This window comes from Roseibium sp. AWQ4_254, from assembly GCF_056161025.1.
Window position 1 is genome coordinate 57,672 of the sequence record NZ_JBSWYH010000008.1, and the last position, 115,343, is coordinate 173,014.

99 protein-coding genes and 1 riboswitch (2 of these 100 cut by a window edge) are annotated in these 115,343 nt (G+C 60.6%); of the genes, 55 read left to right on the forward strand and 44 right to left on the reverse strand.

The genetic code is table 11. The features are described from left to right. From doeB to pcaQ, 3 genes are all read right to left on the reverse strand, one after another. On the reverse strand, positions 1-789 hold the 5' portion of the coding sequence (gene doeB / locus ACXAIC_RS07860; RefSeq protein WP_475175432.1) for a N(2)-acetyl-L-2,4-diaminobutanoate deacetylase DoeB. The gene continues 210 nt to the left of window position 1, outside the view; the window shows 789 of its 999 coding nt (coding positions 1-789); its start codon is at positions 787-789; its stop codon lies off the left edge, out of view. 3 nt (positions 790-792) lie between these two features. Further along, positions 793-1,980 (reverse strand): ectoine hydrolase DoeA, encoded by a 1,188-nt coding sequence (gene doeA / locus ACXAIC_RS07865; RefSeq protein ID WP_475175435.1) that lies wholly within the window; start codon positions 1,978-1,980, stop codon positions 793-795. 230 nt (positions 1,981-2,210) lie between these two features. Beyond that, entirely contained in the window at positions 2,211-3,131 is a 921-nt protein-coding gene (gene pcaQ / locus ACXAIC_RS07870; RefSeq protein WP_475175437.1) for a pca operon transcription factor PcaQ, read from the reverse strand. Positions 3,132-3,223: 92 nt separating this feature from the next. Here pcaQ and pobA point away from each other — a divergent pair, with 92 nt between their 5' ends. The 7 genes from pobA to ACXAIC_RS07905 are packed head-to-tail and all read left to right on the forward strand — an operon-like array spanning position 3,224 to position 9,179. Then, positions 3,224-4,393 (forward strand): 4-hydroxybenzoate 3-monooxygenase, encoded by a 1,170-nt coding sequence (gene pobA, locus ACXAIC_RS07875; protein ID WP_475175439.1) that lies wholly within the window; start codon positions 3,224-3,226, stop codon positions 4,391-4,393. Beyond that, entirely contained in the window at positions 4,393-5,187 is a 795-nt protein-coding gene (pcaD, locus tag ACXAIC_RS07880) for a 3-oxoadipate enol-lactonase (RefSeq protein ID WP_475175441.1), read from the forward strand. The genes pobA and pcaD overlap by 1 nt, the downstream gene beginning before the upstream one ends. Then, a complete protein-coding gene (gene pcaC / locus ACXAIC_RS07885) occupies positions 5,180-5,605 on the forward strand; it encodes a 4-carboxymuconolactone decarboxylase (RefSeq protein ID WP_475175442.1) in 426 nt (141 codons plus the stop codon). The genes pcaD and pcaC overlap by 8 nt, the downstream gene beginning before the upstream one ends. Beyond that, positions 5,602-6,327, forward strand: coding sequence for a protocatechuate 3,4-dioxygenase subunit beta (gene pcaH / locus ACXAIC_RS07890; protein ID WP_475175445.1), 726 nt, complete (start codon positions 5,602-5,604; stop codon positions 6,325-6,327). Before pcaC ends, pcaH begins: the two co-directional genes overlap by 4 nt. 2 nt (positions 6,328-6,329) lie before the next feature. Further along, positions 6,330-6,950 carry a protocatechuate 3,4-dioxygenase subunit alpha gene (gene pcaG / locus ACXAIC_RS07895; RefSeq protein WP_475175446.1) on the forward strand — a complete coding sequence of 207 codons (621 nt, stop codon included), beginning with the start codon at positions 6,330-6,332 and terminating at the stop codon, positions 6,948-6,950. 18 nt (positions 6,951-6,968) lie between these two features. Further along, positions 6,969-7,805 carry a 3-oxoadipate:acetyl-CoA acetyltransferase gene (locus tag ACXAIC_RS07900; protein WP_475175448.1) on the forward strand — a complete coding sequence of 279 codons (837 nt, stop codon included), beginning with the start codon at positions 6,969-6,971 and terminating at the stop codon, positions 7,803-7,805. Between the two features lie 54 nt (positions 7,806-7,859). Then, complete coding sequence (locus ACXAIC_RS07905) at positions 7,860-9,179, forward strand: lyase family protein (RefSeq protein ID WP_475175450.1); 1,320 nt, start codon at positions 7,860-7,862, stop codon at positions 9,177-9,179. Positions 9,180-9,241: 62 nt separating this feature from the next. Here ACXAIC_RS07905 and ACXAIC_RS07910 read toward each other — a convergent pair whose 3' ends face one another. The 3 genes from ACXAIC_RS07910 to ACXAIC_RS07920 are packed head-to-tail and all read right to left on the reverse strand — an operon-like array spanning position 9,242 to position 12,151. Further along, complete coding sequence (locus tag ACXAIC_RS07910) at positions 9,242-10,600, reverse strand: TRAP transporter large permease (protein WP_475175451.1); 1,359 nt, start codon at positions 10,598-10,600, stop codon at positions 9,242-9,244. A 7-nt stretch (positions 10,601-10,607) separates the two neighbouring features. Then, on the reverse strand, positions 10,608-11,117 hold the full coding sequence (locus ACXAIC_RS07915; RefSeq protein WP_475175452.1) for a TRAP transporter small permease: 510 nt from the start codon (positions 11,115-11,117) through the stop codon (positions 10,608-10,610). After that, positions 11,117-12,151: a TRAP transporter substrate-binding protein gene (locus tag ACXAIC_RS07920; RefSeq protein ID WP_475175455.1), complete on the reverse strand. Its 1,035-nt coding sequence runs from the start codon at positions 12,149-12,151 to the stop codon at positions 11,117-11,119. Before ACXAIC_RS07920 ends, ACXAIC_RS07915 begins: the two co-directional genes overlap by 1 nt. Before the next feature lie 568 nt (positions 12,152-12,719). Between ACXAIC_RS07920 and galE the strand changes: the two genes are divergently transcribed. Next, positions 12,720-13,751, forward strand: coding sequence for a UDP-glucose 4-epimerase GalE (galE, locus tag ACXAIC_RS07925; protein ID WP_475175457.1), 1,032 nt, complete (start codon positions 12,720-12,722; stop codon positions 13,749-13,751). Between the two features lie 202 nt (positions 13,752-13,953). On the opposite strand, the gene ACXAIC_RS07930 is transcribed toward galE, so the two are convergent. The 14 genes from ACXAIC_RS07930 to ACXAIC_RS07995 all read right to left on the reverse strand — a co-directional run bounded on the left by ACXAIC_RS07930 (position 13,954) and on the right by ACXAIC_RS07995 (position 35,137). Then, on the reverse strand, positions 13,954-14,772 hold the full coding sequence (locus ACXAIC_RS07930; protein WP_475175458.1) for a glycoside hydrolase family 16 protein: 819 nt from the start codon (positions 14,770-14,772) through the stop codon (positions 13,954-13,956). Next, positions 14,772-16,115 (reverse strand): polysaccharide pyruvyl transferase family protein, encoded by a 1,344-nt coding sequence (locus tag ACXAIC_RS07935; protein ID WP_475175460.1) that lies wholly within the window; start codon positions 16,113-16,115, stop codon positions 14,772-14,774. The genes ACXAIC_RS07930 and ACXAIC_RS07935 overlap by 1 nt, the downstream gene beginning before the upstream one ends. 43 nt (positions 16,116-16,158) lie before the next feature. Then, a complete protein-coding gene (locus tag ACXAIC_RS07940; protein ID WP_475175463.1) occupies positions 16,159-18,948 on the reverse strand; it encodes a glycosyltransferase in 2,790 nt (929 codons plus the stop codon). A gap of 5 nt (positions 18,949-18,953) precedes the next feature. After that, positions 18,954-20,483, reverse strand: a complete 1,530-nt coding sequence (locus ACXAIC_RS07945; protein ID WP_475175467.1) for a DUF6212 domain-containing protein — start codon at positions 20,481-20,483, stop codon at positions 18,954-18,956. A gap of 234 nt (positions 20,484-20,717) precedes the next feature. Next, on the reverse strand, positions 20,718-21,908 hold the full coding sequence (locus ACXAIC_RS07950; RefSeq protein WP_475175469.1) for a polysaccharide pyruvyl transferase family protein: 1,191 nt from the start codon (positions 21,906-21,908) through the stop codon (positions 20,718-20,720). An 18-nt stretch (positions 21,909-21,926) separates the two neighbouring features. After that, positions 21,927-23,276 (reverse strand): glycosyltransferase family 4 protein, encoded by a 1,350-nt coding sequence (locus ACXAIC_RS07955; RefSeq protein WP_475175471.1) that lies wholly within the window; start codon positions 23,274-23,276, stop codon positions 21,927-21,929. After that, entirely contained in the window at positions 23,276-25,567 is a 2,292-nt protein-coding gene (locus tag ACXAIC_RS07960) for a glycosyltransferase family 2 protein (RefSeq protein ID WP_475175474.1), read from the reverse strand. Before ACXAIC_RS07960 ends, ACXAIC_RS07955 begins: the two co-directional genes overlap by 1 nt. A 5-nt stretch (positions 25,568-25,572) precedes the next feature. Then, positions 25,573-26,382 (reverse strand): hypothetical protein, encoded by an 810-nt coding sequence (locus ACXAIC_RS07965; RefSeq protein ID WP_475175475.1) that lies wholly within the window; start codon positions 26,380-26,382, stop codon positions 25,573-25,575. A gap of 10 nt (positions 26,383-26,392) precedes the next feature. Further along, positions 26,393-27,649, reverse strand: coding sequence for a glycosyltransferase family 4 protein (locus ACXAIC_RS07970; RefSeq protein WP_475175477.1), 1,257 nt, complete (start codon positions 27,647-27,649; stop codon positions 26,393-26,395). Then, positions 27,646-28,497, reverse strand: a complete 852-nt coding sequence (locus ACXAIC_RS07975; protein WP_475175478.1) for a class I SAM-dependent methyltransferase — start codon at positions 28,495-28,497, stop codon at positions 27,646-27,648. The genes ACXAIC_RS07970 and ACXAIC_RS07975 overlap by 4 nt, the downstream gene beginning before the upstream one ends. Beyond that, complete coding sequence (locus ACXAIC_RS07980; protein WP_475175480.1) at positions 28,494-30,704, reverse strand: glycosyltransferase family 2 protein; 2,211 nt, start codon at positions 30,702-30,704, stop codon at positions 28,494-28,496. Before ACXAIC_RS07980 ends, ACXAIC_RS07975 begins: the two co-directional genes overlap by 4 nt. Before the next feature lie 89 nt (positions 30,705-30,793). Then, a complete protein-coding gene (locus ACXAIC_RS07985; protein WP_475175482.1) occupies positions 30,794-31,396 on the reverse strand; it encodes a calcium-binding protein in 603 nt (200 codons plus the stop codon). A 577-nt stretch (positions 31,397-31,973) separates the two neighbouring features. Continuing rightward, positions 31,974-33,392, reverse strand: coding sequence for an HlyD family type I secretion periplasmic adaptor subunit (locus tag ACXAIC_RS07990; RefSeq protein ID WP_475175484.1), 1,419 nt, complete (start codon positions 33,390-33,392; stop codon positions 31,974-31,976). Next, entirely contained in the window at positions 33,389-35,137 is a 1,749-nt protein-coding gene (locus ACXAIC_RS07995) for a type I secretion system permease/ATPase (RefSeq protein ID WP_475175485.1), read from the reverse strand. Before ACXAIC_RS07995 ends, ACXAIC_RS07990 begins: the two co-directional genes overlap by 4 nt. 360 nt (positions 35,138-35,497) lie before the next feature. Between ACXAIC_RS07995 and ACXAIC_RS08000 the strand changes: the two genes are divergently transcribed. Both ACXAIC_RS08000 and ACXAIC_RS08005 read left to right on the forward strand, forming a co-directional pair. Continuing rightward, complete coding sequence (locus tag ACXAIC_RS08000) at positions 35,498-36,013, forward strand: MarR family transcriptional regulator (RefSeq protein WP_475175488.1); 516 nt, start codon at positions 35,498-35,500, stop codon at positions 36,011-36,013. A gap of 17 nt (positions 36,014-36,030) precedes the next feature. After that, the gene (locus ACXAIC_RS08005; RefSeq protein WP_475175489.1) at positions 36,031-37,299 is read left to right on the forward strand and encodes a glycosyltransferase; all 1,269 of its coding nucleotides are present in this window, start codon (positions 36,031-36,033) and stop codon (positions 37,297-37,299) included. A gap of 45 nt (positions 37,300-37,344) precedes the next feature. Here ACXAIC_RS08005 and ACXAIC_RS08010 read toward each other — a convergent pair whose 3' ends face one another. Further along, a complete protein-coding gene (locus ACXAIC_RS08010) occupies positions 37,345-38,820 on the reverse strand; it encodes a methyl-accepting chemotaxis protein (protein WP_475175490.1) in 1,476 nt (491 codons plus the stop codon). 546 nt (positions 38,821-39,366) lie between these two features. Here ACXAIC_RS08010 and paaG point away from each other — a divergent pair. The 11 genes from paaG to nrdF all read left to right on the forward strand — a co-directional run bounded on the left by paaG (position 39,367) and on the right by nrdF (position 49,899). Continuing rightward, positions 39,367-40,161, forward strand: coding sequence for a 2-(1,2-epoxy-1,2-dihydrophenyl)acetyl-CoA isomerase PaaG (paaG, locus tag ACXAIC_RS08015; protein WP_475175493.1), 795 nt, complete (start codon positions 39,367-39,369; stop codon positions 40,159-40,161). A 1-nt stretch (position 40,162) separates the two neighbouring features. Continuing rightward, complete coding sequence (paaI, locus tag ACXAIC_RS08020) at positions 40,163-40,621, forward strand: hydroxyphenylacetyl-CoA thioesterase PaaI (protein ID WP_475175495.1); 459 nt, start codon at positions 40,163-40,165, stop codon at positions 40,619-40,621. Positions 40,622-40,643: 22 nt separating this feature from the next. Beyond that, positions 40,644-41,957, forward strand: coding sequence for a phenylacetate--CoA ligase PaaK (gene paaK, locus ACXAIC_RS08025; RefSeq protein WP_475175496.1), 1,314 nt, complete (start codon positions 40,644-40,646; stop codon positions 41,955-41,957). Between the two features lie 84 nt (positions 41,958-42,041). Continuing rightward, entirely contained in the window at positions 42,042-42,653 is a 612-nt protein-coding gene (locus ACXAIC_RS08030) for a TetR/AcrR family transcriptional regulator (protein ID WP_475175498.1), read from the forward strand. A 651-nt stretch (positions 42,654-43,304) separates the two neighbouring features. Then, positions 43,305-43,817: a P-loop nucleotide/nucleoside kinase family protein gene (locus ACXAIC_RS08035; RefSeq protein WP_475175500.1), complete on the forward strand. Its 513-nt coding sequence runs from the start codon at positions 43,305-43,307 to the stop codon at positions 43,815-43,817. A 237-nt stretch (positions 43,818-44,054) separates the two neighbouring features. Then, positions 44,055-44,606: a GbsR/MarR family transcriptional regulator gene (locus tag ACXAIC_RS08040; protein WP_475175502.1), complete on the forward strand. Its 552-nt coding sequence runs from the start codon at positions 44,055-44,057 to the stop codon at positions 44,604-44,606. A 231-nt stretch (positions 44,607-44,837) separates the two neighbouring features. After that, positions 44,838-45,530, forward strand: a complete 693-nt coding sequence (locus ACXAIC_RS08045; protein ID WP_475175504.1) for a DUF4166 domain-containing protein — start codon at positions 44,838-44,840, stop codon at positions 45,528-45,530. Positions 45,531-45,809: 279 nt separating this feature from the next. After that, positions 45,810-46,015: riboswitch (cobalamin riboswitch) on the forward strand. A gap of 104 nt (positions 46,016-46,119) precedes the next feature. Beyond that, on the forward strand, positions 46,120-46,341 hold the full coding sequence (gene nrdH, locus ACXAIC_RS08050; protein WP_475175507.1) for a glutaredoxin-like protein NrdH: 222 nt from the start codon (positions 46,120-46,122) through the stop codon (positions 46,339-46,341). 21 nt (positions 46,342-46,362) lie between these two features. Next, complete coding sequence (gene nrdI, locus ACXAIC_RS08055; protein ID WP_475175509.1) at positions 46,363-46,767, forward strand: class Ib ribonucleoside-diphosphate reductase assembly flavoprotein NrdI; 405 nt, start codon at positions 46,363-46,365, stop codon at positions 46,765-46,767. Further along, complete coding sequence (gene nrdE / locus ACXAIC_RS08060; protein ID WP_475175510.1) at positions 46,749-48,899, forward strand: class 1b ribonucleoside-diphosphate reductase subunit alpha; 2,151 nt, start codon at positions 46,749-46,751, stop codon at positions 48,897-48,899. Before nrdI ends, nrdE begins: the two co-directional genes overlap by 19 nt. A 10-nt stretch (positions 48,900-48,909) precedes the next feature. Beyond that, positions 48,910-49,899: a class 1b ribonucleoside-diphosphate reductase subunit beta gene (gene nrdF / locus ACXAIC_RS08065; RefSeq protein WP_475175513.1), complete on the forward strand. Its 990-nt coding sequence runs from the start codon at positions 48,910-48,912 to the stop codon at positions 49,897-49,899. Between the two features lie 217 nt (positions 49,900-50,116). On the opposite strand, the gene ACXAIC_RS08070 is transcribed toward nrdF, so the two are convergent. The 12 genes from ACXAIC_RS08070 to ACXAIC_RS08125 form a co-directional block, all read right to left on the reverse strand. Next, positions 50,117-50,785, reverse strand: a complete 669-nt coding sequence (locus ACXAIC_RS08070; protein WP_475175516.1) for a hypothetical protein — start codon at positions 50,783-50,785, stop codon at positions 50,117-50,119. Positions 50,786-51,311: 526 nt separating this feature from the next. Further along, entirely contained in the window at positions 51,312-53,384 is a 2,073-nt protein-coding gene (paaZ, locus tag ACXAIC_RS08075) for a phenylacetic acid degradation bifunctional protein PaaZ (protein WP_475175518.1), read from the reverse strand. Positions 53,385-53,432: 48 nt separating this feature from the next. Then, a complete protein-coding gene (gene paaE / locus ACXAIC_RS08080; RefSeq protein ID WP_475175520.1) occupies positions 53,433-54,509 on the reverse strand; it encodes a 1,2-phenylacetyl-CoA epoxidase subunit PaaE in 1,077 nt (358 codons plus the stop codon). 46 nt (positions 54,510-54,555) lie between these two features. Next, positions 54,556-55,107, reverse strand: a complete 552-nt coding sequence (gene paaD / locus ACXAIC_RS08085) for a 1,2-phenylacetyl-CoA epoxidase subunit PaaD (protein ID WP_475175523.1) — start codon at positions 55,105-55,107, stop codon at positions 54,556-54,558. 11 nt (positions 55,108-55,118) lie between these two features. Further along, positions 55,119-55,844 carry a 1,2-phenylacetyl-CoA epoxidase subunit PaaC gene (gene paaC, locus ACXAIC_RS08090; protein WP_475175742.1) on the reverse strand — a complete coding sequence of 242 codons (726 nt, stop codon included), beginning with the start codon at positions 55,842-55,844 and terminating at the stop codon, positions 55,119-55,121. Between the two features lie 110 nt (positions 55,845-55,954). Continuing rightward, a complete protein-coding gene (gene paaB / locus ACXAIC_RS08095; RefSeq protein ID WP_475175524.1) occupies positions 55,955-56,242 on the reverse strand; it encodes a 1,2-phenylacetyl-CoA epoxidase subunit PaaB in 288 nt (95 codons plus the stop codon). Between the two features lie 30 nt (positions 56,243-56,272). Further along, on the reverse strand, positions 56,273-57,271 hold the full coding sequence (paaA, locus tag ACXAIC_RS08100; RefSeq protein ID WP_475175525.1) for a 1,2-phenylacetyl-CoA epoxidase subunit PaaA: 999 nt from the start codon (positions 57,269-57,271) through the stop codon (positions 56,273-56,275). A gap of 134 nt (positions 57,272-57,405) precedes the next feature. After that, positions 57,406-58,278 carry a PaaX family transcriptional regulator C-terminal domain-containing protein gene (locus tag ACXAIC_RS08105; RefSeq protein ID WP_475175527.1) on the reverse strand — a complete coding sequence of 291 codons (873 nt, stop codon included), beginning with the start codon at positions 58,276-58,278 and terminating at the stop codon, positions 57,406-57,408. Between the two features lie 62 nt (positions 58,279-58,340). Next, positions 58,341-59,108: a transglutaminase-like cysteine peptidase gene (locus ACXAIC_RS08110; protein WP_475175528.1), complete on the reverse strand. Its 768-nt coding sequence runs from the start codon at positions 59,106-59,108 to the stop codon at positions 58,341-58,343. A gap of 34 nt (positions 59,109-59,142) precedes the next feature. Beyond that, the gene (locus ACXAIC_RS08115) at positions 59,143-60,450 is read right to left on the reverse strand and encodes an HlyD family type I secretion periplasmic adaptor subunit (protein ID WP_475175530.1); all 1,308 of its coding nucleotides are present in this window, start codon (positions 60,448-60,450) and stop codon (positions 59,143-59,145) included. Next, positions 60,434-62,704, reverse strand: coding sequence for a type I secretion system permease/ATPase (locus ACXAIC_RS08120; protein WP_475175532.1), 2,271 nt, complete (start codon positions 62,702-62,704; stop codon positions 60,434-60,436). The genes ACXAIC_RS08115 and ACXAIC_RS08120 overlap by 17 nt, the downstream gene beginning before the upstream one ends. 9 nt (positions 62,705-62,713) lie before the next feature. Beyond that, on the reverse strand, positions 62,714-64,018 hold the full coding sequence (locus tag ACXAIC_RS08125) for a TolC family outer membrane protein (RefSeq protein ID WP_475175534.1): 1,305 nt from the start codon (positions 64,016-64,018) through the stop codon (positions 62,714-62,716). A gap of 437 nt (positions 64,019-64,455) precedes the next feature. Here ACXAIC_RS08125 and ACXAIC_RS08130 point away from each other — a divergent pair, with 437 nt between their 5' ends. Continuing rightward, the gene (locus ACXAIC_RS08130; protein ID WP_475175536.1) at positions 64,456-67,326 is read left to right on the forward strand and encodes a type I secretion C-terminal target domain-containing protein; all 2,871 of its coding nucleotides are present in this window, start codon (positions 64,456-64,458) and stop codon (positions 67,324-67,326) included. Positions 67,327-67,377: 51 nt separating this feature from the next. Further along, entirely contained in the window at positions 67,378-69,594 is a 2,217-nt protein-coding gene (locus ACXAIC_RS08135) for a CHASE2 domain-containing protein (RefSeq protein ID WP_475175538.1), read from the forward strand. 25 nt (positions 69,595-69,619) lie between these two features. On the opposite strand, the gene ACXAIC_RS08140 is transcribed toward ACXAIC_RS08135, so the two are convergent. From ACXAIC_RS08140 to ACXAIC_RS08165, 6 genes are all read right to left on the reverse strand, one after another. Next, positions 69,620-70,474 (reverse strand): fumarylacetoacetate hydrolase family protein, encoded by an 855-nt coding sequence (locus ACXAIC_RS08140; protein WP_475175540.1) that lies wholly within the window; start codon positions 70,472-70,474, stop codon positions 69,620-69,622. 167 nt (positions 70,475-70,641) lie between these two features. Beyond that, a complete protein-coding gene (locus ACXAIC_RS08145) occupies positions 70,642-71,586 on the reverse strand; it encodes a substrate-binding domain-containing protein (protein WP_475175542.1) in 945 nt (314 codons plus the stop codon). 87 nt (positions 71,587-71,673) lie between these two features. Continuing rightward, the gene (locus tag ACXAIC_RS08150; protein ID WP_475175544.1) at positions 71,674-72,687 is read right to left on the reverse strand and encodes an ABC transporter permease; all 1,014 of its coding nucleotides are present in this window, start codon (positions 72,685-72,687) and stop codon (positions 71,674-71,676) included. A gap of 5 nt (positions 72,688-72,692) precedes the next feature. Beyond that, complete coding sequence (locus ACXAIC_RS08155) at positions 72,693-74,201, reverse strand: sugar ABC transporter ATP-binding protein (RefSeq protein ID WP_475175746.1); 1,509 nt, start codon at positions 74,199-74,201, stop codon at positions 72,693-72,695. Positions 74,202-74,401: 200 nt separating this feature from the next. Further along, on the reverse strand, positions 74,402-75,139 hold the full coding sequence (locus ACXAIC_RS08160; protein ID WP_475175750.1) for an SDR family oxidoreductase: 738 nt from the start codon (positions 75,137-75,139) through the stop codon (positions 74,402-74,404). After that, positions 75,139-76,662: a UxaA family hydrolase gene (locus ACXAIC_RS08165; RefSeq protein WP_475175546.1), complete on the reverse strand. Its 1,524-nt coding sequence runs from the start codon at positions 76,660-76,662 to the stop codon at positions 75,139-75,141. The genes ACXAIC_RS08160 and ACXAIC_RS08165 overlap by 1 nt, the downstream gene beginning before the upstream one ends. 111 nt (positions 76,663-76,773) lie before the next feature. On the opposite strand from ACXAIC_RS08165, the gene ACXAIC_RS08170 reads away from it, so the two are divergent. Genes ACXAIC_RS08170 through ACXAIC_RS08185 form a run of 4 tightly spaced genes read left to right on the forward strand, consistent with a single transcriptional unit; the run spans position 76,774 to position 79,799 of the window. Next, positions 76,774-77,502 (forward strand): GntR family transcriptional regulator, encoded by a 729-nt coding sequence (locus tag ACXAIC_RS08170; RefSeq protein WP_475175547.1) that lies wholly within the window; start codon positions 76,774-76,776, stop codon positions 77,500-77,502. Next, positions 77,499-78,551 carry an aldo/keto reductase gene (locus ACXAIC_RS08175; protein ID WP_475175549.1) on the forward strand — a complete coding sequence of 351 codons (1,053 nt, stop codon included), beginning with the start codon at positions 77,499-77,501 and terminating at the stop codon, positions 78,549-78,551. The genes ACXAIC_RS08170 and ACXAIC_RS08175 overlap by 4 nt, the downstream gene beginning before the upstream one ends. Then, on the forward strand, positions 78,541-78,969 hold the full coding sequence (locus ACXAIC_RS08180; protein WP_475175551.1) for an RbsD/FucU family protein: 429 nt from the start codon (positions 78,541-78,543) through the stop codon (positions 78,967-78,969). Before ACXAIC_RS08175 ends, ACXAIC_RS08180 begins: the two co-directional genes overlap by 11 nt. After that, positions 78,966-79,799, forward strand: a complete 834-nt coding sequence (locus ACXAIC_RS08185) for an amidohydrolase family protein (protein ID WP_475175553.1) — start codon at positions 78,966-78,968, stop codon at positions 79,797-79,799. Before ACXAIC_RS08180 ends, ACXAIC_RS08185 begins: the two co-directional genes overlap by 4 nt. A gap of 39 nt (positions 79,800-79,838) precedes the next feature. Here ACXAIC_RS08185 and amaB read toward each other — a convergent pair whose 3' ends face one another. Both amaB and ACXAIC_RS08195 read right to left on the reverse strand, forming a co-directional pair. Then, on the reverse strand, positions 79,839-81,338 hold the full coding sequence (gene amaB, locus ACXAIC_RS08190) for an L-piperidine-6-carboxylate dehydrogenase (protein ID WP_475175555.1): 1,500 nt from the start codon (positions 81,336-81,338) through the stop codon (positions 79,839-79,841). 19 nt (positions 81,339-81,357) lie between these two features. Then, positions 81,358-82,413: a saccharopine dehydrogenase family protein gene (locus ACXAIC_RS08195; protein WP_475175558.1), complete on the reverse strand. Its 1,056-nt coding sequence runs from the start codon at positions 82,411-82,413 to the stop codon at positions 81,358-81,360. Between the two features lie 114 nt (positions 82,414-82,527). Here ACXAIC_RS08195 and ACXAIC_RS08200 point away from each other — a divergent pair, with 114 nt between their 5' ends. From ACXAIC_RS08200 to ACXAIC_RS08280, 17 genes are all read left to right on the forward strand, one after another. Further along, positions 82,528-83,424: a LysR substrate-binding domain-containing protein gene (locus ACXAIC_RS08200; protein WP_475175560.1), complete on the forward strand. Its 897-nt coding sequence runs from the start codon at positions 82,528-82,530 to the stop codon at positions 83,422-83,424. A gap of 208 nt (positions 83,425-83,632) precedes the next feature. Then, positions 83,633-84,712 (forward strand): helix-turn-helix domain-containing protein, encoded by a 1,080-nt coding sequence (locus ACXAIC_RS08205; RefSeq protein WP_475175751.1) that lies wholly within the window; start codon positions 83,633-83,635, stop codon positions 84,710-84,712. 93 nt (positions 84,713-84,805) lie between these two features. Continuing rightward, on the forward strand, positions 84,806-85,918 hold the full coding sequence (locus ACXAIC_RS08210; RefSeq protein ID WP_475175564.1) for an efflux RND transporter periplasmic adaptor subunit: 1,113 nt from the start codon (positions 84,806-84,808) through the stop codon (positions 85,916-85,918). After that, positions 85,915-86,622, forward strand: coding sequence for an ABC transporter ATP-binding protein (locus ACXAIC_RS08215; RefSeq protein WP_475175567.1), 708 nt, complete (start codon positions 85,915-85,917; stop codon positions 86,620-86,622). The genes ACXAIC_RS08210 and ACXAIC_RS08215 overlap by 4 nt, the downstream gene beginning before the upstream one ends. Then, complete coding sequence (locus ACXAIC_RS08220; RefSeq protein WP_475175568.1) at positions 86,622-87,764, forward strand: ABC transporter permease; 1,143 nt, start codon at positions 86,622-86,624, stop codon at positions 87,762-87,764. Before ACXAIC_RS08215 ends, ACXAIC_RS08220 begins: the two co-directional genes overlap by 1 nt. Before the next feature lie 2 nt (positions 87,765-87,766). Next, complete coding sequence (locus tag ACXAIC_RS08225) at positions 87,767-88,969, forward strand: ABC transporter permease (RefSeq protein WP_475175572.1); 1,203 nt, start codon at positions 87,767-87,769, stop codon at positions 88,967-88,969. A gap of 323 nt (positions 88,970-89,292) precedes the next feature. Continuing rightward, positions 89,293-91,590: a bifunctional salicylyl-CoA 5-hydroxylase/oxidoreductase gene (locus tag ACXAIC_RS08230; protein WP_475175577.1), complete on the forward strand. Its 2,298-nt coding sequence runs from the start codon at positions 89,293-89,295 to the stop codon at positions 91,588-91,590. Continuing rightward, a complete protein-coding gene (locus ACXAIC_RS08235) occupies positions 91,587-92,330 on the forward strand; it encodes an SDR family NAD(P)-dependent oxidoreductase (RefSeq protein WP_475175579.1) in 744 nt (247 codons plus the stop codon). The genes ACXAIC_RS08230 and ACXAIC_RS08235 overlap by 4 nt, the downstream gene beginning before the upstream one ends. Continuing rightward, positions 92,327-92,797, forward strand: coding sequence for a MarR family winged helix-turn-helix transcriptional regulator (locus ACXAIC_RS08240; protein ID WP_475175581.1), 471 nt, complete (start codon positions 92,327-92,329; stop codon positions 92,795-92,797). The genes ACXAIC_RS08235 and ACXAIC_RS08240 overlap by 4 nt, the downstream gene beginning before the upstream one ends. Further along, positions 92,790-93,590, forward strand: coding sequence for an enoyl-CoA hydratase family protein (locus ACXAIC_RS08245; protein WP_475175583.1), 801 nt, complete (start codon positions 92,790-92,792; stop codon positions 93,588-93,590). The genes ACXAIC_RS08240 and ACXAIC_RS08245 overlap by 8 nt, the downstream gene beginning before the upstream one ends. Further along, a complete protein-coding gene (locus ACXAIC_RS08250; RefSeq protein ID WP_475175586.1) occupies positions 93,590-94,744 on the forward strand; it encodes an acyl-CoA dehydrogenase family protein in 1,155 nt (384 codons plus the stop codon). Before ACXAIC_RS08245 ends, ACXAIC_RS08250 begins: the two co-directional genes overlap by 1 nt. A 3-nt stretch (positions 94,745-94,747) precedes the next feature. Then, positions 94,748-96,370 (forward strand): AMP-binding protein, encoded by a 1,623-nt coding sequence (locus ACXAIC_RS08255; RefSeq protein WP_475175591.1) that lies wholly within the window; start codon positions 94,748-94,750, stop codon positions 96,368-96,370. A 287-nt stretch (positions 96,371-96,657) separates the two neighbouring features. Then, positions 96,658-97,578: a branched-chain amino acid ABC transporter permease gene (locus tag ACXAIC_RS08260; protein WP_475175594.1), complete on the forward strand. Its 921-nt coding sequence runs from the start codon at positions 96,658-96,660 to the stop codon at positions 97,576-97,578. Beyond that, the gene (locus ACXAIC_RS08265; RefSeq protein WP_475175596.1) at positions 97,575-98,558 is read left to right on the forward strand and encodes a branched-chain amino acid ABC transporter permease; all 984 of its coding nucleotides are present in this window, start codon (positions 97,575-97,577) and stop codon (positions 98,556-98,558) included. The genes ACXAIC_RS08260 and ACXAIC_RS08265 overlap by 4 nt, the downstream gene beginning before the upstream one ends. After that, positions 98,551-99,300, forward strand: a complete 750-nt coding sequence (locus ACXAIC_RS08270; protein ID WP_475175599.1) for an ABC transporter ATP-binding protein — start codon at positions 98,551-98,553, stop codon at positions 99,298-99,300. Before ACXAIC_RS08265 ends, ACXAIC_RS08270 begins: the two co-directional genes overlap by 8 nt. After that, the gene (locus tag ACXAIC_RS08275; protein ID WP_475175602.1) at positions 99,297-99,983 is read left to right on the forward strand and encodes an ABC transporter ATP-binding protein; all 687 of its coding nucleotides are present in this window, start codon (positions 99,297-99,299) and stop codon (positions 99,981-99,983) included. The genes ACXAIC_RS08270 and ACXAIC_RS08275 overlap by 4 nt, the downstream gene beginning before the upstream one ends. Before the next feature lie 20 nt (positions 99,984-100,003). Beyond that, positions 100,004-100,399 (forward strand): RidA family protein, encoded by a 396-nt coding sequence (locus ACXAIC_RS08280; protein WP_475175604.1) that lies wholly within the window; start codon positions 100,004-100,006, stop codon positions 100,397-100,399. A 23-nt stretch (positions 100,400-100,422) separates the two neighbouring features. Here ACXAIC_RS08280 and ACXAIC_RS08285 read toward each other — a convergent pair whose 3' ends face one another. The 3 genes from ACXAIC_RS08285 to ACXAIC_RS08295 all read right to left on the reverse strand — a co-directional run bounded on the left by ACXAIC_RS08285 (position 100,423) and on the right by ACXAIC_RS08295 (position 103,510). Beyond that, on the reverse strand, positions 100,423-101,970 hold the full coding sequence (locus tag ACXAIC_RS08285) for a polyamine aminopropyltransferase (RefSeq protein WP_475175610.1): 1,548 nt from the start codon (positions 101,968-101,970) through the stop codon (positions 100,423-100,425). A 78-nt stretch (positions 101,971-102,048) separates the two neighbouring features. Then, on the reverse strand, positions 102,049-102,636 hold the full coding sequence (locus tag ACXAIC_RS08290) for a hypothetical protein (RefSeq protein WP_475175612.1): 588 nt from the start codon (positions 102,634-102,636) through the stop codon (positions 102,049-102,051). A gap of 43 nt (positions 102,637-102,679) precedes the next feature. Then, complete coding sequence (locus ACXAIC_RS08295; RefSeq protein WP_475175615.1) at positions 102,680-103,510, reverse strand: GNAT family N-acetyltransferase; 831 nt, start codon at positions 103,508-103,510, stop codon at positions 102,680-102,682. Between the two features lie 63 nt (positions 103,511-103,573). Here ACXAIC_RS08295 and ACXAIC_RS08300 point away from each other — a divergent pair, with 63 nt between their 5' ends. The 11 genes from ACXAIC_RS08300 to ACXAIC_RS08350 form a co-directional block, all read left to right on the forward strand. Next, positions 103,574-103,966 carry a hypothetical protein gene (locus ACXAIC_RS08300; RefSeq protein ID WP_475175619.1) on the forward strand — a complete coding sequence of 131 codons (393 nt, stop codon included), beginning with the start codon at positions 103,574-103,576 and terminating at the stop codon, positions 103,964-103,966. Positions 103,967-104,141: 175 nt separating this feature from the next. Next, on the forward strand, positions 104,142-105,218 hold the full coding sequence (locus ACXAIC_RS08305) for a hypothetical protein (RefSeq protein ID WP_475175623.1): 1,077 nt from the start codon (positions 104,142-104,144) through the stop codon (positions 105,216-105,218). A gap of 10 nt (positions 105,219-105,228) precedes the next feature. After that, positions 105,229-106,359 carry a hypothetical protein gene (locus tag ACXAIC_RS08310; RefSeq protein ID WP_475175627.1) on the forward strand — a complete coding sequence of 377 codons (1,131 nt, stop codon included), beginning with the start codon at positions 105,229-105,231 and terminating at the stop codon, positions 106,357-106,359. 8 nt (positions 106,360-106,367) lie between these two features. After that, on the forward strand, positions 106,368-108,317 hold the full coding sequence (locus ACXAIC_RS08315; RefSeq protein WP_475175630.1) for an AAA family ATPase: 1,950 nt from the start codon (positions 106,368-106,370) through the stop codon (positions 108,315-108,317). Continuing rightward, the gene (locus ACXAIC_RS08320) at positions 108,314-109,678 is read left to right on the forward strand and encodes a DUF6638 family protein (protein WP_475175634.1); all 1,365 of its coding nucleotides are present in this window, start codon (positions 108,314-108,316) and stop codon (positions 109,676-109,678) included. The genes ACXAIC_RS08315 and ACXAIC_RS08320 overlap by 4 nt, the downstream gene beginning before the upstream one ends. Beyond that, on the forward strand, positions 109,678-110,346 hold the full coding sequence (locus ACXAIC_RS08325) for a DUF1523 family protein (RefSeq protein WP_475175636.1): 669 nt from the start codon (positions 109,678-109,680) through the stop codon (positions 110,344-110,346). The genes ACXAIC_RS08320 and ACXAIC_RS08325 overlap by 1 nt, the downstream gene beginning before the upstream one ends. A gap of 149 nt (positions 110,347-110,495) precedes the next feature. Then, positions 110,496-111,173, forward strand: coding sequence for an HAD family hydrolase (locus ACXAIC_RS08330; RefSeq protein ID WP_475175639.1), 678 nt, complete (start codon positions 110,496-110,498; stop codon positions 111,171-111,173). Position 111,174: 1 nt separating this feature from the next. After that, positions 111,175-112,131, forward strand: coding sequence for a sugar-binding transcriptional regulator (locus tag ACXAIC_RS08335; protein ID WP_475175643.1), 957 nt, complete (start codon positions 111,175-111,177; stop codon positions 112,129-112,131). A gap of 162 nt (positions 112,132-112,293) precedes the next feature. Continuing rightward, positions 112,294-113,595: an ABC transporter substrate-binding protein gene (locus ACXAIC_RS08340; protein WP_475175647.1), complete on the forward strand. Its 1,302-nt coding sequence runs from the start codon at positions 112,294-112,296 to the stop codon at positions 113,593-113,595. A 97-nt stretch (positions 113,596-113,692) separates the two neighbouring features. Then, on the forward strand, positions 113,693-114,559 hold the full coding sequence (locus ACXAIC_RS08345) for a carbohydrate ABC transporter permease (protein ID WP_475175651.1): 867 nt from the start codon (positions 113,693-113,695) through the stop codon (positions 114,557-114,559). A 13-nt stretch (positions 114,560-114,572) separates the two neighbouring features. Then, positions 114,573-115,343, forward strand: partial view of a carbohydrate ABC transporter permease gene (locus tag ACXAIC_RS08350; RefSeq protein WP_475175655.1) — the 5' portion only. The gene runs 60 nt beyond the window's last position; the window shows 771 of its 831 coding nt (coding positions 1-771); its start codon is at positions 114,573-114,575; the stop codon falls past the right edge of the window.

Below are 115,343 nucleotides of genomic sequence, written 5' to 3' on the forward strand. Positions count from 1 at the left end.
GCCTTCGCAAAAGACGAAGCAGCGCTCGTCCGGCATGTCCAGGGCCGTACTGCCCTCAAGCTCCGGCTGCCCCGTCAGAAGATCGGCATGTTTGAGCAGATTGCGCGCGCCCCTTAAAGCGATTGCAACAGACCGCGCCGTTGCCGTTCCGCCCCCGCCAAGCTCTGTTGTGACAAAGACCTTGCCTTGCTCCTCGGCCGCAGTGTCATACATTCCGGCCGCATCGATCTCTCTGAGGATCGCCGTATAGGGCGCATTGAAGGCCTGCGCGGCAGCAAGGCAAGCGGCTTGCTGCGTCTTGTCTTCAAGCACATGCGCACAGGCAAAGGGAAGGAAGTCCAGCGTCTTGCCGCCAGAGTGAAAGTCGAGCACCACATCCGCCATCGGCAGAAGGACTGTGTTGAAATAATCCGCGATCTTTTCCGTCACCGTTCCGTCAGGACGGCCCGGAAAGGTCCGGTTGAGATTGCCCCTGTCGATGGGTGACGTCCGTGTTCCGGCGCGAAAGGCGGGATAATTGAACGCAGGCACGATGATCACCCGCCCACGCACCTCCCGGGCGCTCAAGGACAAGGCCAGGTTCTGCAGCGCAATCGGCCCCTCATACTCATCGCCGTGGTTTCCCCCCGTCAAAAGCGCTGTCGGCCCCTCCCCGCCATACACCACCGTCAGCGGGATCATCACAGAGCCCCAGGCAGATTCGTCCCGGCTGTAGGGAAGACGCAGGAAACCGTGGTGAACTCCATTTTCATCGAACGGCACAGTGGCAACAATCGGGTTCCCGGCCATGGCTTACCCCTTCACAAAGAGCTGACGCGGCACGGCAGCCAGGCATTCCGGCGCCCCGTCGCGAATGACGATGCTCTCGGTGATTTCAAACCCCCAATCCTCCATCCACAGGCCAGTCATGAAATGAAAGGTCATGTTCTCGCGCAAAACGGTCTTGTCGCCGCTGCGCAGCGACATGGTGCGCTCGCCCCAGTCAGGTGGATAGGACAGGCCAATCGGATAGCCCGAGCGGTTGTCCTTGGTGATGCCGTAGCGTTTCAAGACGGCGAAGAAAGCATGGGCAATATCTTCGCACAGATTGCCCGCCCGGGCCACCGCCAGCCCGGCCTCCATCCCCTCAAGCACGGCCTCTTCCGCCTCCAGAAACGTCCGGGTCGGCTTGCCCAGAAAAAGAGTTCTGGACAGGGGACAATGATACCGGTGACAGACACCGGCCACTTCAAAAAACGTGCCCTCGCCCCTCATCATCGGCCGATCATCCCAGGTCAGGTGCGGCGCTGCCGCATCGCTTCCCGACGGCAGGAGCGGCACAATGGCCGGATAGTCCCCGCCTGCCCCCAATGCAGGATCATAGCGCAGGCCCGCATCATATATCTCCGCCACCAGATCGCATTTGCGCAGACCCGGTTCCGCCTTTTCCAGAATACGCGAATGGATCTTTTCAACCCGCTTTCCAGCCATGCGCATATAGGCCAGCTCCTGCTCCGACTTGACTGCCCGCAGCCAATTGACGAGGCCGGTCACATCCTGAACACCGGCATTCGGCAAACTTTTTAGCAAAGCCGCATGAGCCGCAGCAGAAAACCAGTAATTGTCCAATTCCACGCCGATCCGGGCGCCTGCCCAGCCAAGGTCGTCCAGCCGTGCGGCCAAATAGGCCATCGGGTGGTGCTCGCGCGACTGAACATAATGGTCCGGATAGCCAATGATATTGTCTGGATGCATGAAGCAGGTCCGCAGCGCCCCTTGCGCATCCTGTCCGCGCCCGAACCAGACCGGCTCGCCCTCAAGCCCGAGCAGCACGGCCTGGTGCACATAAAAGGACCAGCCGTCATAGCCGGTCAGCCAAGCCATATTGGACGGGTCAGATACAAGAATGACCTCCACCCCGGCCTTTTGCATGGCTGACCGGGTTGCCGCAATCCGTGTCTGATATTCGTTCAGGGTAAAATGAAGCCTAGGCGCACTCATGGCGGCTGTTTCCCAAGTGTCAGAAAGCCGTGCGGCATCCCCCTTGAGAGCACATCGCGTTCCATTCGATTGGCCTTTCGCTGCCTGACATCAAAGAAGTCCCCGCAAAAGACAAAACGTTTTGAAACCAGACGAGCGCGGCACGCTCTCATGAAAGGCAGCACCTGCAACGGCCTCTCACGATAGGTGAGAAGGTCCTGAATGAAAATCGCTTTCTGCGACCTGTTTCCTCAGGACGTCAGGCCCAGCTCGTCAATCACGGTCTGCAGCGCCAGACGGAACACCTGTTCCTCTGCCCCCGGCTGCACATCCGGACGGGTCATCAGCCCCACCGGACCCTTGGTGATATCCCCGTCAAATGGCAGCCGGACCAGATGGCCGTCGGCGGTCTCGTTCTGCACCACCCCGGCAGAGATGATCCAGACCGCATCGCTGGTGCGGGTATAGACCCGGCCGAAGGCGCCGGAGACCGTCTCGATCCGGTTCGTGATCTCACCAACCCCGTTGGCAATCAAAAACCGCTCCACCAGCGGGCGGATCGCCGCCCCTTCCGGCGGAAAGATCACCGGCCAGTTCACGATCTCCTTCACATCAGGCTGCTCCAGAAGCGGATGACCTGCGCGCACAATCAGGTCCACCCGTTCTGAATAGAGCTGGGTGAAAGACACCCCTTCCATGGAGACCGGCCGGCCAAGCCGGCCGATCACAAGATCCAGTTCCCCCATTTTCAGCCGCTCGATGAGATAGCCGTGAGGCCCGTCCATGATCTGCACGGTCACATGGGGGGCCAGCTGCGCAAATTCCCGGATCACAGGCGGCATGAAACTGGCGGCCACACTGGGCAGGGCGCCGACCTTCAACAAAGCCCGGGCGCGGGCGCCTTCCTTTTCAACCCCGTCGAGCCCCTGTTGCAGGCTGGCCAGGGAGATCTGGGCAAAATGCAGGAACACCTTGCCCTGTTTGGTCAAGGCGATGCCCGCCCGGTTGCGGGTCATCAAGGTGGCGCCGACAATTTCTTCCAGCTCTTTCAACGTCTTTGAAATGGCTGGCTGGGTCAGGGTCAGCTTGTCCGCCGCCAGCTTGAGGCTCTCCTCGCGGGCAATTTCCACAAAACTCTGAATATGCCGGAATTTGATGCGCCGATCGATCATTAACTTACCAAAAAAGGAAACAAACAGACTGAATATCTCATTTTACTTCTCTTTTTTGAACATTCAATATGAGCGGAGTCAAGGAGGATCCCATGCGCACTCAGGTAGTTATTGTTGGCGGCGGCCCGTCTGGCCTGCTGCTCGGACAGCTGCTTCATCGCAAAGGCATTGAAACCGTCATTCTGGAACGCAAGACCCGGGACTATGTGCTCAAGCGCATCCGCGCGGGCATTCTGGAAACCGGTCTTGTGAACATGATGCGCGACGCCGGTTTGGCAGAGCGTATGGACAAGGAGTGTTTTGTCCACCACGGCACCTGCATCTCTTATGAAAACGAGCTGTTCGGTGTCAATTTTCACGATCTGATCGGCCAGAACGTCATTGTCTATGGCCAGACGGAAGTGACCCGGGATCTCTATGAGGCCCGGGACATCATCGGGGCCACCACCCTGTTTGATGTAGAAGGGGTGACCATCAACGGGGTGGAAACGGACAGCCCTTATGTAACGTTTGTTCAGGACGGCCAAAGCCGGCGGATCGATTGTGACTTTGTGGCCGGATGCGACGGCTTTCACGGGGTCAGCCGGACCACCATCCCGGAAAGCGTGCGCACAGAATATGAGAAGGTGTTCCCTTTCGGCTGGCTGGGGGTCCTGTCGGAAACCCCTCCGGTCCATGACGAACTCATATATGCCAATTCCACCCGGGGCTTTGCGCTATGTTCCATGCGCAACGAGAACCTGTCGCGCTACTATGTCCAGTGCGATCTGGACGACCGGGTGGATGCCTGGAGCGACGAGGCGTTCTGGGACGAGTTGAAGCGCCGCCTGCCCCAGTCTGTTGCAGACCGGCTTGTCACCGGGCCGACGCTGGAAAAATCCATCGCACCGCTGCGCTCTTTCGTCTGCGAACCCATGCGCTGGGGACGGCTGTTCCTGTGCGGCGACGCCGCCCATATCGTGCCCCCCACCGGCGCCAAGGGCCTCAATACAGCGGCCTCGGACGTGCACTACCTTCAGGAGGCCCTGGGCAGCTACTATCTGGACAAGGACAGCGAAGGCATTGACACCTATTCGCAAAAGGCGCTTGCCCGGGTGTGGAAGGCCGAGCGGTTCAGCTGGGCGACCACCAATATGCTGCACCGGTTCCCGGATCAGACCGGCTTCGACCTGAAGATGCAGCGGGCGGAAATCGAGTCGCTCCACTACAATGAAGCGGCCCAAAAGTGGTTCGCCCAGAATTATGTGGGGCTGCCCTACTGATGCGGATCGCGCGGCTGACATCGGCTGATATTCATTGGCGCGAGGATGGCGACCCTGAGGGGGTTCCCGTGGTGTTTGCCAATTCGCTGGGAACGGACTTGCGGCTGTGGGATCAGGTGGTCGCGCGCTTTCCGCCCGACGGCTACCGGTTGATCCGCTTTGACAAGCGCGGCCATGGTCTCTCCTCCACCCCTCCCAATCCTTACACACTGGACGCTCTGGTGCAGGACACGGCCGACCTTCTGGACCGGCTCAAGATCTCCTCCTGCCTCTTTGTGGGGCTGTCCATTGGCGGCATGATCGGCCAGCGGCTGGCCCTGCTTCAGCCGCAGCGGATCCGCCGGATGGTTCTGTCCAGCACCGCCGCACAAATGGGAACCAGCGGCATGTGGCAAAACCGGATCAGCCTCATCCGCAGCGGCGGCGGCCTGGCCGCAATCACCGCGCCGGTGATGGAACGCTGGTTCACTTCCAGCTTCCGCGAGACGGACGCCTGCCTGGGCTGGCAGGCAATGTTCGAGCGGACGCCGGTGGAGGGTTATATTGGCAGCTGCGAAGCCATTGCCGGGGCCGACCTGAGAGATGCGGCCGGCGGGATCACCTGCCCTGTCCTTGGCCTGTGCGGCCGGGAGGACCTGGCAAGCCCGCCCGATCTGGTACGCGATACGATGGCGCGCATTCCAGGCGCCCGTTTTGAGGAGATCGGCGCGGCCGGACATTTGCCCTGTGTGGAGCAGCCGGACGCCTTTACGACCCATCTCCTGTCATTTTTTAAGGAGCAGCTTCATGACTGACCGCTTTCAAAACGGCATGACCGTTCGGCGGAGCGTGCTGGGTGATGCCCACGTGGAGCGCGCGGAAAGCGCCAAAACCGCCTTTGACGAACCGTTTCAGACATTGATCACGGAGGGAGCCTGGGGCACGGTCTGGGCGTCGGACGGAATTACGCCCAGGGACCGGTCCATGCTCACCCTTGCTCTGCTGGCCGCGCTTGGCAATTTTGAGGAAATTGCCATGCATATCCGCGCGACTGCCAGAACCGGGGCCAGCAAGACAGATGTGCTGGAAGCCTTTCAGCATGTTGCGATATATGCAGGCGTTCCGCGGGCCAATCAGGCCCTCAAGATCGCCAAGGAAACCTACGCGGAAATGGAGCGGAACGCTCCGCATGCGGCTGTGCCCATTGGCGCAGCGAGGGAGGAGAGACAATGAAACCGGGCCCTTATTACCAGCGGGACCGCCGCTGGCAGCCCCCGGCACTGACGCCGGAATACAAAACCAGCGTGTCCCGATCGCCGCAATATTCCATGATCAGCCTGGAGACCACGGTCAGCGAAAGCACCGGTCCGGTCTTCGGCCACAAGGACATTGATCCGGGCGACAATGATCTTCTGACCAACTATGCCAAACCCGGCGAAGGTCCCATTGGTGAGCGCATCATCCTGCACGGCCGGGTGCTGGACGAAGACGCCCGGCCGGTGCCCAACACTTTGGTGGAGATCTGGCAGGCCAATGCGGGCGGACGTTACCGGCACAAGAAAGACACCTATCTGGCGCCGATTGATCCGAATTTCGGCGGCTGCGGCCGCACCTTGACGGATGAAAAAGGGTATTACTGTTTCCGGACAGTCAAACCCGGGGCCTATCCGTGGCGCAACTGGGTCAACAGCTGGCGCCCGGCCCATATCCATATGTCGATCTTCGGCAGCGCCTTTGCCCAGCGGCTGATCACACAATGCTATTTCGAGGGCGATCCGCTGATTGCAAAATGCCCGATTGTGGCAACAATCCCGGATCCGGATGCCATTGAACAGCTGGTGGCCCAGCTGGATCTGAATGCCACCATTCCTCTCGACACGATTGCCTACAAGTTCGACATCGTTCTGCGCGGCCGCCGCTCGACCCTTTTTGAGAACCGGCCGGAAGGGAACTGACCATGCGCCAGACACTGGATTATCTGAAAGAGACCCCGTCCCAGACCGCCGGACCTTACGTCCATATCGGCCTGGCTCCGGGCGCTGCCGGTTTCGACATCTATCAACACGAGCTTGGCTGGGACATTGCCGGGCCCAACGCGCAAGGCGAACGCATCCGCATTGAGGGCCAGGTGATTGACGGCATGGGCTCACCCATCAAGGACGTGCTCCTGGAAGCCTGGCAAGCCAATGCCAACGGCATCTATGCCCATCCGGAACATCCGGGCGAGGTTGAGGACGGCTTCCGGGGCTGGGGGCGTGTCATCACCGATTTTGAAACCGGCGAATGGGGCTTCGACACCATCAAGCCCGGCAAGGTGACAGACGCGGGCGGCAAGGTTATGGCCCCGCATATCACCCTCTGGATTGTCGCCCGGGGCATCAATATCGGCCTCCAGACCCGGCTCTATTTTGAGGACGAGACAGACGCCAATGCAGGCGACCCGGTCCTGAACCTGATCGAATGGGAACGGCGCCGGGCAACCCTGCTGGCGCGCAGAACCGAACGCGGTGGCAAACCCGTCTACCGCTTTGATGTGAAGCTGCAGGGCGAAGATGAAACCGTCTTCTTCGACATCTGACCCGCTACGAGAAAAACCATGACCAAACCCTGTATCATCTGCGTTGCCATCACCGGCTCCCTGCCGAAAAAAGAAAACAACCCGGCGGTCCCGATCACCGTTGCCGAGCAGGTGGAAAGCACCCAGGCCGCATTCGAGGCCGGGGCGTCCATTGTCCATGCCCATGTGCGCAATGACGATGAGACCCCGTCCTCTGATCCGGAGAAATTCGCGCGGCTGAAGGAAGGGCTGGAAAAACACTGCCCCGGCATGATCGTGCAGTTTTCCACTGGCGGCCGCTCCGGCGCAGGCCAGATGCGCGGCGGCATGCTGCCGCTGTCCCCGGATATGGCATCGCTTTCCGTCGGCTCCAACAACTTTCCCACCAGGGTCTATGAGAACCCGCCGGATCTGGTGGACTGGCTCGCCGGGGAGATGAAGACCCACAAGATCAAGCCGGAGATCGAGGCCTTCGATCTCAGCCACATTCATCAGGCCGCCGCCATGAACAAGGACGGGCGAATTCCGGGCAAGCTCTATGTGCAGTTCGTCATGGGCGTGAAAAACGCCATGCCGGTCGACCGGGATGTGTTCGACTACTACATCAGGACGGTCGGGCGACTCGTGCCAGGCGCGGAATGGTGCGCGGCCGGCATCGGACAGCATCAGCTGACCATCAATGAATGGTGCATCGCTGCAGGCGGCCACACCCGCACCGGTCTGGAAGACAATGTGCGCCTGGACCGGCAGACCCTTGCCCCCTCCAATGCCGCCCTCGTCAAACGGGCTGCGGATCTGTGCGCAAAATACGAGCGCCCGGTGGCCACCTGGCAGCAGGCCCGTGAGATCCTGGATGTTCCGCTCAAGGCCGCTTGACCTTGCCCCGCCCTTGGCTCTCAAATGGGAGCAAGACCCTGACCGTTGAGAGCCATGCCCCTATCCCTGTTTTCAAGCCCTGTTTATGCAGGCCTCTTTTGTGACGAGGATCTTGCCGCCCATCTGAATGATGCGGCCGATCTTGCGCATATGATTGCCTTTGAGCGGGCCCTTGCAAAGGTGCAGGGTCAGCTTGGCCTGATCCCGCAAACTGCAGCGGACGGGATTGAGACGGGCCTGCGGGAGGTTCAGGTCGCCCCGGAAGCCCTGGCAGCCGGGACGGCCTCAGCCGGTGTGCCGGTGCCTGCCCTGGTTGCGGAATTGCGCCGCCATGTGGACAGCGAGGCCGGGCGCTGGCTTCACTGGGGCGCCACCAGCCAGGATGTGATCGACACGGCCCAGACCCTTCAAATCCGAGCTTGCCTCGATCTGATCGGCCCGCGTCTCACCGCGCTGATCGACACGCTGGAAAGGGAAAGCCACACCCAGACGGAGCAACTGCTGGCCGGGCGCACCCGCAGCCAGGTTTCCACCCCCATCACCCTTGGCTATCGCATCGCCCAATGGGCCCATCCGCTGATCGACGCGGAAGCTGCCCTGCCGGAGCTGCGCCGCACAGTCTTGCGGCTGCAATTCGGTGGCGCTTCAGGCATCAACAGTGCGATTGCCCCGGATGGCGCAGGGGTGGCCGCGGCCCTTGCCAAAGAGCTTGCCCTGGAAAACAGCCCGTCCTGGCATGTTAACCGCACACCCCGGCTTGTCCTTGCGGGCTGGCTGGTCAGCGTTTGCGCCGGACTTGCCAAAATGGCGGGGGATCTCATTTTGATGGGCCGCTCGGACATCAATGAACTGTCCAGCGGCACCGGTGGCGGGTCCTCCACCATGCCGCAGAAAGCCAATCCGGTTCAGGCCGAAACGCTCAAGGTGCTGTTTCAGATCGCGCTGTCGGCCCAGACTTCTCTTGCGGCCGCCGCTGCCCCGGCAGAAGAACGGGATGGAGCCAGCTGGCCGCTGGAATGGATGGCTGTGCCGCAAATTCTGCTGGCCACGGGTACGGCCCTGCGCCACGGGCAGGATCTGGCAGGATCCTTGCGGCCGGATGCCAGCAGTCTCTCCAGGACAATCACCGGCAATCCGGAGATGATGGCTGAGGCGGCCAGCTTCGCTCTGGCCCGGGCCGGGATCTCCAAGAGCAAGGCCAAGGATCTGGTGGCCAAGGCCGCCGCAGGCCCGGCCCCGTTTGCCGAAACCCTCAGCGCACTTGCCCCCCCCGGCCTGGACTGGACCAGCGTGCTGGACCCGCACAGCGCGGTTGCAGAGGCCAAGGCCATGGCCACCCGCATTTTCGCGCAGCGCAGCAGATCACCGTCCTGATACATAACGTAATTCCGGCGGCCACTCTCCTGAGCCTAATATGAGGTGTCCGGCCCGCTTTGTCATGATTGCAGGATGCTTGGCAGCCAGAGTGTCAGCGCAGGGAAGCTGACCAGCAGAATAACGCGAATGATCTCCGCCCCAAAGAAGGGTGCCACCCCCTTGAAGGTCTCGATCATCGGCGTTTCCCGGTCGAGGGAGGAAATCACAAAAACATTCATGCCCACCGGCGGCGTTATCAGGCCAAGCTCCACCACGATCAGCGCCAGCACCCCGAACCAGATTTTCAGGTCCTCCGTGCTCATACCGAAGCCAGCGCCATCAGCTCCCTGATAGATGCCGCCGTTGACCTCGACCAGAACCGGCCAGAAAAACGGGATCACCAGCAGAATCATGGACAGGCTGTCCATTAGGCAGCCGAGCAGGATCAACGCCACGAGCAGCAGAATCAAGACCGTCATGGGGTCGAGCCCGGAGGCGACGATCCAGGCCGCCGTCTCTTGCGGCAGACCCACCCGGGACATGAAAATCTTCAGAAGCTCCGCCCCCAGGATGATCAGATAGATCATGCCGGATGTTCCGGCGGTCTCCTTGAGCGCGGCAATGAAATCGTGCCAGGAAAGCTTGCGCTGCGCCAGGCCGAAAGCCAGCACCAGAAACACGCCAACGGCCGCTGCCGGGGTCGGGTTGTAGAGGCCGAGATAGATGCCGCCGATCACCAGCCCGAAAATAAACAGCACCGGGATCATGCCGACGGTGGCTTCGGCGAATTCTTTCTTGTCGGCAACCCCGCCCTTCGGGCCCGCATCGGGCCTGACAGCCACATAGATCGCAATAGTCAGCAGAAACAGGATAACCGCCAGAATACCGGGCAGGAACGCGGCCATGAACATGGTCACGATGTTGGCTTCCACGATGATTGCGTAGATGATCAGGACCACGGAAGGTGGAATCAGAATGCCGAGCACGCCGCCGGCAGCCAGCGTTCCGGTCGCCAAGGCGCCGGAATAGCGGTAGCGCTTGAGTTCGGGCAAGGCGACCTTGCCCATCGTGGAGGCCGTGGCAAGCGACGAACCGCAAACCGCCCCGAACCCGGCACAGCCTGCAATGGCCGCCATTGCGGTGCCGCCGCGCAGCCAGCCGAGCCAGGCATTGGCGCCCCGGAAGAGCGCCTGGCTGAGCCCGGTCTTGGAGGCAATCGCCCCCATCAGCACGAACATGGGCACGACGGACAGGTCGTAGATGGAAAATTGCCCATAGGCCAGCGTCTTCAACTGGCTCAGAACCAGTGCCGGACCGTTGAGCAGCATCGTGCCCCCCGCACCCACCAGGATCATGGCATAGGCAATCGGCATTCTTATTGCGATAAGGGCGATGAGAACGGCCAAGCCGCCGAGCCCGAGCACAAGAGCATCCGCCATTTTCGGGTTATCCTTTCGACAGGGCGCTCACATCGCGGATCAGCGTGACAAAGGCGGCCAGGGCCAGAAAAGCAAGGGAAATCAGGATCGGTACAAACGCCATCCAATGCGGGATCTGCAGGATGGTCGTGGTGTAGTCATAGGTCTTCTGGTCAAGCAGCCCCAGATACATGCGCCAGATCAAAAGAAAGGCGAACCCAAGCGCAACCACCGAGCCCAAAAGAGTAAAGAACGCCACCACGCGCGGCGGGGCAGATGCGGTGAAGATATCGGCCGAGACATTCGCGCCGGAGAGCTGGCAGTAGGGCAGAAAGCTGAAAACGGCAATCGCGACGCCCATTTCCGTGAGTTCAAAATCCCCAGGAAAGGGCTTGCCGAACTGACCGCTGATTATGGTCAGCATGTTGACCCCGACAACGACCAGCAAAACGCCGCCGCCCAGCAGGGCCCACAGCGTGATCAGCCGGCTGGCAGCCCCGATAAACCCGGAGCTGCCTCTGTGCTGGGATGCGGTCATCAGTGGGCCGCATTCTTGGCGACCGCAGCTTTCGCCTTTTCGACGAGCGCGGCACCGTCAATGCCTTTTTCGGAAACTTCGTCCACCCAGCGGCCGACCACGGGGGCGAGGGCCTCGTTGAAGACCGCTGTTTCTTCCGGCGTCAAGATGATGTGCTTGTTGCCCGCCTTTACGGCGAGGGCAATGCCGAAGTCATCCGACGCAGCCCAGATGTTGCCGACTTCCGTCAGCCAATCGCGGCCGGATGCATCCCGGAACGCCTTTTGAACATCTTCCGGCAGGCTGTCCCAACGGGCCTTGTTCATGGAAACCTGGAACACGGTGGTGCCGAACCGCTCCTTGTCGGCGCCCTCGATCTGGTATTTGGTCTGTTCCTGAATCTTCAGCGGCGGAATGATCTCCCAAGGGATCATGGCTCCGTCGATCACGCCCTTCTGCAGCGCAGGCGGCAATTCGGGCACCGGCATGGCCACAGGCGCAGCCCCGAGCGCTTCAATCGCCCAGGCGCCCGTGCGGGTCGGAATGCGGATTTTCTTGTCCGCCAGATCCGCTGGGGAATGCACTTCCGTGTCCCGCATGTGAATGCCCTGGCCTGCATGGACATGCAGGAACATGACTTCCACGCCCTTGTAGTCTTCCTTCAGATCGTCCTCGAACAAATCCGCAAGCGCCAGATTGGTGGCAGCTGTGTCGTTCTTGTGAATGCCCGGCAGCTCAAACACTTCAGAGCGTGGGAACAGGCCCGGCGTATAGCCGTTGACGGTCCAGACGAGATCCACCACCCCGTCGCGCACCTGGTTGATCAGCTCCGGGGGGCGCCCGCCAAGGGTCATGGCCGGGTAGATTTCAATGGCCACCTTGCCACCCGAATTTGCTTCCACCTGCTTGGCCCAGGGCACGAGCATCTTGGCGTGGGCCGGGGCTTTCTCGCCCAGGAAATGATGCAGCTTGAATTCATACTCAGCCGCCGTCGCCGATACTGTTCCGGCAACGATGACAGCAGCAGCCAAAGCTGCGGTTTTCAGATTGAACATGTTTCCTCCTCCAGCGAACGTGCTGCTAGCGGTCGGCCTGTTTCTCTCACGGACCAGCGGCCACCCGTGCTGCATTCCCATGCAACGCTCCGCCAATCAGAAACAGCCTGAAGCTCCCCGGTCAAGCCTGGAAACACCGCGATCCGGTGCAACTGGCTGAACGTGCACAGCACACATTTCCCAGCTATCCTCACCGAATGATTTTGGAATGTAAAATGAGATATTGAGATATATACTTGCCCATAACGACAACAAACTACCTGGAATTGTCAGGCCGGTTTTGCAGCAAAGCTTGGTTCCTCCTTGCAAGCAGGGATCCCGTGCCGTCATGATTTTCCAGGTGCCTGGAACGGCTATCAGAACCACAATAAGCTTGGCCTAATAGGCTGCCCCGAAACAAACAATATGATAAATACGCGCAAACTTTTAAGTATATCCGAATTAATTTAAGTACATTTTTCTCGTATATAAATATTTTTTCGTCAAACCTTAGACAAAAAACTGAAATCAAGATAATTTCATCATGTTTGAAGATTCGCAAACGGATCAGTGGCAGGACTGGGGTTTCATGACTATTCTTATCACCGGCGGTGCCGGCTATATCGGATCACATTGCTGCGTCACGTTCCAGAAAGCTGGATATGACCTTGTTGTGGTTGACAATTTGTCGAATGCGAACAAACTCAGCATTGAGCGCATCGCCGCAATCACGGGCCAGACAGTCAGCTTCGAAACGGCTGATATCCGTGACCGGGCAGCTATGGAACAGATTCTGAAGACCTATAAGTGCACCGCTGTGGTGCATTTTGCCGGATTGAAAGCCGTTGGCGAATCCAGCCAGATTCCGCTTGCCTACTATGAAAACAATTTTGTCGGCACCCACAGCCTGCTTATGGCCATGGCCAATTGCGGTGTCTATCAGATGATCTTCTCCTCCTCCGCAACCGTTTATGGGGAACCGGAATTCCTGCCCCTGACCGAAGACCACCCGACTCGCGCCGTCAATCCTTACGGGCGCACCAAGCTGATGATTGAGGATATGCTCCGGGATGTGGCCGCCAGCAATGCCGACTGGCGCTTTGGCATCTTGCGGTATTTCAATCCGGTCGGCGCCCATGAAAGCGGCCAGATCGGCGAGAATCCGCTCGGCATTCCCAACAATCTGATGCCCTTCATCACCCAAGTGGCCGATGGCCGCCGGGAACAGCTGTCCATCTTCGGCAAGGACTATGACACTCCAGACGGCACTGGCATCCGGGACTATATCCATGTCACGGACCTGGTGGAGGGCCATTTGCGGGCCCATGAGGTTCTGGCCTCCGGCTCCGCGCCTGCCAATTGCTTTGCGGTCAATCTGGGCACCGGCAACGGCTACAGCGTGCTGGACATGGTCCGGGCCTTCGAACGCGCCTCAAACAAGGAAATCCGCTTTTCCTTCGCCCCCCGCAGGGAAGGCGACGTGGCCGAGTGCTATGCCAATACGGAGCTTGCAAAGACGCTTTTGAACTGGACAGCAGAACGGGATCTGGACGCCATGTGCCGTGACACCTGGAACTGGGTCTGCAAGAACCCGCGCGGGTATGAAAGCCCGGATGTTTGAACGAAGCCCACCCAAAATGGCTGCCGGACTTCCCTAAGGACATGCGTCTGGCAAGAAAGACTGAACGTTCTGCGTCAACGGTTCTGGCACAATCGTCGGCGCATCCGACGACCACCTGCCACCATAGGCCAATGCGAAGTGGATCTGCGGAGCCGACGAACCGGTGACGTTACGATCAGGGTCAAGATCCAAAACCGCGCGCTCACGCCGCCACGTTCTGAAACACCCGCACATGGCGCACGGAGGTCGCGGCGCCTGCCACATCGCCATCATTCTTTCCGGCAAAGGGAGCAACCGCATTGCTGAACAAAAGCAAGGCCGGCGTATGGGCAAAACTGTTGGCCACGTGGAAGATCTCCCGGTCATCCACATAGAAGCGGAAGATCTCCCCGGTCCACAACATGGCGAAGCGGTGAAAGGTTTCCTCCAGCCGCGCCTCTGACCGGTAGCTTGCGGCCAACACGATCTTGTCCGGCTTCCAGCGCCGGGCGGCCACCTGAACCACATTCGGGTGTTTGGCTTCGGCTACATCAAGCTCGAACTGGGTGTTCCCCTGAGTTTCAGGATCGGAAACCATCCAGAACGCATTGTTGACGCCGGCCTCAGCCGCAATCCGCATCTCGCATTCAAAATAGCCATAGGTCTGCCGGAATGTGCGGGTGCGCACATAACCGCCAGTGAACGGCCGATCCGGATCATTCTGATGGCCCAGCCGCAAATCGAGCTCGCCATCTTCCACCAGAACGTTTTTGGGATAGCGCATGGTCTGGTGCTGATGGCCACCGCGCTTCAGCAATTCCCAGGTCTTGAGAAACCGGACCGGATCGTTGAAATCATCTTCAAAGGAGAGCTGCCAGTCGCCCGGCAACGTTGTCAGAGGAACCGGGAGCGGCGCTCTGGCCAAAGCGGACCGGGGCCGAAAGGCCCCAACACTGCCCGCAGCAAGAAGCCCCCCCGCAACCGATTTCAAGAACCGGCGGCGGGCAGGCGAAACGTCCGGCAAGGATCGGATGATCCCCATCAGCTTGCCAGTTTGGCTTCCGGTTTCGGGCCGGTCACTTCGCGCAGTTTCAGCTCCAGGTTCCACGCCCGTTTGCGCAGCACCTCGATCTCGCTGGTCATGTACTCGACCTCGTCCTGGAACCAGCCAGTTACTTCCCCAAGATCCTGTTCGCGCTGAACCAGATTGGGCTTGGTCAGAGGATTGCTGGGCGGCGCGGCGACCGGCTTGGCCAGAACATGGTTCAGGCCGTTCTCGCTCAGGAAGCGGTGATATTCGGCATAGTTCAGCCGGTAGACATGCTGCACCTTGGAGAAATCTGCGCTTTCGAAGATCTTCTCCAGATTGATCGGCATGTAGTCCTCCACCTCGATGGAGGGGATGGCAAACAGGGTGGAGAGTTCGCGGATGCGCGAATCGTAGGTGAAGAAGACCGCCGGAATACCCTGATGCAGACCGATGACATTGCCATGGAGACGGAAGCCGACCAGCACGTCGACATTCTCTCTTGCGTCGGCCGCCCATTCATCCACGTCGAAAAAGGCCTGCATGCGCTCGCTTAGCAGCGTTTCGACATCCTTGTCGCCGCTCAGACCATATTTTTGCAGGATCGAGGAGATGTGTTTCTGCTTCGCCTCGCCGCTTTCAAAAATGGCCAGGGTCTCTTCCCGCTCACCTTGCGAATAGAGCCGGTTGGCAGACCGTTTGGCAACCGCCTGGATCAGAGCCCGCTGCATGCGGTTGGTCTTGGTGGCATTGGAGGCGTAATCCGCCGACAGATACCGGTTCAGCGTCAGGCCAACCCGGGCCTTGGCCGGGTCAAACGGCTTGATCTCGATGGACGGGCGCAGGTTCCGGTAGAAACTCGGGCAGCCGATAATGCGGATGTTCTTGATACCGATGTCGTTGAACACCTCCGCACTGTAGACACCGCGCACGCCGATGGTCTCACACTTGTCGGCGATGATCTTCCAGGCCTCGATACTGCCCTTGGGCATTTCCAGCTTCTTGTATTTGGCGGCCTGGGCGCCAACTCCGACCGGCACAATCGGGCCTTTCAGCTTTTTCAGAAGCGGGATCACATTGCCGATGTCGACCGTCTCGGTCAGGTAGTTGGACCCCCGGATAACGGTGGCGTCATACTCCCCCTCCGGCCAAAGTTTCTCATCACCTGCATGGGCGAATTGCAGGTTCTTGATCTGGTCATAAGCCAGTGCCTTCAGCATGGCATCATAGACGAGCACGTCGCCTGTGTTGATCCCCCCGCGAGCAAAGGCTGAGAGCGGATCGTCAATCTTCAGAAATGCTGATTTGTTCCCCGGTTTGACGGCCGCGCCGCCATTCAGCACGAAGAGCTTTTTCATGTGATCTGCACCTTCCAGTTATCGGGCTGCAAGCGCCCTTCGGTTATCGGACTGAGGTTTGAAGACCCCGGCGCCGCGGTGTTTTGGTCCGGCGCGGTCCGGCTCCCCCGGTCCCCTCGTCCATCTGCGTTTGCGCCCCCTTGGTGCGCCGGATCGTCTGGAAACGCTCCGGAAACCAGGTGTGCAATTGTCTTAAAAATGGCTGCAGGCTCTTGTCCCAGCTCCGGTCTGCGGCTCTGGCAGAGGCACGGGCAGACAGGGCCTTGACCTGGTCTCCCGCGCCGGCGAGCCCTTCCAGCGCAGCAATCAGGTCGTGGGTCACAACCCCGTCGTCGCTGGCCCGCAGCAAAAGGCCGTCGCGCTTGTGGTCGATCAGCTCGCGAACCGCTCCGACATCCGTTGCGACCGGAACACAGCCAAGCCGCTGTGCCTCGATGATTGTTAGCGGCGCCCCTTCCCAACGGGACGGCAGGACAAAAACATCCGCCCAGGACAGCAGCTTGCTCAGGTGGCGGCTGTCATAGACTGGCGCCTCCACCCGGATGCCGAGATCCGCGAACCTGTCCTTCCAAGAGCTGCCCGCGCCGTCATCCATGACGTCGGAGCCGACAATCCGCCAGTCAATGGCAATGCCGCGCCGTTTCAGCGTCCGGGCAGCCGCAAGGATGCGCTCAATGCCCTTCTGCCGGTCAAGACGCCCCAGGAACAGGGCCCGGAGTTTGCCGCCCCGTCCCCCGGCCCGGCCTGCGGTCAGGCTGCGGACCTCCTCAGGGTCCAGAGGATAGCCGGGCGCATTTGGAATATGCAGCAGCTTGGCGCTCGGAACCCCCATTCCATGCAGCCATTCGGCCATGTCGCGGGAACAGGTCAGCACGCTGTCATAGATGTGCTCATAAGCCAGCGCCAGATAGGGATGGCCAGCTGCCCGCCCCATGTCCGAGGCATCCAGCACATGCACATAATTCACGATCTTGACGCCCCGGCGCCGCAACTCGCCAAAGACGGCGTTGGCGGGCGCCAACTGGTTGTTGACGATCACATCAAGCCCGGACAGAAAGCCGAGAATTTCCTCAGACTTGGCGTTTTCGTCATGGCCCATCAGCAGCTCATGGCCGGAAAATGTGTTCGGGCCGCCCCAAAGCGGATAGTCATCCGCCAGGAAATTGAGGCTGTCAAAGAGCCCGTCATTGTCGGGAATGCGGTTATAAACGGGTTTGCCGAAGACATAGAGATGCACTTCACAACCGGCATTCTTCAACACACGGGCGGCCGCATAGGCCACCTTTTCCACCCCGCCGAACGTGGCAATCGGCAGCAGTAGACCGACCCGCAAGGGGCCGTTTTCCGTGGCCAGCCGCGGCATCACCGGCGAGGCCCCAAGCGTATGGCGCAACAATTCGTGATAGGTGCTGCGGTCCGGAAAATAGGCCGAGCGCCAGATCCAGCGTGCATCTGGCCCGTTGCGGTAGCCTGAATCGCGCAAGGCGCCAAGGGTGGCCAGAAGACTGTTGGTGGAGGACAGGGCCGTGCCCTGGATGTCGTCGGCGGAAAACGGCCCGCGCACCACGACCTCCGCAATTTTGGGAGAGGGTTGCGCCTTGCGCAAGGTCCGCACCCAGTCGTCCGACTTGTCCTCAACGCATTGTTTCAAGATACCGAGGGAACACATCCAGCCGAGCGGGCGCTTGCCCAGTTCCTTGCCCTCGCCGAGCGTTGCGACCTCGACGCCGAGGCGGTCCTTGTCATGCTCGAACCGGATGGCCACAAAATTGTGGGACTTGCTGAGCCGCTCGCCGAGCCAGAGCACATTATGCAGCAGGCCGAAGCCCTTGAGAGCATCCCGGTGCGCGGGGGACATCCAGAGCCAGAAGGGGGGCACCCCAAAGGTTTCCGGCTCGCTCTTGGCCGCCCAGAACATTTTGACAAATTCCTCAAACCCGCGCCGCTCATGGGCAACAGCCGGGTCTGTGAAGAGGTCGACCAGATAGGAATCGGTGCCAAATGCCACATAGCGCGGGGTCTCTTCATGTTCCCAGCGCAACAGCGTATCGGCGGAAAACAGGTCTTTGTGCTTGGTGCGGATATAACCAAGAATGCTTTCCCGCGTCCGGTTGGAATCGCGCAGCATGCTTTCCGCCCGTTGGCGGTATTCAAAGCCGAAAAACGGATAATTGGCGCCCTTGAATCCCTTGGAGATCGCCTGAAGCCAGAACTCCCAGTCTTCGAAGCCGGCCTTCATCGTCTCGTCGAACCGGATGCCCGCATCGAGCATGACCCGGGACACCAGGCTGCCCGCCTCGCAGATATTGTCGAAGGTGACATGCAAAAGCCGGGAATACTGCGCCGTATAATTGCCGTTCCACTCGATCCCGAACTTGTCGATATTGGGATAGATCCAGTCCACCCCCTTGTTCGCGCGCATATAGTCCAGAAGGACCCGCATGGCGGTCGGGGTGATCCGGTTGTCCGCGTCCAGAAAATAGACCGCCTCCAGGTCCCGGAAGGTTCTCAGCGCAAAGTCGATCCCGTAATTGCGCGCCGAACTCAGGCCCCCATTGGGTTTTCTGAGGTAATAGACATTGTCATGGGCCAGCGCATAGGCCTGGCCGGTCTGGGCTGTTTCGGGAAAGGGACAGCCGTCATCGACAATCACAACGGCAATGTTGAACGGCGCATCCTGGGCCAGCGCCGCATCCACGGCCTCCGTCAAGAGGACCGAGTGCTTGTAGACCGGGATCAAAATGGCGATCGTTGCCGCCGGTTTTTCGTGACTGCCGAATTGGGCATAGCGCACATTCGGCAGGTCCTTCGGGGGCAGGGGCTTGTTAAGCACGTGCGTCACCCGCTTACAACGGCGCGGAAATTGGCGAATTTGGCCCAGGCGAAGTCGTTGTTGCCCGCCTCACTCATGCGCGTTGCGAAATAGACATTCTGCCAGGCCCCAACCTGTTCGGCCGCAAAGGCGCTCAACTGGGTGCTTTCCCCAAACGACACCGTCTTCCAACCGGAAAACGCTTCGCCGACACTGACCTGGCGCTCTTCCCGCAGCAGGGTTTTGGCAGCCTCCAGCGTCCCGGCCACTGCTATGGCGAATTCGATATCGGCCGCCCGGCTATTGTCGATAAACGCCTTGGCGGACAGGCGGATGATCTGTGGCGGACAGGCGGCCGGGAGCTCACCGATGGTCATGCCGTCCGCAGGCGGATGACAGCCAATAGCCCGTTCAGACGGCAGCGGCATGATCGCTTCAAAGTCAAAGGACACTTCATCGGTATTGGCCAGGCTGGCATGTTCCAGAATGCCCGGCGCAATCGGCATGTCCCGGAACCCTTCCTTGCTGCCCACATCCTGGGACTGAGCCGGGATATAGTTGGCAGCCGGCGGCATGGAGACCCCGGGAATGCCACCCCAGACCTGCAGCGCCAGACTGTTTTTCAGCACCGGCAGGCCGTTTGAGGCATCCCGAACCTGGAACATTTCGATGGGTTGCAGACTGCCCACCGACAGCACCGGCACCTCGTCATCCCCCGCTTCGGCCAGCAGCCGGAATTCAAGCGTCCTGTTGAGACCCGCCGTGGATTTGGACAGACCAAACACATTCCAGCCCGTCGTCAGGTCGCCGCTGGAAATCTGCCACGTATCGACGATCCGCAAATCCTCGAGCGTGACCAGCTGGGCCCGCAATTTCAGATCCGGACGGCTGCCCGTCTGGTCCACATGGAGCGCAACCCCGCTGACGCCGGAACTCGGCACGGGCAGGATCTGGCTGATGCCTTCATCAGAGGCGCTGGCCAGAACATTGGCGTTGAGTGGGTTTTCCGCCGGTTCGTTGCTGAAGATCAGGTCGAGCGGCTGCAGGCCGTGCCGGTTCAAAAACGCTTCAAGCGCGGCGAACCTGTTTTGCAGATCGTCATTGAGGCTGCGCAGGGTCCGCAGTTCCCGATTGGACAGAACCAGACGCCGCGCCCCAGCCTTCACATGGTCGGCCACCAACCCGAGAACCGCAGACAGGGCTTCATTCTCCCGGCCCCGGCTCCAGCCGACGGTAGCAGGCATTTGCACAACACCGTGCCGCTGCAGCCATTTGGTCAGGATCTCCGTCTCGCCAGACGCCCCCGGATCAGCCAGAACCGCAACGGGCAAAAGCGGTGCTTCGATCACCTGAAAGACCGCCCCGGTCTCGTCGGAGAAAACGGCCTGCCCCTCTGAAACCCCTTCGAACCAGACAGTTTGCACTGCACCCAAAAGGGCAGCCGGAAGGTCGTGACGCGCTACCCCGACAGCAATCAGAGTCAGATCCTTCAGGAGCCTCTCCTCATTTACCTGCGTGTCGACGGGAAATGCCTCTTGCGTGGCCACAACTGTCATAGGAGCCCCCAGTTTTGCTCAGCCTGGGCAGCCTATCCACAGCTCCCCACAGCTAGATCACCAAATACAACGACTTAAATTTCATGTTTATTTGTGACAATAATGCGGCGCAATATAGTAAAAAGTCAAATGTTTTATGCATTTAAAATAAGATACATAAATTAATCGCGAAATATAATATATTTACGCTCTATTTTACTATTATTTACTTCTAAATTCGCACTAAATTGACTTTCAGCAAGCTGCGAAGGCGCGTCCTTTATCAAGGACACCGTGAGAAGGAACCATTTTATGGTCGATTTTATTCTCGCTCAAAAAATGCTGCATTGCAGCATAAGCAGCCTGATAGGCCCTGTTAAACCCGTCAAACCGGGACTGGTCCCAATAGTCGCTCAACCGGAAGACCTGTTCGGAAAACACGTCGAAGCTGGGAATTTTGAACGTTTCGGCGAATTCTCGCGTGCGGCTGTCATAGGTGAAATAAATGGACGGCACCCCGTTGGCGAGCGCCATAAGATTGCCGTGCAGCCGGTAGCCCAGAACCAGATCACAGGCCTTTACCGCGTCGTCATAGTCGGCCACCACATCGGAATAAAACAGACGGCTGCGGTAAAGGGCCTCAACCTCCTCATCCAGATACCACTGCGACACCCAGGCACTTTCCTTCAGCGCGGCCAATGCCTCTTCCTTCTGCTCCGGCGTACCGAGAACCAGCTTCTTTTCTTCCACCTCCCCCTGGGCGAGAAGCGTTGTGTCGAAGCGCTTGGCGAAGGACTTGATCAGGTCCCGGTGAAAGGTCAGATACTGTTTGATGTCCTGCGCATAGGCGGGCGACACTTCCCGCCGGACTGTCAGCCCCAGTTTGCGCACATTTTCCACCTTGGGCAGCATGATCTTCAGGTCCGGGTCATTCCTGCGGAAGGCAGTCGGGCAGCCGATGATCCGCGTGTTGCGGATCCCGATTTCCCAAAGAACTTCGGCCGTGTAGGCGCCCCGCACCCCGATGCTCCGGGTTGACTCAGCCATCAATCGCAGCACGGACTTGGTGCTCTCACTCAACTCGATCCGCCCGTTCACCGGCGCCTGCGCCCCGATGCCGAAGGCCAGCACCGGCAGTCCGAGACGCCGCAGAACCGGCTCGGCCAGCTCCCAGTTCATTCCAGAATGAATGTAGTTGGAGCCGCGCAGGACCACATAGTCGAAAGACTCGCGCAGCCGGTCCACATCCTCTTCCACAAAAGCCTTGATGGTGAGGGTTTCAAGCTTTGTGAAATTCAAAAGCTTCAGGGTGGAATCGAAGACAAAGGCATCACCGATATTGTGATAGTGATTGATACTCCTCTGCACATCCTGGCAGCCATACCAGCGCACATTGTCGTGGTTATAAACTTCCCCTGACGGGATCATGACCAAAACGCGTGACATATGTTTTTCCTTTAATATTTACGCGCTCTTTTGCAGGTCCTCCGGCAGATCTTCTGCCGGAGCGGAACGGCCAGCCAGAACCGCCCTGTAGACCTCAAGATGTTCTAGCGCACAGCTTTGATAATCCTTCGGAGCGGCAATGCCCGCCCTCAGCTCCTCCCACAGCGTGTCCTGTTGCAGGGCCTCTGACATCCGGTCGGCCAGATCTTCCGGACTGCCCGCCAGAAAATGAAGGCCGTCAACGCCATGACGGACCTTTTCCGCCATGCCGCCGATCCCGCTGCAAATAACTGGACGCCCGTGAAAGAACGCCTCCTGAATGATGACCGGGGAGTTCTCCCACCAGACCGAGGGCATCATGACCCAGTCCACCTGACGCATCAGGGCGGGCATGTCCCTGTTCTGATAGGCTCCGGCAAACCGCACACGGACACCAGCGGCTTTGAGGCTGTTGGCGATTGTCTCCCGGAACGCCTCCGGCTGGCGTTCCAGATTGCCGCCAAAGATGGTCAGGCAGGCATCCTCGCCCCATACGGTTTCCGGTATCCGCCGGACCGCCTCCAGAAGCACATCTACCCCCTTGTAGGGCGTCATCTGGCCGAAATAGGCGAAGCGGGAGCGCCGGTCGCCCTCCCCTTTCAACGCCCTTGGCTCCGCTATTTGCTCCACATTCAGCCCGTTTTCCAGAACATGGATCTTGTCGCCCGGAAGCCCCCATTGCCGGTAGCGTTCCGCCAGAAAGCCGCTCGGGGAGATGAACCCGTCCGCCAGGTCCAGCAAGGACTGGATGAACCTCTTGCGGCGCAGGAAGGCGCCTGGCTCAATGTCCGGAAAACAGCCATGGCAGGCAATCGGAGAAGCCGCCCGGCACAGGGCATTGCTGCCCGTTTTGACCATCTGCCCGTGATGATGACAGATCGGCAGAAACTCGTGCAGCGTTACGAAAAGCGCAGATTTCGGCAGCGCTTCGCGCACCAGATGCAGCATTTCCAGCCCCAGCCCGATGAAATGATGAAAATGCACCACATCCGGCCCGAGAGACCGCACAAACCGGTGAAAATCGGCCTTCAGATCCTTGGTGTTCCTGTTGGAAATCAGGAACGGGTCATAGTCGTCAGCGTGAAAGAGCAGCTCATCATCAGCCTCCGGCACCCCCATCAGCGCGGACCGGCCGTGCCGGGGATAGTCATCCCCCACCCGGGCCAGAAAAAACGACTGAGCATCCATGGCTTCCTTGAGCCCCAGATGCAAATTGTAAGAGGCCACTTCCGCCCCCCCGAGCGACAGGGCCGGATGACCATGCGAAATGATCAGCACCCGCATCGTATCAGCCATCGGCGCCAGTTTGCGTTTCCGGGCCTCCGCCATCACGCCTCCCCTTTCAAACTGTCCAGAGAGCCTGCCCAGGCCAGGTCGAATTGCCTGCGGTCCATCTCGCCCGCAAGCCGGGTCCACAGGTGCCCGCCTCCGGTTGCCGCTTCCGGATGCACCATTTCCACCTCCGGCACCCAGAACGACTTCAGCCCCTTGGCCCTGAGCCTCAAGGTGGCATCCATGCCCTTCTCATCCGTACCCAGATAGCAGCGGGCAAACCCGCCAACCGCGGCGACCGCCTCTCTGGGAAGCACACAGCAGTCAAAGGGCGCAGCGATCACTTCCCGGGTCTTGATGCCGTGCACCGTGCGGCGCGGATAGCCGAGATAATGCTGTTTCAAGGCCGCAGCCCCGTCCTCGCGCTCAATCCAGCTGCCTGCCCAGCGGATGGTCTCGTCCTCGTAAAGAAGGGTCGGGGTCACAAGGCAGTCCTCTGCCCGGGACTGATAGGCCAGCATCAGCGGCTCCAGCCAGCCGGGCCCCGGCGGCACAACGCCTGCGCCAAGACACACCACCGTTGCGGCCGGGGCAGCGTCCATCCCCATCTGGAGGGCATCAAGCGTGTCATCCACATGATTGGCCAGAACTGCGCGCACGGCCATAGCGTAGAACCCTGCCAGACGGCGGATTTCCTGTAACTGGGCGCTGACCACGGGGGCAGCTCCGCTCAAAACAAGAGGTGTCCCTTTCAAAAAAGGGTCAAGCGCCAGAACCGGCAGGAGCGTCCTGAGCTTTTCAACCGCCTCATCAAGGCCGATCACAAGCGCGCGCGGGGCTGTCTCCGGCACAGCACCAATATCCAGAACTGTGTCGACCTTCGGCTCCGGCCACACCGCACCCTGGAACATAGGCAGGAACTGGCGTTCCACGACGTCTGTTTCAGAACAGACCGCCGGGTTGAGCCCTGCCAGCAGCCGCTGGAATGCGCTGCGCAAGGATGTCTTGCCCAGCGCCAGCGGCGCATAGGCCGAGCGCCCGTCCTTGAGCCTGATCTCCAGATAGGCGCTGTCTGACGGGGCCCTCTCCCCCGCTGGATGGATTTCGTCGAAGGGAACAAACACCAAAAACCCATGCCGGTGGCTGGACCGGTCACTGGCGGACGCTCCGGCCAAAAAAGGAGAGAGATCCTCAAAGGCCCGTGTCACATCCGGGCGGGTCTGGGGGGTCCAGGCCGTATCCAGCCGCACCTGGCCAGACGGGCTGCGCAAATGGACTGCCTCCACATGGCCTTCGGGATCCAACAGCCAGCCGGAGAGCAGAAGACCGGCCCCTTCAGCGGCCGTTGAAAGATCCAGCCCGACCCGGACGGGCACATCCAGAGCGCTGACGGTTTCGCTGCCGTCAAAACGCTGCGCGGCCTGCTCCAGCCTGCTGCAGCTATCCCCGGAAGGCCCGAGCCCGGGCAGCAGTGCCCGGATCTGACCGGGCAAACTTCGCACGGGCGGGCGCGCGCAGCGCTCATGCACGTCAATCCGGTTCCATCCACTGCGGCCACGAAAGAAAAGCCCTTTCAAGGAGCCTGTGTCCAGGATGCTGCCCGTCTCCAGAAGTCCGGCAAATCCGGCCGCCTTGCCCTTCGTATCCTTGCGTTCAAAGAGACAGCAGGTCAGCTCGGCAAGATGCAAGGTCTCTGTAACGGCAAACACCCGGCTCGCCCCGGCGGTCAGATCCCGCGACCAGCCCTGAAGATACAGCTCCCCTTCATCAAACCCACCCAACACTTCGACAAATCCGTCGGCCCGAGCCGCCCGCTGCAGGATGTTCGGGGCCGCTTGCCGATTGGCCTGGGCGGAGCGCTCGGAGAACAGCGCATCCACCAAGAGATCGACGATGCTCATCTCGGTCTGGGGCACTGTGGCGCAGACCATCGCAAGAAGCACCGCGAATTCGACTGGCCCCTGCGCGATATTATAAACATGGGACCGGCCGTTGCTGCGGATGGTGACCCGCCCAATCCGGCCCGGCGCACGCCCGGCGAGGGACAGGACGGCGGCAAAGGGCACCCGCCCATCTGCAGGTTTGGCCTTGTCAGGGAAGCTGACAAACGTGCCGGGAACCGTCTGCTGCGGGTCTTCATTCAAGATGACCGGCAGATTGACCGCAAACGTGTCACCGGCCCCGGCAATCACAACCGTGTCGCGGTCAAGAGCCGCAAAGACCAGAGTGCGCCCATCCAGGGGCAGAACCGCCTCAGCCGGAGCAGACGCCGCCGCAGGCTCCGCCTGAGTGTCCGGCGCTGTGCCGGACATTTTACGCGCTCCCTCCAGACGGACAATCTGGTCCATTGCCGTTACCTCCATAAACCGCCCGCAGCGGCCACCACCATGCCGCCGACAAAGCCGACCAAAACCGCCAGGATCAGCATATGCACCCGCAGCGAATTCCGGTTCCGGTCCTTCAGCACCGTCAGCCGGTCGTCAAAGCCCTTCAAAGTGGCATCGAAACGCAGCAGAAAGACCTCGATTTCCTTGACCCGTTGCGACAGGTCGCTCTGCCCGCCCTTGAGCAGGCCAAGCGCTTCGCCCAGCTCGCCTTCCTTGGAGGCAAGCGTATCGATCCGCGCCGTGGTTTCTTTCAAGAGCTCAGTGGCATCGCGCTGACCGAGCGCAGCCTGTCCCTGAACGGTAATGACCCGGTCGAGCTTCTTCATCACCAGCGCCAGCGGGAGGGCAACAGCGGCTTCTGCTGCGCGCTCTTCCGCACTTGGGCGCGGCAAGGTCAGCTGCACGCCGTCCTTCGGGGATTCGGCAATCACCGACAAGCCATCGGGCGCCGCAGCGGCCGCCTGCGGCAGCTCAAAGTCAAACGCATAACCACCATCGCCAATGCCGTTGCGCTGCAGGTCGATGCGCTTCGTCTCGGCCAATTTGCTGAGAATCCGCTCGCCATCATGCAAGACATGGATTGTCATCCGGTCGCCCGGATTGGCGGCATCCCAGGCCCAGCCCAGAAGACGGCCCTGTTCGAATGCATCGACACGGCCCTGGATCTTCGGGGTCTTTTCGCCAGAGACGACGCTCTCACTCTTATGGCCGGTGGTCTGTGGAGCCTTGGTGTCCACGTTGGTCTCGGGTCGTTTTTCCAGGTTGGCGGCGGTCATGGCGCTCTTTTCAGGCTGCAGGGTCCCGCACGGCCTCCGGGCCGTCACGGAAGAGTTGGAGATAATCTTCAGCAACCGCCGCAACGGTTGGCGGCTTGCGGGTGTTCTTCACCAGTTTCCGGTAAAGCTTCGCATCCTCGATGGCACTGGCCATGACTTCGGCCAATCCGGCCGGATCATTTTTGCGCACATGGAGCCCGTCCAGCTCGTCGCGCACCGCCTCGGCCATGCCGCCAATGCCGGTCGTGATCACCGGGCGCTTGTGCTGCTGGGCCTCGGCAATCACCAGAGGGGCATTTTCCCACCAGAGCGAAGGCACCACGACCCAGTCGACCGGTTTGATCAGCTCCGCCACGTCCTCCGGCTTGTAGGGGCCAAGACGCACCACCTGAGGCGCTGTCTCTTCAAACAACGCCTCCAGCCGTGCTACGAAGTCCGGGCTCTGAAACGGCGACCCACCATGCACCCGCAGTTCAAAGGCAACCTCACGCGCCTTGAGCAGGCGCGCAGCCTGCAACAGGACCTCCACCCCTTTCCAGGGCGTCAGATTGCCGAAAAATCCGAACACCCGCTTGGGCTCTTCACTTGCGGCCCGGCCCGGCGCTGCCGTCTCCGCAGGCCGGCCATTGCGAATGAGCGAGATCTTGTCCGCAGGCAGTCCCCAGCGCACATATACATCCCGCAGGAACGCGCTTGGCGCCACGAACTGGTCGACCGCCGCCAGATGGGTTTTGAGGAAGCGCTCCCGCAGGCGCATGTCATTGGGGGCCGCCGCCTCCAGGCAATTGCACAGGCCTCCCGGCCCCAATGCCGCGCAAGGTTCCTCCGGGCTCTTCATCAGGACGCCGTCATTGGCACAAATCGCGTAATAGTCATGGAGCGTCATCACGATCCGCACGCCAGGAAGGACCTTGCGGATCAGGACCGGCAGTTCCGCGCCAAACAGCAGAAGATGATGGATGTGAACCACATCCGGGCGGAAGCTTTCCAACAGCGCGGTCATGTCAGGCACAAAGGCACGCAAGTCCACCTGGCTCATGTTGAAGCGGTCAAAATGCCCCGCCCACATCAGCACTTCATCGCCGCTGTCACTGATCGCCTGGAAACTGGTGCCCGGATGGGGCTCCCGGTGAAGCTGGTTGGTAGCGCCCACAAACAGCGCCTCGTGCCCGGCCTCCCGGTAAGCTTTGGACAGATCATGCGCGACCGTCTCCGTTCCGCCAGGATGCAGCGCCGGATGGTTATGGGCGCAGACGAGAATCCTCATGCCCCCTGCCCCTTTGCGGTTTTGACCGCCACAAACAAATCCTGGTAATGCTGGCGGCCTGTCGCGCCGCGCCAATGGCCAAGCTGCTTGACGGCGATTTGAAATCCGGCGGCCTTCAGAACCGCATCCAGAAACCCGTCATCGAAGGCAACTGCTGCCAACGGCGCGTTGGCATCCATGTACCAGCCGGGGCCTTTGCCCGCACGGTGGAAGGTGATGCGCGGGGTCAGGCTACTCTCTGCCCCGCCCTGCTCTGGCAGCATCACAAAGGCCGACAGAAACAGGCGCCCGCCCAGGTCCAGCAACCTGGAAATTTCCCGGAAATAGGGTTCGATCTCGTTGGGTGGCAAGTGGGTGACCACAGAGGTCATGATTGCAAAGTCGAACGAGCCGTTGGCGAAGGGCAGTGCAATCTCGGAGCCTTTGATATAGCCGTCGGGATTGTAGAGCGCATTGGCAATGTCCAGATGCATGAAACGGAAGGACGGATAAGCCGGGCTGATGTTGCGCGTGCACCACTGAATCCCGGAGGAAGCCGGGTCCAGCCCGGTATAGGTGCCGGTGTCCGGATCAAGATACTGGGTCAGCGGCACAGCCATGCGCCCGATGCCGCAGCCGACATCAAGCACCCGCTCATGCTCCTGCAATCCGCCTAGCCTTGCAAAATACCCGAGAAACTCCGCTCCAATGCCCAGATAGTCACCATCGCCGACAAAATTGTCTTCCTGCGGCGGCACAGGCAAAAACCGGTTCCGCCGGATCGCGTTTTGCAGATCCGCCATCCGGTCCGCACCCATGGCAGCAGATTTGAGTCTCACCGCATCCCTGATTTTCACGAGTGAATTCATCTGGCAGTCACCTCATCCCGCGCCCCGATGGCAGCCATGACATCTTGAATGTCCTTCTCCCATCTGAACTGCTGAAGCCAACGATTGTATTGAGAGGCAACACCGCGCGTATAATCTCCGCTTTTGCTGATGGACACCCGTTCAAAATGATAGAGTTCCACATCGCCCAGGTAGTAGATCTTCTTGTTCTTGCGCCTCAGCTTGAGGCATAGATCGCTGTCCTCGTAATCGCCGATGATGTAATCCGTGCTGAACCCGCCGACATCGTCGAAATCCGCACGGGAGAGAACCAGACAGGCCCCGGTGACACCCGGCACCTCCCGCGACGTGCTGGCCCCGGCAAAGCCGCGGGGAAAGCCCTTGAAATAGTGGTGATTGAACCAGCGCCCTTTTTCGTCCTGAATGAATTTCAGGCCCGCATGCTGGATGGCGTTGTCCGCATAAAGCAGCTTGGCTCCAGCCGCCCCGGCCTGGCCATCCGTCATCAGACAGGCACACAGTTCCTCCAGCCAGCCGGACTCCAGCGGCACCACATCGGAATTGATCATCGCCAGATAGCGCCCCTTGGCCCGGGACGCACCGGCATTGCAGGCCAGCGCATAGCCGCCGTTGCGGTCCATCACGATCAGCCGCACCGGCAGGCCATAAAGCAGATGAAATCCGATGAGCAGATCTTCCACATGGACAGCCTGCTCCGGCGAATCCAGCACGAAGAGAAGTTCGGCATTTTCCGCCAGCCACCGGTCGGCCGCAAAGGCCGCAAGCTGCGCCTTGATGAACTCGTAGACCTTGTAGAGCGGTATCACGATGGAGACGAGCGGCGTATCCGGCGGGGTGCCGATGGTGATTTCGTCCGGCGGGCCCACCTGGTTGCGGAAGGCCGCCTGAAGGTCGGAAAACGGACGGGCCAGACAACCCGTCATCACGGCATCCGTTGCCTGCCGGGGCGGGATCACAGAGAGCGCGCTCGCCCGCCGTTCGCCCGGATCGCAGGGCTGGGGCGGCGGCACCAGAAGCGACCGGTCCCCGGAGGCCAGCGTCACTTCAAGACGCGGCTGGATGTGATGTTGCAGCCCGTCGCGGACCGGCGCAAAAGCCACGAACCGCTTGATCTGGTAACCGCCCTGGCTCTCCGGCAGCACGCCGTCGAAACTGTGCAGCTGCAAAGGCACCGGCTCGCCTTGCGGCACAAGCACGTTCAAGCCCTGATAGGACCTGCCCGGGTCGCGCAGCCAGCCGCCCACAAGGACCCCGCTTTCGACCGCCAGAGCCGTTTCGACCGCACAAAAGGCAGCTGTTTCCCCGAGAGTCCCGTGGCGCCGGGCAGGCATGGGCTCGGACAGTTGAAGATCGCGCAGCGCAGCGCGCGTGGCGGTTGTGCGCTTGGCCAGCCCCGCAATCAGATAGTCGCGCAAGTCCGGCAATTTGCGCGCTGTTGCGCCCCACCAGCTGACGAGCGAGCGACCGGCGGCCGCCGTCTCCAGGCGGCGGATTGCCAGACCCCAAGGTCCGGACAGGACAAGATGACCGCGCGACGGCAGCTGAGCCGCTTCGGCCATGCCCAGAAACAGGCGGTTGCGCCCGCTGTTATAGGCCGCGTTGAACGCATCCCCATCAAGCCGGACCAGCCCGGTGTCCCCGATCAGAACGGCGGAGAAAATCTCCGTGCACTCCCTATTCAGAAGCGTTTCCACCAGACGGACATCGCCGACCGAAGCCACACATTCAGCCACAGGCGGCGTGTCATTTACCGAGCGCAGGAGCTTGCCGGCAAAGCCGATGAAGCTGCGTGAGCGGGTTAGCCGGAACATGCCCGACCAGGTGTTCAATATGGTGGTGACCAGAGAGGCACAGGCGGTCTGGGTGAGGCCATTGGTAAGCGCGAACGGGTCCGCTGACGCCTGCGCCTTGCCGGCATCGGCCTGAAGTTCGGCCCCGGAGCCGAACACGCCGGATGTCAGTTTCAGGGTGAGAGCGGTTCTGCCCTTCAAAGAAAGGGCCCAGATGATTCGGGAGCGGCCGTCCAGAAGAGCAAGGCGGACACTCGCCATGGCCTCGAAGGGCTTGCCCGACGCCTCTTCCAGCCTCGGGGCCGCATTGACGGCATGCGGAGGGTCCCAGACGACCAAATGGACATCCGGCGTCAGCTGCATGAATTGCGGCGCCTCATAGGCGGTTTCCGCATAGGTGCCGAGAGTTTCGAGCATATTCCAACTTCAGTGCGCGCAAAGAAGACTGCCGGCAAAGCCGCAGTGAGCCGGGCGCCTGCACATGCAGGCGCCCGGGCAAGGCCGTGTTAGGACACGACGATAAAGCTGTCCGGACTGTCTTTCAGATCATCCGCATCGACATTGTTGAGCGTGACGGTGTCGCCATTGCCCAGATCGATAACCGTGTTGCTACCGACCTGCGTGGCACGGTCTGCAACATCTTCGGCCGACCCAATGCCGGTGTTGTTGATGTTCGCCGAGATCTGAACGATGTCGCCGTCCTGAAAGTCCATGACAATGTCATTGCCACCGCCGCCGGAAAAGACGAACACATCATTGCTGGCCCCGCCGAACATCAGATCATTGCCGGCACCGCCGTCGATGATGTCGTTGCCGGCACCACCAAGAATGATGTCACCGCCGTCACCGCCTTCGATATAGTCGTTGCCGGCACCTGCATTGATGGTATCCGCGCCATCTCCGCCGAGAATGACGTCATCGCCACCTTGACCGAAGATTTTGTCTGCCCCGTCTCCGCCAGCGATCAGATCGCTGCCCGTACCGCCGAAGAGGAAGTCATCCCCCTCGTTGCCGATGATCACATCGGCATCACCCAGACCAAAAATGAAATCCTGGGCACTTGACCCTTGCAGGAAGTCCTGGAAAGCACTGCCTTCAATCGTGGCCATAGCTTACTCCTGAAGTTTACCTCACTTAAACAACGCCCCGGAAACCGCGGCACCCTGCACCGCACAAACCCCGTCTCTTGCGATGCAAAATTACAATACACGACTCTTACGTCATTAAAAGAGAAGAATATTGAAGGAATTACGACAAAGCTTTGATTAATCTATATTTTAGCAGATATTACAAAGATGATATTTTAAATATACAAGACTAATGAATTTTATTTGCTTCGAAATTCGATGCAATTTTTTCGTTTGGAGCTGGCGAAATTTTGACCTCTAACCCATTTTATCCTTTTAATTCAGATAATTATGCAAAATTTGCGCAAAGTCCGATTCAACCTGCCCACACGCTAAAATAAGCAATCGAAAGGAACGAATTTTATCAAAAATTCGTATTCGGCAGCGCATTTTATTGCGATGCACAAATTTCTGGCAGGGCAGATTTTTTTTGCGCACAGAGCCCCCCTTGACGCGCCTGGCGACAGAAAAACGCACTGAGCGCACCAGTCGAAGGGTAAGACCTCCCCGGCAGGCGCGGTCGCCGCGCCCTGCGGAGAAAGAGCCTGAAAGAGGGCGGTCAGTCCTCCCGGAAGGCCCGGTTGAAGCTGTCTGTGATCGGCTCGAACAGATATTCCATGGCCTTGCGGGCCCGCCGGACGATCAGCACCTCTGCCGGCATGCCCGGATAAAGGGCCACCACCGGATTGCCTGCCAGTTCCTCGGGGCTGACCTCCGCGCGCACCACGTAAAAGGCCGCCTGGGTTTGCTGGTCCACGGTCTGATCCGCCCCCACATAGGTCACCGCCCCCTCCAGCGGCTGCACATTGCGCCGGTCATAGGCTGTGAGCCTAATTCGCGCTTCTGACCCGACACGGACCTGATCAATGTCTTTCAGATTCATCCGGACCTCCACCAGCAGCTTCTCGTCCTGGGGAACAATATCCATGATGGTCCGCCCAGGCTCAATGACACCGCCCGGCGTGCGCGTCTCAATATTATAGACAATGCCGCCCTGGGGTGCGTGCACCACCAGCCGATCCAGCACATCCTTGGCCGAAATGATCTTCTCGTTGGTGATGTTGAGTTCCAGCTGGCTGTCCAGGATCTTGCTGGCAATGTCACTCTGCAATTCCTGCTCGGCCTGAAGCAGCGCCACCTCCGCCCCCTGCCTGGCCTTTTCCGCCCGCGCCTTTTGCGCCACCAGCTCGCCGCCATCCCCGATCAGCTCGCTCAGTTCAAGCTGCACATCATTGAGCATCGCCTTGGAGGTGAAGCCCTTCTTGGCAAGACCACTCAAGGCCTCCACCCGTTCGTTCAGCAAGGCCTGCCGGTCCGTGTTGGCCTTGATCTGCGCTTCGGCGGCCTCGATCTGGGCCGCGAATTGCTCGATTTCCTTTTGCTGGAAGGCGACCTTGCCCTCATAGACCTTGTGCCGCTTCTCAAAAAACCGCTCTTCTGCCGCCATGACATCGGCCACGGTGTCTGCGTCGCTTCCGGCCAGTTCTGCTGGCATCTCGATCCTGTCTTTCAGGTCTCGCTCGGCCCGCAACCGCGCCAGCCTGGCCAGCAGACTGATTCTCTTGCCGCGCAATTGCGCCAGCTCTGCGCGCGCGCGTGTGTCATCCAGTTCCAGAAGCGGCTGGCCCGCGGTCACAAAGTCGCCTTCCTGGACCAGCAACCGGCGCAGAATGCCGCCTTCCAGATGACTGATGGTCTTGCGTTTGCTGTCCACAACCACCTTGCCGGTGGCCACCGCCGCACTGTCGAGATCAGCGGTAAAGCCCCAGAGCATAAAACCGCCAAACCCGACCACAATCGCCAGCGCTGCAGCCACCAGCGGGCCACGCAACCCCTGCCCCCGCTCGTCTCCCAAGGCATCGTCCTGCTGCCAGAACGGTTTTTGAACAAGATCGGGCAAAGTGCCTTCACCGCTCCCATTACCCTCCCCATTCTGGCCGCCGCCCCTGTGCCTGTCCTGATCCGAATGGCGCATCATGCTACTTCTCCGCTAGAGCTCCGGGCAGTTTCAGCGCCCGGCTTGGGCAGCCGCCGGGAAATGCTGCTGACCACATCTGTCCGGTCGCCGAACTGACTGATCCGGCCATCTTCGAGCACCAGGATCTTGTCGGCCGCTTCCATGATGGCCGGGCGGTGGGCAATCACCACCACAATCGCTCCATCTTCCTTGGCACTGGAAATGGCCCGCAAAAGCGCCACCTCGCCTTCCGTATCCAGATTGGCATTGGGCTCGTCCAGCACCAGAAGGCGCGGTTTGCCGAACAGCGCCCGCGCCAGCGCAACGCGCTGCTTCTGCCCGCCGGACAAGGTGAACCGGTTGTCCCCCACAGGCGTGTCATAGCCAAGCGGCATGCGGCCGATCATTTCATGGACGCCCGCCGCCCGGGCCGCATCAATGACCATTTGCGGATCGGCTTCATACATGCGCGAAATGTTTTCCCGCACGGTTCCGTCCAGCAGCGAAACGGATTGCGGCAGATAGCCAGTCATGGCGCCGAAGGACGCCCGCTCCCACAGATAGACATTGTGACCGTCCAGGAAAACGCCGCCCGTCGTCGGCTGCAAGGCCCCCACCAGCAGCCGGGCCAGCGTGGATTTTCCTGCAGCCGAGGGGCCGACAACCCCCAGAACGTCCCCCGGCTCAAGGGTGAACGAGATCCCCTTGATCACCGGCACCGGCGTGTTGGGCACGGCAAACACCAGCTTGTCGACCGTCAGCGGCCCCTGGCTTGGCGGTGTTGGAATGCTTTGGCGCTGGGAGGCATGGTTTTCCAGAATGTCGCGTACCCGCCCCCAGGCGGTGAAGGCAAAAACCCACTGGCGCCAGTTCTCAGTCATGTTGTCAAAAGGCATCAGCAGGCGCCCGGTGATGATGCTTGCGGCAATCATGGTGCCCGCCGTTGCCTCCCCCTGGATCACCAGATCTGCACCAAGGGCCAGAACCGCGATCTGCATGCCGAAGCGCAAGCTGCGTGTGAAGGCATGGATCGCCTTGCCCCGCCGGCTGCCATAGGCCATCAGCTCACTGGCATGGACCTGCTTCTTGCGCCAGCGCCGGGCCAGGGCCGGCATCAGCCCCATGGCCTCGATTGTTTCCGCATGGCGCAGGGTGGAGGCCATGGTCGCAACATTTTCCAGATTGGCGGAATTGGCCTCCTTCAAAAGAGGGCGTGTCGCCATGTCAGACACCAGATTGAGACCAATCAGGATAAAGGCTGAAATGACGGCCATCAGGCCATAGAGCGGATGCAGCAGAAACAGCACCACCAGAAACAGCGGCACCCAGATGGCTTCAAGAGGGGCGCTGATGGCGTTGCTGGTGATGAAGCTGCGCAGATCATTGAGGTCCCGCAGCACTTCGGAGGCCAGGCTGCCCCCCTTTTCCAGCGAGGACTTCACACCGGCCTCAATTGCTGAGTGATTGAGCCGGCGGACCAGCTCTGTCCCCATCACCTGAAAAATCTGGCTGCGGATGAACTCCAGAATTCCGAACAGCACCAGCGCACCGGCCGCGATAATGAGCAACATTCCGAGCGTGTCGAGACTCTGGCTGTTCAAAACCCGGTCATGAACCTGAAGCATGAACAAAGGTGTCGTGAGCTGCAGGAGCGTGATGAAGCCGCTGAGCCCCGCTGCAACGATCAGACCAGTTGCAAATGTCTTCCGGGCCTCCCGCACAAGCTTCACTGGGTCTTCCGCCGCTGAGTTACCCCGATCTTCCATGTAAAAAACTCCAAGGTTTCAACCCAAAGATGCGCTCGCAGGTGCGAAAAAATTTAGTATTTGCCTAGAAAACGACACATCTTTTCCCTATGAATGACGAGGCTTTGTAGTCTAAACTGCGAGGAATTTGGGATTTAATTGTGGCAGGCAGCTAATTCCCAACTGAAAGATAAAATTATAAATAAAAAATGACGCTTGTGCGAAAGACAGGGAGCAACATTACGATGATGTTATTTCGAATTTAATTCGAAAATTGGCGGGAGTTTGGGGCGTATGCACAAAATATTCACTGATGCACCACACCAATTAAATGGAAGAATCGACATTCCACACTCAAAAGCAGAAAAAGTTGCATACGGTATGTCAGATTCAAACCGGGACACGGAAGTCAGCCCCTTCGCGAATGCGAGTCACTTCGAACTTGTCCGGGTTATCGAGAGAATGTACCGGCGGTATCTTGACCGTCTACGGGTCGATCTCAACAGGATCGGCGCCGATGACATCTCTCCCTCTCATGCAATGCTTTTGTTCACCATTGGCGATGACGATCTGTCGGTAAGAGATCTTATGGACCGGGGCCATTATCTTGGTTCCAATGCCTCATACAGCCTGAAACAGCTTGTTCAATCTGGCTATGTGGACCGGACCGCCTCCGCGCGGGACAAGCGATCGGCGCGGATCAGCCTGACGGACAAGGGCAAAGCGCTGTGCAAGGCAATCAAGGTGGCCGATGAGGTCAACGAAGCCCAGATCGTGCGCAATGAGCGCGACCGGGCCGCCCTTGAGGAAACCTTTGCCCTGTTGCGCAAGCTGGAAGTCATCTGGGCAACGGATCTCCAGCAGCGCAATGGCCACCTGGCCAATAACGGCTTCTAAACCAGGGTCACAGCCAAATGCATATCGTGTTTGTGCACCGGCATGGTCCCGGGCAATTTGTTCATATTGCCCGGCGACTGATTCTGGATGGCTGGACCGTAACCCTTGTCTGCGAAACTGTTGACCGGCCCGTTCCCGGGCTCCGGGTGCTGCGGTATGGCAATGCCCCAGCGCCCGGGACCGGACAAGCCGCCAAGGCGGCCGCCCCGGTTCCCTTTGTGGAGGCCGGCCGGCGGGTTGCCGGCATTCTGGACCGTCTGACCCGTACGGGCCGGTCACCGGACCTTGTGGTGGGCCATATTGCCTGGGGCGGCATGATGTTCGTGAAAGACGCCCTGCCGGACACCCCCATGCTGGGATTTTGCGAATATTATTTCCAGCCCGAGGGCGGGGATGTCGGGTTTGCGCCCAGCGACACACGCGACATGGCCCAGCGACAGACAATGCGTCTGCGCAACACCATCCAGCTGGCCACGCTCGACCAGATGGACTACGGCATCAGCCCGACACACTGGCAAAAGAGCCGATATCCTGATGCCTATCAGCCGAAAATTGTCGCTCTGCATGAAGGCATCGACACTGCGCGCGCGCGCCCCGATGCCCTCGCCACCTTCCGGCTGCCGGATGGCTCCTTATTGCGGGCAGGCGACCCGGTGGTCACGTTCGCGGCCCGCGATCTGGAACCTTACCGGGGCTTTCCGCAATTCATGCGCGCCGCCGCCCGCGCCGCAGACCAAGATCCCCGGACCCGGTTCGTGGTTGCTGGCGGCGACGGGGTCAGCTATGGCAACGGCCCTGAAGATGGTTCGAACTGGCGCACCCGGCTTCTGGCCGAAACGGGACTGGCGCCGGAGCGGATCCACTTTCTCGGGCAAATCCCTCACAAGGACCTGATCCGCCTGTTCCAGGTCTCTGCCGCCCATGTCTATTTGACCTATCCCTTCGTGCTATCCTGGTCTTTTCTGGAAGCCATGTCCTGCGGCGCTCCCATCATTGCCTCGGCGACCGCACCGGTGCAGGAAGTCGTCGGCGATGGACAGAACGGCCGGCTCGTGCCCTTCTGGGATACCGATCAGACCGCCGCACGGATCCATGAGGCCCTGACAGCCCCCCAAAGCTTTGAAGACATGCGCAAGGAAGCCAGAAAGACGATCCTGGCGCGCTATGAGCTGGGAGAGTGCACCGTCCGTTTACAGCGGCTGTTGACCCGGTTGATCAGCACCCATGGACGCTCGCGCACCGCCGCACCACATCCGGGACCGGAGCTTTTCGACGCGGCACAATAGGAGGTCCCGGCTTGGACCGTTTTCCGGTCCGGCCATTTCTTTTCGCTACATAAGTGACTTTGAAGCTTCCCGCACAGATCCGGTCGCCTCTTCCACCTGAACCGCTGCAGATGTAATTGACTGCAGGTTGGAGGTAATCAGCTCCACCCCCTGGGCGGCCGACTGCATGTTGGACGAAATGTCGTTGGTGACCGCCGTCTGCTGTTCGACCGCTGTTGAAATGCTGGTGGCGATTTCCGCGACACTCTTGATCACATCCAGAATGGAGCTGATGGCCACCACGGCCCGCTCCGTCGTTTCCTGAACCGAACTGACCTGCGCGGAGATTTCTTCCGTCGCCTTGCTCGTTTGGGAAGCCAGGCTCTTCACCTCGGAGGCCACCACCGCAAAACCCTTGCCCGCCTCGCCTGCCCGGGCCGCTTCAATGGTCGCGTTCAGGGCCAGCAGGTTGGTCTGATCCGCAATTCCGTCGATCAGCTCGATGACTGACCCGATGGTCTTGGCATCTTCAGACAGGCCGGACATGATCTCGCTGGAACGTTCCGCCTCCCCTTGCGCATTGTTGGAGACTTCAAGCGCAACCTGCACCTGACGGCTGATTTCCTGGATCGAGGCAACCAGCTCTTCGGAGGCGGCTGCAACGGTCTGAACATTGGACGAGGTCTGCTCGGAAGCCGAGGCGGATTCGCCCGCCTGCTGCGCGGCTGCGGAAATCGACTGCGCCATGTCAGACAGTTGCGAATCTATGCTGCCTTGCACCTCCCTCCGGCGCTGGCGCTCCAGAACCTGCTCGGTAATGTCGGTGGCAAATTTCACCACCTTGAACGGCCGCCCGGCCGTGTCCATGATCGGATTGTAGGTGGCCTGGAGCCAGATTTCTCGGCCACCCTTGGCGATACGCTTGAATTCACCGCCCTTGAACGCGCCAGCTGCAAGCTCTTCCCAGAAACGGGCATACTCGCTGCTGAGCCCGTACGCATCCTCCACGAACATTCTGTGATGGCGGCCCTTGATTTCGTCCAGCGAATATCCGACCGCCCCGGTGAAATTCTCGTTTGCGTCCAGAATGGTGCCGTCCAGCTCAAAGTGAATCACAGCCTGCGATCGGTTCAGCGCCTCAATCTGGCCTTCGAAATCCGCATTGCGCCGTTTCTGCGCGGTGATATCGGAGGCGATTTTGACCACCTTGATCACCTTGCCCGACCCATTCAGCACCGGATTGTAGGACGCCTGGATCCAGACCTCGTTGCCTTCTTTGTCAAACCGCAGAAATTCGGCCGTTTTAGATGTACCCGCTGCCAGCTCCCGCCAGAACGCCTGATACTCTTGGCTATCGCCATAGGCCGGATCCACAAAGAGCCGGTGGTGCTGACCCTTGATCTCAGACAGGCTGTAGCCCATGGCAGTCAGAAAATTCTCGTTAGCGTCCAGAATCCGGCCATCGGGTGTAAACTCGATGATCGCCTGGGACCGGCTGAACGCTTCAAGAACAGCCTGGGCGCTGTTGCGGAAAAAGGACATGGAGTTCTCTCCTGTGAGAACGGATTTCAGTTGAAATTTCATACGCATGGTCAAGTAAATAAAAAATTGACCCAAACTTACGCCGGAAGCGTAATACGAAGTTTTTTAAGCTCACAAACATCAGAGCGAACGAACACGATATTTATATCCAATTTAATTTTACCGGTTTGCTTCCTCAGCAATACCTACAAAAATCGATTATCCTGACCTGCCAGAAGTGTTTTCAGGCCAAAAACACCTACAACTTTTGATCGAACCAGAGCGCGAAACACGCTTGCGACCACCGCTGCCACCTCCTCCGAACCATCTGCATTATTAGACTAAAGTATAATAAAATAAATTACCTTTCCTGTGATCCATTTCGGCACCGGAACGGATTTGAAAGGCGAAAAAGGTCTGCTCCCGTATGTAGAACCGCGTAAATCCGGTAAAAAGCTCAAACGCAGCCAATTGCCGAACCGACTCACGCTCAATAATTGATCGACCGGACGGTTTATGTAAAATGCTGGTCAGGGAGAACGCTCGACAAGATCCCCGGGAGGACACATGAGCGAGACTGAGACCGTCCTTGCACACCTGGAACAAGGTGTTTTGCGCCTGACCCTCAACCGGCCGGACAAGCTGAACGCCTTTAACGAAGACATGCATCTGGCCCTGCGCAGCCAGCTGGAACGGGCCCGGGACGACAAGAATATCCGCGCGGTGTTTTTGACAGGAGCCGGACGGGGTTTTTGCGCTGGTCAGGATCTTGGCGACCGGGACCCGCGCAAAGGCGCCAGCGTGCCCGATCTCGGCCACACGCTGGAGACCTTCTATAACCCGCTCCTGCGGCTGATCCGCAGCCTCGACACACCGGTTGTCTGTGCCGTCAACGGAGTTGCTGCCGGAGCGGGCGCCAATATCGCCCTGGCCTGCGACATTGTCCTGGCTGCCCGCTCGGCCCGCTTCATTCAGGCCTTTTCCAAAATCGGCCTTGTGCCGGATGCCGGAGGCAGCTGGGCCCTGCCCCGCCTGCTGGGCGAAGCCCGGGCCAAGGCGCTCACCCTGTTGGCCGAGCCGGTCAGCGCCGAACAGGCTGCCGACTGGGGCCTGATCTGGAAAGCGGTGGACGATGACAGCCTGAGCGGCACGGCAACGGCCCTCGCCGAACAGCTGGCCGCAGGCCCCACAACCGGATTGGGACTCACCAAGAAACTGATCCAGGCCGCCGCGTCCCAGGATCTGGACACCCATCTTGACATGGAACGGGACTGTCAGCGCCTTGCCGGGGAAACCCGGGACTATGCCGAAGGCGTCACCGCCTTTCTGGAAAAACGCCCGCCCGCCTTCAAGGGACGCTGAGATGACCGCTCCCGAGCACATGACCCCTCAGGCCCTGGCAGAGGCCTGCGCCGCCCGCCTTTGGGAGAATGACCTGGCCTCGCGCGCGCTCGGCATGGAGCTTGTGCGCGTTGGCCCGGGCGAAGCGGCCCTGCGCATGACCGTGACGCAGACCATGACCAACGGCCACGGCATTGCCCATGGCGGCTATCTCTTCACCCTGGCCGACAGCGCCTTTGCCTTTGCCTGCAACAGCTACAACAAGTTGACGGTGGCCCAGCACTGCGCGGTCACCTTCATCACCCCCGGCGCTCTGGGCGATGTTCTGACCGCTGAGGCGCGGGAGATTTCCAGAACGGGCCGGTCGGGCCTTTACGACATCCGCGTCAGCCGCGCGGACGGCACCGTGATTGCCGAATTCCGGGGCCAGTCCCGGGCCCTCAACAAGCCTCTCTTGCTGGAGGATGGCCAGACAGGCTGACGCAAGCTTTGGGAGGAGCTTCATGATTGACCTGACACCGGATCGCGCCGATCTCGATCCAATTGAACGTGCAAGCCGCGGCGAGATTGCGGCCTTGCAGGAACAGCGTATCGCCAGAACCCTGGCTCACGCCTATGACAATGCCCCTTTCTTCCGGCAGCGGTTTGACGCCCATGGCGTCCATCCGGGCGATTTCAACTGTCTTGCGGATCTGGCCAGGTTCCCCTTCACCGTCAAACAGGACCTGCGCGCCACCTATCCGTTTGGCATGTTTGCCGTGGCCCGGGACAAGCTTGTGCGCCTCCATGCCTCCTCGGGCACGACCGGCAAGCCGACAGTGGTCGGATACACCGCCGGTGACATTGCCAACTGGGCCGCGCTGGTGGCCCGCTCGATCCGGGCGGCCGGCGGACGAAAGGGTAACCTCCTGCACAATGCCTATGGCTATGGCCTTTTTACCGGCGGCCTTGGCGCCCACTATGGCGCCGAGCTGCTCGGCTGCACGGTTGTGCCGGTCTCCGGCGGTATGACCGAGCGCCAGGTGACCCTGATCGAGGATTTCAAACCGGACGTGATCATGGTGACCCCGTCCTACATGCTGTCGATCCTTGACGAATACAACCGGCTCGGGCTGGACCCGCGCCGCTCATCCCTGAAAGTCGGCATTTTCGGCGCCGAACCCTGGACCAACGCCATGCGCCGGGAAATCGAGCAGGCTTTCGACATGCATGCGGTCGACATTTACGGCCTGTCGGAAATTCTCGGGCCCGGGGTGGCCCAGGAATGCGTGGAAACCAAGGACGGGCTGCATCTCTGGGAAGACCATTTTTATCCGGAAATCATCGACCCGGCGACCGGCGAAGTCCTGCCGGACGGCGAAAAGGGCGAGCTGGTCTTCACCACCTTGACCAAGGAAGCCCTGCCCATGGTGCGCTACCGGACCGGAGATCTGACCCGGCTTCTGCCGGGAACCGCCCGGCCCATGCGGCGGATTGAAAAAATCACCGGCCGCAGCGACGACATGATCATTCTGCGCGGGGTCAATGTGTTTCCCACCCAGATCGAAGAGCAGATCCTTAAATGCGGCGGCTTGAGCGCCCATTTCCGGATCGAGTTGGTGCGCGAGGCGCGTATGGATGCCATGACCGTTCATGCTGAAGCCGCGCCGGACGCTGCAGACAGTGCGGCCAGACATGCAGCCTCCACCGAGCTTGCGCACCACATCAAATCCACCATCGGCATCAGCGCCAAGGTGAAGGTGCATGAGCCCGGCAGCCTGCCCCGTTCCCAGGGCAAGGCCCAGAGGGTGCAGGACAACCGGCCGAAGGAGGACTGACGTTGACGCAGCGCCTGCCTTTCCGAGACAGCAGGGTGGCCGCACGGACAAACAAGACACGTCAAACCCCGGAGACTTGATGGCATGGCGAGACCCCGCGCCGCAGATTTTGAAGAAAAACAACACGGGCTGCTGCTGACGGCCGCCACTGTCTTCGCTTCCCAGGGCATGGAAAAAGCGTCCATGTCCCAGATTGCCCAGGAGGCTGGCGTTTCAAAATCGCTGCTTTATCACTATTACCCCTCCAAGGACGCTCTGATCTTTGCAATCATCCGCACCCATCTGGAGAACGTGGAAACCGCTCTTGCAGACACTCTGTCCGCCCCCCGGCTTGCCACCTGCCCACCTGAAGAGCGCCTCAAGCTGCTGGTGGCCACCGTGCTGGACAGCTATCGCGGGGCAGACGATCAGCACAAGGTCCAGCTCAATGCCGGTCCGGCCTTGAACGCGGCCCAGAAATCCGAGATCCTCGAGATTGAGCGCCGGATCGTGCGGTATTTTTCCACTGTCTTGAAAGAAATCCACCCCGCGCTCGACACCCCTTCCCGCCCGCTGTTAATGCCGGTCACCATGTCCCTCTTCGGCATGATGAACTGGGTCTATATGTGGTTCCGGGACGACGGCCCGATCACACGGGACGACTACGCCGCCCTGGCCACCACCTTGATCCTGGACGGGCTGAAGAAGGCGACCTGATGACCGTCTTTTAACGGCTCCATCCCTTCAACTGTCCCTGCCGGAGCGGAGCGCAGTGCCGGGATCCGGCTTGCCGCAAGCCTTGCTGTGTATAGGCGCGCAGATGTGTGCTGAATTCCTGCTTTTGCGGGAATGACAAACCGATGTCGGAGAGCAGGTGGCACGGATTGCGGCCAAGGCCGCCGCCTGCCCAAAAGGTCATTCCCGGCCTGATCGGGGATCTACGCGCCTGTCCACCAGACACTGTCATGTGTCGTGCGGGAAGCATCCCGGGATCGGGCTTTCCTGTTCCTCAAGGCCCGCCAAGACGAAAACCGTTTGCAGCCTGCCATCCGCGCACGCCGAATGAAACCGCCCCAGCGCTGGACAAAGAGTGGGGCTCCGGTCGAGCCGGGGACGACCTGCGGAGGACACATCAATATTAGCAGAAAGCCAAATCTCCGCCGCCGGGCACCGTACAAAAGAGGCTGCGCGGCGTCAGGAACCCGGACCTCTGTTTGACCGCATCTGGCATGCTACAGACCAGATGCTCGCCTTTGCGCGCGCAGACAGACTTCCGTTTTCCCTGAGTGTGTCTGAAACAAAGCGATAGCGGACGCATGGGCCTCGGAATATCTTCCGTTTGAGCTAACCGTTTGCTATGTCCTCATCATGGCCAGTTTGATCACCCTGTCGGGTCTGCCCGGCGTCGGCAAGACCACCGTGGCCCGGGCTCTGGCCCGACGTATCAAGGCCGTACACCTGCGTGTTGATTCCCTTGAAACAGCGATTGAAACCAGCTGTCTGGACATTCAAGAGGCCGGGGACGCGGGCTATCTCGCCCTTGCTGCCGTGGCCAAGGACAATCTGTCCTGCGGTCTCGACGTGATTGCGGATACAGTGAATTCCCTCGCCGTCACCCGGAACCTGTTTGCCGATTGCAGTGCTTCTTGCGGGGCCGATCTTGTCCTGGTGGAACTGGTCTGCTCCGACCGGGCCGAACACCGCAGGCGGGTGGAAAGCCGCAAAAGCGATCTTCCCGGACACACAGTGCCCACATGGCAGGACGTGGCTGGGCGCTTCTTCGCCCATTGGGAGGAGGAACACCGTGTGCGGCTTGATACATCCGTGCAATCACCGGAGGATTGCGTGGATATCATCCAGAAAGCCTTGCGCAACGTTTAAACCGGGTCTTTGTCTTTCCCGCCTCTGTCCTTTTTGAAACACCGCGCTTTCATCTCTCAAACGATAGCGACTTGGTCTGAGAGGGGGCTCCTCTTTCGGAACGGGCCGCTGTCCCACCCCAAGAGGAAGACCTTTTGGGCCACCGGCCTATGACACCAGCCCCGCCACGGCCCCCGTTGCCGTCGCTGCCTCATCTCCCACCTTGACTCCTGCCCATGAAAGTCAGATATTTCTGTTATGACAGAAATATCTGATAAAACCGCAAAAGCGCAATTCATCCTCTATTGGGGGGATATGGGCAGCCAGTGGGGGGTCAACCGCTCCGTGGCCCAGATCCATGCCCTGCTTTATCTCAGCACCGATCCGCTGAATGCGGAACAGATTTCCGAGGAGTTGGGCATTGCACGCTCGAATGTCTCCAACTCGTTGAAGGAGCTGGCCGGCTGGCGGCTGATCAAGAGGGTTCCGGTCGCAGGTGACCGGCGCGAGCATTTTGTTGCCGAAACCGATGTCTGGGAAATGGCCCTGCTGATTGCCAAAGGCCGCAAGGAACGGGAGATCGATCCGGCGATCCGGGCCATCGACATGTGCGCCAGCCAGGCCAGGACCGAGCCCGGCCTGAATCCGGAAGTTCTGGGGCGTATACAGGCGATGCAAGAGTTTCTGGCAACGGCTGACAGCTGGTCGGCGCAGATGCTGGGCGTGCCGAAATCAAACCTCGCCGCCCTCATGAAACTGGGCACCAAGGTCCTGTCCCTGGCGAAGATCAGTGGCCGCAAGGCCGGATAAGAGACAGGAGCCAGCAGATGCCAGTTCCCCCTGTCCCCGTCGCTCTCCGGGTCCTCATGGCGCCAGCCCTTCGGGCCAAAGGCCCTCCGGGAAACAAGGCCAAGTCCTGAACCTGTCGCCAGAACCAGAACCAGAACCAGAACCAGAACCGGCTGAGGACAAGTCGAAAAATTTTTGTCTATTAATTTCTCTTTATACAGAAACAACAAACCTAACAGGAAAGGGTGTATCATGCAGATCCCAACGAGCCCTCCACCACCCGCAGCCCGTCTTTGCGCCCCCCGGCGCCCGCCTCCTGGCGGGACCGGACAGCAGGCCGATCTGCGCTTTCGCAAATTGCTGGGCGAAACCGCCTGGGCCAGCCTGTCCCCCGCCATCCGCCGCCGCTTCGGCAAACGGCTGCGCGGCGGGGCCAGCACAGTCTATCAAGGCCAGGTGGTTGCCATGCGCAGGAGCCGGGCCGGAGCCTGCCTCTCCCAGCTGGCACGGCTGGTGGGCGCCCCGCTGCCCCATGACCTGAGCTGCCTTAACCAGCCCGCCGTCGTCTCCGTCACGGAGGACTGTGCCGGAGACGGCCAGTTCTGGCTGCGCCAATATGGCCGGGCGCGCGGGTTTCCGCAGGTCATTCACAGCTCCAAGCGCTTCGCCGGTCCAACCGGCCTGGAAGAATATATCGGCTGCGGCATCGGCATGGCCTTGCGCGTCAGCGCCCGCCCCAACGCTTTGGTCTTCACGAGCGACCACTATTTCCTGCAAGCTGGAAGCGTCCGGCTGCGGCTGCCCGCCTGGCTGAGCCCGGGCGCGCTTGCCATCACCCACCGGGACCTTGGCGGCGGCCGTTTCCTGTTTTCCCTCGCCTTGACCCACAGCCTTTTGGGCGACCTGGTTCACCAGGACGCGATCTTCGCAGACATGGAGGACTAATCATGGACACACCCCTTCTGTGGAGCCTGATTGCGCTGCAAATTGCCCTGGGGCTCTCTGGCACAACATCTTGACGGTCCCGGCCCCGTATCCGGCAGACGCCCCAACGACTGACCATCAGTCAGAGCAGCACCAACAATTGTCCACCGGTTTTGCAACGGGGTCCGTCCTCCGGTTTCCGCTGCTGATCCGGCCCAAAACAGCGTCCCGGTCCATTCTGCCTCTGATTTGAGCAAAATCCCGAACCACCTACAGATTGACACCAGAACTCACTTACCTACTGTATCTAGTGTTCAGGGCCCGGCGATTCTTTTGCATTGCCGGCTAAGAGGGAAACCGGTGCGCAGGCAGATGCAAACCCGGTGCTGCCCCCGCAACTGTGAACAGGAAGCTGGGATCCAGACGCCACTGGAGATCTCCGGGAAGGCGGATCAAACCGGCATTGACCTGTGAGCCAGGAGACCTGCCTTGAATGTAAAAACGCTAACGGACGGCGGGTCCGCGGGGCGGGATGACCATGTGCCTCGGCACAGGCCCTTCTTGCGCGCTGCCGTTCCCATGAAAAAACCGACTCGGGGTGCAAGAAACAATGACCATCACCGTTTACAGCAAGCCGTCCTGTGTGCAATGCAACGCCACCTACCGTGCGCTCGACAAAAAGGGCGTCGACTACACCATTATCGACCTGAGCGAAGACAGCGAAGCGTTCGAGCACGTTCAGTCCCTCGGTTATCAGCAGGTGCCGGTTGTTGAAGCCATGGGCGACCACTGGGCCGGGTTCCGCCCGGACAAGATTGCAGCGCTCAGCTAAACCTCCGGCGGCTTTGATCCAATGGGAACGCTTGTCTATTTCTCAAGCGCCTCCGGCAACACCCACCGCTTTATCGAACGGCTCGGTGCGCCCGCCCTGCGCATTCCCCGCAATGCGTCCGCAGCGCTTCCAGACGTCGCCGGGCCCTTCGTCCTCGTCCTTCCGACTTATGCGGATGGGGAAGGACGCGGGGCCGTTCCAAAGCAGGTGATCCGGTTCCTGAATGATGCGCCCACGCGCGCGCTCCTCAAGGGGGTGATTGCTTCCGGCAATCGCAACTTTGGGTCTTTTTTCGCCTATGCAGGGCAAGTCGTGTCGAAAAAATGCGGCGTACCGGTGCTCTACCGCTTCGAGCTGGCCGGAACCGACACGGACCTTGCTCGCGTTGACCACGGGATGACGAAATTTTGGCAACAGATGTCCTAGACCGGCCTGCCCAGCAGGCTGCTGCCGTTGACTACCACGCCTTCAATGCCATGCTGAACCTTTATGACAGCGGCGGGCAGATCCAGTTTGATGCGGACCGGCAAGCGGCCCGGCAGTATTTCCTGCAGCATGTGAACCAGAACACCGTGTTCTTCCATTCGCTGGAAGAAAAGCTCGGTTATCTGGTACGAGAAGGCTATTATGAGCAGGAAGTTCTGGACCGGTACGACGCGGCCTTCGTCAAGTCCGTGTTCGAGGCGGCCTATGCCCGCAAATTCCGGTTTCCAACCTTTTTGGGCGCCTTCAAGTATTACACCAGCTACACGCTGAAGACCTTTGACGGCAAGCGCTACCTGGAGCGGTTCGAGGACCGGGTGGTGATGGTGGCCCTGACCCTGGCCGACGGCGATGAAAACCTGGCCATGCGGCTGATGGACGAGATCCTGTCTGGCCGCTTCCAGCCGGCGACCCCGACCTTCCTGAATGCGGGCAAGCAGCAGCGCGGCGAGCTCATCTCCTGCTTCCTGCTGCGCCTTGAAGACAACATGGAATCCATCGGCCGCGGCATCAATTCCGCGCTGCAGCTGTCCAAGCGCGGCGGCGGGGTCGCCCTGCTTCTGACCAATATCCGCGAAGCCGGCGCCCCGATCAAAGGCATTGAAAACCAGTCCTCCGGCGTCATTCCGGTGATGAAGCTTCTGGAAGACAGCTTTTCCTATGCCAACCAGCTTGGCGCGCGCCAGGGCGCGGGGGCGGTCTATCTGAACGCCCACCATCCGGACATCCTGCGCTTTCTCGACACCAAGCGGGAAAACGCGGACGAGAAGATCCGCATCAAGACCCTCTCCCTCGGGGTCGTGATCCCGGACATCACCTTCGAACTCGCCAAGCAGGACGAGGACATGTACCTGTTCTCGCCCCACGATGTGGAGCGGGTCTATGGCATGCCGTTCTCGCAGATTTCGGTGAGCGAGAAATACCGCGAGATGGTGGACGATCCGCGCATCCGCAAGACCAAGATCCGCGCCCGCAGCTTCTTTCAGACGATTGCGGAAATCCAGTTTGAGAGCGGCTATCCCTATATCCTGTTCGAGGACACCGCCAATCGGGCCAACCCGGTGGACGGGCGCATCAACATGTCGAACCTGTGTTCGGAAATCCTGCAGGTCAACGAGGCGTCCGAGTTCCGGGACGATCTCAGCTATTCCCACCTGGGCACGGATATCTCCTGCAATCTCGGCTCCCTGAACATTGCCAAGGCGATGGATGGCGGCGATCTGGGCGCCACCGTGGAAACGGCCGTGCGCGCGCTGACCGCCGTCTCGGTCATGAGCGCCATTGACAGTGTGCCATCCGTGCGCCGGGGCAATGACGAAAGCCACGCCATCGGCCTCGGCCAGATGAACCTGCACGGCTTTCTGGCCCGCGAAAAGATCCACTACGGCTCTGAAGAAGGGGTCGACTTCACCAATTTCTATTTCTACGCGGTCGCCTATCACTGTATCCGCGCCTCGAACGCGCTGGCACACGAGCGCGGCACAAGCTTCACGGGCTTTGAAAAGAGCCGCTATGCGGACGGCACCTTCTTCGACAAATACATCGACACGGCCTGGGTGCCGGAGACGGACCGGGTCAAGGAGCTGTTCGCGGCCTTCAACATCACCCTGCCGACGCAGGACGACTGGCGCGCCCTGAAAGAAGCCGTCATGACCCACGGCCTTTACAACCGCAACCTTCAGGCCGTTCCACCCACCGGGTCGATCAGCTATATCAACAACGCGACCTCGTCGATCCATCCGATCGTGTCGAAAATCGAGATCCGCAAGGAAGGCAAGATCGGCCGGGTCTACTATCCCGCGCCCTTCATGACCAATGACAATCTCGACTACTATCAGGATGCCTACGAGATCGGCCCGGAAAAGATCATCGACACCTATGCGGCGGCGACCCAGCATGTGGATCAGGGCCTGTCCCTGACCCTTTTCTTCCGCGACACCGCCACCACCCGCGATATCAACCGGGCTCAGATCTATGCCTGGAAGAAGGGCATCAAGACCATCTACTACATCCGCCTGCGCCAGATGGCCCTGGAAGGGACCGAAGTGCAGGGCTGCGTGTCCTGCTCGCTTTAGGAGAGCCCAAATGACCCTGCACACACCCCTTCCCAATCTGGCCCGGCCCGTGCCCCGGGCCGTCAACTGGAACCGGCTGGAAGACGACAAGGACCTGGAAATCTGGAACCGGCTCACGGTCAATTTCTGGCTGCCGGAAAAAGTGCCCCTGTCCAACGACATTCAGAGCTGGGCAACGCTGCACGAGGACGAGCAGCAGCTCACCATCCGCGTGTTCACCGGCCTGACCCTGCTCGACACGATCCAGAATACGGTCGGGGCGCCCACCCTGATGGCCGATGCGCTCACGCCCCATGAAGAAGCGGTGCTGACAAATATTGCCTTCATGGAAGCGGTCCATGTGCGCAGCTATTCCTCTGTCTTTTCCACCCTCTGCCGGACGGCGGATGTGGATGAGGCTTTCCGCTGGTCGGAGGAAAACGAATTCCTTCAGGCCAAGTCCAAACTGATCCTCCAGGAATATGACGCTGCGTCTTCGCCGTTCAAAAAGAAGATCGCCAGCGTCTTTCTGGAAAGTTTCCTGTTCTATTCCGGCTTCTATCTGCCCATGCACTGGTCCAGCCGGGCCAAGCTGACCAACACGGCCGATCTGATCCGCCTGATCATCCGCGATGAAGCCGTTCACGGCTATTACATCGGCTACAAGTTCCAGCGCATGCTGGAAAAGACCGGGGACGCGGAGCGGCAGGAGATCAAGGACTTTGCCTTCTCGCTTCTGCTCGACCTTTACGAGATCGAGTCGAAATACACCGAAAGCCTCTATGACGGGGTGAGCCTGACCGAGGATGTAAAACACTTCCTCCATTACAACGCCAACAAGGCGCTGATGAATCTGGGCTATGAGCCGCTCTTTCCGGACAGTGTCTGCCAGGTCAATCCGGCCATCATGGCCTCGCTTTCCCCGAATGCGGACGAGAACCACGACTTCTTCTCCGGGTCCGGCTCGTCCTATGTCATCGGCAAGGCGGTGGCGACCGAAGACGAAGACTGGGATTTTTAAAGCCAGCCGCTCCTCAAGGGCTTGGCCGTTCGCAGCCTGAAATCACAGATTTCAACGCAACAGACACAAAGAGGCTGCAGTCATGAGGCTGCAGCCTTTTTGGTTTCACCCGCCCCCTGCACCGGACCAGCTGACACTGGAGGACCTGACACTGGGCCACCTCGGCCGGGCGGGCCCGCATTGCCTGTTCGCAGCCGACACTTGCGCCACGTTCAAATCACAACGGCCCAATGCCGTGCCCGCCAGGGCTGGTGCCACGCAGCGCCTGGCCTGCATGTGCAGGCCGTGCCATTTCCTCCGCCGTCGGACGGACCAGCCGGTAGCATGTGCCTGCTACGAAGGCATCATATTGCGATCCGCCAAGCAGCTGCCAGCGATGGACGCTGTCCATGGGCGTCAGCTGGCGAACTGTATCTGGCTGATTGTTGTCATAGACATGGAGCCGCGCGACACTGTCCCGGCTTCCGTTGACAAGATCATAGCCGATGGCAACCACCCAGTGGCTGCGGGAGGGCGTCCCGCCCCCGTCCAGCAGAATGGGATAGGGCTGTTCCCGGTCCAGGTAAGGTTTCAACAACCTGAACTGCTGCCTCTTGCTGTCCTCGTACCGTTGCTGCGGTCTCGTATCCGCGGCGGAGCCGGTAAAATAGGGAAAGGCAAATCCGTGGGCATCAAACTGCCGGCGGTTGATATATCCATGCAAGGTCGAGTGCTCGGCGGGCGGTGTCGTATCGCTGGGTATCGGGGTGTTGGAATAGTAAAAATCAAGCGCTGCAAAGGACATACCGCCGCATAATTGCCGCCCGCTGGCACCAAAATAGCTCCAGCGAATGTCCTTGTTGCTGAAATGAAACCCGTGTGTCGCAGGATTAAAACGCGTCTGCATATCTGAAATCCTTCGGTTCAGTCGATCACAGCAGACCGCAGTTTCAATGACACACGGCCTGCGCCCAACGTCCCGGCTGGCAAAAGACCGGCCAGCCGACTGCCCACTTGTCCAATTGCACACCGGAGCGCGTGAAAAAGGCTCCAAAAAAGCCGCTACCGCGTCGTTGGCCACAAGCCGAAACTCATCGGATTGCCTTTGGCCGCCTGAAAACAAAAAACTCAACACACATGACAAACCGGTTTGTTTCCCCAAGAACGCGGCGCGCTCTGGTCCGTTGTCAATTTCCTGCCGGCCCCATCTTCAAGCCCGGGGGATGCCTGCTTGCCAAAAAAACGTCTGCGGCCAGCATCTTCATCAAACCGGCCCTATAATAGCTTAAATTGATGATTTTACCAAGTTGCCGCGCATTTCCGGCAGTTGCGCCCTTCTCAAGAAGGGCAGGAGACAGGGGGACTGCGCCTTATCCCCCCGCGCCTCACACAAGCCTCAATAAATAAGACCCTATTGGATGGTGAGGTTGGCATCAGGTGCTGTCCTTTGGCGCCGCCCAGTCCTTTGCTACCAGGGTCAGAACATCATATTGCGCGGCAATCTCACCGGTCTGCTTGGTGACCTGACAGTCCCAGCGCACTTCGCCATAATCGGCGGTTGCGCGCGGGTTGATCTCCTTGCAGGTCAGACGCACTTTGAGGCTGTCGCCAAAATAGACCGGGGTCAGGAAGCGCAAATTATCGACGCCGTAATTGGCCAGAACCGGCCCCGGTGCCGGATCGACAAAAAGACCGGCAGCAAAAGACGCGATCAGGTAGCCATGGGCGACCCTTTCATCAAAAAACGGATTGGCCCTGGCCGCATCGCTGTCCATATGAGCGTAGAACGTGTCGCCGGTAAACTCCGCGAAATGCTCCACATCCTCCTGACTCACCTCGCGCGCCTCTGTCACGATCTGATCCCCGATTGCCAATCCGGCCAGGGACTTGCGGAACGGATGCCCCCCGCTTTGGGCAGACGCCCCTTCCATCCATTGGCCGGTGACCGCAGACAAAAGCTCCGGCGTGCCCTGAAGGGCGGTGCGCTGCATGAAATGTTTGACCCCGCGCATGCCGCCCATTTCCTCGCCGCCCCCGGCGCGGCCCGGTCCGCCATGAACCAGAGGTGCCAGTGGCGAGCCATGCCCAGTAGAGCTTTTCGCCGAGCGGTGGTTGCCGATCAGCACCCGGCCGTGGAAAGCCGCAAGACCAGCGACAATCTCCCGGGCAACTACCGCATCATCAGTGAAGAGAGAAGAGACCAAAGAGCCCCGCCCTTTCTGCGCCAGTACCACAGCTTCCTCGGGCTCCCGGTAGGCCATCACGGTGGCCACCGGTCCAAAGGCCTCCACCGCGTGAACCGCCCCGGCTGACAGTGGATCTGCGCAGTGCAGCAGCACAGGAGCCATGAAGGCGCCGTGCTTCACATCGCCAGAAACAAGATCAACCAAGTCCAGCCCGCCGCAGACAATCTCCGCTTCGCAGGATAACGCCTGCACCTTGGCTTTCACATCCTCCCGGTCCTTGAGCGAAACCAGCGCGCCCATGCGCACGCGCTCATCGTCCGGCAGGCCAACCGGCGTGGCGGCGAGACGCTGAGAGATAGCCTCCATGAGAGCCCTCTCATGGCGCAGCGGAGCGATCACCCGGCGGATGGCCGTGCATTTCTGCCCGGCTTTTACCGTCATCTCCCGGCAGACCTCTTTCACGAAGAGATCAAATTCCGCCGTGCCGGGTCCTGCGTCCGGGCCAAGGATCGCAGCATTCAGACTGTCCGCTTCCATGGTAAACCGCACCGAATGGGCCAGCACTGCCGGGCTGGATTTCAGCTTGTGCCCGGTTGCGGCAGACCCGGTGAAGGTGACCACGTCCTGCTCGCTCACATGATCCAGAAGCCCCCCGGCCGACCCGGTCACGATCTGCAGTGCGCCCTCTGGCAACAAGCCGGTGGCCAGAATGCGGCGCACCACCAGCTCGGCCAGATAGGCGGTCTGGGAGGCAGGCTTGATCAGGCAGGGCATACCGGCAATCAGTGCCGGGGCTATTTTTTCCAGCATGCCCCAGACGGGAAAGTTGAAAGCATTGATGTGAATGGCAACGCCCTGAAACGGGGTCAGAATATGCTGGGCAGAAAAGCTGTTATCCCGGGACAGAAGCTCTACCGGGCCTTCGGTGAGCAATTTGGTGTTTGGCAAATCCCGACGGGCCTTGGAGGCAAAGGTCAACAGGGTGCTGATGCCGCCTTCAATGTCGATCCAGCCGTCCGAACGCGTGGCACCGGTGGCAAAGCTCTCCGCATAAAACAGCTCTTTTTCGTCCATCAGCTTCAAGCCGACTGCCTTCAGCATCAAGGCCCGTTCGTGCAGGGTCATGGCGCGCAGGGCCGGACCGCCCACAGCCCGGCCCCAATCAAGCGCGGCCGCAAAGTCCAGCCCCTCTGTTCCGATCAGGGCATGGGGAACGCCCGTCGCGGCATTCAGCACCGGCCGCCCTTCGCCCTGCCCCGGACGCCAGGCCCCTTCCAGATAGCTTTCCAGACGGCGCGCCTTCGCTCCCGCTCCGCTCATGGAGTGTCCTTTCTTTTATTTGGCATGCGTTGATGTTGGCCCGCAGGCTCAATCGTCATAGCTCAGGACCAGCCGGGCGGAGGTGGGGCGGCTCTGGCAGCACAGCACATAGCCGGCGCGGACCTCGTAATCCTCCAGCGCGTGGTTGGCTTCCATCTCCACCGAGCCCTCCAGCACCTTGGCCCGGCAGGTGGAACAGATCCCGGCCTTGCAGGCATAGGGCGCGTCCAGATGGGCCTCCAGCGCCGCTTCCAGAACGGACGTCCCGTCCCGCGCCATGGAAAAGCGCCGTGTGGTTCCATCCAGCGTGACCGAGACATCGCAGGCACCCGCGTGACGGTCCTCAGCCGCCATCTTTGGCCGCTGCTTGAGCCGCCCAGGCTGGGACGACTTGAACAGTTCATAGCGGATCTGGTCGTCCCCAAGCCCATGGGCCTTCAGGCGCCCGGAGATGACCTTCATCATCGGCTCCGGCCCGCAGATAAAGGCTGTGTCGACCGTCTCCGGATTGATCAGATGGGTTAAGAGCCCGTCCATTTTCTCAGCATCGATCCGGCCGGAGAAAAGATCGATCTCCTGAGCATCGGTTTCCAGAATATGGATGAGCGAGAAGCGGCCAAGATAGCGGTTCTTCAGATCCTCCAGCTCTTCACGGAACATGATGGAGCTTGTCTGCCGGTTGGCATAGACCAGCGTGAATGAACTCTCCGGTTCCCGCGCCAGCACGGTCTTCAGGATCGACAGAACCGGCGTGATGCCAGACCCGCCCGCAAAGCCGAGATAGTGTTTGGGCTGCTCCGGGTCGAGAGGTGTGAAAAACCGGCCCATCGGGGCCATGGCCTCCAGCCGGTCCCCGACCTTAAGATGCTCATTTGCCCAGGAGGAAAAGGCCCCGCCCTCGACCCGTTTGATGCCCACCTTGAGCAGGCCGTCATCAAGCCCGGCGCAGATCGAATAGGACCGGCGCAGCTCCGTGCCGTGAAAGTCCCGCCGGAAGGTCAGATACTGGCCCTGAATGAAGGCAAAATCCTTGGCCGCGTTTGCGTCCGGCTTCAAGGTGAGCACAACCGCATCCCGGGTGTCCCGGCGAATGTCGGTCACTTCCAGGGCATGAAACCGTGCCATTTTCTTCTCTCCTGCCCGCCCCCGGGCTTTGGTATGTGCCGGAGCTCTAAAAACATTTGAAATAATCGAAGGGCTCCAGGCAGGCCCGGCAGCGCCAGGCGGCCTTGCAGGGGGTCGAGCCGAACTGGCTCACCCGCTCCGTCTCAGCCGAAGCGCAGCGCGGGCAGGCCACAACAAGACCCGCTGTGCCGGAAAGCCGGGCTGCCTTCGCGCTCATGCGGTCCGGCGCCGTGCCATCGACAGGCGGGGCAATTCCGAATGCCCGCAGCTTTTCCCGCGCCGCAGTGTTTACCCAGTCTGTGGTCCAGGGCGGCGACAAGCGCCGCTCCAGCGCAAGCGCTGTCATGCCCTTTTCCCGCAGTTTCTCCTCAATCATGAGATCAATCACCGCTGTTGCCGGGCAGCCCGAATAGGTCGGCGTGACTGCCACCACCAGGGTGGCGCCGTCATAACGGACCTCCCGCACGATCCCAAGGTCGGTGATGGAGACAACCGGAATTTCCGGGTCCGGCACCTCGGCCAGCCAAGCCCAGATTTCCTCAATCTTAGGCAGGCCTTCAGCCAACATATCCTTGGTTGGTGTCAACATCGCTGGCATGGCCGCACCCCCTACCATTGCGCGCCCGGATAGGCCCGCTGGAGAAACTGCATTTCGGCAAGAACAAACCCCAGATGTTCCGTATGCCGGCCCTGCTTGCCCCCCAGGTGGGCATAGCCGCCCGGAGCAGGTGCTGTCAGCGTGGCTTCCTCCAGCGTATCGCGGACAAGGCGGTCCCACTCCGGCTGCAAGGCGCGCAAGTCCGGGGCAAGACCGGCGTCCATCATCTGCGTATCAACCGCGTCTGCGGTGAACAATTCGCCCGTATAGGGCCAGAGGCGATCAAGTGCGTCCTGCATGCGCCGGTGGCTTTCCGCACTGCCATCACCCAGGCGCACCACCAGATCGGACGCCCGGTCCAGATGATAACTGACTTCCCGGAGGGCCTTTGCCGCGATCTCGCGGATGCGTGTGCTGCGGCACTGCGCTGCCAGCCAGCTCAGCAGCAGATGATGAAAGGCATCGAACAGAAATTCACGCATCATCGTCACGGCCATGTCGCCCTTCGGTAGTTCCACCAGCAGGCAATTGCGGAAAGCGATAGCATCGCGCAGATAGGCAAGGTCGTCAGCGCTGCGTCCGGCCGCCTCCACCTCCCCTGCAAGCTCCAGCCACAGGCGGGTATGGCCGATCAGGTCAAGCGCCGTGTTAGCCAGCGCAATATCTTCTTCCAACACCGGCCCCCGGCCGCACCATTCAGAGGTGCGGTGGCCCAGGATCAGCGCATTGTCGCCCATCCGGCACAGCCAGTCGAACAGCGCTGGCCGCAAGGCAGCATCACGCACAAAGGGGTCTGCCGCCCCGGTCTCTAGCAATAAAGGTGCTTTCGTGTTAACGGCCGTTTCCATCACATCTTTCCGACGTCTTCCGGAATGTCGAAGAAGGTTGGATGGCGGTAGGTCTTGCTGTCCGCCGCATCAAACAACGGTCCCTTGTCTGAGGGGCTGGAGGCCGTAATCTCCTTTGACGGCACCACCCAGATCGACACACCTTCCCGGCGGCGCGTATAGACATCACGCGCATGGTTGACCGCCATTTCCGCATCCGGCGCATGCAGGCTGCCCACGTGGCGGTGGTTCAGCCCGTGCTGTCCGCGAATGAAGACCTCCCAAAGCGGCCATTCCTTTTTGCTCACGGCCTGTCCTCCCCTCGTCTTTGATCCAGCCTATTCCGCCGCGTCCACAGCCATTTGACGGCGCTGCGCCGCCTTGTCCGCATAGGCACTCAAGCCCTCCCGAAACCAGGCGCCGTCCTCCCAGGCGGACACCCGTGCCTCCAGCCGCTCCCGGTTGCATGGCCCATTGCCCTTGATCACGTCGAAAAACTCCGTCCAGTCCGGCTCTGAAAAGTCATAACCGCCCTTGTCTCCGTTCCAGGCAAGCTTCTCATCCGGAACTTTCAGCCCCAGATAGTCGGCCTGAGGCACGGTTTCGTTGACGAATTTCTGGCGCAGCTCGTCATTGGTGTTCATCTTGATCTTCCAGGCCATGGACTGGGCTAAATGGACCGAGTCCTTGTCGGACGGACCGAACATCATCAGAGCCGGAAACCAGAACCGGTTCAGGGCATCCTGCGCCATTTCCTTCTGGGCCTCGGTCCCGGAGGCCATTTTCATCATGATCGAATAGCCCTGGCGCTGGTGGAAGCTTTCCTCCTTGCAGATGCGGATCATGGCGCGGCTATAGGGCCCATAGGAGGTGCGCTGCAGCGGCACCTGATTCATGATCGCCGCCCCGTCCACAAGCCAGCCAACCGCGCCAATATCCGCCCAGGTAAGGGTCGGGTAGTTGAAAATGGAACTGTATTTCATCTGCCCGCAATGAAGCTTCTCCAGCAACTCATCCCGCGACACACCCAGGGTCTCGGCGGCCGAATAAAGATAAAGCCCGTGGCCCGCCTCGTCCTGCACCTTGGCCAGCAGGATCGCCTTGCGCTCCAGGGTCGGCGCCCGCGTGATCCAGTTGCCTTCCGGCAATTGGCCGACAATTTCCGAATGAGCATGCTGGCCGATCTGCCGGATCAAGGTCTTGCGGTAGCCCTCCGGCATCCAGTCTTTCGGCTCGATCTTATCGCCCCGGTCGACCCGGTCCTGAAAGGACTGCTCTTCCGGCGTCATGTCTGAGCGGGGTTTCAGCCCCTCAGATTTCACAAGCTGCGCATACATGGCCTCTCCTCCCATGCGGGTCTGCCGGACACTCCTCCTGCCCGACAGCTGACCAACGATAGCATATTACATCACACTAAAAACAAAAATTCTAAAAATGTGATGTATTAGAGAGCCCGCCCCAACTTCCGCAGTCAAGCAAACCCGGCCGCCTCCCGCAAAAGCCGGTCGCAACGGAGGCAGGTTGCCCCCGTCCGGTCCGGCAGCAGTCCTCCGATATCCCGGAACCCGTGCCCGATGAAGGCATCGGCCTCGTTCACAAGCGCCAGATAAAGACGCACAAAGAGCTGGCGGGCCGTTTCCGCCGGCCACCCGTCCGGCCAGGCTTCTCTTGGCAGACGCGGATCTTTGAGCGCCGCATGACGGTAATGATGCACAAGCTGAAGACGCAGCGCGAGCGCCCGCTCTCCCGGCATGGCCTTGCCTGGATCAGCGCTGGCGGCAAGGTCCACCAGCCCTTCAAACCGCTGCAAAAAGGACCGGTATCGATCCGCAACAAGGTCCAGATCCCACAGCGCCCGGCTCAGCGCGGGCCACTCTTGCGGCGTGCTGACGGTCTCTGCGGAAAGAACAAGGCCGGGCAAAGCGGGCAGATCGGAGCGGTTCGGGCCAATGGCCAGACCGGAGCCCAAAAACGCCCATCCGTCAGGCAAAGGCCCCTGTGCGCCGGGTGCTATCAGCCAGCCCCGCGCCAGCGGCGGCGGGGCATAGAGAACCCGGGCAGCGGTCTGAAATTCGGCCTCTGCCGCCTCCGTCAACCGGTAGAAACTCTTGCGCCCCACCCGTTCGCCGCGCAGCTTGCCTGCGGCCACCAGCCGCGACATGGCCGTGCGCACCAGGCTTTCATTGATGCCGTGCTGCGCACAACAGGCAACCACATCCCCCATCCAAAGGGCGCCGCCGCGCGGGGCGACAACATCCCCATAAAGCGTCACGATAAAGGCAGGAGCCCGCGGCACCGTATCAACGGCGGCTTTGGACTGCAGGTCAAACGGGTCAGTCGGCATGAAAGGCACCTCTGAAAAATTATATCACACCATATTCAGTTTTTGAAAAAGAATGTGCTCTATTAAAGTGCAGGTCTATGACCGGCAGTCTGGACAAGGAAAAACCCCGCCCCCGTTGCAACGGCGACAACCCGGTCGTCTTTCAGCGCCTCGGCAGGCACCGGATAGCGGGAGCGGTTGTCGAGCACAAAGGACTGATCACCCGTGATCTGCAGAACCATATGCCCCTGGCCCTGCGCTGTCTCCAGCACGATCAGGCGCAAGGTGTCTTCCCGGTAGCCTGCAGCCACCAGCAGCGCCCGTTTCAACAGAACATGATCTTCGCAGTCCCCGGCGCCTGACAAAAGGGTCGCCAGCGGATTGGCCCAATGGTCATCCAATGCGCTGTCCCGCACATAGCGGAGCCGCTGCGACAGAACCGCTTGCACCAGAGCCGGTTGCCCATGACGGGGGCTGGACTTGACACGCGCCACCGCGCGCTGCCAGACCGCTGCCCGCCGGTCCCGGCACGCACCGTGACCACAAGACGAAAGCCACCCCGCCTCAGCCGCCAGCCTGGCCCGGGCACGCGACCAGCGCCGCGCCAGAACCGTGTCGGACCGTTTTTCAAACCCTGAGACATCACTTGAAAAGGCAGTCTGCTTCAGCTGTGGATCAGGACGGCCGGGCGCAACAGTGGATTGAAAATGCCGGCCAGCATTGGCGGCCCGGCTAAACTCGGCAGCAGCCGCCGCGCCCGCAGACGTCAGACCAGCGGTCGCCAGCCCTGCAGCACCGCAGAGCCCCAGAAGGAGCGTCAGCCCGACGCGGTATCCCTTTGCAAATGCCATCGACCCTGCCCGGTTCAGGCGGGCCGGACTGTGCTCATCTCTCGCGAAAAGCTTCCGAACGCGCCTTGATAATGGGCTTCAACAGATAGTCGAGGACCGTTTTATTCCCGGTTAAAATGGAGGCACTGACAACCATTCCCGGAAGGATTGGTAAAGGACTGCTTTCCGTTCCGAGCCAGTTGCGCTCGGTTTTCAAAATGACCCGGTAATAGGTCTGCCCGTCCTCATCCGTGACCGTATCCGCCCCAATGCGTTCCACCGTACCGGGCAAGTCACCATAGAGCGTGTAATCATAAGCTGTTACCCGCACACGGGCACTTTGCCCGGGATACAGGAAAGCCACATCCTGAGGCCGGATACGGGCTTCGATCAGGAGCGTGTCTTCCAGCGGAACGATCTCTGAAAGGTTCTCACCCGGTGAGACAACAGCTCCGATGGTGGCAACGGAAAATTTGTTGATAATGCCGCGCACCGGTGCCCGCAGCACTGTACGGCGCACCTTGTCCCGCGCTGAGGTGATGGTTTCCTCCAGAATGGTCAACTCGGTCTGGGTCTGGGTCAAGGCCTCATGCGCCCTGGCGCGGAAACCAAGCACAGCGCTGTCGCGCCGCGCGGAAGCTTCCGTAATGGCGGCTTCAGCGCGCGGGATTGACGCCTTCAACACCGCCACGTCCAACTGCCCGCCCCGGGCTTCCCGTTCCAGGCGCAGCAGATCCATTTTCGGATAGGCGCCTGCCTCTGCCAGCTCCCGCGCCCGGGCCAGTTCCTCGTCGAGCAGCGATGCTGAAACACCGGCGCTTTCCAGCCGGGTTTGCAATTCGGCCTTTTCCAGCTGGCGCTGGGACAGCTGCTGTTCGATCACCGACAGTTCCTGACGCAGGGCAATCCGGCGCGCCTCAAAAAGCGCCAGCTCCCGGGCCGCTTCCGGTGGTGCCTGCCCATCCTCTCTCAGGTCCAGCTGGTGTCCCTCTGCTTCTGCTTGCAGACGCTGAACCCGGATCTTGAGGGCCGCGCGCTGTTTTTCAAGTTCCCCGAGCCGCGCTGCAAAGCCGGTATCATCAATCCGGAGCAAGGGGTCCCCGGGTGCCACCACATCCCCTTCCCGAACGAAGATCTCGGCAACAAGCCCGCCCTCCAGAGTTTCCACCACCTGGATCTGGCTCGAAGGGATCACCCGCCCGGCTCCCGTCGTAACCTCTTCCAGTTCCGCCAGCGACGCCCAGATCCCCAAAGCGCCAAGCAGCCCCAGAGCCGCCAGAAGCACGCCCCAGAGCCCGGCCTGACGCCGCTGGTCCAGTGCGGCCCTGAGATCATTGGCAAAGACCTCATCCAGCCGGGACATCATCACCTCCCCGGAGACTTGTCTGCGCACCGGCCTTGAGCCGCGCCAGAACGTCTTCCTTTGGCCCATCCATCACCAGCTTGCCCCGGTCGAGCAGAAGCAGGCGGTCAACAAGGTCCAAAGGCCCGTCCCGATGGGTGGCGATGACAAGCGTCACCCCCTCCTCCGCAATCCGGCGCAAACGCTGGCACAGCTGGCGCTCCGACATGATATCGAGATAGGCGCTCGGCTCATCCAGGCACAAAATGTCCGGGCGACGGATAAGACACCTGGCCAGCGCAACCGCCTGCCGCTGGCCACCTGACAGGCTGCGCCCGCGCTCTTCGACCGCCATCTCCAGCCCCTCCCGATGGTGGGCGGAAAAAGTATCAACACCGGCCAGATGCACAGCTCTTTCAAGATCTGCGGACGAGGCATCGGCAGCGCCCATCAGGATATTGTCTTTGAGACTGCCGGTGAACAGTTCCGCATCCTGCAGGCACAGGCCGACAGAGGCCCTCAGATCTGCAGCGGAAAACTGGCGCGTGTCGACACCGCCCAGCAGATAGGTGCCTGCCTGCGGTTCATAAAGACCGGCCAGAACCCGGACCAGCGAGCTTTTGCCCGAGCCGACCCGGCCGATCACACCGACCGCTTCGCCTTTCTTGAGAGCAAAGCTGACCTTGTCCAGCGCGGGCACGGACCTGCCCGGATAGGTCAGGCAGACATCCTGAAAGGCAAGGCCGGGGTCAGCCGGAAAGGTCAGGGCGCGGGCGCTCACGCCGGTTTCCATGCCCGCCTCCATGAGCCGGTCGAGACTGCGCAGGGCGCTGCGTGCATGCAGCAAGCGCGCCAGGGTCTGGGCAATATTGTTCAACGGGCTCAACACCCGGCCAGCCAGTATATTTGCCGCAATCAGGGCGCCGATTGTGATCCGGCCCTCCAACACCAGAAAGACGCCCCAGACCACGATGACAATCGACACGAGTTGAAAGACAACACCGGTGAAAGCGGCAGCGACATTGGCCCAAAACCGGGCCCGGGTGGTGGAGCGGCTGGTGGCAGCCACGGACCGGTCCCAGGCCCGCCGGAACCAGCTTTCGCTGCCGCTCACCTTGACCGTTTCCAGCGCCCCGACCGTTTCCACCAGAACCGACTGGCGGCGGGCCGCATCGGCCTGGCTCTGGGCCAGCGCCTTTGAGAGCGGCCGCTGCACCAGAGCCGTCACCGCAACAACCAGCGGCACGGCAAGGGCTGGCACCCAGGCGAGCGGACCAACCAGGAACCACATCACCCAAACGAAAATACCGATGAACAGAAGATCGGTTGCCGCAATCACCGTGGAGGAGGTCAAAGCATCGCGCACGCTGTCAAGATCCCGGACCTGATTGGCCAGCCCACCTGTGGAGGCAGGCCGCCCGGACAGTTTCAGCCGCAAGACGTGATCAAACATCCTCCCTGCCACCGCCATATCGACCCGCCGCCCGGTTTCATCCACCAGCCCCATGCGCAGCATCTTGAAAATGAAGTCGAACAGAAAGGCGATCAGAACACCGGCGGTCAATGCCCAAAGGGTGGGGATCGCCAGATTGGGAATGACCCGGTCATAGACATTCATGATGAAAAGCGGGCTGGCCAGCGCAAGCAGATTGCCGATCAGAGCCGCGACCACCACTTGCAGGTAATTCGGCCAGAACCGGCGCACCGCCGACCAGAACCAGTCCTTCGGGGTGTCCTCCTGTTGCTGCCTCCTTCGCCCGCCCGGCACCAGTCCCACAAACACCACCACCGGCAGACCGCGCCCTTCGAACGCCTCAAGCGGCACGTCCCGAAAGCCGCCAAACCCTGGCCCCATCACAAGATCTTCCGGGATCCGCACGGTCCCTTTCGCCCGGTCAACCGCCTCCACGGCCACAGCCGGTTCCCCCCTTTGCACAACGATGACGGGCAAAGCGACCTGCGGAAGACCTGCAACCGCACGCTGCTCGATCCGCACGACAAGCCCAACCCGCCGGGCGGCCTCCTCCAGATCCTGAAGTCTCAGGCCAGGCCCGGCCGAGGGCAGCCCGCGTGTCAGCTCGCCCGGATTGACGGCAATTCCGTGAAACCGGGCCACATGCACCAGCGCCTCCAGCAGGCCTGTCTGCGGCGTCTCAACCGCATCGGCCAAGGGAGCCAGCGCAGCGCCCCCGGAGAGTGCCATGCCGGAAGGGGCCTCCCCATCCAGATCAGCGCGGCGGCTGTCCCGCCGGATGATCGGTTCCCCCTCTTCCATGGCGGCCCCTCACCACTTGCGCAAGGGTTCGATCAGCCCTTGCGACCCGACAAACCATGGCAACTCCTCCGGTCCGGGCTGGCTTTCCGATGGGGCAGAAACACCGACGGAAGCAAGTAGGCTGCCTGTTGAGGCCAGCAGCCGATAGCGCGCAAAGACGTCAATCGTCTGAGAACTGATCAGTTGGACACGGGAGGTGAAGACCGAATTCTGCGCAATCAGCAGGTCCAGAAGATCCCTGAGACCCGCTTCATATTCCTTTTCATAGCTGACAATCACAGCCTTGGCGGCAACGCTCTGCTGCTGCAGGGCTTTCAGACGGAGATCGTTGGCCGCAATATCGCTCCACGACCTGCGCACGCTTTCATCCACCTGACGCCTCACATAATCGAGCTGCAACTTGGTTTCCGTCACCTGCTCGCCCAATTGCCGCCTGCGGCTGGTGTCGATCGTGCCATTGAAAAGGTTCCAGGACATGGTCATGCGCACGGCAAATTCGTTGTTGCGCCCGGGTGTGCCGTCCAGATCCTCGCCCACGGATGCCAGCCCCTCGACGCCCAGGCTCGGCAGGAACAACGCCTGGGACTTGTCATAATCAGCCCTGGCCGCATCCACATCCGCAGATCCGGCCCGGAGCGAAGGGTGGTTGGCGCGCGCCGCCGCAATGGCCTTCGCCTGGCTTTTTGGCAGAGCATCCGGGCGCTCCGGCGCAGACAGTGCCGGGGGAGGCACTCCGATGACGGCCTCGAACCGGGCCTTGGCGGCCCCGAGTTCCCGCAGCACATCCGCGCGCACCGCATGCACAGCCGCAACACGCTCCTCGGCCTGGCGCAACTCGCTCTCCGTTGCCGAACCGCCTTCGACCTTGGTGCGCACAATGTCCAGCAGCCGCACATGCTCGCGGATATTGACGTCTGCTGCCTGCAAGATCCGGTGATGACGGACCACATCCAGAAACGCTTCCACGGCATCCAGGCCAATCAGCTCCGCCCGTTCCATCACCCGCGCAGCAGATCCGTCCACCCGCGCGGACTGGCGGTAGATCTCATTGGCCCGTGCAAAACCATCGAAAAACACCTGCCGGGCCACCAGTGTTGCATCCCGGGCATTGCGCCAGGCGCGATTATCCGCCTCAGAAAGCGAATTCGGCCGGTCGACATATTGCGCCCCAAAAGACGCTTCCAGATCCACCTTTGGCAGATAGGCCCCTTGTGCCTGGGCATAGTCATAGCCGGTAGACCGCCGGCTGGCCGCAGCCGCCAGAACCTGAGGGTGCGTGGACACCGCCCGGTCGACCGCCTCGCGGAGGGACATGGCCTCTCCGGACAGCGTGAAACCCGACAACAGAACCAGAGACAGCAAGGTCTTTGACCAAAAAGGCTTCCACAGCGCCAGAGGCGGCCTCACCGGATAGAGGCCTGACACCGCCGACCTCGCATTCCTGCTGCACATCATCCTGCCCGAAACCCACCCCTTGAAACCGCTGGGACAGCCCTTTTCAAACGCCAAAGTTACCCAGCGTTTTTTAAAACACCCGACAGACCGGAAAAATTAAATTTCCGAGACACACAATAAGCTTAACGCAGTTTATTTGGACGCAGCAAAGTTTTTTTGTTAAAAATGCGTTAAAGCACCAAATAGTCTTTTAGTTATCACGACTATCGTGATAAATTACGATGAAATGAACGTGGGCCGTGTTTAGTCATCCGAATGCCGAAAGCGCCGCTGCGGAGACGGAGAAAGCTGCAGTTTTGGATACTGCCAGCGCGCCGCCCCTCATTGCCAACGCATCGCTGCTGTTTCAGGGCGAATACACGCGTGAGGGACCGGATTTACTTATAACCCACCCGGACCACGGCAGCCTGACGATCATCGGTTACTTCATACATTCGCCACCCGCCTCCCTGACCACCCCCGAAGGGGCTTTTCTCGACGGTCAAACGGTTGCCCAGCTCGCCGGTCCGCAAGCCTCGACCCAATTTGCCCAGGCCGGGGGCGCCGCAGCCAGTGCCCCCATCGGCTCGGTTCAAACGGTCAGCGGCACGGTGACCGCCCAGCGAACGGACGGAACCAATGTGGTGCTGGCGGCCGGAGACCCGGTGTTTCAAGGCGATGTTGTCCAGACTTCGGCCGCCGGGTCGCTCGTGATCATCTTTGCCGATGAAACCCTGTTCACCCTGTCGGCCGATGCCCGAATGGTTCTCGACGAACTGATCTATTCCCCCGGCGGCTCCGGCAATTCCATGGTGATAAACCTCGTGCAGGGGAGTTTTGTCTTTGTCACCGGACAGGTGGCCCCGACCGGTGACATGCGGGTTGAGACGCCGACAGCCACCATGGGCATTCGCGGTACAACGCCAGTCGTACAGATCAGCGCTCTGGACGGAGCCACCAGGTTTGCCCTTGCTGTCGACCCCGACGGGCAGCTGGGCTCCTACCAATTGTTCGACAGGGTCTCCGGCCTGCTCCTGGGCACGGTGGACACGACCGACTCCACCTTCCTGGTACAGTCGGCAGGCGCTCTGCCGGTCATCACGGCCAGAACTCCGGCCGAATTCGCGGCAACCGAAGGGCAGATCCAGCTGGCCTACAGTGCCTACGGTTCGGCAGGTCTCGGCCAGCAAAGCCCCGGCGGGCCACAAAACGGTGGCCAGAACGATGGCCAAAACGGCGGCCAGCAGAATGGCAACAGCCCGGACCAGACCGACGCAGGCCCCGGCCAGATCCAGGGCGGCCCGGTGCCGGACCTTTCGGGGCCAGATCTCTCTCCCCTGGGCGGAGGGGCCAGCGACGGGCCAGCGGGCACTGACACGTCCGGCGACCGGTCCGGCAGGTCCCCGTTTGCGCCCGACACAGCGCCCTTACCAAGCGCCCCTCCGCCAGGAGGCACCTCCGCTCCCGAACCGGCCGGTGATAGCTCCCTGCCCCCCTCTGGGGAGGAAACGCTGGCTGTGGTTGTACCTGATGCCCTGGCAACCCGGGAGGACGTCTCCTTCAGCCTGAACGGCCTGACCGTGGAGATCCCCGGCAACGGGGATGGGACCGTTTCGATCACCGCCCGCTCGACCGTCACGCTTGCCCAGATAACCGGGCTGACATTCTTGGCGGGCGATGGCGTTGCGGACGAGACGGTCACCTTCTCCGGAACGGAAAGCGCGATCAATGCGGCCCTGGACGGCATGGTGTACACGCCCGCACCAGACAGCGAGATGGGTGGCCTCTCCGTTACGGTATTTGATGGCACCACCAGCCTGTCAGCCGAGGTCCCCATTGCCATCGAGCCGGTGTTCGACGCCCCCATCGTCTATGACATTGCCCTCACCGTCTCTGCCGACGGCTCCGTGACAGCGCCGTTTCTCGGGGCTGATCCGGATATTGGCGACAGCCTGACGCTTGAGACCCTCAGCGCTCCGGCGGCGGGCAGGCTTGATGTCTTTGACGACGGCACCTTTACCTTCAGCACCGATGGTGCCTTTGGGTCCCTGTCTGCGGGCTCGGTCCGCGACATCACGTTCCAATATACCGCCACCGACAGCACCGGCCTTGTCTCCGAGGTTCCGGCAACGGTCACCATCACGGTAACTGGCCTCAATGACCCGCCCCGGCTGACGGTAACGCCGCCGCCCGCCTTCACGGAAGCAGCCGATGCGTCCGCGCAGGTGCTGACCGGGTCCGGCTTCGTCATCTTCAACGACATCGATCAGGACGACACGCTGACCCTTTCCTTTGAGATGAGCGGGGCTCCCGTCTGGAGCGGCGGCGACCTGGATGCACAGTCTCCGGACCTCGCTTCGATCCTGAGCCTGGGATTTGCGATCAGCGGCGTGGATCCTGACACAGGCCTTTACACCACAAGCGTCAGGCAGGGTGTTCTGCAATGGTCCTATTCCGCAGAAGCGGATCTGGATTTTCTGGAGGCGGGAGACACGATCAGCTTTTCCTACGATGTCACGGTGCAGGATGCTGCCGGAGACAGCATCGTCAAGTCCGTGAGCTTCGTCATCACCGGCACGGAAGATGCCCCGGACCTGTCCGGCGGCGCTGACGGAAGCTTGGCACCCATGCCCCAGCCAGCGCTTTATGAGGCGGGCGGGGAGACCATTCTCGATTTCTCCGGCTGGGCCGAACCAGTTCTTGTCAACCTGGACCTTGGCACATTCCAGCAGCCGGACGGACCAGCCGAACCAATCGGGACAGTGCCCGGAACGCGGATCAGCCGGGTTCTGGGAGGCTCCGGGGATGATGTTCTGACGGGCAGCCGTCTGGACGATACACTCCATGGCGGCCCGGGCCTGGACACTCTCACGGGCGGGGCGGGAGCCGACACATTCGGCCTGGCCGGGACCGATATTGCCGATGTCATTGTTGACTTTGAAGCGGGCGAAGACCGTCTCGATCTGTCCGCCTTGCTGGACGCTCATTTCAGCACCGCTGACCTGTCCGCCTATGTCAGGGTCACACAGGACGGCAGCAATGCAATTGTCAGCGTCGACCGGGATGGCGCGGCCACCGCTTCGGATTTCAAAGACGTGGCTGTTCTTCAATCCATTGATGCCGGGGGGATCATTGATTTTGTCTTTTCAGATAACGGCGTTCAAACGCCCGACACTGTTGTCTCCTGACGTTCTTCCCCCTGACTGGCGCACCTGCCGGAGCGCCGCTGTCCTGGCCCCATGAAGGCCGTGTTCCGAAACCTGTCTTCGGTGTTCGGGGTCGCCCGTCTAGCCGCGCTGGCGCTGCTGCTGGTGTTGCTCGCCATCCGGGTCGCCGATCCGCTTTTGGTCGAACTGATCCGGCTTAAAACCTTTGACTTTTACCAAGTGCTTAAACCCCGCGCCTATGAGGAAGTCCCCGTTACCATTGTCGACATTGACGAAAAGAGCCTCGCGGAACTTGGCCAATGGCCCTGGGCGCGCTCCACCCTCGCCCGCATTCTCAACAACATTGCCCAGGCGGGCGGCGTGGCGGTGGCGTTCGACATTGTCTTTGCCGAACCGGACCGCCTGTCGCCGACGCAATACAGCCGGTCGGTGAACGGGCTCAGCGCGGCGGCCCGCAAGGAACTGGCAGCCTTGCCCGGAACGGACCAGATTCTGGCGGACACCATGCGCCGGATGCGGATTGTCGCCGGTCAGGCGGGCAGGGCTGACAGCACCGGCGCACCCCGCCCGGACCAGGCGCAAACACCGGTTGCCCTGCTTGGCCCGGATCCAACCGGCTTCCTGTTCAACTACCCGTCCTTGCTGCGCAACATCCAGCCGCTGGAGGACGCCGCCCTGGGCAAGGGCCTCTTTTCCATCTATCCCGACCCGGACGGGGTGGTCCGCCGTGCAGCTCTTGCAGCAAGGGCCGACGGCAAGATCCAGCCGTCCCTGAGTCTCGAATTGCTGCGGGTGGCCACTGGCCAGAATGCCTTTGCCATCAAAAGCGATGCCGCCGGCATCAAGAGCCTTGTCGTTGGCGGCGTTGAGGTTCCTACCGACCGGAACGGACGGATCTGGATCCATTTCACCCCCTCCCGGCCTGATCGGTATGTCTCTGCCGCCGACCTTGCGAGCGGCACGTTTGATGGGGCCAAAATCCGCAATCACCTCATCTTGTTCGGGCCGTCCGCGACGGGTCTTCTGGATCTGAAGACCACACCCCTTGATCCGGTCATGCCCGGGGTGGAAGTGCATGCGCAGATCCTTGAGAACATTCTCAGCCAGTCTTTTCTAACCCATCCGAATTTCGCCCTTGGTGCCGAACTGGCCGCAGCAACGGCCTTGTCGCTCCTGGCCATCCTGCTGGTCCCGATCCTGGGTGCCCTGCCGGTACTGGCCTTCGGCTTCCTTCTGGCGGCCAGCTGGGCCGGGGGCAGCTGGTATCTGTTTGCCAGCGAAAACCTGTTGATCGACGCCGGCTATCCGCTGTTCACCAGTCTCAGTGTCTTTCTTCTGCTGGTCTTCATCAACTACCGCCGGGAGGAAATCCAGAGGCAGGAAATCCGGTCCGCCTTCAGCCAGTATCTGGCTCCCGACTATGTGGAGCAAATCGCCAAACACCCGGAAAGCCTCACCCTTGGCGGGGAGCACCGGTCCATGACGATGCTGTTTTCAGACGTGCGCGATTTCACCAGGATTTCCGAGAGCTTTGCCGACAACCCGCAAGGGCTCACCAGCCTGATGAACCGGTTTCTAACCCCGCTTTCCAACGGCATCATGGAAAAACGCGGTACAATCGACAAGTATATGGGCGATGCGGTCATGGCCTTCTGGAACGCTCCGCTGGACGATGACAATCAGGAAGTCCATGCCTGCGAAGCGGCCCTGCTGATGGTGGCCCGCATGCGGGCGCTTAACGCGGAACGCGAACGGGAAGCGGCCGGGGAGGGCCAGGTTTTCTTTCCGCTGAATGTGGGCATCGGCATCAACACAGGAGACTGTGTTGTCGGCAATATGGGCTCCGAATTCCGCTTCGACTATTCCGTGCTCGGCGACGCGGTCAATCTCGCCTCCCGGCTGGAGGGCCAGACCAAGACCTATGGTGTGACCATTTTAATCGGCGAGACAACCGCTCAAAAGGCCCTACCCCGGTTTGCCCTGGTGGAAGCGGACCTGATCCGCGTCAAAGGCAAGCAGGAGCCGGAACGGATCTTCTGCCTGCTGGGCGATGAAGATCTTGCTCAAGAGGACGCGTTCCGTGCCCTCAAGTCCCGGTTCGGCGCCATGCTGGCAAGCTACAGGGCCCGAGACTGGGACGAGGCCTTGTCCCATGCCAAGGCGGTGGCGGACGCGGGCGGCGGGGACCTTGCTCAGCTGGCCCGGACCTTTTGCAGGCGCATAGAGGCTTACAAAACAACGCCGCCCCCGGAGCCCTGGGACGGCGTCTTCATTGCAACGGCCAAGTAAGGCCGATCGGCAGGTGTTAGAAAGCTCAGGCCCGTTTGACCGATTGCTGCTGCACGCCAAGCTTGTCGATACCGAGCCGCATGGTTTCCCCGCCGCGCAGATAGACCGGCGGTTTCTGGCCCATGCCGACCCCCGGAGGCGTGCCGGTGGAGATCACGTCGCCCGGCTGCAGGCTCATGAACTGGCTGCAATAGCTGATCAGGTGCGGCACCTTGTAGACCATGGTGGACGTGGACCCGTTCTGATAACGCTTTCCGTCCACTTCCAGCCACATGCCCAGTTGATCAAAATCACCAACCTCGTCCGGGGTCACCAGCCAGGGTCCGAGCGGCCCGAATGTGTCGCTGCCCTTGCCCTTGTCCCAGGTGCCGGACCGGTTGATCTGGAAATCCCGTTCCGAAACGTCATTGATAACGCAGAAACCGGCCACATGGTTGAGCGCATCCGCCTCGTCAATATATTTGCCGCCTTTACCGATCACGACCCCAAGCTCGACTTCCCAGTCGGTCTTTTCAGAGCCGCGCGGGATTTCCACGTCGTCATTCGGACCGACAATCGCCGAGGTCCACTTGCCGAAGATCACCGGCTCGGGCGGCACATCCAGGCCGGACTCTTCCGCGTGATCGGCATAGTTGAGGCCAATGCAGATGAATTTTCCGACGGCCCCGACGCAAGGCCCAAGACGCAGGCTCTCCTGCGGCTGGCCGTCCACCAGGGGAAGCGCAGCGCTGTCGAGCCCCTTTAGCTTGGCAATCGTGTCGGGCTGTAACGCCTCGCCGGAAATGTCGGCGACATGGGCGGACAGGTCCCGCACACGTCCTTCGGCATCCAGCACACCCGGTTTTTCCTGTCCGGTGGGACCATATCTCAGCAGTTTCATGTAGCAGATCTTTCAGTTGTGCAAACGGCCCGCCGGAGGGTCCGGCGGACTGGCTTTTCTGGATCAACCGCTGCCCGGCCAAACCAGGTCAGGCAGCGGCACGGTGATCACTGTCACAGGCGCCGAGCGTCCGGCGGCCGGAAGACCGCAGGACGCTCGCGGGTCAATCAGTCGTAGAGAACCGCAGCAATTTCAGGGTCATCCATATTGGATGCGTCATAGTAGAAAAAGCCCGTATCGATCAGATTCGGTACGTCCTCTCCCTTTGCCGCGGCCACGGCCGCCTTGACAGTTTCATAGCCGATGCCAACCGGGTTCTGGGTGATCGCCCCGGCCATGACACCGCTCTTGATGGCGTCCTTCTGGGCTTTGCCGGAATCATATCCGATGATCACAAGCCCATCCTTGCCAAGTTCCTGAACCCCATTGACGACGCCAATGGCGGAGCCTTCATTGGTACCGAAAATGCCTTTCAGATCCGGATTGGCGGTCAGGATCGCCTTGGTCACCTCCGTCGATTTCAGGTGATCGCCCTGGCCATACTGGACCGTGACGATTTCAATTTCCGGATAGGCCTCGTTGAGGCGGTTGACGAAACCATCGCGCCGGTCAATGCCGGTGCGGCTGGTCTGGTCATGGGCGACAACCGCCACCTTGCCCTTGCCACCGATCTTTTCAGCCATTTTGTCGGCTGCCAGCGCGGCAGCGGCCACGTTGTCGGTCGTAGCGGTGGCCACCGGGATTTCACTGTCAACTCCGCTGTCAAAGGCAACGACCGGAATGCCGGCCTCATCAGCTTGACGCAGCAGCGGAATGGCGGCCTGACTGTCCAGGGCCGCAAAGCCGATGGCTGCCGGCTTGTTGGCAAGAGCCGCGGCCAGCATGTCGATCTGACGGTCCACCATGGTCTCGTTGTCCGGACCTTCGAAAGTGATCCGGACGCCTTCCTCCTTGGCTGCCTTTTCAGCGCCGAGCTTCACAGCCTGCCAGAACTGGTGTTGGAACCCCTTCGAGACAAGCGGGATGTACATTTCCTCCGCCAGCACCGCCGTTGACGGCAGGCTGAGGGTCAGGGCACTGATCGCCCCCAGGACAAAACGACGTGAAAACATTGAAACTCCTCCTCTTTCTTCACTTTGCCAAACGTCTTTCAAACCGGGGCGTCGGCCGCCCTCTTCTTGTGTGTTCAGACCAGATCCTCACGCGGCCCGGCGACGGCGCACCATATCGGCATAGACCGCTAGAATGATGATCGCGCCGGTCACGACCGTCTGCCATTCCTGGGCAACGGACAGGACCCTGAGGCCGTTGGTCAGAACCGCCATGATCAGCGCGCCGATCAAGGTTCCGATAATGGTGCCGCGTCCGCCGGACAGGGACGTGCCGCCGATGACCACGGCAGCAATTGCCTCCAGCTCGTAACCGAGCCCGAGGGCCGGCTGGGCAGAGTTGAGCCGTGAGGCGATCAGGATGCCCGCAATGCCGCAAATGCCGCCTGCAAGCGCATAGATCCCCATTTTCCAGGCATCGGTATTCACTCCGGACAGGCGCACCGCCTCCTCGTTGGAGCCAAGCGCAAAGGTGTAGCGCCCCAGAACCGTGCGGCCGAGAATATAGGATGCCGCCAGAGCCACCAGAAACAGGATCAGCACCCCGTTCGGGATTGGCAGCGCCGGGATCACCTCGCCAATCAGCGAGCCCCGGGAAATCTGATCGAATCCCGGCGTGTCGTTGAAATAGATCGGCCGGGTGCCGGAAATCACCAGGGACAGGCCCTTCAGGATCAGCATCATGCCGAGCGTGGCAATGAAGGGCGGGATCTTCATCTTGGCCACGAAAGTGCCCGAGCAGAGCCCGCACAGCGCCCCTGCCCCGATGGCCGCCACAACACCAAGCGGAAGCGGCATGCCCGCATAGGTCAAAACCACCCCGGCAATAACCGCGCAAAAGGTCATGAGCGTGCCCACGGACAGGTCAATGCCACCGGTGATGATAACCAGCGTTGCCGCGACCGCCAGCACCCCGTTGACCGAAGTCGCCTGCAGGATCGCGATCATGTTGGAGGTCTGCATGAAATTGGGCGAGGCAATCGAAAACCCGATCAGCAGCACAATCAGTGACGCAAAGGCGAGCAGCTTTTGATGCGCGCCCGTCTCGGCCAATTTTGCCAGCAGGCCGGCCGGTTTGGCCGCCCCCGGTCTTGTTTCCTCCATTGTGTTCACGCTGTCCCCCCGATCGGTTGCATGGCCGCCGCGCGCCGGGTGGCCAGTTCCATGATCTGTTCCTGTGTCGTTTCCTTGCCGCCCGGCAGAATCCCGGTCAGCCGCCCCTCGCACATCACCGCGATCCGGTGGCTGAGCCGCATCACTTCCGGCAGTTCGGACGAGATCACGATGATTGCCTTGCCCTGGGCCGCAAGGCTTTCAAGAAGCTTGTAGATTTCCGACTTGGCGCCAACATCGATGCCCCGGGTCGGCTCATCGAAAATCAGGATATCGCAATCCCGCAAAAGCCATTTGGCAATCACCACCTTTTGCTGGTTGCCGCCCGACAGCAGCCGGACCTCCTGGCCGTCTGATGGCGTGCGGATGCCGAGCTTGCGGATATAGTCCCTTGCAGTGCCACGCATATCCGCTTCGTTCAGCACGCCGCCTCGCCCGGTGAACGTCTTCAGCGAGGCCAGGGCGATATTGTCCCGGACCGTCATGCCTGTCGCAAGACCGAAATGTTTCCGGTCCTCTGACAGATACCCAATGCCTGCCGCGACCGCATCATGGGGCGAGGCAATTCTGACCTTACGGCCGTGCACCTTGATCGTACCGCTATCGCGCGGGTCGGCGCCGAAGATGGCCCGGGCGACTTCCGTGCGCCCGGCACCCATCAATCCGGCAAACCCCAGGATTTCCCCCTTGCGCAGCGAAAAGCTCACAGTGCGGATATCGCGCCCCCGGCTCAGATCCTGAACCTCCAGCGCAATTTCGGCCTCCGACAGGTCCGGCACCTCGACCGGCTCTTCCGTCACTTCGCGGCCGACCATCATGGAAATGATCTTCGAAATCGGTGTTTCGGCGGCCGGCACCGTCGCCACATATTCCCCGTCCCGCATGACCGTGACCCTGTCGGCAATCCGCTTCAATTCGTCCATCTTGTGGCTGATATAGATGATGCCGACCCCTTCGGCCTTCAGCCGATTGATGATGACAAAGAGTTCGGCAATCTCCGCATCATTCAACGCTGCGGTCGGCTCATCCATGATCAGAACACGGGATTTGTAGGACAGAGCCTTGGCGATCTCGACCATCTGCTGTTTGGCAATGGTCAGGGTGCCTGCAACCGCTTTCGGGTCCAGCGCCAGGTTCATGGACGCGAAAATATCCGCGGCCTGCCGGTTCAGCGCCGCCTCATCCAGACGGCCGAAGCGCTTGCGCGGCTCACGGCCAATGAAGATATTCTGGGCGACGGTCAGATCATTCATCAGGCTGAGTTCCTGGTGAATGATGCCAATGCCCTGGTCCTGCGCGGCCCGCGGCGAAGTCAGATCAACGGTCTTGCCGTCGATCTGAAGGTCGCCGCCGTCGCGCAGATAGATCCCGGCAAGGATCTTCATCAATGTCGATTTGCCCGCCCCGTTCTCGCCCATCAGGGCGTGGACTTCACCGGCCTTCAGCTCGAATTGCACATTCTTGAGGGCATGAACCCCCGGAAAGCGCTTTTCAATGCCGGTCATCTTGATGACTGGCGTCACATTCTCCTCCCCAGGATGATATCTTGAGAAGCGTGCGGTCCTGCACCCTTACGCCCCCCAATCTTGTTGACGGCAACCTCCATTGCCATGCCCAACCGGGTTTTCCCCCGCTTCCGCTGCCCGGACACCTCGGGTGTGCACTCCTCCTGACGCGGTAAGACGCCCGGGCGTGCCCCAAAGGCCTAGATCGTCACACCGCCATCCACCAGCAGCGCCTGTCCGGTGACAAACTGACTCTCATCGGACAGAAGGTAAATGGCCAGCGGCGTCACATCATCGACCACCGCCAGACGGCCCATGGGCTGGCGGGCGATGAAGTCCTTTTCCGCCTGCACCGGATCCGGCGCCGCCTCGATCCGGCCGCGCAGGGACGGCGTGTCAACCGTGCCCGGGCAGATCGCATTGCAGCGGATGCCATTTCTGACAAAATCAGCCGCAATGCCCTTGGTCAGGCCAATCACCGCAGCCTTGGTGGCCCCATAGGCAGTGCGGAACGGGAACCCTTTGATCGATCCGGCCATGGAGGACATGTTGATGATCGAGGCCGATCCACGTGTCTCCGCCCGGCGCAGCATGCCCGGCAGACAGGCCCGGCTCAGACGCATCATGGAGGTGACATTCAGGTCAAAACTGAACGCCCAATCCTCATCGGAAATGTCCAGAACCGTGCCGTGATGAACGAACCCGGCCACATTAAACAGCCCGTCCAGATCCGGAAGGTCCTCGGCAAAGTCCCGGATCGCTGCCGGGTCCGTGACATCAAGGCCATGGGTTTCCATGCCGTCAAGACCCGCCAGCAGGGCCGCGTCCTTGTCGGTCGCAATCACCCGGGCACCTTCGGCCGCGCAGGCCAGCGCGGTGGCCCGGCCCATGCCCTGGCCGGCCGCCGTAATCAAAATGGTTTTTCCGTCGAGACGCATCACATCACCGCTCCAATTTGCCAGGGCACGAATTCCACACCACCGTAGCCGAGCTTTTCACTCTTGGTCTGACTGCCGGACGCGACCTGGATCATCCGCTCGAAGATCTCCTCGCCCTTTTGCTCAAGGCTCACACCTTCGCTGACGATGTCGCCGCAATTGACATCCATGTCTTCCGACATGCGGCCATACATTTCAGAATTTGTCGCGAGCTTGATGCAAGGGGTGGGCTGGTATCCGGAGACAGATCCCCTCCCGGTTGTGAATACGACAATATTCGCCCCGGAAGCAACCTGCCCGGTGACAGAACATGGATCAAAGCCCGGGCTGTCCATGAAGACGAACCCGGCCTTGTCGATGCGCTCGGCAAATTCATAGACACCGGCAAGCGGGGCCGTGCCCCCCTTGGCCACGGCCCCGAGCGACTTTTCCAAAATCGTCGTCAGGCCGCCGCGCTTGTTGCCGGGGCTGGGATTGTTGTCCATCTCGCCGCCATTGCGGGCCGTATAGTCCTCCCACCAGCGGATGCGCTCCATCAGCTTGCGGCCAACCTCTTCGGTTTCGGCCCTGCAGGTCAACAGGTGCTCGGCCCCATAGATCTCCGGCGTCTCGGACAGGATCGTGGTGCCGCCATGGCGCACCAGAAGGTCCGACGCATAGCCCAGGGCCGGGTTCGCCGTCACACCCGAATACCCATCAGAGCCGCCGCATTGCATACCGACCGTAATCGCGCTGACCGGCGCCGGGCTTCGCTCGACCGCGTTGGCAATCGCCGCAATGCCTTCCAGCTCCTGCAGCCCCTTTTCGATGGTCCGGCGGGTGCCGCCCTCATGCTGGATGGTCATGTAGCGCAGGGCGCCATCGGCCCGGATCGGCCGGCCACCGACCAGATCGGAAATCTGCATGACCTCGCAGCCGAGACCAACCAGAAGGATGCCACCGAAATTGGGATGCTGCGCATAGCCAGACAGGGTCCGAAACAGGGCCGCATAGCCTTCATCCACCCCGGACATACCGCAGCCTGTGCCATGCACGATGGGCACCACGCCGTCCACATTGGGAAACCGGTCAAGCAAGCCGTTCTTTTGGGCCGCTTCCGCGATGAAACGGGCCACAGACCCGGAGCAGTTCACCGACGTCAGAATGCCGATATAATTTCGGGTCCCGACCTTGCCATCCGCCCGGTGATAGCCGTTGAAGGTTCTGCTGGCCTCAATGGTGGGCAGCGGGGTGTTCTGGGAGGCAAATTCATGGCTCTGCAAACTGTGCTCGGCCATGCCGATATTGTGGGTGTGAACATGTTCACCCGGCCGGATATCCGATTTCGCCTGTCCGATGACCTGGCCATAGCGCAGCACATTTGCACCTTCGGCAATCGGAGCGCTGGCAATCTTGTGTCCCGGCTGGACTGTCGACAGAAGGGGGCCTGACACGCCCTCAAGCTCGGTTCCGGCGGCCAGCGTTTGCAAGGCGATGACCACGTTGTCCTCTGCCCCGAGCCTGATAAAGCCGCTTCCGATCATGTCTGTCTCTCCCGCACCGGCAGCACCGTTGTTGTCTGGCGGCCTGAAGCTTACGAACTAGCTTGACTTGGCAGCTCTGTCAACTAACATGTTAGTCAACATAGGACGAACATGACCAGTATCGATATCAACGTGAGTGAACTTAAGGACATCAGCAGCTTTGAGGGATCGCTGGCGAACCGGGTCTATATGGCCCTGCAGGACGCAATCCTGTCGCTGCAGTTTCTGCCCGGCGAGGTCATCCGCAAGGGCCCTGTTTGCGAGAAGCTGGGGGTCTCCCGGTCGCCGGTTGCCGAAGCGATTGCGCGCCTGGCCACGGAAGGACTGGTGGAGGTCATCCCGCAATCGGGCACGCGGGTCGCCTATTTTTCCATGGAAGACATCCGGGAAGGCACCTTCGTGCGCCAGGCCCTGGAACTGGCCAGTGTGGCCAAGGTGGCCGCCGACCGGACAGAAGACCAGCTTGCCCGGCTGAACAGGAATGTGCGGCTGCAGGCCCTTCTGGTGGAAGATCAGGATTTTTCCGGCTTCTACCAGGCCGATGAGGAATTTCATGCGCTCATCATGGAATTCACCGGCTATGGCCGCATGAAAGCCATCGCCCGCATGGTCTCGCTTCAGGTGACACGGGCGCGCAAGCTGCTTTTACCGGCCCCCGGCCTCATCTCCTGCACGTTTGAAGAACATAGCAAGGTCATGGCCGCCATTGCTGACCGGGACCCGGACGCGGCTCAAGAGGCCATGCGCGCGCATTTGAACCAGTTGATGCCGCGCCTTGAGGCCCTTGCCGCCACCCGGCCGGAACTCTTTCACCCCCGCCAGATCAGGACCCCGGTATGAAAGTTACCGACACAACGCTTTTGAACAGCCGCACGCCCCGCCCGGTGCCACTGACCCGGATGGGCTTTGGCGGTGCGCCGCTTGGCAATCTTTACCGGAAAGTCTCCGACGAAAACGCCCAGGCCGCCTTGCAGGCAGCCTTTGACGCGGGCATCCGCTATTTCGATACGGCCCCCCAATATGGGCTCGGCCGTTCCGAAACCCGCTTTTCCGCCGCGCTCAAGCGTTTCGGCCGGGATCAGCTGCAACTGTCCACCAAGATCGGCCGCCTGCTGCTCGATTGCGAGCCCCATGAAGTCACCCCGGAAGCCTTTGTCGACGTGCCCCAGAAACGGATCGTCTTCGACTACACATATGACGGGGTCATGCGCAGCTATGAAGCGAGCCGGGAGCGGCTTCAAGTGGCCAATGCGGACATTCTGCTGGTGCATGATGTCTGTGTTTTTTCTCAAGGGTCGCAGGAGGCCAGCGACGCCAAGGTGAAGGAACTTTTCGACGCCGGTGGCTACCGGGCCTTGAGCGAACTGCGCGCCGCTGGCGAAATCGCCGCCATTGGTGCGGGGGTCAATGAATGGCAGGTATGCGAGAAGCTGCTCGGCCTCGGCGATTTCGACGGCTTTCTCTTGGCCGGGCGCTACACGCTTCTGGAACAGGACGCCCTGGAGAGTTTCCTGCCGCTGTGTACGCAGCGCGATGTCGGCATCATCTTGGGCGGCCCGTTCAATTCCGGCATCCTGGCGACTGGCGCTGTTCCGGGCGCCCGCTACAATTATGAAGACGCTCCAGAAGACATTCTGGACAGGGTGCGCAAGATCGAGGCCGTTTGTGCGGCCCATGACACGCCGTTGATTGCCGCAGCCCTGCAATTTGTCTTTGGCCACCCGAGTGTCAAAACCGTCATTCCGGGCGCGGTAAATGCGGCGGAAGTCACCGCCAATGTCGCCGTTCTCGAAACGCCCATTCCCGCCGGCCTGTGGTCGGATCTCAGGGCCGAAGGCCTGATCCGCCCTGATGCCCCCCTGCCCTCGGAGACCGCTGATGCTGCATAATATCGATCCCATTCTGTCGCCTGAACTGCTCTATGCCCTGCGTGCCATGGGCCATGGGGACGAAATTGTTCTGGCCGATTCCAACTACCCGGCCGAAAATGCAGGCCCCACCTGCATCCGGGCCGATGGCTCCAGCGCCAGTGATCTGCTGAAAGCGATCCTGGCCCTTATGCCGCTGGATGACTTCGTGGACGATCCCGCCCTGACCATGCAGGTCGTCGGCGACCCGGACACGATCCCGGAGGCAGTTGCGGACTTCCAGAAGATCATCAACACCACGGCCGACCACCCGGCCGAGATCAGAACTTTGGAGCGCTTTGCCTTTTATGAACGCGCCTCCAGCGCCTATGCGATCGTTCAGACCGGCGAGCGCCGTCTTTACGGCAACATCATCTTGAAAAAGGGCGTGATCCGGTGACCCGGATCGATGCCCACCAGCATTTCTGGAATCTCGAGCGAGGCGACTATCACTGGCTGACTGAAGACCTCGGGCCAATTTACCGCGATTTCGGCCCCGGGGACCTCAGCCCCCATCTTGAGCGCCACGGTGTTTCAGGCAGCGTACTCGTGCAAGCGGCCCCGACGGTGGCCGAGACCCGCTATTTGCTGTCCCTCGCCAAAACCAGCCCCTCGGTCAAAGGGGTGGTCGGCTGGGTTGATTTTGAAAGCCCGGACGCACCGGCCGTGATTGCCGGTCTGGCTAAGGACCCCAAGCTTGTCGGCCTGCGGCCGATGATCCAGGATCTTGACGATGACCAGTGGATGCTGCGCCCGGATCTGACACCGGCGTTCGAAGCCCTGATCGCCCAGGAGCTGACCTTTGATGCCCTGACCCTGCCCCGGCACCTGCCGCATCTGAAAACCCTGCTGGCGCGCCACGGCACGATGCGGGTGGTGATCGATCACGGGTCCAAGCCAGACATCAGGAGCGGGGCCTTCGACGGCTGGGCTGCCGATATGGCAGATCTGGCCGCGAGCACGCAGGCCTATTGCAAACTGTCCGGCCTTGTCACGGAAGCCTCGGCAGAGTGGACCATGGACGAGCTCGCCCCCTATGTGAACCATCTCCTGGCCACCTTCGGGCCGGACCGTCTCATCTGGGGCAGTGACTGGCCGGTCTGCCTTCTGGCCAGCAGCTATGACCGCTGGGTGGAGGCAACAGACCAGCTTCTGGGGAGCGTGGACAGCGAATGCCGCGCCGCGATCTTCGGGCACACCGCCGCCCGCGCCTATCGTCTGGAACTCTGAATTGGCAAAGGCCCGCAGTGGCGCGGGCCTTTTGCACGCTCAGATGTCGAACTTAACACCCTGGGCCAAGGGCAGCTCAGCGGAATAATTCACCGTTGAGGTTTGACGGCGCATATAGCCCTTCCAGGCATCGGAGCCGGATTCGCGGCCACCGCCGGTTTCCTTTTCCCCACCAAAGGCCCCGCCGATTTCCGCACCGGACGGGCCGATATTCACATTGGCAATGCCACAATCGGACCCCGTGGCCGACAGGAAGGTTTCCGCTTCACGCATGTTGAGCGTGAAGATGCAGGAGGACAGGCCCTGTGGCACATCGTTTTGCAGGGCGATGGCCTCATCCAGATCCTCATATTGCATCACATAGAGGATCGGCGCGAAGGTCTCTGTTTTCACCACATCGCTCTGGCCCGGCATGTCAACCAGTGCCGGGGCAACATAGGCGCCATCCGGCACATCTGTCGTCACCGGCGCTCCGCCATAAACCGTTCCGCCCTGGCTGCGGGCTTTGGCAAGGGCGGACTGCATGGTGTCCAGTGAGGCTTTGTCGATCAACGGACCGATCAGAGTGCCGTCCCGGCGCGGGTCGCCGACCGGCAGGCTCTCATAGGCCTTGACCAGTTTGGCGAGAAGGTCCTCTTTGACCGAAGAATGCACGATCAGGCGCCGCAGGGACGTGCAGCGCTGCCCGGCCGTGCCGACTGCGGAAAACACAATGGCGCGCACGGCCATTTCCAGATCGGCAGACGGGGCGACGATCATGGCATTGTTGCCGCCAAGCTCCAGGATCGGGCGTCCCCAGCGGGCGGCGACTTTCGGACCGACAATGCCGCCCATACGGGTGGAACCGGTGGCCGACAGGATCGGCACATCCCGGGACGTGACCAGAGCCTCGCCGATGCCCGCCCCGCCGATCACCACCTGCATCAGGCCGTCCGGGGCATCGCTGCCGAACCGGGCCACAGCTTTGGCGAAGATCTTCTGGCAGGCCAGCGCGGTCAAAGGCGTCTTTTCAGACGGTTTCCAGATCACCGGATTGCCGCAGACCAGCGCCAGCGCCGCATTCCAGGACCAGACCGCAACGGGAAAATTAAAGGCCGTGATGACACCGCACGGCCCCATCGGATGCCAGGTCTCCGACATCTTGTGGCCCGGCCGCTCAGAGGCAATCGTCAGCCCGTAAAGCTGACGTGACAGACCAACCGCGAAATCGCAAATGTCGATCATTTCCTGCACTTCGCCGAGCCCTTCGGAGGTGATCTTGCCCGCCTCCAGCGTCACCAGCGCGCCGAGTTCCTCCTTGGCCGCCCGCAGCTCCTCGCCCAGAAGGCGCACCAGTTCGCCCCGGCGCGGCGCCGGCAGGGTGCGCCAAGCCTTGAAGGCTTGCTGGGATTTTGCAATCACCGCAGTCATATCCGCCTCCGGCGTCTCCGCAACATTGGCGGCAACCGCGCCGTCAATCGGAGAGCAGACTGCAAGGGTCCCTCCCTTCAGTTCGCTTTGCTCGAACCCAAGGGCGCTCAAAACCTGATGATGTTCCATAGCCGTCTTTCGCAGGCGCCTAGCCGTTATAGCGGGCGCCGTTTCTCGTTTTCAAAAAGGCCTCCAGCGGCACGTCTTCCTGTTTCAGAAAGCCGGTTGCCGGAAGGGTGCCGTCGCGCACCATTTCAATGATCGCCACGACCGAAGAGGCAGTCGTCCAGGCAATCGCAGTGCGGGTCTTGCCGGCAATCTCGACCGGCTTCAGGCCCCGCACGAATTCCTTGCGCTGCATGCGCCCATCCAGCCGCCCTTCGGCCGCCACATGGATATAGACAATGTCGTTGCTGACCGGCGGCTTTGCATTCACCAGGATCTCCCCGGCCTCTTTACGCCGGTCCCGCATCAGCAACTCGTGAAAGAAGAAGTTCATCAACTGCACATGGCCCGGATAGCGCATGGTCTTGTAGTCCATGTTCGGCACCCGGTCCTTATAGGTGTCGCACATGGTGCCAAGCCCGCCGGACGTGGTGAAGGCTTCCAGCTCGACGCCGCCAATGACGATCTTTTCGATCCACTCCATGGGCGAGACCCACTTGATCTCGCCATCTTCCAGAACTTCACAATCGTTCAGATATTCGTTCACCACTCCTTCCGGGGACCAGTTGAAGGAATAGCCCATCAGGCCGGCCGGGTTCTGGGGCAACGCACCAACCCGCATCCGGCAGGAGCGGCAGTTTTCGAAGTCCTCGATCAAACTGGCGCCGACAATGCCGACAAAGCCCGGCGCCAGACCGCATTGAGGCGCCATCAGGCCCTTGGACGTTTTGGACAGCTCCATGATTGCCTTGGTGGTCGGAACGTCCTCGGTCAGGTCGAAATAATGCAGCCCCAGCGCATGGGCGACCCCGGCCACACCGGTATTCACAAAATACGGCAGACAGGACAGCACCGCATCCATGCCCGACAGCAGGGATTTCAAGACCTCCGGATCGCCCACGTCAGCCTTTTGGGCCGTAAAGGGCAGGCCACTCACCTCTTGAGCGTCAATACCGGTTACGGCAAACCCGCTGTCATGGAGCAGTTCGCCCGCCAGCGCACCGACTTTTCCCAGTCCAAGAACCGCAATCTTTTGCATGAGCGCTCTCTTCGAAGATGTTTCTCCAAAGAGACTAGCCGCCCTTGACCCGCCCTAAAACACCTGAAAAAGAGTTATATTCATGATGATTACTCATGGATTGAAAGACCGCCCATGGAACGTGACATCCCCATACCGAGCCTTTCAGTGCTGCGCTGTTTCGAGGCGGCCGCCAAACACCAGAGCTTCACGGCGGCCGCTGAAGAGCTTGGCCTGACCCAGAGCGGCATCAGCCGACAGGTGAAGGAACTGGAAGACCAGATCGGCGCGGCCCTTTTCCGCCGGGAAGGCCGGGGCATCCGACTCACGCGCGCCGGAAGGTCTCTTGCGGAAGGACTGTTTTCCGATCTCGCCCGCCTGCGCAACACCATCAGCCAGGCGGTCGCCGCCGGAGAGACCCAGGAGCTGCTGACCATCGCCGCCCTGCCCACTTTTGCGACCCGCTGGCTGGTGCCCCGGCTGAGCGCGTTCAAGGCGGCCCGGCCCCATCTCGATCTTATGATCTACAGCCGCACCGAACCGTTCGACCTTGCCGAGGAAGGCATTGATGTGGCCATTCACTTTGGCGCCAATGACTGGCCTGGCGCCAAGCTGAGCCCGCTCTGCCCGGAAGATCTGGTGGCGGTGGCCGCCCCCGCCCTGCTGGCGGCGCATCCCATTGACCAAAGGGCAGACATTCTGGCCATGCCGCTGCTGCACATGACCTCGCGCCCGCATCTCTGGGCCGCGTTTCAGGCCAGCTTGCCGGAGACTGCAGGACATGTGCAGATGGGCAGCTATTTCGACCGGTTCTCGCTGGTGATCTCGGCCGCCGTCAGCGGCCTCGGCGCCGCCATCCTGCCCACTTATCTGATCGAGGCCGAGCTCGCCGACGGGTCTCTTACGGTCCTTGCTCCAGTGCGCGACGGCTCCGATCACAAATACTATCTGGCCACCGCACCCGGCAAAGTGTCTCCGCTCTCCCATGAGTTTGTCGGCTGGATCAAGAAACAGGTCAGCCGCCGCCCTTGAGTTCCTTGCCCCGGCCGGTCAGTTCAATCCAACTCTGATCCGCCGTCTCCTCTTCCAGGACAGGACAGGCAGTTCCAAAGAGCGCCCAGGGTGTTTCGAGCCTCAACGCAGAGGCAAAAATCGGGCCTGGAACATGTTCGAGGTCGTGGAAGAGGATTATTTCGGCAAGGGTGTCGTCACACTATGCGTCCAGCTGATATGGATCCCCATGCTCTTCATCCCGCTTTCCTTTGTCGTCACCATCTTGCTGGTCGTCCTCTTCGCGCTCCTGACCCGGAACAGTGAAGACAGCACGGGCCCCGGTTCTGCACGCAACAAGCCCTTTTTGATGCTGATCCTGCTGGCGGCCTTTCAGGCCTTCCTGTCCGGCCTGCGCTGGGGATATGAAATTGAAGCCGTGCGGTTTATCACCCCGCTCTGCGCCGCATTGATGCCGTCGCTGATCTATAGCGGCGTTTCAAAACTTGTCCGGGTGGACGGCTTTTCGCGGCCCGTTCACCTGGCCATGTATGCGATCCCCTTCGCCGTCATCCTGACGCTGATGGTTGCCTGGCCTGCCGCCATTGATTTCGTTCTGCCGTTGCTTTTTCTCTCATACGCTGCGGCGATCCTGCACCTCATGTGGGCGGGACCGGATGTTCTGCAAAAAGCCCCGTTTGAAAATGCGGTCCCGGCCCACCGCGCGCTCGTCTTCGCTGCGCTGGCGCTGGTCCTGTCAGCCTTGCTCGACCTCAGCGTTTCTCTCGACATCGTCTGGACCTATGGCGAATACACGCCCGCGCTGGTGACGTTCGGCAACCTTCTGGCCCTCGTCCTGCTCTCAATTCCAGGCTTCGTGGTCGTCCAAGGCAGGACTTCCACCGAAGGCGGGATTGGGAGCCAGGGCGGAGGCGAGCGCGGGACCGCAACAGGCGGCACCGGCCCCGCGTTCGACGAGGCCGAAGACAAGCAGACGCTCGACATTGTCTCAAACCTGATGACGGCCAAGCATCTTTACCGCGACCCGGATCTCAATCTTGACCGCCTGGCGCGCCGGGCCCTGATCCCGGCCCGGCAGATTTCCACCGCGATCAACCGGGCGACCGGCAAGAATGTCTCCCAATATGTCAACGAATTCCGCATTGCCGAGGCCTGCCGTCTGCTGGCTGAAACCAGCAGGCCTGTGACGGAAATCATGTTTGAAGCCGGCTTTCAGACCAAATCCAATTTCAACCGCGAATTCCGCCGTGTGACAGATATGACACCGCTTGAATGGCGGCAGCATCAAGCAGCCGCCTCACCCGGTTAAACCGGCCCTTCCCGCGTACCAAATCACGATCAAGGACGTTCCAGATCGTGTTCAAGGTCGAGATTGACCGGAAGAAGCGGTCATCTCAGGGTCATGAACACGCTCTACGAACATGACCGCAAACTTGCAGAAACACTCCGCTCGCTTTCTCTGGAGCCAGTGCCGCAAGCCTTGCCTCCCCGCAAGTACCACATCGGGTGGCTGGCGGGCATTCCAGCCGCCGCCTGCATCGCAGCGCTCGTTCTGATAATGCCGGCTGAGATCGCCAACCACATCCGGCTCGCCGTCTCCGGGAAATGGCAGGCGCCGCAGCCGGACAGCCTGCTGGAACCGCACCCAGCCGGTGCAACTCCCGGAACGGGAAGCGCCCGCCCCGCCAACCTGCCGCCGCCGCCTTCGGCAAGCGAAATGGCCGGTTCCGGTTTTGCCGTCGCCCCCCGTTCAACACTGGTCTTTTCCAAATATGAAGGCCAGGTGACCGGGATTGCAGTCGAGGCCGGGGACCGGGTCGAGGCCGGACAAACCCTCGTTACGCTTGACGACGCCACCGCCCGCCTCGCCCTGGCCCAGGCAAAAGCTGCGCGGGTTTCTGCTGACTTGGTGCTTCAAGGCAAGACAATCGCGCTTGAACAGGCAGCAGCCTCATTGCGGCGCAATCGCATTCTGGCCAAGAGCAAAACGATATCGGTAAAAGCCCTTGAAGACAGCGCACTTAGCCTCAAAACCGCACAAAACGCCGTCGATCAGGCTGCTCAGGCCGTCAAACAGGCGGAGATTGCCGTCAAGGTTGCAGCAGAACAGGTAGATGCCCTGGTTGTGCGCGCGCCCTTTGCCGGCACGGTGACCCGGCTCAACGCCCATATTGGCGACACAGTGCTCGCACGGGCCGACAGCGTCCGGGAGAACCAGAGCCTGCTGACACTTGCCGATACCACCGCAATGGTGGTCGACGCCGATGTCTCCGAAACAAACATTGCCCGGCTTCAGCCCGGTCTTTCAGGAGAAGCCGTGCTCGACGGCTTTCCCGGCCATCCCTTCACAGTCAAAATCAAACGGATCGCCCCGGCTGCCTCGCAGGCCAAAGGCACGATCAGTCTCCGCCTGTCCTTGATCAATCCGCCGGACGGCATCCGCCCCGGCATGGCCGCGCGCATCCGCATCACCGTTCCCAATCCCAAAACGCAACCCGGAGACGCCCACTCATGAGCGAACTGACCCAAGACACCCCCTATATCTCCTTAAAAGCTGTAAGGAAGAGCTACACACTCGGCGGCGAGACGATCCCGATTTTCGCCGAACTCGATCTCGACATTCCGAAAGGTGACTTCGTCGCCATCATGGGACCGTCGGGCTCCGGCAAATCGACATTGCTTAACATGCTGGCGGGCGTGGAGCGCCCCGATGCCGGAGAGCTGCGCATCGGCAACGCCCGGCTGGACCGGATGGGCGAAGCCGCCCGCGCAGCCTGGCGGGCCCACAACATGGGCATCGTCTTCCAGTTCTACAATCTGCTGCCGATGCTCAACGCGGCCGAAAATGTCGAGCTGCCGCTCTTGTTGAAACCGCTCTCGGTGGCGGAACGGCGTGCGCGCGTCAGCACAGTGCTTGACCTCGTAGGGCTTGCGGAGCGGGAAAAACAATATCCTTCGCTCATGTCGGGCGGCCAGCAGCAGCGCGTCGGCATTGCCCGTGCCATCGCCGCTGATCCTGCCCTTCTGCTTTGCGACGAACCCACCGGCGACCTTGACCGGAAATCTGCAGACGAGGTTCTTGACATGCTGCGCCTTCTCAACCGGGAACTTGGCAAGACAATCGTGATGGTCACCCACGACCCGCAGGCCACACTCCATGCCCACCGCACGCTTCATCTCGACAAGGGTGCCTTCATCGAAGCAGAAAGGGCCGCGTAATGAGTTTCCTCACTCTTGCCAGAAAGAACGCCTGGCGGAAGCCCCTGCGCACCTTGATGCTGATCTTCTGTGTCGCTGTGGCTTTTCTGATTTATGGTTTGACGGGAAGTTTCCTTGCCGGAACGCAAGGCACAAGCGGCGCAAGCGAAGACCTGCTCGGCGTGATGAACGCGGCCGGACGCACGCAATCCCTGCCAATGGCCTATCTGCCCCGGATTGCCGCCATGCCGGGCGTAGCTGCGGTCAGCTATTCGACACGCCTTCGGGGATTTGTCGATGTGGAAAGGAATGTTGTCGCCGTCAGCGCCGTGGATGCCGCATCTATGGCCAAAGTGAGCGGCAAGGAGCTTGGCCTCACACCAGAGCTGATCGCCGCACTAGGCAGAAGCGGAGACAAGGTTCTTGTCGGCCGGGCGCTGGCACAGGCCCAAGGCTGGACCGTTGGACAACATATCACCGTCACCGCCTTCCACACGCGGAGAAAAGACGGGGACCGCACCTGGCCCTTTGAGATCGCCGGTATCTTTGACGGCGAAAACGCCAGCACCGACACCTATTTCATTCTGGCCAATTACAGCTATGTCAACCGCTCAAGGGCGGCAGGTGAAAACACGGTCGATGTCTTCGCCTTACGCCCCGAAAAAGCTCTTTCCCCCGGGGTGCTGGCAGCCCGGATCGACGCCCTGTTCGCCAATACGGCGCAGCCAACGCGCACGCAGTCGGAAAAGCAGTTTCTTGAAGCCTTTTTGCGCCAATATGCCGATGTCGGTCTGATCATCAATCTTGTGACCGGCGCGGCTTTCATTACCCTGCTGATGATCATCATAAACACCATGGTCTTTGCCATCAGGGAGCGCAGCTTCGAGATTGGCGTCCTGAAAACGCTGGGCTTTTCGCAAAAACATATTCTGCTGCTGGTTCTGGGGGAAACGCTGCTGATCTTCGCGGCAGGCGGCGCACTCGGCCTTGGGCTGGCCAAGCTTGCAACGGTCGCAACCGGGCCGCTTCTCGGCCTTGTCTTTTCTTTCGAAGTGCTGGCCAAGGGCGTTGTGATTGCCCTGTTTTTTGGTCTTGCAACCGGGCTCCTCCCGGCCATCGGCGCCATGCGCACCCCAATCAGCAAAGCTTTCAGAGTGAGATAAAGATGACCTCCAATTTGCAACAGATTCACGTCATGGTCAGGGCCAGCCTTCTCAGCCTGCCCCGGCGCTTTGCCATTGCCGCCTCCATGGTGCTGTCCGTGACGCTGGTCGTCTGCGTCCTGGCGGGTTTCCTTGCCATGGCCGCAGGGTTCGAAGCCGCATTGAAAGGAGCCGGGTCTCCCAACGCCGCAGTTGTTCTTGGCGGAGGCACAAACCAGGAGACCGGGTCCGACATTCCTGCACAAGCCATCCGCACACTCCAAGCCATGCCGGGAAACATCGGTGTTGAGCGCAATGGATCGGGCAACCTCGTCCTGTCCCGCGAAATCGTTGTGCCGGTCGAAGTGCCGCAAAATGGTGCGGGCACCCGCAAGGTTCTGGCCTTGCGCGGCATGAGCGCGGAGGGCCCTTCGCTTCGCGATGGCATCACGCTGACGGCTGGCCGCTTCGCGTCCCCCGGCGCCCGTGAAATTGTCGTCGGCAACCGGCTCGCTCGCGATTTCCCGTCCTTTGCCGTTGGAAACAAGGTGCGGCTCGGTGCCGTCGACTGGACGGTCACCGGCCAGTTTTCCGCACATGGCAGCGCTTTCGAATCTGAAATCTGGGCGCCTCTTGATGCGGTCCGCTCCACCTTCGACAGGCAGGGTCAAGTCCAGAGCCTGCGCCTGCGCCTTGAAGGGGCAGACGGCCTCAAGAACCTTGACGCCGCGCTTGGAACCATCACCACAACACCCCTCACCGCCCTGACGGAAGCAGATCTTTACGCGGCTCAGTCCTCAAGAACCGCCGATCTCATCCGCGTGTTCGGATGGCCGCTTGCGCTGTTGATGGCGCTCGGCGCGACAGCCGGCGCGCTCAATACCATGATGAGTTCGGTGTCCGACCGCACGGTCGAGATGGCAACGGTCCGGGCCCTCGGTTTCAGCCGTTTGTCTGCTTTCATCGCAACCTGGACCGAGGCCCTTGCTCTGGCGGCAATTGGCGTGGTGATCGGCCTTGCCGTCTCCTGGCTTGTGTTCAACGGCTGGCAGGCAAGCACCATCGGGGCCAACAATGCCAGCATGGCGTTTCAGCTGACCGTCAATGCCCGCGTGATGGCCACAGCCGGCGTCCTGGGGCTTGCGATAGGTGCGGTTGGTGGCCTGCTGCCAGCCTTTTCCGCAGCGCGCCTGCCCCTTGTAAAGGCCCTGCGGGCACGCGCCTGACGGGCGCCGCACCAGCAAAACGAACGGCCAAACTGACCGATTGGCAAAGAGCATCACCGCCCGCAGCGTCTCTCTTGTGCCCGCATAAGAGGGACGTTCACTCAAGACACACATCCTGAGCTTTCTGGCAACTCTCGGCAGCTGGTTTCACAGCGGAGGCCCTTTAAGGGACACCGCAGAACCAGCTGTGCCTTGCCACTTGTTTTCCCAAACGGGCGAAGCAGTCAGGTGCCTAAAATGAAATCATTTTAAGGTTGAAATTTTAAACTTGAAGGATTTTGAAAATCGTGGTTCGCTGATCCTGCGCATCAATGGAGGATCTGATGAGAATTGCATGTTTGGGCGGTGGACCGGCCGGGCTCTATTTCGCGATTTCCATGAAACTGCGCGATCCTGAGCACGAGATTATTGTGTTTGAGCGCAACCGCGCCAATGACACATTCGGCTGGGGCGTGGTCCTGTCCGATGATGCCCTGAGCCGCATGCAGGGCAATGACCCGGTCAGCACACAGGCCATTCGCGGCCATTTTGCCTATTGGGATGATATCGCGGTTGAACATGACGGGGTACGCACTGTCTCCGGAGGCCATGGCTTTGCCGGGATCGGCCGCAAGCAGATGCTGGTGCTCCTGCAGAAAAGGGCCCGCGAGCTGGGCATTGACCTGCGCTTTGAGACCGAGTTTCAGGACGCGGAAAGCTACAAGAAGGACTTCGACCTTGTGGTTGCTTCCGACGGCATCAATTCCAGGGTGCGCGCGGAATATGCGGACATCTTCAAGCCGGATATCGACCGGCGCCTGTGCAAGTTCATCTGGCTCGGCACCCACCAGAAATTCGACGATGCCTTCACGTTCATTTTTGAAAAGACGGAACATGGCTGGGTCTGGGCCCATGTCTACCAGTTCGACGACAACACCGCGACCTTTATCGTCGAATGCCTGCAGCCGACATGGGACGGCTGGGGCTTTGCGGACATGACCAAGGAAGAAACGGTCGAAACCTGCCGCCGCATTTTTGAGAATCATCTCGGCGGTCATGATCTTATGTCCAATGCCGCCCATCTGCGCGGCTCGGCGGTCTGGATGAATTTCCCCCGTGTGATCTGCGAGACCTGGTTCCACGAGAATGTGGTGCTGATGGGCGATGCGGCCGCCACCGGGCATTTTTCCATCGGCTCGGGCACACGCCTCGCCTTTGACAGCGCCATTGCCCTTGCCGACTACCTGCACAGCGAGCCGGACATGCAGCAGGCTTTCCAGCGCTACCAGGAAGAGCGGCGCCTGGAGGTGCTGCGCCTCCAGTCAGCCGCCCGCAATTCGCTTGAATGGTTTGAAAATGTGGAGCGCTATCTCGGCCAGCATCCGGTGCAGTTCAACTACAATCTCCTGACCCGCTCACAGCGCATCAGCCATGAGAACCTGCGCCTTCGCGATCCTGACTGGCTGCGCTCCGCCGAACGATGGTTCATGGATCAGGCGGGCGCCCCCGCCGATGCCCCGGTGCGGCCGCCCATGTTTGCCCCGTTCAAATTGCGGGACATGACGTTGAAAAACCGGATCGTGGTGTCCCCCATGGCCCAGTACAAGGCGGTGGACGGCACCCCGGTGGACTGGCATCTGATCCATTATGGCGAACGGGCCAAGGGCGGCGCCGGACTGGTCTATACGGAAATGACCTGTGTCAGCCCCGAAGGCAGGATCACCCCAGGCTGTCCGGGGCTCTACGCTCCCGAACACGAGGCCGTCTGGAAGCGCCTGACTGACTTTGTCCATAGGGAAACCGAGGCGAAGATCTGCTGCCAGATCGGCCATTCCGGCCGCAAGGGCTCAACACGTATCGGCTGGGAAGGCATGGACCAGCCCCTTGAGGAGGGCAACTGGGAGCTGGTCTCCGCCTCCGCCCTGCCCTGGTCAACGCGCAACGCCTCCCCCCGGGAAATCACGCTGGCCGAAATGGCCCAGATCAAGAACCAGTTCGTCACGGCCACTGAAATGGCCGAGCGGGCCGGCTTTGACATGATCGAACTCCATGCCGCCCATGGCTATTTGCTGTCTTCATTCATATCGCCTGTCTCCAATATCCGCACGGATGCCTATGGCGGTTCTTTGGAAAACCGGATGCGCTGGCCGTTGGAGGTCTTCAGCGCCATGCGGGCCGTCTGGCCAGCCGGAAAGCCCATGTCGGTGCGCATTTCCGCCAATGATTGGGTGGGTGAAGAGGGGGTCACGCCTGAAGACGCGGTTCAGATCGCCCGCCTCTTCAGCGACGCCGGAGTGGACCTGATCGACGTCTCAGCCGGTCAGACCTCACCGGAGGCAAAGCCTGTCTACGGGCGCATGTTCCAGACCCCCTTTTCCGATCAGATCCGCAATGAAGGCGGGCTCAAGACCATGGCGGTTGGCAACATCTATGAGGCAGACCATGCCAATTCCATCCTGATGGCCGGACGGGCGGATCTTGTGGCCGTTGGCAGGCCCCATCTGGCCGATCCCTATTGGACATTGCACGAAGCCGGCCGGATCGGCGACCGCGCCGCGCCCGACTGGCCCCTGCCCTATCTGGCCGGGCGGGATCAGGCCTGGCGCCTGGCCGACCGGGATGCGGAGACCTTGCGCGCATGAGTGTTCAGGACCGGCATATCATCGTAACGGGCGGCGGAAGCGGCGTTGGTGCGGCCTGTGCCCGGCTTCTGTCGCAAAACGGGGCGCGCGTGACGGTTATCGGCCGCACGGAGTCCAGCCTTGCTGCCCAGTCCCTGCCCTATCAGATCTGTGACGTCACAGATCCTTCTGCCGTTGACAGCGCTTTCAAGGCTGCCCGGGACACCTCAGGGCCCGTGGACACGGTTGTCGCCAATGCCGGGGCCGTGGAGAGCGTGCCGTTTTCAAGGATGACGCCAGAGACGCTGCAGGCGATGCTCTCCGTCAATCTGATCGGTGTCTCCAATGTCTGGCAAGCGGCCTTGCCGGATATGAAGGCCGCCGGACGGGGGCGTATGATCGCCATTGCCTCCACCGCAGGTCTCAGGGGCTATCCTTATGTCAGCGGCTATTGCGCGGCCAAACATGCGGTGGTCGGCCTGACACGGTCGCTCGGCAAGGAGCTCGCGCGCACGGGCATCACCGTCAATGCCATCTGCCCCGGTTATGTCGAAACACCGATGCTGGAACGCTCCATCGATACGATTTGCGAGAAGACCGGCATGAGCCGGGAGGCGGCGGCACAGACCCTGAAAGCGGACAACCCGCAAGGCCGCTTCATTCAGCCGGAAGAGGTGGCGGAGATGGCGATGTGGCTGTTTTCGGAGGCGGCCCGGTCCGTGACCGGCCAGGCTCTCAGCCTGTCGGGAGGCGAGCTATGAACACAGCCGCCGAACCCCTGTCAAAGGCCCGCCTGCGGGTGTGGTTGAAACTCTTGAAAACCTCAAATGAGATCGAAGCGGAAATCCGCCGCAAGCTGCGTGATCATCACACCACCACCCTGCCGCGCTTTGACGTCATGTCCGCCCTGGCCCGGTTCCCGGACGGGCTGAAGATGAGTGATCTGTCCACCTACTTGAAGGTCTCCAACGGCAATGTCACCGGCATTGTCGACAAGCTGACCGGGGACGGGCTGGCCCTGCGCGTTGCGGTGCCCGGCGACAAACGCGCCCAGATTGCCCGGTTGACCCCCAAGGGGCGGGCCGAGTTTGAAATTCTTGCCGTCGAACATGAAAGCTGGATCAACGGCCTGCTGGGAGGTCTGACATTCGAGGACCTGGACACCCTGTCCGGCACGCTGGAGCAGGTTCTGGCCCACAGCACTGAAAAGGAACTGTCCGATGCGTAGCGACGTCACCCATTTCCGCTGCGAGATCGAGGGCGGCATTGCCAGGATCCGGCTGGACCGGCCTGAACGGAAAAACCCGCTGACCTTCGAAAGCTATGCGGAGCTGCGCGACTGGTTCCGCGATCTTTCCTATGCCGAGGATGTCCATGCGGTGGTGATCCTGCCGAATGGTGGCAATTTCAGTTCCGGCGGCGATGTGCATGACATTATCGGCCCGCTGACAACCATGAACATGAAGCAGCTTCTGGCCTTCACCCGCATGACCGGCGATCTGGTCAAGGCAATGATCGGCTGCGGCAAACCCGTCATTTCAGCAGTCGACGGTGTCTGCGCCGGGGCGGGGGCCATTCTGGCAATGGCCTCCGACCTGCGCCTTGCCACCCCGGACGCAAAGGTTGCCTTTCTGTTCAACCGGGTCGGCCTTGCCGGCTGCGACATGGGCGCCTGTGCCATCCTGCCCCGCATCATCGGCCAGGGCCGGGCCGCCGAACTCCTTTATCTTGGCCGTTCCATGAAGGCTGAAGAGGGCCATGCCTGGGGTTTCTTCAACCAGATCACCAGCGCAGACACGCTGGAAACAGCCGCCCTTGACATGGCAGAGCGCGTTGTCGCCGGACCGACCTTTGCCAACGCCATGACCAAGACCATGCTCGCCCAGGAATGGTCCATGAGCCTGGAGCAGGCAATTGAGGCAGAAGCCCAGGCCCAAGCCATTTGCATGCAGGGCAATGATTTCCGGCGCGCCTATGAAGCCTTCGCCGCCAAGGAAAAACCGGTTTTCGAGGGCGACTGATGGCCGATACGAGCTTCCTCACCTGGCCGTTTTTTGACGATCACCACCGGGCTCTCGCCGAGAAACTGGAAGGCTGGGCCGCCGCCCATCTGTCAGCTCTGCCCCATGAGGACACCGATGCGCTCTGCCGCAAGCTGGTTGCGATGCTCGGAGACGCCGGGTTCCTGCGCCGATCCGGATCACCGGACGGTGTTCTGGATGTGCGCAGCCTTTGCCTGATCCGCGAGATCCTGGCCCGCCATGACGGGCTGGCCGATTTTGCCTTTGCCATGCAGGGGCTCGGCACCGGCGCGATTTCCCTGTTTGGAAGCGACGCCCAGAAAGAACGCTGGCTGCCGCTGACCCGCAGCGGCAAGGCCATTGCCGCCTTTGCGCTGACGGAACCCCAGTCCGGGTCCGATGTGGCCAATTCCACCATGACCGCCACGGCCGATGGCGAGGGGTATGTCCTGAACGGCGAAAAGACCTGGATCTCCAATGGCGGCATTGCCGATCTCTACACCCTGTTTGCCAGAACCGGCGAAGGCTCCGGAGCCCGAGGCCTCTCGGCCTTTGCCGTGACGCCGGACCTTGAAGGTTTTGAGGTGGTGGAGCGGCTGGAGACGATCGCGCCCCATCCCCTGGCCACCTTGCGTTTCACCGGCTGCCGGGTGCCGCGCTCCGCCCTGATCGGTACGCCCGGCGCAGGCTTCAAGGTCGCCATGTCCGTGCTCGACATTTTCCGCTCCACCGTGGCCGCTGCCGCCCTCGGTTTTGCCCGCCGGGCCCTGGACGAAGCGCTGGCCCGGGTGACGACCCGCACGATCCAGGGCGCGCCGCTGTTCGACCTTCAGATGGTGCAAGGCCACATTGCCGATATGGCGCTGGATATCGACGCTGCCGCGCTGCTGATCTACCGGGCCGCGTGGACCAAGGACAGCGGCGCGCCCCGGGTGACCCGGGAAGCGGCCATGGCCAAGCTGTTCTCTACCGACCAGGCCCAGAAGGTCATCGACACCGCCGTCCAGCTTCACGGGGGGGACGGGGTGCGCTCCGGCAGCGCCGTTGAAAGGCTCTACCGGGAAATCCGCGCCCTGCGCATCTATGAAGGCGCGTCGGATGTTCAGAAAGTCATCATTGCCCGCCAGACCCTTGGCGCTTTTGAAGGAGACTGATCCATGCTTGGCCCGACCGCACATGTGGACACCTTCACCCGGGACAATCTGCCGCCGGAAAACACCTGGCCGGACTTTCTGCTTGAGGGGTTCGACTATCCCGACCGGCTGAATGCGGCGGTCGAACTGACGGACAAAATGGTCGAACAGGGTTTTGGCGACCACACCGCCCTGATCGGCAATGGCCGGCGTAGAACCTACAAGGAACTTGCGGACTGGACCAACCGTCTTGCCCATGCGCTGACAGATGACCTTGCTGTCAAACCCGGCAACCGCATCCTGATCCGCTCAGCCAACAACCCGGCCATGGTGGCCTGCTGGCTGGCAGCCACCAAAGCCGGCGCCGTGGTGATCAACACCATGCCGATGCTGCGCGCAGGCGAATTGTCAAAGATCGTCGACAAGGCCGAGGTAGAATTCGCCCTGTGTGACACCAGGCTGATGGAAGAACTGGTCACCTGTGCCAAGGGCTCTGCCTTCCTGAAAAAGGTGATCGGCTTTGACGGCACCTCCAACCATGACGCGGAACTCGACCGTCTCGCCCTCGAAAAGCCGGTCGTCTACCAGGCGGTCGGCACCGGCCGCGACGACGTTGCCCTGCTCGGCTTCACGTCCGGGTCCACCGGCACACCCAAAGCCACGATGCATTTTCACCGGGACCTTTTGATCATTGCAGATGGCTATGCGCGCGAGGTGCTGGGCGTGACCCCGGACGATGTCTTTGTCGGCTCGCCTCCCCTGGCCTTCACCTTCGGCCTCGGCGGTCTGGCCATCTTCCCGCTCCGCTTTGGCGCAGCTGCCACGCTTTTGGAAACGGCAACGCCGCCCAAGATGATCGAGATCATCCAGAAATACAAAGCCACGGTCTGTTTCACCGCCCCCACCGCCTACCGTGTGATGCTGCAGGCGATGGAAGACGGCGCGGACCTGTCCTCCTTGCGCGCGGCCGTGTCGGCCGGCGAAACCCTGCCCGCCCCCGTTTATGATGCCTGGATGGCCAAGACCGGCAAACCCATGCTCGACGGCATCGGCGCAACGGAAATGCTGCATATCTTCATTTCCAACCGGTTCGAGGACCATAAACCGGCCTGCACCGGCAAACCGGTCACCGGCTATCAGGTCAAGATCATCGACCTTGAGGGAGCGCCCGTTCCAACTGGCGAGGTCGGTCGTCTGGCCGTGCGCGGCCCGACCGGCTGCCGCTATCTGGCAGATGACCGCCAGCACGGCTATGTGCAGGACGGCTGGAACATCACCGGCGACAGTTTCAGCATGAGCGAAGATGGACATCTGCACTTTGCCGCCCGCAACGACGACATGATCATCTCTGCCGGCTACAACATCGCCGGACCGGAAGTGGAGGCCGCCTTGCTGGCCCATCCGGCGGTGCAGGAATGCGCGGTTATCGGCATCCCGGACGAAAGCCGGGGCGCGATTGTCGAAGCGCATGTGGTCCTCAACGAAGGACATGAGCCTGACGAGGCCATGCGCAAAACCTTGCAGGACTATGTGAAGGCCACCATCGCCCCTTACAAATATCCACGGTCCATCGTCTTTCCGCAGACGCTGCCCAAAACGGAAACCGGCAAGATTCAACGCTTCCGCCTGCGCGCGGAAGACACATGACACAAAGGCCCCATCGGCAGCTTGAAAGGACCCTTAGATAACCAAAAGTGCGTTCCCGCTTCGTGACAGGACAAAAAGACCGCCGAAGCCGCCGGACGATATCCGGCGAACGGGAAAGCCGGACAGGACCATCGCATTGATTGAACTGAGCCGCCAGGGGACAGTCCGGAAGCGGTTTCGCCCCCAACAAACCTGTTGGAACCAGGCTTGAACGGCCACACGGGCGCTTATGCCGCCCAAAGCAAGATGTAAAATGTCCAAAACACTTCCCAGAGGGGCAAAGGGACATGTCATTTATACTGCTCATTGAGCAGGTGCTGAACGGTTTGCAATTTGGCATCATGCTGTTTCTGATGGCCGCCGGCCTGACGCTGGTGTTCGGCGTCATGGGTCTGATCAATCTGGCCCATGGATCGCTTTATATGATCGGCGCCTTTTGCGCGGCCACCGCAGCCGCAGCCACCGGCTCCTTCCTGCTCGGCCTGATCGCAGCCCTGACCGGAGCCGCCGCCGCAGGCGCGCTGGTGGAGCTTCTTGTCATTCGCCGCCTCTATGACAAGGACCATCTGGATCAGGTGCTGGCAACCTTTGCCCTGATCCTGATTTTTTCAGAGGGCACCCGCTGGTTGTTCGGCTCCTTTCCGCTTTTTCTCGATGTGCCCGAAGCCCTCTCCGGCCCGGTGACCCTGCCCGGCGGAATCGAATATCCGCTCTACCGCCTCACCCTGATTGTTGTTGGCCTGGCCGTTGCCCTTGCCCTTTACGGGCTGATCTCCAGAACCCGGCTCGGCATCCAGATCCGTGCAGGCGAAAACGACCGGGAGATGATTGCAGCCCTCGGCATTGACATTGCCAAACTCTACACGATCGTTTTTGCCCTCGGCGCCGCCCTCGCCGGTCTGGCTGGCGCCCTGGTCGGAGCCATACAGTCGGTGCAGGTCGGCATGGGCGAGCCGGTGCTGATCCTTGCCTTTGTTGTCATCGTGATCGGCGGCATCGGTTCGATCAAGGGCGCCCTGATCGGTGCCATACTCGTGGGCCTGACCGACACGCTGGGCGGAATTTTTCTGCCCGAAGCACTGAAACTGGTGCTTGAGCCTGCCACGGCTACGTCACTCGGGTCGTCGCTGGCCTCCATGTCCATCTATATCCTGATGGCGGCCGTCCTGATCCTGCGTCCCTCTGGCCTGTTCGGAGCGCGCGCATGATCCGGGAAAGCACACTCAATGCCTTAACCCTTGCCCTCTTCGTGCTGATCCCGGGCTGGGCGCTGCTGGCGGACGAACCCTTCACCATCACCTTGATGACCCGGGCCGTGATCTTCGCCATGGCAGCCACCGGCCTGAACATTGCGCTCGGCCTTGGCGGCCTCGTCAGTCTTGGCCATGCGGTGTTTTTCGGCATCGGCGGCTATGCAATGGGCATACTGGCCCATCACGCCCAGACCTATACGCCGCTGGCCGAGTGGCCACTGGTGCTGGAGGGCACCAAATCCATGCCCGTGATCTGGTTGGCCGCCATTGCCGTGTCAGCGCTTGCCGCTCTGGTGATCGGCGCCTTGTCGCTGCGCACGGCCGGTGTCTATTTCATCATGATCACGCTGGCCTTCGGGCAGATGTTCTTTTTCTTCGCCATTTCCTGGGCCGAATATGGCGGTGAAGACGGCCTGTCGATCTATGTCCGCAATGGCTTTCCCGGACTCAACACGCTGGTGCCGGTCCAGTTCTATGGCCTTTGCTTCGCACTGTTGTGTCTCGTTCTGCTTGGCGCCTCACGGCTGGCAAAGTCCCCTTTTGGCCTGGCGCTGAATGCGGCCCGGCAGACTCCTATGCGCGTGGAGACCATTGGCCTCAATCCGGCCCGGCTCAAGCTGACCGCCTTTGTCATTTCCGGCGCCGTCACCGGGCTGGCCGGAGCCCTTTTTGCCGACCTGAACCGGTTCGTCAGCCCAACCATGTTCAGCTGGCAGACCAGCGGAGAAATCATGATCTTCCTGATCCTGGGCGGTGTCGGCCGCCTTTATGGCCCGGTGATCGGCGCGCTGGCCTTTGTCGCGCTGGAACATTGGCTCGGAGGCTTGAGCGACTACTGGCATATTTATCTTGGCCTTCTCTTGCTGGGGATCGTGCTGTTCGGACGCGGCGGCCTGATCGGGATGATCTCGGGAAAGGCAGCCCTTCATGACTGACTTCGTTCTGGAAACGCGGAACCTGAGCAAGAGTTTCGGAGCGCTGGCGGCCAGCCGCAACATTTCCATCGGCCTGAAAGCCGGGGAGATCCATGCGGTGATCGGCCCCAACGGAGCCGGTAAAAGCACCCTGATCGGCCAGATCTGCGGGACGCTGTCCCCGGATGCCGGATCGGTTCACCTTCTGGGGGAAGATGTCACTCTGGAGCCCGCCCGCGCGCGGGCCCGGCGCGGCCTCGGGCGCACCTTTCAAATCTCCGCCCTGGCAATGGAAGACACGGTGCTGCAAAACGCTCTTTTGGGCGCGCTCGGAGCCGCCGGAACACCCTGGCGTTTCTGGGGCAGCGCCTTTGGCGATGCGGATCTGCGCGCCACCGCCGAAGACGCGCTGGAACGGGTTGGCCTGACAGATCTCGCCAGTGCCCGCACCGCCGAACTCAGCCATGGCCAGCGCCGCCAGCTGGAGGTAGCCGTTGCCCTGACGCTGAGCCCCAAGGCCTTCATCATGGATGAGCCCATGGCGGGCATGGGCGCGGAAGGCTCCAAACAATTGACCGGGTTTCTGGACGCCTTGCGCGCAGAAGCGCCGATCCTGCTGGTAGAACACGATATGGATGCGGTCTTTGCCCTCGCCGACCGGATCAGTGTTCTGGTCTATGGTCAGATCATCGCAACCGGCACGGCCGACGAGATCCGCAAGGATGCCGCCGTGCAGGAAGCCTATCTGGGAGAAGAAGGATGAGCCTTTTAACCCTGTCCGGACTGACCGCTTCCTACGGCGCCAGCCAGGCGCTGTTCGGCGTCGACCTGAGCCTTGACGAAGGCGAGGTTCTGGCTCTGCTCGGACGCAATGGCATGGGCAAGAGCACCACCGTCAAATGTATTTGCCGCATGCTGGCCGCAAAGGGCACCTTGCGCTTTGACGGCCACGACCTGTCCGCGCTGCCCAGCCACCGGGCCGCCCGGCTGGGCCTGGGTCTGGTGCCCGAAGGCCGCCGCTGTTTCGGCGCGCTCACCGTGCACGAGAACCTGACCGCCGCCTCCCGCCCGGGCGAGTGGACATTTGACCGGGTCACCGGCCTGTTCCCAAGGCTCGGCGAGCGGCGTCATCAGCAGGCCGCCTCCCTTTCCGGCGGCGAACAGCAGATGCTGGCCATCGGCCGGGCGCTGATGACCAATCCAAGACTGCTTATTCTGGACGAGGCCACAGAAGGCCTTGCCCCGATCATTCGTCAGGAGATCTGGTCGGTAATCCGCACCCTCAAGGCGGAGACCGGACTGGCCCTTCTGGTCATCGACAAATCCTTAAAAGAGCTTCGGGAAGTCTGCGACAGCGCAGCCATTCTGGAACGGGGCCAAACCGTCTGGTCCGGTCCGGTCGCGGATCTGACCGACGACATCACAACGGCCCATATCGGCGTTTAAAGACATCAGGGAAACGGGAAATGCCATCAACACTCATCCAGCCGGACGGCTGGGCGCCCGCCAGGGGCTACGCAAACGGGATGCTGACAAAGGGACGGACCTTGCATATTGGCGGGCAGATCGGCTGGAACAAGGATCAGGTCTTTGAAAGCCACGATTTTGTCGGCCAGATGGAACAGACACTGGCCAACATCGCCGCCATTGTCCGCACCGCAGGCGGCGAGGTGACCGATATTGTCCGACTCACCTGGTTCATCACCGACAAAAAGGAATACCTGGCCCGGCAAAAGGATGTCGGCCAGGCCTACCGGCGGGTCTTCGGCAAGCATTTCCCGGCTATGTCCGTTGTCGTGGTCGCCGGCCTGATCGAAGACGAGGCGCTGATCGAGATCGAGGCCACGGCCCAGCTCGACTGACCTCCCCGCCACATCCGGTCATGTCAGTTCAAAACGTCCTGCTCATATTCCGCGTAGAGGACCGGATTGAAGATGGAATTGACCTGAAGCTCGCGCCTCGGTTTCAGGTCCTGCGAAAAATTCAGGGCGGCTTCAAACCCCTTCCGCGTGAGGGATCTTAATCCCTGGGGAAACGGCCCCAGCTTCTGGCCGGGCGTCTTGCTGGCAAGATTGAACCCCCAGATGCCGAAGGATGGCACCGCGATCTGATAATTGACCACCTCGGGAAAAATCTCTTCCAGCGTGCGGGAAATTGTCCAGTAGGTATGGGGTGAGAAAAAGGGCGAACTGCTCTGGGTCACAAGCGTGCCGTCTTCGGTCAAAAGGGCGGACACCATTGCGTAAAACTCCACCGAATAGAGTTTCGCCAGAACCTCGTTGTGCGGATCTGGAAAGTCGATGATAACCTTGTCATAGGTCTCGCCCGTCTCCTTCACATAGACAAAGGCGTCCTTGTTGTGGACGGTCAGAAGCGGGCTGTGCATGCTGCCCTGATTGAGGCGCACAACCGGTTCAAAACGTTCGCCTAGCTCCGTCATGGCCGGATCCAGATCGACAAGATCGATCTTTTCAATGCCGGGATGGCGCAGGACCTCCCGCACCGCCAGACCGTCCCCGCCCCCCAAGACCAGAACCCGCTTCGGCGGGTGTCCCCAGGACAGAACCGGATGCACAAGTGCCTCATGGTAACGGTATTCATCCGCTTGCGAAAACTGAAGGTGCCCATCGATGAACAGCCGCACCTCGTCCTTTCGCCAAGTGTTCGTCACCACCATCGTCTGATAGGCGGACTGCTTTTTCCAGATGATCCGGTCAAAATAAAGGTGGTCCTGGGCGTAAGCGGTGATCCGGCCCGCCGTCAGGGTCAGGACGATGAGCAGAAGAACGGTGCCGATCACAAAGCCCAGCATCCGGCGCGGCCGGTCGAGATAGTCCCAGAGCCAGAAGACATTCAAAAGGGCAACCGCAGCATTGGTCAGCCCGATGGCGAAGGACGAGGAGATCAGCCCGAGCGAAGGCAAGAGCAGCAGAGGAAAGGCCACGGACCCGATCAGGGCCCCCAGATAGTCGAGAGACAGGACCCCTGAAATCGATTCCCGCAGCGTTGCCCCTTCCGACAGAACCCGGGTCAGGATCGGGATCTCCAGACCGACAAGGAAACCGATAGCAAAGATGAACCCGAACATGCCCGTGGTATAGAACCAGGGCGCCATCGGAAACAGCATGAACAGAGTAATGCTGCACAGGCCGCCCGTCAGCGCCAGCATCAGTTCGACCCAGACGAAAGTCTGGATCAGGTTGCCGTCAATAAAGCGCGACACATACGAGCCGATGCCCATGGCAAACATGAAAAATCCGATGGTCATGGAAAACTGATAGACCGAATTGCCAATCAGATAGCTGGAAACGGTGCCGATAATCAGTTCATAGACAATACCGCACAGCGCAACCACGAGAATGGAGGCCAGCAAAATAGCCCCCTGTTTTTTCGGCAGGTGCTCATACCGGCTAGTTGGGGACACTTGATCCATGGAATTCCCTTGAGCCAAAAAACCCGGAGCCTCGCCAGATCCGGGTTTTTCCTGAACGGGGGAGAAGATGGTCCCCGATTATTTACCTAGGCGCAGACCACCGGAGCGGGCGCTTGAAGGCGCACGGTAGCTGGCGCGCGGCGTCACGGTGCGGTTGTTGAAGCTGGACGGGGTGATCCCCGCACCACGCTGGCGGTTGAGCAGGGTGCCAATCAAGGCCCCGGCGAGGAGCCCGGTGCCGGAGAAATGCATACCCGAGCTATTCCCGGCCACATCGGTCGCAATCAGACGCCGGTTGGCTTCATCGACTTCGACAGTGAACACATCAGCTTCGTCGCTGTCCTGAACATCATTGGCATTGTCATCCGCAAACCCGAGGAACTTGCCGTCAGGTTCCACGGCAATGCCGAGCGGCTTGTCGTAAAACCGGGGGTCGGTGTTCAGGGTATGGGCCAGATACAGCGAGAATTCCTGAAGCTGCGTGTCGGACGCACCATCCACCCCCTGGCTGCCCAGATAGTTCTGGTATTTGTTGATCGCAAATTCCGTGCGGTCGAGCACCTGTCCAAGGTCCGCCGTCTGCACGCTTGGACCCTTCAGGAAGACGCTATAGGCAATGAAGCCCAGCACGGCGACAATCCCGACCATCTTTAAATTGTTGAACATCTCGAATTCCTGCTGACTTTGAGATCTTTATGCACTTGCATCTTCAAGGGGTCTGACTCCACCAGACCTGATCTTCGCCCTTGGCGTAGAAATCGGCGAGCTGACCGCACGGGCGGAAGCCGGCACCGCTAATGGCCGTTTCATTCGCCTCCGACAGGTCCTGCGGCAGAATGAGAACGAGGGATCTGGCCCGCTGCGCTCTTGCCTCTGCCACGGCATTCCTGAGAGCCTCGGCATTGGGGCCACCGTCCGGACCGCTGCCGGCACCTTCCCCTTCTTCCCAGCGGACTCCCAGAACCCCGTCGCATTCCGGATCGGCGTCCAGGCCTGCAATCGACAGTGTCTTGCCCGCCAGACGGGCCGCAGGATCAAGGGCGGGCCGGTCCTGGTTTTCCAGACCGTAGATCAGCTTGGCTTCCCCCAGCGCGTAATAGTCCGGCACTGTGACCTTCAAATTGGCGCCGAACCTTTCATACATGCGATGCGCGGCCCCATAGAGCGGCACACCGTCTTCCTGGTAGTCGCTGGTCTCAATCAAAAGCAGACGGAAACCGGCGTTGTTCAGATGGCCCAGCAGCTCTTCAAACATCTGGGATCCAAGGCCATGGCCAGTCAGTTTGCGATCGAGATAGTGCCAGGACAGCCAAGCCACATCATCAACATGATCGTCGACCGCGTAGCCAGTGATACCGACAACCACCCCATTGCGCATGAGAACGAACTTGTTGCCGACCCCGCCCGTATTGAACGACGCCAAAGCCTCTTCGGCATCGTCCTCGTCAGTTTGGGAGATAATGTCGACCGCCCGCTCAATGTGCTTGGGCTCCATCGCTTTCAGGCGCGGCGTATTGTCGGCAAACAGGCTTTTGAACATCAGGACTTCGAGACCTTTGAAAACAAACGGAATAGATGCGGCAGACGGCGGGGCGCCAGAGAAATGGCGGAATGGCGCGCGGCGCTCCGCACGAAAATTGGAAACAAAAGGACGCTTTGCGACTTACCTGGAAACACTGGCACAATTACTAATAGCAATATTATTGCAGAAACGTTTCATTCAACCTTAAATAATGTCCTTTCTACCGGAAGGCACAGCTTTCTTCGAACCGTCACAGGATTGGCTGGCGGGCCGGAAAATTGGCCCAAAGCGCGGAAATCAAGCATTTTAAAAGAGATCCGCCCGTCAGAAACCGTCCGTCTCTCCTCCAAGGCGCGAAGACTACTCGCGAATACGGCGGCAGCAAGACCACAATCGAAAAACACTCTAAAGCTGAAATTTCAACCGCCCTTTTTGGCGGAAGACGTCCAGGCCGGGAGACACCCGGCCAAGTGACGCAGCGCGGGCAAGCCCTTCATTTACGACAGACCTGAAAACGGGACAGCGCGGGCAGAAGCTTTTCTTTACCGGCTTACCGAAAGTCTGGTCCGGGGCTGTGTTTGGAATTGTATTTCGGCGAACAGTCGCTACATACAATTGGTTACATTGTGAAATATTCAGGAAGGGGCAAATGGCAGATTTCAGCGCTCAGATTGACAAGTCCATGCAGGAAGTCACAGCTGCACGGCAGAAAATCGGTGAGTTCACCATGCGGTTCGAGACTGCCCGCAAAAAGCTTGACGCGGGTGAGGATATCTCGATTGATATTGAGAACGCGACGCTGGATGACGTTCATGCCCATACGGAATTGATGGGAGCGAATATCGCCGAACTCATCATGGGCCTGGATGACGTCACCGCCACCTTTTCCAAGGATTTCGACGCCATGCGTTCGAAGACAGGCTGGGAGTCCTTTGTCGGCTTATTTTCCAAGGCCCGGTCCGACAGCATCCGCCAGGAGCGCATGCGCAGCGCCAGCATCGACGACAAGCTTCAGGACCTGATCTCCAAGTCCAATGTCATCGGCCAGTTGCTTCAGGAACAGCTCAACACGCTGAATGAGCACAGCAAACGGGTTGAAAGCAATCTCAGCGAGACCCTGACCAAGCGGGAAGACGCCGTCGCTTCTCTTGAGACCATCAAGCAGCAGCTTCTGGACATGGATCCGAAAATCATCGCGCTAGAAAACAAGATCTCGGTGGAAACGGATGCTGCGACACGCACCAAGCTGGAGAGCGAACTTGCCGAGGTGAATGCGGACTATAATCGCCTTGCCCAGGAAGAGCAGGTCAAGCTGGCCGAAAGCCAGACCCTGGAACGCTATATCGAAAAAGGAAAAACCTGGGTTGACAGCCTGCAGAACCAGGCCGCCACCCAGATGGTCCTGATCAACAAGCTGCAAACGGACACCAAGCAGCGCGTGGTGCTTTATGACGCGCTGGTCAAGTCGCTCAAGACCGCCCAGCAGCAGGACGTTGCCCACAAGATCAACGAGATCGGGGTTGCAACCGACAAGGAAGCCCAGTCGGCAATGGCCGCCATCGGCTCGGCCACCAACCAGCGCATGGCCGACATGATGGAAGCCCATGAAGATCACATGGTCTTTGCCCGCAAGGTCCTGGAAGAAAAAGCCAAGTCGGACGAGCGCTTTGCCCGCCGGTTTGAGAAGATTATCGAAAAGCACGACAAAAACGCCTACGGAGCCTGAGGGCTGAACCTTGGATCTGACACTCGACCACAGGGTTCTGGAAGAAGCGCATGAAACCCGGCGCTACTTCGCCAAATTCGAACGCATCATCTCGCACCTGCAAGGCGTTGCGGACAGCGTCGTATCGGAAGACACGGCGCTCTTTTCGGAAATTCCGCTTCTGAAACAGTATCTCGAGGCACTGGCCGGAACATTCACCGCGTTGTCCTACAAGTATCTTCTGGCGGGTCGGGTCTCCGACAAGCTGCCCAACCTGCTCAGCATCGACCGCCAGGAAAGCGGCTTTCCGATCTATCAGGAACTTCTGGAAATGGCCAATGACGCCATGCAGGCCAAGACCCATTTGCGGTCCCTGCCCAGCATGCGCGATCTCAAACTGGGTATGCTCAATCACATTCTCAGAGAGCAGTCCTCCCCGACCAACCTGCAATTTGCCGCCGCAGAACGGCAATATTACGAGCAGCTCACGGAAGGGCCCCTGTTCTGGGCCCGCAACGACCCGCGCCTTGCCTGGTTCGGGAATGTGGATGAAACCCGCCGCAGATACCGGGTGCACTGGGCCGTCTATGACAGCTTGCAGAATATTCCGCTGATCTATGTGATGGATCTGGAAGACACCGGCAAGAGGCCCCTTGCCAAGGATGAACGGCGCTGGCCCCGGGTCCAGGCGCATCTGACCGCCCAGTCCTCTGCCGGGTTGAAGCTGCTGACCATTGCCCGCGGCTTCGACCACGACTTTGCCGACCTTCACCCCAAGCGGCTGCGCCGGTTCTATATCGGGCCGATGTACAGTCACACCTTCACCGAACAGAGTGGCCCGTTGCGAGATGTTCTGGCGCAGGCAGGACGGACGCCCGGGGAAGACTGGGCCCTGGCCTGGACCACGGAAACGCTTGTGGCCTCGGGGTCCGAACAGGAATCAACCGGCTTCTTTTCTTCCGTGGAACGGCAGGTCTATGAGTTAGATCCGTTCAGTGCCGGCAGGGACAGCGACGAGACCGCCGGGCACACCCGGCGGCAGCGCTCGCTCATCCTGCCGCAAAAGCCCTATCAGGTTCTGGAAGAAATGGCCCCCCCGGGCTTTGCCGCGATCCGTAAATATGCCGTCAGTCCGAGCGGCAAAATCCTTAGCTACAAATAGGTTTCAGCGTGACCTTTTCAAATGACCTCATGGAACTGAAAGAAGACAAGATCCGCGAAAAATATGCGGGCGCGGAAGCCATGCTCGCAGGGTTTGACCATACGCCGCGCATCGCCGCCAAGCGCGAGCCTGCCCCTGCCCCCGAACGTTCTCCCGGACTTGGCACCCGGCGCCGCTTCCGCTCCACCACGCCGGGCCTTGTCACCCGCTCTACCGCCCGCCCGGAAGGCGTCCAGCTGAGTACCCGCATTCTGGAAAGCGATGACGACGCGCTGACCACCCCCATTCAGGCGACCCTCCTCAGGGCCCTGCGCCGGGCCGTGTCCGTGGCCCAGGTCACCTGCGACCAGTTTGCCGAGCAGACCGGCCTGGCCGACCTGAAGCGCAGCAATCTGGCCGGAACGCTGGACGCAACCCAAAAAGACCGGTTCCAGGAGCTTCTGTCCGCCTCCGCGCTGATTTCGCTGCATGTCTTTGCCAATATGACCGACTTCCTGATCACCGGCCTTGTGGCAGAGACCGGAAACGGCGAGCTGCAATGCGGCGAGGCGGAGGAAATCCTCCTCGACAATGACCAGCTCGCGCTGCAGGGAGCCCTCTGGGAGCTGGATCAGGAAATCGCCGCAGCTGCCCTTGAAACCGAGACCCAGCTGGTCACGCTCATCATCTCGTTCTGCGAACAGCTGATGGAAAAGGTGACCCTGAGGGCGGAAGGTGCCGCAGCCGCGCAGCCCTTTACCGAGGCCCGCTACCGGGTCGAGGCAGATGATTTCGAAATCACCGGCTTCACCCCGGCCGCCCGTGCCCGCTCGACATCTCTGACCATGGCGTTCAAAAAGCCGGAGGAAGTCGTCGGCAACCACATTGCCAAATATCAGGCGATGAAACTTGCCAAGATGCTGATGGCCTATGATTTTGAGCGCAAGCTCAACCCATTTGCCGAGCTGGGCGGCTTCATCTTCACCTTCATGGGCGACGGAAAACCAGGCACCGGCAAGACCACACTGATCCAGATGATGGCCGGCATGATCAACGACTATTGCAGCCATGCCGGCTACACCTTCCGCTATCAGAACCTTTCGACGGAGAGCATTGACAGCTACCAGGGCAAGTCGGCGCAAAACGCCAAGGCCTTCATCCGCACGGTCACCGACCCGAATGTCATCGGCTTCGGCACCATTGACGATATCGACCAGTTGGCGGGAAAACGCGGCGACCGGCAATCGTCTGCGGGTCAGCTGGAAATCACCGCTGTCCTGATGGAGAGTTTTGCCGGCGCGAACACCGTGGTGCGCGGTAACTGCACCTTCGGCATGTTCTCCAACTATCCGGAAAATGTGGACGATGCCCTGCGCCAGCGCGCCGGAGCCCGGTTTCTGGTCGACGGCCCGCAGACCCGGGAAGACTATATCGACATTCTCTATCTCCTGATGGGCAAGAACCACGGCATTCCGGTGGGCGATCACGCCCTCTTTGACGCACAGGTGATCCAGAAAGCAGTCGCCGCCTCCTATGAAAGCCACGCGCAGCCGAAGGAAGACGCCCTGATCCAGGTGTTTGAAAAGGTCCACAGCGAGATTGGCGCCCTCGACACGCTGGCCAAACTCGGCGCCTATTTGAAGGCGATCCAGGAAGCGGACGAGCGTTTTACCGGCCGCGCGATCAAGAACATCACCGATGCGATCAAGGTCCGGGCCATGGATTTCGAATTGCCGGACGCGTGGATGGAAGAGCCGGACCTGTTCCTCTTCAAGGACTATGACACCAAGAAAGCCATGATTGCGGATCTGGCACAGCCGATCACCGTTGACATGGTGATCCAGGAAATCAACCGCTATGCGGACAGCGAGTTCCGTTATGCGGACAAGTCCGACGAGGTCGCCATTGAAAATGCGGTGCGCGACATGCAGCGCATGGACGAGGCCAAGCGCCGGTACATGGAGCTGTCCCGCCCATGATGCGTCTGGTCAGACAGGGACTGATGTATGGCAATCTGGTGGAGGTCACCTCCGCCTCCATGGTTGGCCGCTACAACCGGGCGCTGGAGCATCTGACCGGCAAGCGCACCGAACTGCAGGAATTTCACATCGATATCTCAGGCTTTTCGCCCGAAATCGGTGAGGAGCTGAACGATCAGACCTATCTCAACCCCAATGGCTGCAACCGCCAGTTCATCTTGCTGAGCAACGCCCAGAAAAGCGCGCCGCTTCTCAATGCGCATTTCTCCACGTCCCGCTCGATCCTGCGCCGGTTCATCGAGGCCAATGAAGAGCAGCTGTTTGCCCTGTCCATCCGCGACGCGGTGGTCGGAGAGCTGGTCAACACGGTCATTTCGATCCGCTCACCGCTTGATCTTTTTGACATCCGCACCATTGACGTGGAAGCCGATACGGTCGGCGGCCATGTGGAAGCTCATGACGAGCTGGTGGAAAAAATCGACAGGTTCATCAACGAGCCGGACGGCTGGTGGGACGACATTCTGATTGCCGAGATGGTGGAGCTGGCCAAACACACCGGCGACATTATCCGCACGCCCATTGACCTCAAGCCGCAAAGCTATGAGCAGGGCAACTTTCACACCAGCCACTATGGCGGCCTCTATATTTTCCGGGATGTGAAACGCACGGCCTGTCTCACCACCATCCCCCTGGACCATGACGGGGAGCTTCCGGTCGACGCGGTCATCCCTCTGGAGGACCGGGCCGGGGTGGCAAGCTTTCTCACCCGCAATAAACTGGTAGAGCCCATTTATGCTGCGGACCGCCCTCTTGCGCACAGCATCTTGAAACAGAAGCTCGACTTCATTGTCATCGATGCCGCGGCAACACAAGGCGAGGATCTGTCCGGCATGTCAAGGCGAGACATGCGCGCCCTCAAGCGCAAATACCACCGCGATCTGCCGGAGGAATATCACGCGCTGGAACAGGTGGTGCGCCGGATCTCCAAAGGCAGCGGCCTGCCGGACCTTAAAGCGGACAATCCGGCCTTTTTCTATCTGCTGCGCTCCCGCAACCACCCGGACAAGCAGCTGATCAACATGCTGCTATCGCAACTGACCCCGCTGGATTTCCGGCAGCTGTTCATTTGCCACAAGGACGCGTTCTATGCCCAATACCAGAGCTGGAGCGAGGCGAAGAAAGCCTACACGGCCCGGTTTCTGGCTGAGGAATATGCGGTTGACAAGGTTGGCACCCGGGCTGAACTGTTCGGCCCCGAACCTGGAATGTCGGGCGAGGATCCGGACACAGACTATGGTTTCGGCCGCAACAGGGGCCCCTGGGGCGCCATCCCGGAGATGGATGAGGATGACGACGATTGATGACATATGTTAAGTGGATTGTCGGCATCCCGCTGGTGCTGGTTGTGGTCCTGTTTGCCCATTACACCTTGCCGGGCCGCGATGTGGTGCGCATTGTCGGCACCGAGGTCAAACGCATGGATATCGGCTCCTCGTCCCTGTTCTGGGCGTCCCCGGATGCGGGCACCAATACAAGCTGGACCCGGGACGTGCGCTTTATCAATGCGGTCTGGCCAAACGGCAACCCGCGGGTCTACCGCAATGAGGACACCGACTGGGGCTGGCCGCCCTATTTCAAATTTGACAGCAGCAACATCACTGCAAAGGCCCAGGACCTGGCCAAGAAACAGGGGGATGTCTGGGTGGCTGTTACCCATTACGGCTGGCGCATCCAGCTTTTCACGATCTTTCCGAACGTGATCAGCATTCAGGAGGTCTCCGGCCCCGATGTGTTCCTGATCCCGTGGTTCAACATCATCTTCTTTCTGGTACTCGGCGTCATAGCCTATCTTGTCTTCCGCACCTTGCGGGCTTTCAAGCGCAGGCGCATTGATCCAGTCGTGGAAAATATCGACGAGTTCATGGAAGATGTCGGCGACAATGCGGAAGAGGCCCGCGCCCAGGCGGAAAAACATGTGACAGAGGCCACAAGCGGCCTCCGCCGCTGGTTCAAGCGCTGGTTCGGCTGATCCGGCGCAAGCCCTCAGACCAATGAAAGGGGTTCCATCCCGTGTCTTCCGGCCCCGTGTCTTCCAGCCCCCTGTCTTCCGGCCCCGCGCCTTCTAGCCCTTTGCACTCTGGGACAAACCCGTCTGCCCCTGACAAGCGCTGCCCGGACTTGTCCGGCATTGATCTTGTCATCTTCGACTGCGACGGTGTCCTGATTGACAGCGAGGTTATCAGCGCGCGCATGCTGGTGGCCGAACTGGCAACGCGCGGCGTCACCATCACCATGGACTATGTGGCCCGGCATTTTCTGGGGCGCAGCTACCCGGTGGTGCTGGAACAAATCCGCCGGGAATTCGGTGTTGACCTGCCCCCCGAATTTGAAGACCGCTACCGGGCCAGCCTGTTGGCCGCCTTTGAACGGGACCTCAAGGCTGTTCCCGGTGTCCGGCACGCCATCGGGAGCCTTTGCGTGGACTACTGCCTAGCCACCAGTTCCAGCCCGCTGCGGCTGGCAAAATCCCTGGAGATAGCCGGTCTCACCGACCTGTTTCATGACCGCATCACCACGGCGGCGGAGGTTAAAAATGGCAAGCCCGCCCCGGACCTCTTCCTTCTGGCGGCGCAAAAACGCAAGGTGGACCCCGGCCGCTGCCTGATCATCGAAGACAGCGAAAACGGCATCAAGGCGGGCCTTGCCGCCGGGATGACCGTGTGGCGGTTCACCGGTGGCGCTCATCTGACCGCCCTGTCCGGCACACAGGATGCGGCCGCCGGGGCTGACCTCGCATTTGCATCTTTCAGCGAATTCTTCCAGCTTAGACCTGATTACCGATTGGGCAGCAGCTGATATGAAACAGAAAAACACGAGTGAAACTTCCCGGCTGGACGATGCGGCGCGGGCCGGATGGCTTTATTATGTCGCCGGCAACACCCAGGACGAGATTGCGCGCAAACTTGGCGTTTCCCGGCAGTCGGCGCAAAGGCTCGTGTCCCTTGCGGTGAGCGAACGCCTGATCAAGGTGCGGCTGGACCACCCGATTGCCCATTGCATGGAGCTCAGCAGCAGGCTGATGGACCGGTTTGGCCTGAGCGCCTGCGAGGTCGTGCCCAGCGATCCGGACGCACCCGGCTCGCCGCTCGGGCTTGCCCAGGCGGCCGCGGCCGAAATGGAACGCCATTTCCGAGCCCCACAGCCGAAGGTGATCGCCTTCGGCACCGGCCGGACGCTGCGCGCCTCCGTCGATCAGCTGCCCGCCATGGACTGTCCGCAACACCGGGTCGTCTCCCTGCTTGGCAACATGATGTCCGACGGCTCCGCCTCCGCCTATAACGTGATCATCCGGCTGGCCGACCGGATCAATGCGCGCCACTATCCGATGCCTCTGCCCGTTTTTGCGCGCACCCGCGAAGAGCTACAGTTGATGCACAATCAGGAGGCCGTGCATAATATTCTCGAACTGACCCGCCAGGCGGACGCCACCTTTGTCGGCATTGGCAATATGGGCCCCACGGCCCCGCTGGCCATGGATGGGTTTGTCTCACTGGACGAAATGCGCGCCCTGGAAAAGGCCGACGCGGTGGGGGAAATCACCAGCTGGGTGTTCGACAGAAAAGGGGCCCTGGTCGAGGGGCTGACCAATGCCCTTGTGGCCAGCGCCCCCTTGCGCCCCGCCGGGGACAAGCCCGTCTACGGGGTCGCTGCAGGTGATGGCAAAGTCGCCGCCATGATGGGAGCCTTGAAAGGCCGGTTTGTCAATCGCCTGATCACAAATGAAGCGACCGCAGAGCAGCTACTCAAGAATTGAGCATTTGCTCATATTGATAAGCTTCTGAAACCAAGAAGCTTTTTGCAGCGCAGCAAGATTGGTGAGGTTTTCTGCGAACGTCACCCTTGACTCTTGCGCGGCCCTCAAGCGAGTATTTGCCCGCAAGAATGGCAAATGCCCAATCTCGCCTGGGAGGACAATATGGCAATTCATACCCGTGCGCTGCTCAGCGCATGTGCGGTCGTGGCCTTGAGCGCTGCGGCATCTGCAGAAACACTTACAATCGCAACGGTCAACAATGGCGACATGATCCGCATGCAGGGTCTGACCGAGGATTTCACCAAAAAAACCGGACATACGGTTGAATGGGTGACGCTGGAGGAAAATGTCCTGCGCCAGCGGGTCACACAGGATATCGCCACCAAGGGTGGCCAGTTCGACATCATGACAATCGGCATGTATGAAACGCCGATCTGGGGCAAACAGGACTGGCTGGTCTCCCTGAACGACCTGCCCGCGTCCTACGACATAGACGACATTCTGCCAGCCATGCGCGGGGGACTCTCAGTGGAGGGCACGCTCTATGCCGCGCCGTTTTATGGCGAAAGCTCGATGATCATGTACCGCACGGACCTCATGGAAAAGGCCGGACTGAAAATGCCGGACGCGCCGACCTGGGACTTCGTGGCGGATGCGGCCCGCAAGATGACCGACAAGGACAATGAGATCTACGGCATCTGTCTGCGCGGCAAGGCCGGCTGGGGCGAGAACATGGCGTTCCTGACGGCAACCTCCAACTCGTTCGGTGCCCGCTGGTTCGATGAGGACTGGAAGCCGCAATTCGACAGCCCGGAATGGAAGGAAACCTTGACCTTCTATCTCGACCTCATGAAGGAAGCCGGCCCTCCAGGTGCTTCCACCAACGGCTTCAATGAAAACCTGTCCCTGTTCCAGCAGGGCAAATGCGGCATGTGGATCGACGCGACCGTAGCCGCCTCTTTCGTGACGAACCCGGCAGACTCTTCGGTTGCCGACAAGGTCGGCTTTGCCCTTGCCCCCGACAATGGCCTTGGCAAGCGCAGCAACTGGCTCTGGGCCTGGGCCCTGGCGATCCCCGCTGGCACCAAGAAGGAAGCCGCCGCCAAGCAGTTCATCGAATGGGCCACCTCCAAAGACTATATCGAGCTGGTCGCCTCCGAAGAAGGTTGGGCCAATGTCCCCCCCGGCGCCCGGACGTCTCTTTACGAGAACCCGGAATACCAGAAAGTGCCCTTTGCCAAGATGACCCTGGACAGCATCAACTCCGCTGATCCGACCCAGCCGACCGTGAAGCCTGTCCCTTATATCGGCATTCAGTTCGTGGCCATTCCCGAATTTGCCGGGATTGCGAGCCAGGTCGGTCAGGAATTCTCCGCAGCCCTTGCCGGACAGCAAAGCGCTGAAGAAGCCTTGGCCAAGGCGCAGTCCATCACGGCTGAAGAAATGGAAGCGGCCGGCTACTGAGCCGCCGCCGGGAGGGCGGAAACCCCGCCCTCCCGAACATCCGCATCCTTTGAAAAGAACCCGCAGGACCGGTCTCCGGTCAACAGGTCAGGTATCCATGGCGACCCGGCACTCCCGCTCCGCTGCGCGCATCATGATGGCCCCGGCTGTGATCCTCTTGCTCGGCTGGATGCTCATCCCTCTGACGATGACGCTCTATTTCTCCTTCAAGAAATATCTGCCGTTGCGGGGGGGAGATCTCGGCTGGGTGGGCTTCAGCAACTACGCCCGCTTTGTTTCCTCCAGTGCCTTCTGGCCCAGTATTCAGACCACGCTGGTCATTGTGGGCGGCGTTCTCGTGATCACCATCGTCTTCGGCGTTTTGCTCGCGCTGCTGCTGGATCAGCCCATGTGGGGACAGGGCATCGTCCGAATCCTGGTCATCGCGCCTTTTTTTGTCATGCCCACCGTGTCGGCCCTGGTCTGGAAAAACATGTTCATGGACCCGGTCAACGGCCTGTTTGCCCATTTGTGGAAAGCCTTCGGAGCCCAGCCGGTTGAATGGCTCAGTGATGCGCCGATGGCTTCGATCATTCTGATTGTCTCCTGGCAATGGCTCCCCTTTGCGACCCTTATTCTGCTGACCGCAATCCAGTCCCTGGACACGGAGCAGCTGGAAGCAGCCGAGATGGATGGGGCGCCGCCCCTCGCCCGGTTCATCTATATTGTGCTGCCCCATCTCGCGCGCGCCATTACGATCGTCATTCTGATCCAGACCATCTTTCTGCTGGCGGTCTTCGCAGAGATTTTCGTCACCACCGGCGGCGCCTTCGGCACCCGCACCCTGACCTACCTGATCTTCCAACGGGTTCTGGAAAGCCAGAATGTGGGGCTCGGGTCGGCAGGCGGTGTCTACGCCATCATCCTCGCCAACATCATTGCACTTTTCCTGATGCGCATTGTCGGCAAGAACCTGGACGCCTGAGGAGGGAACGCAAATGGCCCGCGCTGTCACATCCCGCCGCAAGATGATGAATACCCTGGCCGCCTGGGCCATCGGTCTGTTGATCTTCTTTCCGATCCTCTGGACGATCCTGACCAGCTTCAAGACAGAAGCCCAGGCGATCAATGATCCGCCCCTGTTTTTCTTCTTCGACTGGACCCTGGACAATTACGCGGTCGTTCAGGAGCGGTCCGACTACATGCGCTATCTCTGGAACTCGGTCATCCTGGCCGGCGGGTCCACGCTTGCGGGCCTTCTGATCGGTATTCCGGCCGCCTGGTCCATGGCCTTTGTCCCGTCCAAACGGACCAAGGACATCCTCATGTGGATGCTGTCGACCAAGATGCTGCCCGCCGTTGGTGTGCTCTATCCGATCTATCTTCTGTTCATCAAGCTGGGTCTTCTGGACACACGCTTCGGGCTGACGCTGGTCCTGATGCTGATCAATCTGCCGATCATCATCTGGATGCTCTACACCTATTTCAAGGAGATCCCCGGGGAGATCCTGGAGGCCGCCCGCATGGACGGGGCAACACTGAAAGAGGAAATTCTCTACATTCTGACGCCCATGGCCCTGCCGGGCATTGCCTCCACCTTGCTGCTCAACATCATCCTGGCCTGGAACGAAGCCTTCTGGACCTTGAACCTGACAGCTGCAAAAGCCGCTCCCCTCACCGCCTTCATCGCCAGCTATTCCAGCCCGGAAGGCCTGTTTTACGCCAAGCTGAGCGCAGCCTCGGCCATGGCGATTGCCCCCATTCTCATC

Bases quoted from the DNA above. Each gene is read 5' to 3' on its own strand.
- doeA (WP_475175435.1), bottom strand. From the start codon at position 1,980: ATGAGTGCGCCTAGGCTTCATTTTACCCTGAACGAATATCAGACACGG.
- pcaQ (WP_475175437.1), bottom strand. From the start codon at position 3,131: ATGATCGATCGGCGCATCAAATTCCGGCATATTCAGAGTTTTGTGGAA.
- pobA (WP_475175439.1), top strand. From the start codon at position 3,224: ATGCGCACTCAGGTAGTTATTGTTGGCGGCGGCCCGTCTGGCCTGCTG.
- pcaD (WP_475175441.1), top strand. From the start codon at position 4,393: ATGCGGATCGCGCGGCTGACATCGGCTGATATTCATTGGCGCGAGGAT.
- pcaC (WP_475175442.1), top strand. From the start codon at position 5,180: ATGACTGACCGCTTTCAAAACGGCATGACCGTTCGGCGGAGCGTGCTG.
- pcaH (WP_475175445.1), top strand. From the start codon at position 5,602: ATGAAACCGGGCCCTTATTACCAGCGGGACCGCCGCTGGCAGCCCCCG.
- pcaG (WP_475175446.1), top strand. From the start codon at position 6,330: ATGCGCCAGACACTGGATTATCTGAAAGAGACCCCGTCCCAGACCGCC.
- ACXAIC_RS07900 (WP_475175448.1), top strand. From the start codon at position 6,969: ATGACCAAACCCTGTATCATCTGCGTTGCCATCACCGGCTCCCTGCCG.
- ACXAIC_RS07905 (WP_475175450.1), top strand. From the start codon at position 7,860: ATGCCCCTATCCCTGTTTTCAAGCCCTGTTTATGCAGGCCTCTTTTGT.
- ACXAIC_RS07910 (WP_475175451.1), bottom strand. From the start codon at position 10,600: ATGGCGGATGCTCTTGTGCTCGGGCTCGGCGGCTTGGCCGTTCTCATC.
- ACXAIC_RS07915 (WP_475175452.1), bottom strand. From the start codon at position 11,117: ATGACCGCATCCCAGCACAGAGGCAGCTCCGGGTTTATCGGGGCTGCC.
- ACXAIC_RS07920 (WP_475175455.1), bottom strand. From the start codon at position 12,151: ATGTTCAATCTGAAAACCGCAGCTTTGGCTGCTGCTGTCATCGTTGCC.
- galE (WP_475175457.1), top strand. From the start codon at position 12,720: ATGACTATTCTTATCACCGGCGGTGCCGGCTATATCGGATCACATTGC.
- ACXAIC_RS07930 (WP_475175458.1), bottom strand. From the start codon at position 14,772: ATGGGGATCATCCGATCCTTGCCGGACGTTTCGCCTGCCCGCCGCCGG.
- ACXAIC_RS07935 (WP_475175460.1), bottom strand. From the start codon at position 16,115: ATGAAAAAGCTCTTCGTGCTGAATGGCGGCGCGGCCGTCAAACCGGGG.
- ACXAIC_RS07945 (WP_475175467.1), bottom strand. From the start codon at position 20,483: ATGACAGTTGTGGCCACGCAAGAGGCATTTCCCGTCGACACGCAGGTA.
- ACXAIC_RS07950 (WP_475175469.1), bottom strand. From the start codon at position 21,908: ATGTCACGCGTTTTGGTCATGATCCCGTCAGGGGAAGTTTATAACCAC.
- ACXAIC_RS07955 (WP_475175471.1), bottom strand. From the start codon at position 23,276: ATGGCGGAGGCCCGGAAACGCAAACTGGCGCCGATGGCTGATACGATG.
- ACXAIC_RS07960 (WP_475175474.1), bottom strand. From the start codon at position 25,567: ATGGACCAGATTGTCCGTCTGGAGGGAGCGCGTAAAATGTCCGGCACA.
- ACXAIC_RS07965 (WP_475175475.1), bottom strand. From the start codon at position 26,382: ATGACCGCCGCCAACCTGGAAAAACGACCCGAGACCAACGTGGACACC.
- ACXAIC_RS07970 (WP_475175477.1), bottom strand. From the start codon at position 27,649: ATGAGGATTCTCGTCTGCGCCCATAACCATCCGGCGCTGCATCCTGGC.
- ACXAIC_RS07975 (WP_475175478.1), bottom strand. From the start codon at position 28,497: ATGAATTCACTCGTGAAAATCAGGGATGCGGTGAGACTCAAATCTGCT.
- ACXAIC_RS07980 (WP_475175480.1), bottom strand. From the start codon at position 30,704: ATGCTCGAAACTCTCGGCACCTATGCGGAAACCGCCTATGAGGCGCCG.
- ACXAIC_RS07985 (WP_475175482.1), bottom strand. From the start codon at position 31,396: ATGGCCACGATTGAAGGCAGTGCTTTCCAGGACTTCCTGCAAGGGTCA.
- ACXAIC_RS07990 (WP_475175484.1), bottom strand. From the start codon at position 33,392: ATGATGCGCCATTCGGATCAGGACAGGCACAGGGGCGGCGGCCAGAAT.
- ACXAIC_RS07995 (WP_475175485.1), bottom strand. From the start codon at position 35,137: ATGGAAGATCGGGGTAACTCAGCGGCGGAAGACCCAGTGAAGCTTGTG.
- ACXAIC_RS08000 (WP_475175488.1), top strand. From the start codon at position 35,498: ATGTCAGATTCAAACCGGGACACGGAAGTCAGCCCCTTCGCGAATGCG.
- ACXAIC_RS08005 (WP_475175489.1), top strand. From the start codon at position 36,031: ATGCATATCGTGTTTGTGCACCGGCATGGTCCCGGGCAATTTGTTCAT.
- ACXAIC_RS08010 (WP_475175490.1), bottom strand. From the start codon at position 38,820: ATGTCCTTTTTCCGCAACAGCGCCCAGGCTGTTCTTGAAGCGTTCAGC.
- paaG (WP_475175493.1), top strand. From the start codon at position 39,367: ATGAGCGAGACTGAGACCGTCCTTGCACACCTGGAACAAGGTGTTTTG.
- paaI (WP_475175495.1), top strand. From the start codon at position 40,163: ATGACCGCTCCCGAGCACATGACCCCTCAGGCCCTGGCAGAGGCCTGC.
- paaK (WP_475175496.1), top strand. From the start codon at position 40,644: ATGATTGACCTGACACCGGATCGCGCCGATCTCGATCCAATTGAACGT.
- ACXAIC_RS08030 (WP_475175498.1), top strand. From the start codon at position 42,042: ATGGCGAGACCCCGCGCCGCAGATTTTGAAGAAAAACAACACGGGCTG.
- ACXAIC_RS08035 (WP_475175500.1), top strand. From the start codon at position 43,305: ATGGCCAGTTTGATCACCCTGTCGGGTCTGCCCGGCGTCGGCAAGACC.
- ACXAIC_RS08040 (WP_475175502.1), top strand. From the start codon at position 44,055: ATGACAGAAATATCTGATAAAACCGCAAAAGCGCAATTCATCCTCTAT.
- ACXAIC_RS08045 (WP_475175504.1), top strand. From the start codon at position 44,838: ATGCAGATCCCAACGAGCCCTCCACCACCCGCAGCCCGTCTTTGCGCC.
- nrdH (WP_475175507.1), top strand. From the start codon at position 46,120: ATGACCATCACCGTTTACAGCAAGCCGTCCTGTGTGCAATGCAACGCC.
- nrdI (WP_475175509.1), top strand. From the start codon at position 46,363: ATGGGAACGCTTGTCTATTTCTCAAGCGCCTCCGGCAACACCCACCGC.
- nrdF (WP_475175513.1), top strand. From the start codon at position 48,910: ATGACCCTGCACACACCCCTTCCCAATCTGGCCCGGCCCGTGCCCCGG.
- ACXAIC_RS08070 (WP_475175516.1), bottom strand. From the start codon at position 50,785: ATGCAGACGCGTTTTAATCCTGCGACACACGGGTTTCATTTCAGCAAC.
- paaZ (WP_475175518.1), bottom strand. From the start codon at position 53,384: ATGAGCGGAGCGGGAGCGAAGGCGCGCCGTCTGGAAAGCTATCTGGAA.
- paaE (WP_475175520.1), bottom strand. From the start codon at position 54,509: ATGGCACGGTTTCATGCCCTGGAAGTGACCGACATTCGCCGGGACACC.
- paaD (WP_475175523.1), bottom strand. From the start codon at position 55,107: ATGCCAGCGATGTTGACACCAACCAAGGATATGTTGGCTGAAGGCCTG.
- paaC (WP_475175742.1), bottom strand. From the start codon at position 55,844: ATGGGCGACAATGCGCTGATCCTGGGCCACCGCACCTCTGAATGGTGC.
- paaA (WP_475175525.1), bottom strand. From the start codon at position 57,271: ATGTATGCGCAGCTTGTGAAATCTGAGGGGCTGAAACCCCGCTCAGAC.
- ACXAIC_RS08105 (WP_475175527.1), bottom strand. From the start codon at position 58,278: ATGCCGACTGACCCGTTTGACCTGCAGTCCAAAGCCGCCGTTGATACG.
- ACXAIC_RS08110 (WP_475175528.1), bottom strand. From the start codon at position 59,108: ATGGCATTTGCAAAGGGATACCGCGTCGGGCTGACGCTCCTTCTGGGG.
- ACXAIC_RS08115 (WP_475175530.1), bottom strand. From the start codon at position 60,450: ATGTCCCGGCTGGATGAGGTCTTTGCCAATGATCTCAGGGCCGCACTG.
- ACXAIC_RS08120 (WP_475175532.1), bottom strand. From the start codon at position 62,704: ATGGAAGAGGGGGAACCGATCATCCGGCGGGACAGCCGCCGCGCTGAT.
- ACXAIC_RS08125 (WP_475175534.1), bottom strand. From the start codon at position 64,018: ATGTCCCTCCGCGAGGCGGTCGACCGGGCGGTGTCCACGCACCCTCAG.
- ACXAIC_RS08135 (WP_475175538.1), top strand. From the start codon at position 67,378: ATGAAGGCCGTGTTCCGAAACCTGTCTTCGGTGTTCGGGGTCGCCCGT.
- ACXAIC_RS08140 (WP_475175540.1), bottom strand. From the start codon at position 70,474: ATGAAACTGCTGAGATATGGTCCCACCGGACAGGAAAAACCGGGTGTG.
- ACXAIC_RS08145 (WP_475175542.1), bottom strand. From the start codon at position 71,586: ATGTTTTCACGTCGTTTTGTCCTGGGGGCGATCAGTGCCCTGACCCTC.
- ACXAIC_RS08150 (WP_475175544.1), bottom strand. From the start codon at position 72,687: ATGGAGGAAACAAGACCGGGGGCGGCCAAACCGGCCGGCCTGCTGGCA.
- ACXAIC_RS08155 (WP_475175746.1), bottom strand. From the start codon at position 74,201: ATGACCGGCATTGAAAAGCGCTTTCCGGGGGTTCATGCCCTCAAGAAT.
- ACXAIC_RS08160 (WP_475175750.1), bottom strand. From the start codon at position 75,139: ATGCGTCTCGACGGAAAAACCATTTTGATTACGGCGGCCGGCCAGGGC.
- ACXAIC_RS08165 (WP_475175546.1), bottom strand. From the start codon at position 76,662: ATGATCGGAAGCGGCTTTATCAGGCTCGGGGCAGAGGACAACGTGGTC.
- ACXAIC_RS08170 (WP_475175547.1), top strand. From the start codon at position 76,774: ATGACCAGTATCGATATCAACGTGAGTGAACTTAAGGACATCAGCAGC.
- ACXAIC_RS08175 (WP_475175549.1), top strand. From the start codon at position 77,499: ATGAAAGTTACCGACACAACGCTTTTGAACAGCCGCACGCCCCGCCCG.
- ACXAIC_RS08180 (WP_475175551.1), top strand. From the start codon at position 78,541: ATGCTGCATAATATCGATCCCATTCTGTCGCCTGAACTGCTCTATGCC.
- amaB (WP_475175555.1), bottom strand. From the start codon at position 81,338: ATGGAACATCATCAGGTTTTGAGCGCCCTTGGGTTCGAGCAAAGCGAA.
- ACXAIC_RS08195 (WP_475175558.1), bottom strand. From the start codon at position 82,413: ATGCAAAAGATTGCGGTTCTTGGACTGGGAAAAGTCGGTGCGCTGGCG.
- ACXAIC_RS08200 (WP_475175560.1), top strand. From the start codon at position 82,528: ATGGAACGTGACATCCCCATACCGAGCCTTTCAGTGCTGCGCTGTTTC.
- ACXAIC_RS08205 (WP_475175751.1), top strand. From the start codon at position 83,633: ATGCTCTTCATCCCGCTTTCCTTTGTCGTCACCATCTTGCTGGTCGTC.
- ACXAIC_RS08210 (WP_475175564.1), top strand. From the start codon at position 84,806: ATGAACACGCTCTACGAACATGACCGCAAACTTGCAGAAACACTCCGC.
- ACXAIC_RS08215 (WP_475175567.1), top strand. From the start codon at position 85,915: ATGAGCGAACTGACCCAAGACACCCCCTATATCTCCTTAAAAGCTGTA.
- ACXAIC_RS08220 (WP_475175568.1), top strand. From the start codon at position 86,622: ATGAGTTTCCTCACTCTTGCCAGAAAGAACGCCTGGCGGAAGCCCCTG.
- ACXAIC_RS08225 (WP_475175572.1), top strand. From the start codon at position 87,767: ATGACCTCCAATTTGCAACAGATTCACGTCATGGTCAGGGCCAGCCTT.
- ACXAIC_RS08230 (WP_475175577.1), top strand. From the start codon at position 89,293: ATGAGAATTGCATGTTTGGGCGGTGGACCGGCCGGGCTCTATTTCGCG.
- ACXAIC_RS08235 (WP_475175579.1), top strand. From the start codon at position 91,587: ATGAGTGTTCAGGACCGGCATATCATCGTAACGGGCGGCGGAAGCGGC.
- ACXAIC_RS08240 (WP_475175581.1), top strand. From the start codon at position 92,327: ATGAACACAGCCGCCGAACCCCTGTCAAAGGCCCGCCTGCGGGTGTGG.
- ACXAIC_RS08245 (WP_475175583.1), top strand. From the start codon at position 92,790: ATGCGTAGCGACGTCACCCATTTCCGCTGCGAGATCGAGGGCGGCATT.
- ACXAIC_RS08250 (WP_475175586.1), top strand. From the start codon at position 93,590: ATGGCCGATACGAGCTTCCTCACCTGGCCGTTTTTTGACGATCACCAC.
- ACXAIC_RS08255 (WP_475175591.1), top strand. From the start codon at position 94,748: ATGCTTGGCCCGACCGCACATGTGGACACCTTCACCCGGGACAATCTG.
- ACXAIC_RS08260 (WP_475175594.1), top strand. From the start codon at position 96,658: ATGTCATTTATACTGCTCATTGAGCAGGTGCTGAACGGTTTGCAATTT.
- ACXAIC_RS08265 (WP_475175596.1), top strand. From the start codon at position 97,575: ATGATCCGGGAAAGCACACTCAATGCCTTAACCCTTGCCCTCTTCGTG.
- ACXAIC_RS08270 (WP_475175599.1), top strand. From the start codon at position 98,551: ATGACTGACTTCGTTCTGGAAACGCGGAACCTGAGCAAGAGTTTCGGA.
- ACXAIC_RS08275 (WP_475175602.1), top strand. From the start codon at position 99,297: ATGAGCCTTTTAACCCTGTCCGGACTGACCGCTTCCTACGGCGCCAGC.
- ACXAIC_RS08280 (WP_475175604.1), top strand. From the start codon at position 100,004: ATGCCATCAACACTCATCCAGCCGGACGGCTGGGCGCCCGCCAGGGGC.
- ACXAIC_RS08285 (WP_475175610.1), bottom strand. From the start codon at position 101,970: ATGGATCAAGTGTCCCCAACTAGCCGGTATGAGCACCTGCCGAAAAAA.
- ACXAIC_RS08290 (WP_475175612.1), bottom strand. From the start codon at position 102,636: ATGTTCAACAATTTAAAGATGGTCGGGATTGTCGCCGTGCTGGGCTTC.
- ACXAIC_RS08295 (WP_475175615.1), bottom strand. From the start codon at position 103,510: ATGTTCAAAAGCCTGTTTGCCGACAATACGCCGCGCCTGAAAGCGATG.
- ACXAIC_RS08300 (WP_475175619.1), top strand. From the start codon at position 103,574: ATGGCGGAATGGCGCGCGGCGCTCCGCACGAAAATTGGAAACAAAAGG.
- ACXAIC_RS08305 (WP_475175623.1), top strand. From the start codon at position 104,142: ATGGCAGATTTCAGCGCTCAGATTGACAAGTCCATGCAGGAAGTCACA.
- ACXAIC_RS08320 (WP_475175634.1), top strand. From the start codon at position 108,314: ATGATGCGTCTGGTCAGACAGGGACTGATGTATGGCAATCTGGTGGAG.
- ACXAIC_RS08325 (WP_475175636.1), top strand. From the start codon at position 109,678: ATGACATATGTTAAGTGGATTGTCGGCATCCCGCTGGTGCTGGTTGTG.
- ACXAIC_RS08335 (WP_475175643.1), top strand. From the start codon at position 111,175: ATGAAACAGAAAAACACGAGTGAAACTTCCCGGCTGGACGATGCGGCG.
- ACXAIC_RS08340 (WP_475175647.1), top strand. From the start codon at position 112,294: ATGGCAATTCATACCCGTGCGCTGCTCAGCGCATGTGCGGTCGTGGCC.
- ACXAIC_RS08345 (WP_475175651.1), top strand. From the start codon at position 113,693: ATGGCGACCCGGCACTCCCGCTCCGCTGCGCGCATCATGATGGCCCCG.